This window comes from Gammaproteobacteria bacterium (genome assembly GCA_028817225.1).
In the GTDB taxonomy this organism is placed as follows: domain Bacteria; phylum Pseudomonadota; class Gammaproteobacteria; order Poriferisulfidales; family Oxydemutatoraceae; genus Oxydemutator.
On the sequence record JAPPQC010000011.1, the window covers coordinates 1 to 115,343 of the forward strand.

Annotated in this window: 105 protein-coding genes, 6 tRNA genes and 1 other RNA gene (1 of these 112 running past the window's edge); 27 read left to right on the top strand and 85 right to left on the bottom strand. The window is 64.5% G+C overall.

Annotated features, from left to right (window positions below):
* Positions 1-11,854, bottom strand: an 11,854-nt coding sequence (locus tag OXU50_01000; protein ID MDD9868469.1) for an FG-GAP-like repeat-containing protein, incomplete at its 3' end; no start/stop codon positions are given.
* A 191-nt stretch (positions 11,855-12,045) separates the two neighbouring features.
* Here OXU50_01000 and OXU50_01005 point away from each other — a divergent pair.
* Both OXU50_01005 and OXU50_01010 read left to right on the top strand, forming a co-directional pair.
* Positions 12,046-12,810 (top strand): metal ABC transporter ATP-binding protein, encoded by a 765-nt coding sequence (locus OXU50_01005; GenBank protein ID MDD9868470.1) that lies wholly within the window; start codon positions 12,046-12,048, stop codon positions 12,808-12,810.
* Positions 12,740-13,645, top strand: coding sequence for a metal ABC transporter permease (locus OXU50_01010; GenBank protein ID MDD9868471.1), 906 nt, complete (start codon positions 12,740-12,742; stop codon positions 13,643-13,645). The genes OXU50_01005 and OXU50_01010 overlap by 71 nt, the downstream gene beginning before the upstream one ends.
* Here the strand turns inward: OXU50_01010 and OXU50_01015 are convergent.
* The 7 genes from OXU50_01015 to OXU50_01045 form a co-directional block, all read right to left on the bottom strand.
* Positions 13,608-14,444, bottom strand: a complete 837-nt coding sequence (locus OXU50_01015; protein MDD9868472.1) for a DsbC family protein — start codon at positions 14,442-14,444, stop codon at positions 13,608-13,610. The genes OXU50_01010 and OXU50_01015 overlap by 38 nt on opposite strands.
* Positions 14,445-14,451: 7 nt before the next feature.
* Entirely contained in the window at positions 14,452-15,156 is a 705-nt protein-coding gene (locus OXU50_01020) for a hypothetical protein (GenBank protein ID MDD9868473.1), read from the bottom strand.
* Positions 15,157-15,161: 5 nt separating this feature from the next.
* Positions 15,162-15,677, bottom strand: a complete 516-nt coding sequence (locus tag OXU50_01025) for a hypothetical protein (GenBank protein ID MDD9868474.1) — start codon at positions 15,675-15,677, stop codon at positions 15,162-15,164.
* A complete protein-coding gene (locus OXU50_01030) occupies positions 15,674-16,285 on the bottom strand; it encodes a hypothetical protein (GenBank protein MDD9868475.1) in 612 nt (203 codons plus the stop codon). Before OXU50_01030 ends, OXU50_01025 begins: the two co-directional genes overlap by 4 nt.
* 5 nt (positions 16,286-16,290) lie before the next feature.
* Positions 16,291-17,082, bottom strand: a complete 792-nt coding sequence (locus OXU50_01035) for a MotA/TolQ/ExbB proton channel family protein (GenBank protein MDD9868476.1) — start codon at positions 17,080-17,082, stop codon at positions 16,291-16,293.
* Between the two features lie 105 nt (positions 17,083-17,187).
* Positions 17,188-17,889 (bottom strand): hypothetical protein, encoded by a 702-nt coding sequence (locus OXU50_01040; GenBank protein MDD9868477.1) that lies wholly within the window; start codon positions 17,887-17,889, stop codon positions 17,188-17,190.
* 201 nt (positions 17,890-18,090) lie between these two features.
* Positions 18,091-18,525, bottom strand: a complete 435-nt coding sequence (locus OXU50_01045; GenBank protein ID MDD9868478.1) for a hypothetical protein — start codon at positions 18,523-18,525, stop codon at positions 18,091-18,093.
* Positions 18,526-18,797: 272 nt separating this feature from the next.
* Here OXU50_01045 and OXU50_01050 point away from each other — a divergent pair, with 272 nt between their 5' ends.
* The 5 genes from OXU50_01050 to OXU50_01070 are packed head-to-tail and all read left to right on the top strand — an operon-like array spanning position 18,798 to position 23,188.
* The gene (locus OXU50_01050; GenBank protein MDD9868479.1) at positions 18,798-19,400 is read left to right on the top strand and encodes a nitroreductase family protein; all 603 of its coding nucleotides are present in this window, start codon (positions 18,798-18,800) and stop codon (positions 19,398-19,400) included.
* Positions 19,397-20,572 carry an ABC transporter substrate-binding protein gene (locus OXU50_01055; GenBank protein MDD9868480.1) on the top strand — a complete coding sequence of 392 codons (1,176 nt, stop codon included), beginning with the start codon at positions 19,397-19,399 and terminating at the stop codon, positions 20,570-20,572. Before OXU50_01050 ends, OXU50_01055 begins: the two co-directional genes overlap by 4 nt.
* A gap of 16 nt (positions 20,573-20,588) precedes the next feature.
* Positions 20,589-21,599, top strand: a complete 1,011-nt coding sequence (locus OXU50_01060) for a PQQ-dependent catabolism-associated beta-propeller protein (GenBank protein MDD9868481.1) — start codon at positions 20,589-20,591, stop codon at positions 21,597-21,599.
* Entirely contained in the window at positions 21,592-22,314 is a 723-nt protein-coding gene (locus tag OXU50_01065) for an ATP-binding cassette domain-containing protein (GenBank protein ID MDD9868482.1), read from the top strand. The genes OXU50_01060 and OXU50_01065 overlap by 8 nt, the downstream gene beginning before the upstream one ends.
* A 10-nt stretch (positions 22,315-22,324) precedes the next feature.
* The gene (locus OXU50_01070; protein ID MDD9868483.1) at positions 22,325-23,188 is read left to right on the top strand and encodes an ABC transporter permease; all 864 of its coding nucleotides are present in this window, start codon (positions 22,325-22,327) and stop codon (positions 23,186-23,188) included.
* A gap of 24 nt (positions 23,189-23,212) precedes the next feature.
* On the opposite strand, the gene OXU50_01075 is transcribed toward OXU50_01070, so the two are convergent.
* From OXU50_01075 to OXU50_01095, 5 genes are all read right to left on the bottom strand, one after another.
* Positions 23,213-23,602 (bottom strand): c-type cytochrome, encoded by a 390-nt coding sequence (locus tag OXU50_01075; protein ID MDD9868484.1) that lies wholly within the window; start codon positions 23,600-23,602, stop codon positions 23,213-23,215.
* Positions 23,599-25,560, bottom strand: coding sequence for an acetate--CoA ligase (acs, locus tag OXU50_01080; protein ID MDD9868485.1), 1,962 nt, complete (start codon positions 25,558-25,560; stop codon positions 23,599-23,601). Before acs ends, OXU50_01075 begins: the two co-directional genes overlap by 4 nt.
* Positions 25,561-25,633: 73 nt before the next feature.
* Positions 25,634-27,145, bottom strand: coding sequence for an aldehyde dehydrogenase family protein (locus OXU50_01085; GenBank protein MDD9868486.1), 1,512 nt, complete (start codon positions 27,143-27,145; stop codon positions 25,634-25,636).
* Between the two features lie 33 nt (positions 27,146-27,178).
* On the bottom strand, positions 27,179-28,882 hold the full coding sequence (locus OXU50_01090) for an OFA family MFS transporter (protein ID MDD9868487.1): 1,704 nt from the start codon (positions 28,880-28,882) through the stop codon (positions 27,179-27,181).
* A 49-nt stretch (positions 28,883-28,931) separates the two neighbouring features.
* The gene (locus OXU50_01095; protein MDD9868488.1) at positions 28,932-29,096 is read right to left on the bottom strand and encodes an ankyrin repeat domain-containing protein; all 165 of its coding nucleotides are present in this window, start codon (positions 29,094-29,096) and stop codon (positions 28,932-28,934) included.
* A 312-nt stretch (positions 29,097-29,408) separates the two neighbouring features.
* Here OXU50_01095 and OXU50_01100 point away from each other — a divergent pair, with 312 nt between their 5' ends.
* On the top strand, positions 29,409-30,641 hold the full coding sequence (locus OXU50_01100; protein ID MDD9868489.1) for a hypothetical protein: 1,233 nt from the start codon (positions 29,409-29,411) through the stop codon (positions 30,639-30,641).
* Positions 30,642-30,702: 61 nt separating this feature from the next.
* Here OXU50_01100 and OXU50_01105 read toward each other — a convergent pair whose 3' ends face one another.
* On the bottom strand, positions 30,703-31,671 hold the full coding sequence (locus tag OXU50_01105; protein ID MDD9868490.1) for a histone deacetylase: 969 nt from the start codon (positions 31,669-31,671) through the stop codon (positions 30,703-30,705).
* Between the two features lie 251 nt (positions 31,672-31,922).
* Between OXU50_01105 and OXU50_01110 the strand changes: the two genes are divergently transcribed.
* Complete coding sequence (locus OXU50_01110; protein ID MDD9868491.1) at positions 31,923-32,741, top strand: quinoprotein dehydrogenase-associated SoxYZ-like carrier; 819 nt, start codon at positions 31,923-31,925, stop codon at positions 32,739-32,741.
* A 24-nt stretch (positions 32,742-32,765) separates the two neighbouring features.
* On the top strand, positions 32,766-33,263 hold the full coding sequence (locus OXU50_01115; GenBank protein ID MDD9868492.1) for a hypothetical protein: 498 nt from the start codon (positions 32,766-32,768) through the stop codon (positions 33,261-33,263).
* A 22-nt stretch (positions 33,264-33,285) separates the two neighbouring features.
* Here the strand turns inward: OXU50_01115 and OXU50_01120 are convergent, their stop codons facing one another.
* Positions 33,286-33,942, bottom strand: a complete 657-nt coding sequence (locus tag OXU50_01120; GenBank protein ID MDD9868493.1) for a hypothetical protein — start codon at positions 33,940-33,942, stop codon at positions 33,286-33,288.
* A 73-nt stretch (positions 33,943-34,015) separates the two neighbouring features.
* Here OXU50_01120 and OXU50_01125 point away from each other — a divergent pair, with 73 nt between their 5' ends.
* The 6 genes from OXU50_01125 to OXU50_01150 all read left to right on the top strand — a co-directional run bounded on the left by OXU50_01125 (position 34,016) and on the right by OXU50_01150 (position 40,064).
* A complete protein-coding gene (locus OXU50_01125) occupies positions 34,016-34,990 on the top strand; it encodes an ABC transporter substrate-binding protein (protein MDD9868494.1) in 975 nt (324 codons plus the stop codon).
* Positions 34,991-34,994: 4 nt separating this feature from the next.
* On the top strand, positions 34,995-35,750 hold the full coding sequence (locus OXU50_01130; GenBank protein ID MDD9868495.1) for an ABC transporter permease: 756 nt from the start codon (positions 34,995-34,997) through the stop codon (positions 35,748-35,750).
* On the top strand, positions 35,738-36,544 hold the full coding sequence (locus OXU50_01135) for an ATP-binding cassette domain-containing protein (GenBank protein ID MDD9868496.1): 807 nt from the start codon (positions 35,738-35,740) through the stop codon (positions 36,542-36,544). Before OXU50_01130 ends, OXU50_01135 begins: the two co-directional genes overlap by 13 nt.
* Before the next feature lie 172 nt (positions 36,545-36,716).
* Entirely contained in the window at positions 36,717-38,033 is a 1,317-nt protein-coding gene (locus OXU50_01140; GenBank protein ID MDD9868497.1) for a porin, read from the top strand.
* 97 nt (positions 38,034-38,130) lie between these two features.
* Entirely contained in the window at positions 38,131-38,994 is an 864-nt protein-coding gene (locus OXU50_01145) for a hypothetical protein (protein MDD9868498.1), read from the top strand.
* 26 nt (positions 38,995-39,020) lie between these two features.
* Complete coding sequence (locus OXU50_01150; protein ID MDD9868499.1) at positions 39,021-40,064, top strand: alpha/beta fold hydrolase; 1,044 nt, start codon at positions 39,021-39,023, stop codon at positions 40,062-40,064.
* A gap of 132 nt (positions 40,065-40,196) precedes the next feature.
* On the opposite strand, the gene OXU50_01155 is transcribed toward OXU50_01150, so the two are convergent.
* The 12 genes from OXU50_01155 to OXU50_01210 all read right to left on the bottom strand — a co-directional run bounded on the left by OXU50_01155 (position 40,197) and on the right by OXU50_01210 (position 50,884).
* Complete coding sequence (locus OXU50_01155) at positions 40,197-41,378, bottom strand: PQQ-dependent sugar dehydrogenase (GenBank protein MDD9868500.1); 1,182 nt, start codon at positions 41,376-41,378, stop codon at positions 40,197-40,199.
* A gap of 131 nt (positions 41,379-41,509) precedes the next feature.
* The gene (locus tag OXU50_01160; GenBank protein MDD9868501.1) at positions 41,510-42,403 is read right to left on the bottom strand and encodes an alpha/beta fold hydrolase; all 894 of its coding nucleotides are present in this window, start codon (positions 42,401-42,403) and stop codon (positions 41,510-41,512) included.
* A gap of 125 nt (positions 42,404-42,528) precedes the next feature.
* Entirely contained in the window at positions 42,529-43,653 is a 1,125-nt protein-coding gene (gene pqqE, locus OXU50_01165) for a pyrroloquinoline quinone biosynthesis protein PqqE (protein MDD9868502.1), read from the bottom strand.
* Entirely contained in the window at positions 43,650-43,955 is a 306-nt protein-coding gene (pqqD, locus tag OXU50_01170; protein MDD9868503.1) for a pyrroloquinoline quinone biosynthesis peptide chaperone PqqD, read from the bottom strand. The genes pqqE and pqqD overlap by 4 nt, the downstream gene beginning before the upstream one ends.
* The gene (gene pqqC, locus OXU50_01175; protein ID MDD9868504.1) at positions 43,945-44,685 is read right to left on the bottom strand and encodes a pyrroloquinoline-quinone synthase PqqC; all 741 of its coding nucleotides are present in this window, start codon (positions 44,683-44,685) and stop codon (positions 43,945-43,947) included. Before pqqC ends, pqqD begins: the two co-directional genes overlap by 11 nt.
* A gap of 2 nt (positions 44,686-44,687) precedes the next feature.
* Positions 44,688-45,620: a pyrroloquinoline quinone biosynthesis protein PqqB gene (gene pqqB / locus OXU50_01180; GenBank protein MDD9868505.1), complete on the bottom strand. Its 933-nt coding sequence runs from the start codon at positions 45,618-45,620 to the stop codon at positions 44,688-44,690.
* A gap of 338 nt (positions 45,621-45,958) precedes the next feature.
* Positions 45,959-46,333, bottom strand: coding sequence for a hypothetical protein (locus OXU50_01185; GenBank protein MDD9868506.1), 375 nt, complete (start codon positions 46,331-46,333; stop codon positions 45,959-45,961).
* A gap of 10 nt (positions 46,334-46,343) precedes the next feature.
* Positions 46,344-47,084, bottom strand: coding sequence for a hypothetical protein (locus OXU50_01190; GenBank protein ID MDD9868507.1), 741 nt, complete (start codon positions 47,082-47,084; stop codon positions 46,344-46,346).
* Positions 47,081-47,668, bottom strand: a complete 588-nt coding sequence (locus OXU50_01195; protein MDD9868508.1) for a PQQ-dependent catabolism-associated CXXCW motif protein — start codon at positions 47,666-47,668, stop codon at positions 47,081-47,083. The genes OXU50_01190 and OXU50_01195 overlap by 4 nt, the downstream gene beginning before the upstream one ends.
* Complete coding sequence (locus tag OXU50_01200; GenBank protein MDD9868509.1) at positions 47,665-48,480, bottom strand: substrate-binding domain-containing protein; 816 nt, start codon at positions 48,478-48,480, stop codon at positions 47,665-47,667. The genes OXU50_01195 and OXU50_01200 overlap by 4 nt, the downstream gene beginning before the upstream one ends.
* Entirely contained in the window at positions 48,480-48,980 is a 501-nt protein-coding gene (locus OXU50_01205) for a c-type cytochrome, methanol metabolism-related (protein MDD9868510.1), read from the bottom strand. Before OXU50_01205 ends, OXU50_01200 begins: the two co-directional genes overlap by 1 nt.
* 98 nt (positions 48,981-49,078) lie before the next feature.
* The gene (locus tag OXU50_01210; protein ID MDD9868511.1) at positions 49,079-50,884 is read right to left on the bottom strand and encodes a methanol/ethanol family PQQ-dependent dehydrogenase; all 1,806 of its coding nucleotides are present in this window, start codon (positions 50,882-50,884) and stop codon (positions 49,079-49,081) included.
* A gap of 249 nt (positions 50,885-51,133) precedes the next feature.
* Here OXU50_01210 and OXU50_01215 point away from each other — a divergent pair, with 249 nt between their 5' ends.
* Positions 51,134-51,793, top strand: a complete 660-nt coding sequence (locus tag OXU50_01215) for a Bax inhibitor-1/YccA family protein (protein MDD9868512.1) — start codon at positions 51,134-51,136, stop codon at positions 51,791-51,793.
* A gap of 40 nt (positions 51,794-51,833) precedes the next feature.
* On the opposite strand, the gene OXU50_01220 is transcribed toward OXU50_01215, so the two are convergent.
* From OXU50_01220 to holA, 5 genes are read right to left on the bottom strand one after another with little or no spacing between them, the layout of a single operon-like run.
* The gene (locus OXU50_01220) at positions 51,834-55,058 is read right to left on the bottom strand and encodes a DUF3971 domain-containing protein (protein ID MDD9868513.1); all 3,225 of its coding nucleotides are present in this window, start codon (positions 55,056-55,058) and stop codon (positions 51,834-51,836) included.
* Positions 55,040-55,366, bottom strand: coding sequence for a ribosome silencing factor (gene rsfS / locus OXU50_01225; protein ID MDD9868514.1), 327 nt, complete (start codon positions 55,364-55,366; stop codon positions 55,040-55,042). Before rsfS ends, OXU50_01220 begins: the two co-directional genes overlap by 19 nt.
* Positions 55,356-55,985, bottom strand: coding sequence for a nicotinate (nicotinamide) nucleotide adenylyltransferase (nadD, locus tag OXU50_01230; protein MDD9868515.1), 630 nt, complete (start codon positions 55,983-55,985; stop codon positions 55,356-55,358). Before nadD ends, rsfS begins: the two co-directional genes overlap by 11 nt.
* A gap of 23 nt (positions 55,986-56,008) precedes the next feature.
* Positions 56,009-57,292, bottom strand: a complete 1,284-nt coding sequence (locus tag OXU50_01235) for a glutamate-5-semialdehyde dehydrogenase (protein ID MDD9868516.1) — start codon at positions 57,290-57,292, stop codon at positions 56,009-56,011.
* A 2-nt stretch (positions 57,293-57,294) separates the two neighbouring features.
* Positions 57,295-58,311, bottom strand: coding sequence for a DNA polymerase III subunit delta (holA, locus tag OXU50_01240; protein ID MDD9868517.1), 1,017 nt, complete (start codon positions 58,309-58,311; stop codon positions 57,295-57,297).
* Positions 58,312-58,338: 27 nt separating this feature from the next.
* On the opposite strand from holA, the gene OXU50_01245 reads away from it, so the two are divergent.
* Positions 58,339-59,214 carry an NAD(P)-dependent oxidoreductase gene (locus OXU50_01245; protein ID MDD9868518.1) on the top strand — a complete coding sequence of 292 codons (876 nt, stop codon included), beginning with the start codon at positions 58,339-58,341 and terminating at the stop codon, positions 59,212-59,214.
* Positions 59,215-59,224: 10 nt separating this feature from the next.
* Here OXU50_01245 and OXU50_01250 read toward each other — a convergent pair whose 3' ends face one another.
* Genes OXU50_01250 through OXU50_01285 form a run of 8 tightly spaced genes read right to left on the bottom strand, consistent with a single transcriptional unit; the run spans position 59,225 to position 67,672 of the window.
* Positions 59,225-59,494 carry a hypothetical protein gene (locus OXU50_01250; GenBank protein MDD9868519.1) on the bottom strand — a complete coding sequence of 90 codons (270 nt, stop codon included), beginning with the start codon at positions 59,492-59,494 and terminating at the stop codon, positions 59,225-59,227.
* A gap of 39 nt (positions 59,495-59,533) precedes the next feature.
* Entirely contained in the window at positions 59,534-60,256 is a 723-nt protein-coding gene (dnaQ, locus tag OXU50_01255) for a DNA polymerase III subunit epsilon (protein MDD9868520.1), read from the bottom strand.
* Positions 60,257-60,697, bottom strand: coding sequence for a ribonuclease HI (rnhA, locus tag OXU50_01260; protein ID MDD9868521.1), 441 nt, complete (start codon positions 60,695-60,697; stop codon positions 60,257-60,259). It lies immediately after the preceding gene.
* Positions 60,678-61,487, bottom strand: a complete 810-nt coding sequence (locus tag OXU50_01265) for a methyltransferase domain-containing protein (protein MDD9868522.1) — start codon at positions 61,485-61,487, stop codon at positions 60,678-60,680. The genes rnhA and OXU50_01265 overlap by 20 nt, the downstream gene beginning before the upstream one ends.
* 14 nt (positions 61,488-61,501) lie before the next feature.
* Positions 61,502-63,142, bottom strand: a complete 1,641-nt coding sequence (locus OXU50_01270; protein ID MDD9868523.1) for an ABC transporter ATP-binding protein — start codon at positions 63,140-63,142, stop codon at positions 61,502-61,504.
* Positions 63,127-64,533, bottom strand: coding sequence for an ABC transporter permease (locus OXU50_01275; GenBank protein ID MDD9868524.1), 1,407 nt, complete (start codon positions 64,531-64,533; stop codon positions 63,127-63,129). The genes OXU50_01270 and OXU50_01275 overlap by 16 nt, the downstream gene beginning before the upstream one ends.
* Positions 64,533-65,510 carry an ABC transporter permease gene (locus OXU50_01280; protein ID MDD9868525.1) on the bottom strand — a complete coding sequence of 326 codons (978 nt, stop codon included), beginning with the start codon at positions 65,508-65,510 and terminating at the stop codon, positions 64,533-64,535. The genes OXU50_01275 and OXU50_01280 overlap by 1 nt, the downstream gene beginning before the upstream one ends.
* Complete coding sequence (locus OXU50_01285; GenBank protein ID MDD9868526.1) at positions 65,507-67,672, bottom strand: ABC transporter substrate-binding protein; 2,166 nt, start codon at positions 67,670-67,672, stop codon at positions 65,507-65,509. Before OXU50_01285 ends, OXU50_01280 begins: the two co-directional genes overlap by 4 nt.
* An 83-nt stretch (positions 67,673-67,755) precedes the next feature.
* On the opposite strand from OXU50_01285, the gene OXU50_01290 reads away from it, so the two are divergent.
* Positions 67,756-67,986 carry a hypothetical protein gene (locus tag OXU50_01290; protein ID MDD9868527.1) on the top strand — a complete coding sequence of 77 codons (231 nt, stop codon included), beginning with the start codon at positions 67,756-67,758 and terminating at the stop codon, positions 67,984-67,986.
* A gap of 23 nt (positions 67,987-68,009) precedes the next feature.
* On the top strand, positions 68,010-68,813 hold the full coding sequence (locus OXU50_01295) for an enoyl-ACP reductase (protein ID MDD9868528.1): 804 nt from the start codon (positions 68,010-68,012) through the stop codon (positions 68,811-68,813).
* 39 nt (positions 68,814-68,852) lie between these two features.
* Here OXU50_01295 and OXU50_01300 read toward each other — a convergent pair whose 3' ends face one another.
* The 11 genes from OXU50_01300 to OXU50_01350 form a co-directional block, all read right to left on the bottom strand.
* Positions 68,853-70,112 carry a dicarboxylate/amino acid:cation symporter gene (locus tag OXU50_01300; GenBank protein MDD9868529.1) on the bottom strand — a complete coding sequence of 420 codons (1,260 nt, stop codon included), beginning with the start codon at positions 70,110-70,112 and terminating at the stop codon, positions 68,853-68,855.
* 49 nt (positions 70,113-70,161) lie between these two features.
* Positions 70,162-72,048, bottom strand: coding sequence for a SurA N-terminal domain-containing protein (locus OXU50_01305; protein MDD9868530.1), 1,887 nt, complete (start codon positions 72,046-72,048; stop codon positions 70,162-70,164).
* A 106-nt stretch (positions 72,049-72,154) separates the two neighbouring features.
* Positions 72,155-72,231: transfer RNA gene (locus tag OXU50_01310), tRNA-Asp, on the bottom strand.
* A gap of 10 nt (positions 72,232-72,241) precedes the next feature.
* A tRNA-Val gene (locus tag OXU50_01315) sits at positions 72,242-72,314 on the bottom strand.
* Between the two features lie 16 nt (positions 72,315-72,330).
* Complete coding sequence (locus OXU50_01320) at positions 72,331-72,630, bottom strand: HU family DNA-binding protein (GenBank protein ID MDD9868531.1); 300 nt, start codon at positions 72,628-72,630, stop codon at positions 72,331-72,333.
* A 173-nt stretch (positions 72,631-72,803) separates the two neighbouring features.
* A complete protein-coding gene (lon, locus tag OXU50_01325; GenBank protein ID MDD9868532.1) occupies positions 72,804-75,260 on the bottom strand; it encodes an endopeptidase La in 2,457 nt (818 codons plus the stop codon).
* An 83-nt stretch (positions 75,261-75,343) separates the two neighbouring features.
* The gene (gene clpX, locus OXU50_01330; protein ID MDD9868533.1) at positions 75,344-76,603 is read right to left on the bottom strand and encodes an ATP-dependent Clp protease ATP-binding subunit ClpX; all 1,260 of its coding nucleotides are present in this window, start codon (positions 76,601-76,603) and stop codon (positions 75,344-75,346) included.
* A gap of 55 nt (positions 76,604-76,658) precedes the next feature.
* On the bottom strand, positions 76,659-77,240 hold the full coding sequence (clpP, locus tag OXU50_01335) for an ATP-dependent Clp endopeptidase proteolytic subunit ClpP (GenBank protein MDD9868534.1): 582 nt from the start codon (positions 77,238-77,240) through the stop codon (positions 76,659-76,661).
* A gap of 13 nt (positions 77,241-77,253) precedes the next feature.
* Positions 77,254-78,654: a trigger factor gene (locus OXU50_01340; protein ID MDD9868535.1), complete on the bottom strand. Its 1,401-nt coding sequence runs from the start codon at positions 78,652-78,654 to the stop codon at positions 77,254-77,256.
* A 94-nt stretch (positions 78,655-78,748) separates the two neighbouring features.
* Positions 78,749-78,839, bottom strand: a tRNA-Leu gene (locus OXU50_01345).
* A 36-nt stretch (positions 78,840-78,875) separates the two neighbouring features.
* The gene (locus OXU50_01350) at positions 78,876-79,190 is read right to left on the bottom strand and encodes a hypothetical protein (protein MDD9868536.1); all 315 of its coding nucleotides are present in this window, start codon (positions 79,188-79,190) and stop codon (positions 78,876-78,878) included.
* Between the two features lie 75 nt (positions 79,191-79,265).
* On the opposite strand from OXU50_01350, the gene rnpB reads away from it, so the two are divergent.
* An RNA gene (rnpB, locus tag OXU50_01355) (RNase P RNA component class A) lies at positions 79,266-79,618 on the top strand.
* A 220-nt stretch (positions 79,619-79,838) separates the two neighbouring features.
* Here the strand turns inward: rnpB and OXU50_01360 are convergent.
* The 24 genes from OXU50_01360 to OXU50_01475 all read right to left on the bottom strand — a co-directional run bounded on the left by OXU50_01360 (position 79,839) and on the right by OXU50_01475 (position 101,661).
* A complete protein-coding gene (locus tag OXU50_01360) occupies positions 79,839-80,654 on the bottom strand; it encodes a glycosyltransferase (GenBank protein MDD9868537.1) in 816 nt (271 codons plus the stop codon).
* Positions 80,655-80,750: 96 nt separating this feature from the next.
* Positions 80,751-81,560, bottom strand: a complete 810-nt coding sequence (locus OXU50_01365) for a glycosyltransferase (protein MDD9868538.1) — start codon at positions 81,558-81,560, stop codon at positions 80,751-80,753.
* A 22-nt stretch (positions 81,561-81,582) separates the two neighbouring features.
* Positions 81,583-81,675 (bottom strand) — tRNA-Ser (locus OXU50_01370).
* Positions 81,676-81,722: 47 nt separating this feature from the next.
* Positions 81,723-81,959, bottom strand: coding sequence for a carbon storage regulator CsrA (gene csrA / locus OXU50_01375; protein MDD9868539.1), 237 nt, complete (start codon positions 81,957-81,959; stop codon positions 81,723-81,725).
* Positions 81,960-82,036: 77 nt separating this feature from the next.
* Positions 82,037-83,266 carry an aspartate kinase gene (locus OXU50_01380; protein MDD9868540.1) on the bottom strand — a complete coding sequence of 410 codons (1,230 nt, stop codon included), beginning with the start codon at positions 83,264-83,266 and terminating at the stop codon, positions 82,037-82,039.
* Positions 83,267-83,290: 24 nt separating this feature from the next.
* Positions 83,291-84,067 (bottom strand): tRNA pseudouridine(38-40) synthase TruA, encoded by a 777-nt coding sequence (gene truA, locus OXU50_01385; GenBank protein ID MDD9868541.1) that lies wholly within the window; start codon positions 84,065-84,067, stop codon positions 83,291-83,293.
* Positions 84,064-85,566, bottom strand: coding sequence for a hypothetical protein (locus tag OXU50_01390; protein ID MDD9868542.1), 1,503 nt, complete (start codon positions 85,564-85,566; stop codon positions 84,064-84,066). Before OXU50_01390 ends, truA begins: the two co-directional genes overlap by 4 nt.
* On the bottom strand, positions 85,563-86,606 hold the full coding sequence (locus OXU50_01395) for an aspartate-semialdehyde dehydrogenase (protein ID MDD9868543.1): 1,044 nt from the start codon (positions 86,604-86,606) through the stop codon (positions 85,563-85,565). The genes OXU50_01390 and OXU50_01395 overlap by 4 nt, the downstream gene beginning before the upstream one ends.
* Positions 86,607-87,689: a 3-isopropylmalate dehydrogenase gene (leuB, locus tag OXU50_01400; protein ID MDD9868544.1), complete on the bottom strand. Its 1,083-nt coding sequence runs from the start codon at positions 87,687-87,689 to the stop codon at positions 86,607-86,609.
* Positions 87,690-87,711: 22 nt separating this feature from the next.
* A complete protein-coding gene (locus tag OXU50_01405; protein MDD9868545.1) occupies positions 87,712-88,737 on the bottom strand; it encodes a hypothetical protein in 1,026 nt (341 codons plus the stop codon).
* A 24-nt stretch (positions 88,738-88,761) separates the two neighbouring features.
* Entirely contained in the window at positions 88,762-89,847 is a 1,086-nt protein-coding gene (locus tag OXU50_01410) for a hypothetical protein (GenBank protein ID MDD9868546.1), read from the bottom strand.
* Positions 89,848-89,871: 24 nt separating this feature from the next.
* Positions 89,872-90,897, bottom strand: a complete 1,026-nt coding sequence (locus tag OXU50_01415; GenBank protein MDD9868547.1) for a hypothetical protein — start codon at positions 90,895-90,897, stop codon at positions 89,872-89,874.
* 9 nt (positions 90,898-90,906) lie between these two features.
* Complete coding sequence (gene leuD / locus OXU50_01420; protein MDD9868548.1) at positions 90,907-91,545, bottom strand: 3-isopropylmalate dehydratase small subunit; 639 nt, start codon at positions 91,543-91,545, stop codon at positions 90,907-90,909.
* Positions 91,546-91,551: 6 nt separating this feature from the next.
* Positions 91,552-92,961, bottom strand: a complete 1,410-nt coding sequence (leuC, locus tag OXU50_01425) for a 3-isopropylmalate dehydratase large subunit (GenBank protein ID MDD9868549.1) — start codon at positions 92,959-92,961, stop codon at positions 91,552-91,554.
* Between the two features lie 106 nt (positions 92,962-93,067).
* Positions 93,068-93,937: a hypothetical protein gene (locus OXU50_01430; GenBank protein MDD9868550.1), complete on the bottom strand. Its 870-nt coding sequence runs from the start codon at positions 93,935-93,937 to the stop codon at positions 93,068-93,070.
* Complete coding sequence (locus OXU50_01435; GenBank protein MDD9868551.1) at positions 93,934-94,797, bottom strand: hypothetical protein; 864 nt, start codon at positions 94,795-94,797, stop codon at positions 93,934-93,936. Before OXU50_01435 ends, OXU50_01430 begins: the two co-directional genes overlap by 4 nt.
* Positions 94,798-94,817: 20 nt before the next feature.
* Positions 94,818-95,750, bottom strand: coding sequence for a hypothetical protein (locus OXU50_01440; protein MDD9868552.1), 933 nt, complete (start codon positions 95,748-95,750; stop codon positions 94,818-94,820).
* The gene (locus OXU50_01445; protein ID MDD9868553.1) at positions 95,705-96,577 is read right to left on the bottom strand and encodes a hypothetical protein; all 873 of its coding nucleotides are present in this window, start codon (positions 96,575-96,577) and stop codon (positions 95,705-95,707) included. The genes OXU50_01440 and OXU50_01445 overlap by 46 nt, the downstream gene beginning before the upstream one ends.
* Positions 96,574-97,497, bottom strand: a complete 924-nt coding sequence (locus tag OXU50_01450; GenBank protein ID MDD9868554.1) for a hypothetical protein — start codon at positions 97,495-97,497, stop codon at positions 96,574-96,576. The genes OXU50_01445 and OXU50_01450 overlap by 4 nt, the downstream gene beginning before the upstream one ends.
* A complete protein-coding gene (locus tag OXU50_01455; protein MDD9868555.1) occupies positions 97,452-98,306 on the bottom strand; it encodes a hypothetical protein in 855 nt (284 codons plus the stop codon). Before OXU50_01455 ends, OXU50_01450 begins: the two co-directional genes overlap by 46 nt.
* A gap of 51 nt (positions 98,307-98,357) precedes the next feature.
* A complete protein-coding gene (locus OXU50_01460) occupies positions 98,358-98,576 on the bottom strand; it encodes a hypothetical protein (protein ID MDD9868556.1) in 219 nt (72 codons plus the stop codon).
* A gap of 14 nt (positions 98,577-98,590) precedes the next feature.
* Positions 98,591-99,634, bottom strand: coding sequence for an outer membrane protein assembly factor BamC (gene bamC, locus OXU50_01465; protein MDD9868557.1), 1,044 nt, complete (start codon positions 99,632-99,634; stop codon positions 98,591-98,593).
* Between the two features lie 53 nt (positions 99,635-99,687).
* The gene (gene dapA, locus OXU50_01470; GenBank protein MDD9868558.1) at positions 99,688-100,566 is read right to left on the bottom strand and encodes a 4-hydroxy-tetrahydrodipicolinate synthase; all 879 of its coding nucleotides are present in this window, start codon (positions 100,564-100,566) and stop codon (positions 99,688-99,690) included.
* A gap of 24 nt (positions 100,567-100,590) precedes the next feature.
* Entirely contained in the window at positions 100,591-101,661 is a 1,071-nt protein-coding gene (locus OXU50_01475; protein ID MDD9868559.1) for an AI-2E family transporter, read from the bottom strand.
* 93 nt (positions 101,662-101,754) lie between these two features.
* Between OXU50_01475 and OXU50_01480 the strand changes: the two genes are divergently transcribed.
* The 4 genes from OXU50_01480 to OXU50_01495 are packed head-to-tail and all read left to right on the top strand — an operon-like array spanning position 101,755 to position 105,366.
* Entirely contained in the window at positions 101,755-103,479 is a 1,725-nt protein-coding gene (locus OXU50_01480) for a proline--tRNA ligase (GenBank protein MDD9868560.1), read from the top strand.
* The gene (locus OXU50_01485) at positions 103,476-103,847 is read left to right on the top strand and encodes a DUF4156 domain-containing protein (GenBank protein ID MDD9868561.1); all 372 of its coding nucleotides are present in this window, start codon (positions 103,476-103,478) and stop codon (positions 103,845-103,847) included. Before OXU50_01480 ends, OXU50_01485 begins: the two co-directional genes overlap by 4 nt.
* Positions 103,844-104,674 (top strand): SDR family NAD(P)-dependent oxidoreductase, encoded by an 831-nt coding sequence (locus OXU50_01490; GenBank protein MDD9868562.1) that lies wholly within the window; start codon positions 103,844-103,846, stop codon positions 104,672-104,674. Before OXU50_01485 ends, OXU50_01490 begins: the two co-directional genes overlap by 4 nt.
* Positions 104,671-105,366, top strand: coding sequence for a transglycosylase SLT domain-containing protein (locus tag OXU50_01495; GenBank protein MDD9868563.1), 696 nt, complete (start codon positions 104,671-104,673; stop codon positions 105,364-105,366). The genes OXU50_01490 and OXU50_01495 overlap by 4 nt, the downstream gene beginning before the upstream one ends.
* Positions 105,367-105,426: 60 nt before the next feature.
* Here OXU50_01495 and OXU50_01500 read toward each other — a convergent pair.
* The 5 genes from OXU50_01500 to OXU50_01520 form a co-directional block, all read right to left on the bottom strand.
* Positions 105,427-105,503 (bottom strand) — tRNA-Met (locus OXU50_01500).
* 41 nt (positions 105,504-105,544) lie between these two features.
* Entirely contained in the window at positions 105,545-106,633 is a 1,089-nt protein-coding gene (gene ychF / locus OXU50_01505; GenBank protein MDD9868564.1) for a redox-regulated ATPase YchF, read from the bottom strand.
* 21 nt (positions 106,634-106,654) lie between these two features.
* The gene (pth, locus tag OXU50_01510; protein MDD9868565.1) at positions 106,655-107,236 is read right to left on the bottom strand and encodes an aminoacyl-tRNA hydrolase; all 582 of its coding nucleotides are present in this window, start codon (positions 107,234-107,236) and stop codon (positions 106,655-106,657) included.
* A 129-nt stretch (positions 107,237-107,365) separates the two neighbouring features.
* Positions 107,366-108,046, bottom strand: coding sequence for a 50S ribosomal protein L25/general stress protein Ctc (locus OXU50_01515; protein ID MDD9868566.1), 681 nt, complete (start codon positions 108,044-108,046; stop codon positions 107,366-107,368).
* Between the two features lie 103 nt (positions 108,047-108,149).
* Complete coding sequence (locus tag OXU50_01520) at positions 108,150-108,305, bottom strand: hypothetical protein (GenBank protein ID MDD9868567.1); 156 nt, start codon at positions 108,303-108,305, stop codon at positions 108,150-108,152.
* A gap of 715 nt (positions 108,306-109,020) precedes the next feature.
* On the opposite strand from OXU50_01520, the gene OXU50_01525 reads away from it, so the two are divergent.
* Entirely contained in the window at positions 109,021-109,701 is a 681-nt protein-coding gene (locus OXU50_01525) for a hypothetical protein (protein MDD9868568.1), read from the top strand.
* A 118-nt stretch (positions 109,702-109,819) separates the two neighbouring features.
* Here the strand turns inward: OXU50_01525 and OXU50_01530 are convergent, their stop codons facing one another.
* The 5 genes from OXU50_01530 to OXU50_01550 all read right to left on the bottom strand — a co-directional run bounded on the left by OXU50_01530 (position 109,820) and on the right by OXU50_01550 (position 114,488).
* Positions 109,820-110,779, bottom strand: a complete 960-nt coding sequence (locus tag OXU50_01530; protein MDD9868569.1) for a ribose-phosphate pyrophosphokinase — start codon at positions 110,777-110,779, stop codon at positions 109,820-109,822.
* A 34-nt stretch (positions 110,780-110,813) separates the two neighbouring features.
* Positions 110,814-110,888 (bottom strand) — tRNA-Gln (locus tag OXU50_01535).
* Positions 110,889-110,899: 11 nt separating this feature from the next.
* Complete coding sequence (gene ispE / locus OXU50_01540) at positions 110,900-111,958, bottom strand: 4-(cytidine 5'-diphospho)-2-C-methyl-D-erythritol kinase (GenBank protein MDD9868570.1); 1,059 nt, start codon at positions 111,956-111,958, stop codon at positions 110,900-110,902.
* 67 nt (positions 111,959-112,025) lie between these two features.
* Positions 112,026-112,712 (bottom strand): lipoprotein insertase outer membrane protein LolB, encoded by a 687-nt coding sequence (gene lolB / locus OXU50_01545; GenBank protein MDD9868571.1) that lies wholly within the window; start codon positions 112,710-112,712, stop codon positions 112,026-112,028.
* A gap of 45 nt (positions 112,713-112,757) precedes the next feature.
* Positions 112,758-114,488: a tetratricopeptide repeat protein gene (locus OXU50_01550; GenBank protein ID MDD9868572.1), complete on the bottom strand. Its 1,731-nt coding sequence runs from the start codon at positions 114,486-114,488 to the stop codon at positions 112,758-112,760.
* Between the two features lie 56 nt (positions 114,489-114,544).
* On the opposite strand from OXU50_01550, the gene hemA reads away from it, so the two are divergent.
* A protein-coding gene (gene hemA, locus OXU50_01555; protein MDD9868573.1) for a glutamyl-tRNA reductase crosses the window boundary here: on the top strand, positions 114,545-115,343 show its 5' portion. 473 nt of this gene lie beyond the right edge of the window; the window shows 799 of its 1,272 coding nt (coding positions 1-799); its start codon is at positions 114,545-114,547; its stop codon lies off the right edge, out of view.

Consider the following 115,343-nt stretch of genomic DNA (forward strand, 5'->3'; position numbering starts at 1 on the left):
GCGTGGTTTCAACCTTTCTGTCGTTGAAGGTCGGCACCGTTACGGTAACCTCGCGTGCACCGCTCGGAATGACAGCGGTGCCGGAGGGGTAGTTAAATCGTGCGTTGCCCTGGGCGTTGGCAAAGTCCTGCGGGCGCGCAGGGTTGGCGCCGCCGGGGGCAATCATCCAGGTCGCGCCAATGCTGCCGTCGGACGCAGACGCGGTGCCGCTGATGCGGATGGTGAAGGTAATCGCCTCGCCTTCCGCCGCTGTCGGCGGTGTGGCCGGGAGGTTCAGCACCGGCTGGTCGCTGGCGTTGATGGTTACGGTCGCGCTGCTCGCGGCGCCGAGGCGCGCACCGCCCGCCGATGTGCGCGGGGCGCCGAGGGTTATTTCCAGCGGCTCCTCGTCTTCGAAAAGAAGGTCGTCGGTGATGGACAACACCATCCGGACGGCGGCGGTGGCGGTGGTGATGGTCAGCAGGCCGGTGGCGGCTGTTGAGGTGCGAGTGGTGATGGCCGCGCGGATAGACGGCTCGGTGATGCGGTAGTCGGCGCGGTCGCCCGTTACCGTGAAGGGCACTTCGACATCCGCCGTGCGTGTGCCGACGCCGGACAGGCTTACAGTGAAGGCCGCCGTGTCGCCTTCGTCGGCGGTGGCGCGGTCGGCGGCGATGGTTACGACAATCTCGTCGGCGCGGTCGCTGATGGTGCCGGTTCGGGTGGAGGCGCTGATGATAAATGTGGTCCCGGTCGAGGCAAGCGGGAGGATGGTTGCGCTGGTTCCGGTCGAGGCGAGTGAAATGATGGTTGCGCTCGCCGGGTCGCTGAGGGTGACGGTGTAGGTTTCGGTGGCTTCGTTGGCGTTGTCGTCAAAGGTGGCCACGGATACTGTCGTTGAGGTTGAACCGCGCGCGATGACGGCGACGCCGCCAGGGAAGTCGGTCATCGGGTTGCCTTCGGCATCGGCGAAGTCTTGCGGGGTGACCGTGCTGAGCGCGTCGGCGCCGCTGCTGATGTTCCAGGCCACATGAGCGGTCCCATCAGCGGGCGTTTCACCATCGGCGAAAACGACGGTGAAGGTCAGTGTCGTGCCTTCGGCCACTGTTGTCGGCGTTGTCGGGATGTGCAACAGCGGCACAGGCTGGTCACTGGGGTTGATGGTGCCATGCTGTGACACTGCCACACGCTCATTTATAATACCGGACACCATTCCACGTGCCCAATAATTATTCCAGCAGTCCGCGCATAGAATCCCGAACCGCGCATAAAATCCCGAATGTGTACTGGCCACCATTCCACCTGCTCGAACATTACTCTCGTTCATTGCGACCGACGTGTACGGGGCACCAAGACGGACTTCAATCTCGTAACTCTCAATCCCCTCAGTCAAATCATCGTCCAGGGTGGGCACGGTGACCGTGACAGAGCTTGAATCGGGCGGAATTGCAACAGAGCCGTAGGCGGTATAATGCCAGCCGTTGATATAACGCCAACCGGTAGGAACTCCAAAGAAGTCCGACGATGTATCTACCGGATTGGGTCCACGTCCGCGAATTGTCCAATATGCGACTACAGTGCCAGTAGAAGCCTTGCGTATGAATGGAGTTTGCAAAGCCCAACTACGGCTCCGCATATGGGCAATCAACCTATCTCCTGCCTCTCCTCTTTTAACCTCCCTTCCGCGTCTGGGCCATACTGATGGGATGCCTCTTGCCTGCATTATCTCTCCATCAGAGAAAAGAACACACGGGTGCGGCTCTTGACCGCAATAAATGCGGTGTCGGGGGTCAGCAGTGGCTGTGATGGTGAAACGAACAGCGTCGCCTTCATCCACCGGTTCAGGCGCCACCGGAATGTCGAGGCGGCGAACAGGAACTTCAAAGATGTCCCGGTAATGGTCCTCAATCCTGCCTGCACGCGAAAAAGGCGCAGCCAACACCCCACCAGTCGGACTGCTTAAGGTAATCATGAAAGTCTCATCATCATCGTCGTGGATGATGTCATCATAAGTCGGCACACTGACCACAGCCGAGCGCCTTCCAGCGGGGATGGTCACCGTGCCAGTGGGGAAAGCGTCAAGCACATTACCTTCGGCATCGGCGAAATCTGCTGGTTCACTGGACTCTTTGAAATCCGTCCACCATCTTCGATTAGTTCTGCCGTTGGCACTGATGGCCCACGCTACGCTGACCGTGCCGTCTGACCTCGGCTCATCATCGCCAATACGCACCGTGAACTCTACCGGTTCGCCCTCATCCACCGGCGCCACCTCATCAAGCGTAATCATGCGCACTGCCTTCATATCGCTGGTGTCGATAGTGACAGCCGCACTGCGCGCGTCGCCCAGACGCACGCTACCCGCCCGGGCGTGTGGCGTGCCGAGACGCACTTGCAGCGTCTCTGCATTCTCGAAAAGATTGTCATCGGTGATCGTCAGCGCAATGACGGCGGTGATGGTGTCGGTAGTGGCGGCCAGTGTCGCCGTGGCGGTGCCGGTGGCGGCAACAGTGAAATATTCGTCGTTGCCGTCCGACCGCACAGTGCCGTAGATGCGGCCATCAGGCGGGTCGTTGGCGCGGCCAAGACTGCCATCGCTTACCGACACCGTGAAAGGCACTTCAATGTCCGCCGTGGGCGTGCCGCCGGACAGCGTGACGGTGAAGGTGGCGGTGGCGCCTTCGTCCACGCTGCTCTGGTCAACGGCGATGGTCACAATGGTCTCGTCGGCGCGGTCGCTGATGATGCCGGTTCGGGTGGTGGCGCTGATGACAAAGGCGGTTCCAGTCGAGGCAGATGGAGTGGTGGTTGCACTCGCAGGGTTGCCGAGGGTGACAATGTAGGTCTCGGTGGATTCGTTCGCGTTGTCGTCAAAGGTCGCCACGGACACTGTCGTTGAGGTTGAACCGCGCGCGATGACGGCGACCCCGCCGGGGAAATCAGCCAACGGGTTGCCCTCGGCATCGGCAAAGTCCTGCGGGGCGACCGTGCTGAGCGCGTCGGCGCCGCTGCTGATGTTCCAGACGATGCGGGCGGTTTCATCGGCGGGCGTTTCACCGTCATTGAGAACGACAGTGAAGGTCAGCGTCGTGCCTTCGGCCACCGGCGTCGGCGTTGTCGGGATATGCAGCATCAGCGGCAGGTCGTTGTCATTGAGGACGCCGTTTTGCGACAGCGGCGAGATGAGTTTCGCGCTCAAACCGGGGTTGCTCAAGGTAACGGTGTAAGTTCTGACACCACCATTCTCATCATCATCAACAGTCGGCACGGTGATGGTTACCGAGCGCTCGCTGTTCTCTATGATGGCGACGCCGGACGGGTATTCGCTCAACGGATTGCCTTCGGCATCGCCAAAGTCCGACGGAAGCGCCGGGTTGTCGCCGCTGCCGCTGATGCTCCAGGCAGCGGCAAGCGTGCCGTGCGGCGGTCTCAGGTCGTCGTCTATGAATACGCGGAAGTCCAGACGACTGCCACTGTAGCCGGAAATTCTGCGATGGCACACATTGCACGACAGCACATGCGTGTCTATCGCAACCGTGAACTGAACCGCCGAGCCTTCTTCCACCGCAACCGGCGCCGCCGGAATCTTGAGCGAGCGTATCGGGAGCCTGTCAAAATCACTCATGGCTATCGTGCCGCTTTGGACGGATGCGCTGAGAGTGGCGGCGCCGGTCGAGTCATTGATGGTGAATGAGACGGGTGTGGCAAGAACAGCGCCGCCGGCCGGGCCGCTGATGACGATGACGAACGTTTGCGTGGTTTCAACCTTTCTGTCGTTGAAGGTCGGCACCGTTACGGTAACCTCGCGCGCACCGCGCGGGATGACGGCGGTGCCGGAGGGGTAGTTGGCCAGCGCGTTGCCTTGGGCGTTGGCAAAGTCCTGCGGGCGCGCGGGGTTGGCGCCGCCGGAGGCAATCATCCAGGCCGCGCCAATGCTGCCGTCGGACGCAGACGCTGTGCCGCTGATGCGGATGGTGAAGGTAAGCGCCTCGCCTTCCGCCGCTGTCGGCGGTGTGGCCGGGAGATTCAGCACCGGCGGGTCGCTGGCGGTGATGATGACGGTCGCGCTGCCGGTGGTTCCAAGACGCGCGCCGCCCGCCGATATGCGTGGGGTGCCGAGGGTTATTTCCAGCGGCTCCTCGTCTTCGAAGAGAAGGTCGTCGGTGATGGACAGCACTATCCGGACGGCGGCGGTGGCGGTGGTGATGGTCAGCAGGCCGGTGGCGGCTGTCGAGGTGTGCGTGGTGATGGTTTGCTCACGGGCGGACGGCTCGGTGATGTGGTAGTCGGTGCGGTCGCCCGTTACCGTGAAGGGCACTTCAACATCCGCCGTGCGTGCAGCGGTGCCGGACAGGCTTACAGTGAAGGCCGCTGTGTCGCCTTCGTCGGCGGTGGCGCGGTCGGCGGCGATGGTTACAACGGTTTCGTCGGCGCGGTCGCTAATGACGCCGGTTCGGGTGGAGGCGTTGATGACAAAGGTGGCCTCAGTCGAGGCGAGCGGGAGGGTGGTTGCGCCAGTTCCGGTTGAGGCGAGTGAAATGATGGTTGCGCTCGCCGGGTCGCCGAGGGTTACGGTGTAGGTTTCAGTGGCTTCGTTGGCGTTGTCGTTGAAGGTGGCCACGGACACTGTCGTCGAGGTTGAACCGCGCGCGATGATGGCGACGCCGCCAGGGAAGTCGGTCATCGGGTTGCCTTCGGCGTCGGCGAAGTCCTGCGGGGTGACTGTGGTGAGCGCGTCGGCGCCGGTGCTGATGTTCCAGGCCACGCGGGCGGTTTCATCGGCAGGCGTTTCACCATCGCCGAGAACAACGGTTAAGGTCAGCGTCGTGCCTTCAGCCACCGGCGTCGGCGTTGTCGGGATGTGCAACAGCGGCAAAGGCTGGTCGCTGGGGTTGATGGTGCCGTACTGTGTCACTTTCGCAGCCCACCAGATGGAGCCAGCTACCATTCCACCTGCCCGAGCATTACTATAGTCCCCTCGGATTGGCGTCCACGGGGCACCAAGACCAACTTCAATCTCGTAACTCTCAATCCCCTCAGTCAAATCATCGTCCAGAATGGGCACGGTGACCGTGACAGAACTTGAATCGGGCGGAATTGCGATGGAGCCGTAAGCGGAATAAGAATATCGAGAGGGAACCCCGAAGAAGTCCGACACACCTACCGGATTGCCCCCGCGTCCGCGAATTCTCCAGTGTGCAACTACAGTGCCGGTAGAAGCCTTGCGTATGAAAGGAGTTTGCAAATCCCAACTACGGCTCCGCATGTAGGAAAGGAAGATGTTTCTTCTTTCCGAAATTCCTGTTGCTTCTTTTGCCCGTCCGCCAGAGAAAAGAACACACGGGTACGGCTCCTGGCCGCAATAAGTGCGGTATCCGGGGTCATGGGTGGCTGTGATGGTGAAACGAATAGCGTCGCCTTCATCCGCCGGCTCAGGAGCCACGGGAATGTCAAGGCGGCGAACGGGAAGTTCAAAGACATCCCGATAATGATCCTCAATCCTGCCAACACGCGAAAAGGGCGACGCCAATACTCCACCGGTCGGATTACTCAGGGTAATCCTGAAAGTCTCATCAGCGTCGTCGTGGATTATGTCATCATAAGTCGGCACACTGACCACAGCAGAGCGTCTTCCGGCAGGGATGGTCACCGTGTCGGCGGGGAAAGCATCAAGCGCATTGCCTTCGGCATCAGCGAAGTCCACTGGCTCGCTGGACTGTTTGCGATTACGCCACCAGCTCCGATGAGTTCTGCCGTTGGCACCGATGGCCCACGCCACGCTGACCGTGCCGTCCGACACCGGCTCATCGTCGCCAATACGCACCGTGAACTCTACCGGCTCGCCCTCATCCACCGGCGCCACCTCGTCGAGCGTAATCCTGCGCACCGCCAGCGGGTCGCTGGCGTTGATGGTGGCAGTCGCGCTGCGCGCATCGCCCAAACGCACGCCGCCCGCTGATGTGTGCAGCGTGCCGAGACGCACTTGCAACGTCTCCGCCTCCTCGAAAAGATTGTCGTCGGCAATCGTCAGCGCAATTATGGCGGTGATGGTGCCGGTGGTGGCAGCCAGTGTCGCCGTGACAGTGCCGGCGGCGACACCGACCATGAAATATTCATCGCTGCCGCCCGACCGCACAGTGCCGTAGATGCGCCCGTCGGGCGGGTCGTTGGCGAGGCCAAGACTGCCATCGCTTACCGACACCGTGAAAGGCACTTCAATATCCGCCACAGGCGCGCCGCCGGACAGCGCGATGGTGAAGGTGGCGGTGGCGCCTTCGTCCACACTGCTCTGGTCGGCGGCGATGGTCAAGACAGTCTCGTCGGCGTAATCGCTGATGACGCCGGTTCGGGTGGTGGCGCTAATGACAAAGGCGGTTCCAGTCGAGGCAGATGGAGTGGTGGTTGCACTCGCCGGGTTGCTGAGGGTGACAATGTAGGTCTCGGTGGCTTCGTTCGCGCTGTCGTCAAAGGTCGCCACGGACACTGTCGTTGAGGTCGAGCCACGCGCGATAACGGCGACGCCACCGGGGAAATCGGCCATCGGATTGCCCTCGGCGTCGGCAAAGTCCTGCGGGGCAACTGTACTCAGCACGTCGTTGCCGCTGCTGATGTTCCAGACGATGCGGGCGGTTTCATCGGCGGGGGTGTCGCCATCGTCGAGAGCGACTGTGAATGTCAGTGTCGTGCCTTCGGCCACCGCTGTCGGTGTCGTCGGGATGTGCAGCAACGGCGGAATGTCATCGTCGTTGATAACACCGCCTTGCGACAGCGGCGCGATTAGTTTCGCACTCAAACCGGGGTTGCTCAAGGTAACGGTGTAAGTTCTGGCGCCGCCGTCTGCATCGTCGTCAACGGTCGGCACGGTGACGGTTACCGAACGCTCGCTGTTCGCAATGGTGGCGACGCCGGACGGGTATTCGCGCAGCGGATTGCCTTCGGCGTCGGCAAAGTCCGACGGAAGCGCCGGGTTGTCGCCGCTGCCGCTGATGCTCCAGACTGCGGCAATGGTGCCATGCGGCGGTCTCAGGTCGTTGTCTATGATTACGCGGAAGTCCTGGCCGCCGTAGTAAGCGTTAATTCCGCGATGGCACACAGCGCAGGACAGGGCATGCGTGTCTATCACAACGGTGAACTGAACCGCCGCGCCCTCTTCCACCGCAACCGGCGGCGCGGGTATCTTCAGCGAGCGTATCGGGAGCCTGTCAAAATCACTCATGCCGATTGTGCCGCTTTGACGGGATGCGCCAAGAGCCGCGCCGCCGGTCGGTTCGCTGATGACGATGACAAATGTTTGCGTGGTTTCAACCTTTCTGTCGTTGTAGGTCGGCACAGTCACGGTAACCTCGCGCGCACCGCGCGGGATGACGGCGGTGCCGGAGGGGTAGCGCCATTGCGCCCAGCCCCGGGCGTCGGCGAAGTCCTGCGGGCGCGCGGGGTTGGCGCCGCCGGGGGCAACCCTCCAGGTTGCGCCAACGCTGCCATCGGACAACACGCTGTCGCTGATGCTGATGGTGAAGGTAACCGCCTCGCCTTCCGCTGCTGCCGGCGGCGTCGCCGGGAGATTCAGCACCGGCTGGTCGCTGGCGCGGATGACAACGGTCGCGCTGCCGGCGGCGCCAAGACGCGCACCGCCCGCCAATGTGCGCGGGGCGCCGAGGATGATTTCCAGCGGTTCGTCGCCCTCGGAAAGAAGGTCGTCGGTGATGGACAGCACAATCCGGGCGGCGGCGGTGGCGGCGGTGGTGATGGTCAGCAGGCCGGTGGCGGCTGTTGAGGTGCGCGTGGTGATGGCCGCCGAACGGACGGACGGCTCGGTGATGCGGTAGTCGGCGTGGTCGCCCGTCACCGTGAAGGGCACTTCAACATCCGCCATGGGCGCGCCGCCGGACAGGCTGACGGTGAAGGCCGCCGTGTCGCCTTCGTCGGCGACAGGATGACCGGCGGCGGTGCGGTCAGCCATGACGCCCGGGTTCATCTTGATCCACAATGCGTCGCCCTGACGACCGCCGAAAGCAATATCCAGGTCGCCGTTGTTGTCCACATCGCCCAGCGCCACCACCCTTGTGCGGGCATAGGGAATGCGGAGGTTTGCGCCAACTCTGTCGAAGTTCCCGTAGCCGCGGTTTGCGTAGATATACGAAAGGCCCAAGTCACGATTGGTCCCCGTGACAATATCCAGATCACCGTCACCGTCCATGTCGCCCAGCGCCACATCCCCCGTCGGATAGATGTTGCCTATTTCCGCGCCCGTGCCAAAACCGCCCTGCCCGTTGTTCAGGTACAGGCGCAGGCGGTTGTACAGGTACGGGTTGTTGTGATTCAACTGCGCCACCATCACGATATCCGGATGGCCGTCGTTGTTCACATCGCCAAGCGCCGTGCTGTTGCCCACATGGCCGAGGGATACCGCCCCGCCAAAACGCCACCCGCCGAGGTTCAGGTGGTAAACGCTTGCGTTCTGCTTCTTGCCGACCACGAGATCGGGCCGCCCATCGCCGTTAATATCCCCGACCGACACATCCCAACTGGGGTAAGCAGAGCCGACCCGGCCCTGCCATTGAAAACCGGCGGCGCCGTCACCGCGGTAAAGGTCAATGCCGCCGCCCGGGCCGTTCAGCGGAAGCACAAGGTCCAGATGGCCGTCGCCGTCCATGTCCGCCGTCTCAAGGTCGTTGACACGCAGGATGGACAATGAAGAGTCAATGGCGGCGCCGCTGTCAAACTCGCCGCGCCCGTTGTTCTTGTACAGCATCACATGAACCCGGCCCTCCCATGAACCGGCCACGATATCCACATCGCCGTCCTTGTCGTAGTCGCCGAAGGTCAGGTAATGGGAATACGCAGTCGCAACAACCGTTGAACTCGCCCGGGGAAAGCCGTTGAAATAAACCACAATGCCGTTCTCACCGGCGGTCACAACATCCAGACGGTCATCGCCGTCAAGGTCTTGCAATGCAATGTCATAAATGGCGGTGGTGCCCGCCGGAATGACCAAATGGTCTTCCAGGGCGCGGTCAGCGGTGATGGTTACAACCGTCTCGTCGGCAAAGTCGCTGATGGCGCCGGTTCGGGTGGATGCGCTGATGACAAAACCGGTCGCGGTCGAGGCGATGGCCGCGCCCGCCGGGTTGCCGAGGGTGACGGTGTAGGTTTCGGTGGCCTCGTTCGCGTTGTCGTCAAAGGTGGCGATGGAAACAGTCGCCGAGGCCGAGCCGCTTGTGATGACTGCGACGCCGCCGGGGAAATCGCTCATCGGGTTGCCTTCGGCGTCGGCAAAGTCCTGCGGGGTGACCGTGCTGAGCGCGTCGGCGCCGCTGCTGATGTTCCAGGCCACGCGGACGGCTTCATCAACGGGCGTTTCGTCGTAGCCGAGAACGATGGTGAAAGTCAGCGTCGCGCCTTCGGCCACCGACGCCGGCGGCGCCGGGATGTGCAGCGCCGGCGGCGTGTCGTTGTCTCTGATGACACCGCCTTGCGACGCCGCCCCGACCAGCCGCGCGCTCAGACCCGGGTCGCTGAGAGTAACGGCGTAGGTTTTCGCGTCCCCGCCCGCGTCGTTGTCAATGGTCGGCACGGTGATGGTTACCTCGCGCCTGTCGTTCGGGATGACGGCGACGCCGCTCGGGAATTCGGCCATCGGTTCGCCCGCAAGGCCGGCGAAGTCGGACGGGCTTGCCGGGTTGTCGCCGCTGCCGCTGATGCGCCAGGCCACGGCGACGGTGCCTGCGGGCGGCTTCAGGCTCTCACCGATGAAGACGCCGAAATCACCGCTGCCGTACAAATGGCAAACCGAGCAGGAAATGGCGTGCGTGTCGATCGCGACGGTAAAGCGGATGTCTTCGCCTTCATCCACCGTGGCCGGGGCGGCGGACAGTTTGAGGGGGCGCAGCGGCAGCCTGTCAAAATCGCTCATGCCGATGAAGCCGATGCGCGAGGAAGTCGTCGCCAGTTCGGCGTTCACCGGATTGCTCAGGACAATCGTGTAGCTCTCCGTTGTTTCCACCCGGAGATCATCTTGGGTCAGCACGGCAACGGTGACTTCGCGCGCGCCGTTCGGAATGACGGCGGTGCCGCGGGGGGCGACCCTCATCGAGGGGCCGCCGGGTTCGCGGAAGTCGCTCGGCACAGCCGGGGCGTCGCCGTTTGGGCGGATAAGCCAGGCCACGCTGACGGCGCCGTCGGAAGTCGTCTCACCGGCGCCGATGCTGACGGTGAACCGGACAACCCCGCCCTCGGGCACCGGCGCCGGCTGGCTGAGCGTGATGTGGCGCTCCACTTCAACGCCCTCAATGGCGATTCGCTTCAGCACCGGCGTCAACGACGGCAGTTTTGTCCTCAACTGGACGCGCCAGCGCAAATCATCGCCCGGCGTCAGAAACCGCACTCTCTCGCCGCGGTACGCCTGATACCAGCGTGCGCCGCCGTTGTTCGTCAGGTAATAATAAATCCGGGTGTACAGCGGCTGCTCCGCGGCTGCGGTGAAGCGAACCACCCGCGGCACCGGCGCGTCGCCGTTGACCTTGCGCGAAAGAAGCAAACTGCGCGAATTGTCGTACGACACGCCACCCGCCGCGTCTTGCGGATGCCCCGACCAACCCTGCACACTGATGGCCTCCAGCAAGGTGAATCTGTCGCCCATCACCACATCCGGGGCGCCGTCGCCGTTCACATCGCCGACCGCGACGGTTCTTGACCTCATGCCGAGGTAGGAGCCGGTTGTTTCAAAAACACCGTTGCCGTCGTTCCGATAGACATTGGTGTTGTTTTTGGTTCCCTCGACAAGGTCCAAATCGCCGTCGCCGTCCATGTCCGCCAGTTCAAGGTCAAACACCCCCGTGCGATGCACAAATCTGCCGTCCGCAAAACCGCCGGCGCCGTTGTTCAAATACAGCACCGTGTCGCGGCGGCGCCCGCCCGCGAGGATGTCAAGGTCGCCGTCGTTGTCCACATCGCCCAGCGCGACGCTCCTGACCAGGGCCGCATCGCCCGCGTAGCGGAGTGTTTGTGCGCTGCCGAATCCGCCGCTGCCATCGTTCAGATAGAAAACACTCGCGGCCCTGTATTTGCCGAGGACGATGTCCGGGCGCCCGTCGCCGTTGAGGTCGCCGAGCGCCAGCGCCCTGTTGAGGGTGTAGGTGCCGACAGGCAAACGGCGGTGCAACGAGAAATTGCCCCTGCCGTCGTTCAGGTACACATAGACATTCCCGGTCGTGCCCCTGCCGGTGGCCACGATATCCAGATCGCCGTCGCCGTCCATGTCCTCCGCGGCCACATCAACGGGGAACACCCTGGACACCGGAAACTCGGTAAAAACGCCGTTTCCGTCGTTCCTGTACATCCTTACCCTGGCCCGCCTGTCGGCTGCGAGGATGTCCATATCGCCGTCTCGGTCAAAATCGCCAAAGGCGATATCCCGCGAACGCTTGGTCGTTACCGTGACGGGCCGGATGGCGGCCAGCGTGGAGACGCTGTGGGCGGAACTCAGACTGCCGATTGCGCCGATGAAATAAATCGAGATGCCGGTGTCGTTGCTGGCGGTGATGACATCCAGACGGCCATCGCCGTTCATGTCCTGCAAGTCGATGTCGTCAATCAGGGTAACGGTGTCGGAAGAATTGCCGAGGCGCGCCCTTGCCGTCCAGAAATGCGTGGCGTGGCGGTATTGCGCGTGGCCGAGCGTTACGCCGCCGGTTGTCCAGCGCGCCATCCAGAGCGGGCTGCGGTCGGTATCCACCAAATCCCGCGTCTGAAAATCTTCGACAAACGAGAAGTCCGCCGGCGCCGCACACAGCGGCGCCGAGAGCGCCGGCAGCAGCAACGCCGCGCACCCGTAAAAGACTCTCGCTGTATTAGAGAGTATGTGTTTGCACCTCATGCCCGGTTCCCGGATTTCCGGGCCATTGTTCCATAATGGGCCGCCATCGGCAAGCAACCCCCGAAAAAGCGCGCTGTACAGCGGTTTTTCCGCCCAAACCGGCGGCATCCGGTGCTATAATCGCGCCCATCGCATTTTCGCCCCCGACGCCATTTTTGCCCGCAAACGCCATGACCCAACCCCCAAACGCCATGACCCAACCGATGAAACCACTAATCAGCGCGCACAATATCACCGTCATGCGCGGGCGGCACGCGCTGCTGCAGAATGTCTCGCTGCATGTCGGCGAGCGCGACTTCATCACCGTGGTCGGGCCGAACGGCGCCGGCAAATCCACGCTGCTGAAATGCCTGCTGGGGTTTCACGCGCCCGACAGCGGCGCGGTGGCGCGCGCCGCGGGGCTGAAAACCGGCTATGTGCCGCAGCGGTTTTCCGCCGACCGCGCGATTCCCATCTCGGCGCGGCGCTTCCTGACGCTGCGGCGCAAGGCGGATGACGCGGCGGTGGCGCGCGCCGCCGCCGAGACCGCGGTCGGCGATGTGCTTGACAAGCCGCTCTACGCGCTGTCCGACGGCGAATTGCAGCGCGTGCTGCTGGCGCGCGCGCTGCTCGGCGAGCCGCAACTGCTGGTGCTGGACGAACCGGCGCAAAACCTTGATATTTCAGGGCAACTGGCGTTCTACAAACTGCTGGAACGGATTTACCGCGAGCGCGAGATGTCCATTCTGATGGTGTCGCACGACCTGCACCTGGTGATGGCCTCGACGCGCCGCGTCGTCTGCCTGTTTCACCATGTGTGCTGCTCCGGCGAGCCGCACGAGGTCGCGAAAGACCCGGATTTCATCGCCCTGTTCGGCGACGACATGGCGCGGATGATGGCGGTTTATCACCATGTCCACGACCATGTCCACGAGCGGGCGGGCGCGCGCGCGGACGACGGCGCCGAACATGCTTGAAGACTTTGTGCTGCGCGCGCTGATCGCCGGCGTCGGCGTCGCGCTGATTGCCGGCGCGCTCGGCTGCTTCGTCGTGTGGCGGCGCATGGCCTACTTCGGCGACTCGCTGGCGCACAGCGCGCTGCTCGGCGTCGCGCTGGGGCTGCTCTACGGTTTCAGCGTCAATCTCGGCACCATCGCCGTGTGCTCGGCGTTCGCGGTGCTGCTGGTGTGGCTGCGCCAGAAACATGTGCTGGCGACCGACACGCTGCTCGGCATCCTCGCGCACGCCGCGCTGTCGGTCGGCGTCGTCGCCGTCAGTTTTCTCGACAACACGCGCTTTGACCTGCACGGCTACCTGTTCGGCGACATCCTGACCGTCACCGCGCACGACCTCTGGTGGATTTACGGCGGCGCCGTCGTCGTCCTCGGCCTGCTGCTGGCCAACTGGCCGGCGCTGACGCTGATGACGATACACGAGGACCTGGCGCGCGCCGAGGGCGTCAACACCTTTCTCATGCACCTGCTGCTGATGTTTCTGATGACGATTGTCGTCGCGGTGTTTTTGCGCATCGTCGGCATCCTGCTGATTACCTCGATGCTGATTATCCCGGCGGCGACGGCGCGCCAACTGGTGCGCTCGACCGGCGCGATGGCGGCGGCGGCGGCGGCGCTCGGCGCGGCGGCGGTCGTCGCCGGCATCTTCGGCTCGATGGTGTTCGACACGCCGTCCGGCCCGTCCATCGTCGCGGCGGCGGCGCTGATGTTCGCGGTGGTGTTTCCGCTGTCGCTGATGGTGCGCGCGCGCAACCGCGCCCCTAATGAACCGGCTGAACCGGCGCGCCGGCGCGCTTGACTTCCTCCAGCAGGTTTTCCGGCGTGCGGTAGCCGTTCAGCAGTTTGCCGTCGGCGAGCAGGAAGGCGGGCGTGCCGCGCACGCCGAGCGTCTCGGCGATTCGCATGTTGCGGTCCACCGGGTGGTCGCAGTCTTTCTGTTCAAGCGCGGCGCCGTTCTTGGCGCGCTCAAACGCGGCGCGGCGGTCGTCGGCGCACCACACTGAAATGGCGTCGCGGCGCGATTTCTGGCCGAGAAACGGAATCAGCAGGTAGTTGACGCGGATGCCGAGTTCATTGACGCGCGCCATCTGGCGGTGGAATTTGCGGCAGTAGCCGCAGTTCACATCGCTCAGCACGGTGACCGTGTACAGCGTTTTTTCGGGCGCGTAGGAGATGACGGCGCCGGCGCGGGCGCTGTCGGCGACGGCGTGGCGCAGGCCGGTGTAGGCTTGCTCGGTCAGGTCGGTGCTGGTTTTCAGGTCGTAGAGCGTGCCGGAAAGCAGGAACGCGCCGTCGTGCGTCAGGTAGTAGATGCTGCCGCCGGCGACGACTTCGTACACGCCCGCCAGCGGCGTCGGCGTCACCCGCTCGACGCGGACATTCGGAAACGACGGCGCCATGTACTGCGCGGCCTGTTCGGCGGTCATTTCTCCGGCGCCGGCGCCGCCCGTCGCCAGCACCGCCGCCAGCAGCGCCGTGCGCGCCGTGGTGCGCGCCATCGTGCGCGCCGTGGTGCGCGCCGTCATGCGCGCCGTCGTGTGCGCCGTGATGCCTTCTGTCGTTTGCTCTGTCATCTGCCTTGTCATCGTTTGCATCATCGCCTCCTCAGTAGTTGAACGCCGTCAAATGCATTGTGACGACGCCGCCGTGGGCCTGGTCTGAATCAATGATTTCGCGGTGTTCCAGTTTCACCAGACCGACGCCCGGAGCATACCACTCGTCGGTCATGAAGACAACTTTGTCGCGCGCGACGCTGAGGCTGCGCGCGATGTCAAGCCGCGCCTCGCCGCGCACATGCAGGCATTGCTCAAAGCGCCCCGCCGGCACTTCCACCGTCTCGCCGGCGGTGAGTATCCGCCACTGCATCTCGTAGTCAAACGCGCGCTTCAGCGGGGTCTCGACCGGAAACGGGCGCGCCAGCAGATACGGCTTGACGCGGTACGACCAGCGGGTGCCGGGCCGCAACGGCTTCTTCAGCACAAAGCGCCCGCTTTCGGCGGGGCGCGGGTGTTTCTCGATGACGGTGCGCTTGGCGGTGCGGACGATGCCGTCATCAAGTTGTTGCAGGTAGTAGTAGTTGCCGGTGCCGGTCTTGCGGACATGGTGCAGTTCGCCGCCCACCCGCCGCTCGCCGAGGTTTTCGATGTGCAGGGTGTTTTCGGTGCGTTTGCCGGGCGTCTTTGTCACCACGCGGTAATCCCAGGCGAGGCCCTCGTCGAGCGGGAAGTAGCCGCGCGGCGGCTCGCCGCCGCAGGCGGCGGCGAGGGCGCACGCCGCCGGCACAAGACACCACCGCGCGAAGTGCGTCATGCCCGCTACTTGTCCGGCAGTTCCGGGTCCGGCAGGTCGTAGATCAGGATGCGCGAGACCTCGTCTTCCGCCCACAGCCTGGCGATGCCGCTGGCGCGGCGGCGCACCCCTGCCTCGACCTCGCCGACCTGCACGATGCCGTCGCGCAACTGCTTCATCGCGGCGCCGACCTGCCCGTGCAACTGCCGCGAATACGGCACGCGGTAGGCGCGCGGCTCCCTGCCGAGGCGGTCGTCCTCCAGCGACACGGCCCAGAGATGAATGACGCCGCGGCTGCCGGTCTCTTCGTCCGGCTCGTCTATGCTGCCGGCGAGCATCATGAATTTCTGCGGCAGCGCCGCGCGCGCCGGCCAGCCGAGAAAGGATTCAAGCGATGTGTAGGTTACATAATACAAAAGGCCGGTCAGCGCCACCGCGCCGATCTTGACCCACGGCGGCCAGCGCGAGTAGATGTTCAGGCTCAGCAGCAGCACGGCGAGCGCCATGTATGCCACGGTGATGCCGACGATGGCGCCGCTCATCCTTCCGCCCGGACGCTGACGAGGGCCTTCGGCAGCGTGTTGATGTCGGCGACGCTGCCGTCGCGCTCCAGGTTGAAACGCACCGCGGTGCGCTCGGCGCCGGCGCGCTCAAGCAGGACCTTGCCGTAGAAGAAGATGTCGAGCGCCGGGTTGACGCGCGCGACGCTGACCTCGGCGGTAACCGGCTGCTCCGTCAGCGACTTGTAATAGTGCAGGTTGACGATGTATTCGCCCGGCACCAGGCGGCGGATGGTGATGACCTCCTGGTTCAGCGGGTTGACGACTTCCTCGCCGTCCACGCGGATGGTGTCGTTGGAAAGGCCGCGGTCGTCGCGGTCGAGGTGCATGAAGCCGTCCTCGGTGTTGCGAAACCAGACCACCCTGCCGTCGGGGTCGCGCACCCAGGTGTCAATGTCGTCGGGGCTGTGGTCGGGCCACTTGACCGTGACGATGTATTCGGCCTTCAGGTCTATGGCGCCGGTGCGCGCGGGCGGATTCATGAAGACGATGGCTATCAGAAACAGGAAGGTGAAGATCAGCAGCACATTGAACAGCAGGTCGGTGAACGGGTCAATCGCGTCGGCCCTGGTTTGTCGCCCGCGTCGCACGCCCGTCACCGCGCAAACGAGTGGGTTTCGGCGAAGTGCGCGGCGGCGGCGACGAGGCGGTCGGCGCCGCGGTCGAGCAGCAGGTACTGAAAGCCGAGCAGAATGGTGCCGAGCAGCCCGACCAGCGTCGTGTTCAGCGCGACTCTCATGCCGCGCGTCATCTCGCTGAACAACTCGTGCGCGTGCTCCGGCTCGAACGACGCCGAGCCGGTGATCGAGGACAGCATCAGGATAAAGCCGATGACCGTGCCGAGCAGCCCCAGTTTGATCAGCAGTTGCGCGAAAAACCAGCCGGTGGCGTGGGCGCCGCCGGCCTCCTCGGCGAGCATGTCGTCCAGGCGCGACCACTGGCGGCGGTCGGTCTCGCCGGGCGGCCCGCCGCGGCAGCGGAAAACGCCGGCAAGGTAGTCCGACACCGGCGACGACGCCAGCGCCGCGCCGTCGAGCGACAGGCGCACGCCGTCAAAACGCAGCGCGCCGGGGTTGGCGGTGATTGCGCCGAGTTCGTTCAGTTGCGCCGACAAGAACACGCTGCGCAGCGCGCAATGAACGGTGCCGCCGGCGAAGATCAGCGCGATGACGATGGACAGTTTGGTCGGGTCGGTCCGGAAAATGTCCTGCACCAGTTCGTGCTCCCACGCCAGCCACAGGATGAACGCGAGCACAAAGGCGAAAATCAGCCATTGCAGGAACAAGGCGTGCGCGGGCGCCTGCGACCGCGGCGGAAATTCGCCGCCGTCACCGGACGCCGCACTGAAACCGAAAGGCCGTTCCATCACGCCCGGATAGTAACACACCGCCGCGCCGGCGGCGGCGCGGCGCGCGGCGCGCAAAAAAAACCCGCGGTGGCTGCGCCACCGCGGGTTTTGGCCGGACTTCAAATCCTTTGAATCAGAACGGGTTCACCCTGTGTACGGGTTCGCGCCGAGTCTGTGCTGGCGATCTTCGGGAACCAGAAAATCCACCATGGTGTCGTACGCCCGACCCATCGCTTGCCGGTGCCTTGTCTTGTCCTCTTGTGATATCCCCCAGAAGCCGGGATCCCCCAGGTCGCTCCAGGCCACATCATGCCGCGCGCCGCCGGACACCGAGGAAATATCCTCATCCTTCAGCACGCCCGTTCTCGCCGCCGACGGAAGCGAGATGTGCCAGCACTTGTCATCATTGCGGTGAACCACAATCTTCGAGTCAGCCGGGATTTCCAGGCCGGTAATCTTCGACATCACCGCTTTCGGGTCTTTGTCAAATTCGGCGCGAAAATCCGCATCCGTCTGATAACGCAGCGCCACCATCGCAGCCAGGGCTTCCTGTGTCGCCGGCAGTTTCGTCATTTTTGTTTCCATTGTGCAAATCTCCATTACGATGTTAAACAAATGAATTTTTGCCACTGACATTGCTGCCACTGACATTGCTGCCACTGACATTGCTGCCACTGACATTGCTGCCACTGACATTGCTGCCACTGACATTGCTGCCACTGACATTGCTGCCACTGACATTGTGATTATGCCGCAAAAACGCTGAAAGTCAATACTGACAAAGGTTTCTGAACGGATTGACGACGATGAAACCTGCGTGATGCCGGGGCGTTCCGGACTGAACATTCACTTGCTTCTCGCATGGCACAACCGGGGGGAAGAACTGCTTGCTGAATACCCTGAAATTCCACCAAAACAAATGGGCCTGCCAAAAAATTGGAGGCTTGCGCTCCCCGGTAAATCGTGAGCCTGGATTGTCTTGCGCCGGCGGCGCAAAAAAAACCCGCGGTGGCTGTGCCACCGCGGGTTTTGGGTTTTAGCCGGGATTTACTCCCTTCCCCCCAAACGGAGACTATCCGGCATGGAGAGTCCCATCATGCCAAACATTCTCTCGTGCGCTGCATCCATCCCTTGCTTGTACCTTTCTCCCTCGGCCGGGGACACTCCCCAGAACGCAGGATCCCCCAGGTCGCTCCAGGCCACATCATGCCGCGCGCCGCCGGACACCGAGGAAATATCTTCATCCCCTATCGCGCCCGTTCTCGCCGCCGACGGCAGCGAGATGTGCCAACACTTGTCGTCGTTGCGGTGAACCACAATCTTCGAGCCAGCCGGTATTTCCAGGCCGGCAAGCTTCGACAGCACCGCTTTCGGGTCTTTGTCAAACTCGGCGCGGAAATCCGCGTCCGTCTGATAGCACAAAGCCACCATCGCAGCCAGAGCTTCCTGTGTCGCCGGCATTTTCGTCATTTTTGCTTCCATTGTGCAAATCTCCTTAAAAGATGTTAAACAAATGAATTTTCTGCCACTGACACTGCTGCCACTGACACTGCTGCCACTGACACTGCTGCCACTGACACTGTAATTATGCCAAAGAAACGCGGAAAATCAATACTGACAAAGGTTTCTGAACGGATTGACGGCGATGAAACCTGCGTGATGCCGGGCGTTCCGGACTGAACATTCACCTGTTTTTCACCGCAACCCGGATTGTCTTATAATCAGCACCGCAACGCTCTTTTGGGGAACAAACCATGAAAAAATTCAACACTGCGGACACTGTGGATTACCGGCGGCGCAAGGAAGACGCCGAGGCCGACGCGCTGTTTTACGAGCGCTGGTCGCCGCGTTCGTTCAGCGGGCGCGAACTGCCGGAGGAGACGCTGCGCGTGATTTTCGACGCGGCGCGCTGGTCGCCGTCGTGCTACAACGACCAGCCGTGGCTGTTTGTCACCGCTTCAAGCGGCGCGGCGGACTTTGATGTGTTTCTGAACCTGCTGGTGGAGGGCAACCAGGGGTGGGCGCACAGCGCGTCGCTGCTGGGCTTTCTGTTCGCGCGCCTGCACTTCGACCACAACGGCAAGCCGAATGCGTCGGCGGTGTTCGACTGCGGCGCGGCGTGGATGGCGATGACGCTGCAAGCGCGGCGCCTCGGCCTCTACACGCACGGCATGGCCGGCATCAAGCGCGACGAGGTCTGCGCGGCGCTCGGCGTGGACGAGGACAAATACCGCGTTGTCTGCGGCTTCGCGCTCGGCGAAATCGGCGCGCCGCAGCAACTGGCCGCGGAACTCGCCGACGGTGAAAAACCGTCGCCGCGAAAACCGTTGCCGGCGATATGGCGGCGCGGCGCATGACGGCGCGCGGCGCGCGGTGGCTGGCGGCGGCGCTGTGGCTGGCGGCGGGCGCGGCGGCGGCGGTCGAGACGATTGATATCGCGTTCCTGAAAAAAGAAGCGGAAAAACTGCCGAAACTGTCCAACCTCGACCCGCCGCCCGCCGACGACGGCGCGCTCGGCGGCATGCAGGGCATCACCGACAACAACACCACCGGAAAATTTCTCGGCCACCATTACCGACTTGAAACCGTCGTCCTCGGCGAGGACGGCGACGCCGGCGGGGCGCTGCGCGAACTGCACGCGCGCGGCGTGCGGCAGTTTATCGTGGATGTCGCCGCCGACGAGTTGCTGGCGCTGGCCGACTCCGGCGCCGGGCGCGAGTCGTGGTTCTACAATGTCGGCGCCGGCGACGACACGCTGCGTACCAGGCAATGCCGCCGCAACATCCTGCACATCACGCCCAGCCATTCAATGCGCGCCGACGCGCTGGCGCAATACCTGATTGCGCGCAAATGGCCGCGATGGTTTCTGGTCGTCGGACAGCGCGCCAACGACACCGGCTTCGCCGCCGCCGTGCGCCGCGCGGCGAAAAAGTTCGGCGGCAAAATCGCCGCCGACAAAAAATGGGAATACGGGCCGGACATGCGGCGAACGGCGGCCTCGACGGTGCCGGTGTTCACGCAGGATGTGGACTATGATGTGCTCATCGTCGCCGATGTCGTCGGCGAGTTCGGCGAATACCTGGCCTACCGCACCTGGAAGCCGCGCCCGGTGGCCGGCACCCAGGGGCTGAAGCCGGTGACCTGGCACCGCACGCACGAACAATGGGGCGCGGCGCAGATTCAGAGCCGCTTTCTGAGAAACCACGGGCGGCGCATGTCGGAGAAGGACTACGGCGTGTGGTCGGCGGTGCGCGCCATCGGCGAGGCGGTGACCCGCAGCCGCTCGACCGGCCACGCGCAAATCGCGGACTACATCCGCGGCGATGCGTTTGAACTGGCCGGTTACAAGGGGCAGAAAATGTCGTTCCGCAAATGGAACCGGCAACTGCGCCAGCCGATACTGCTGGTGTCGCCGACATCGGTGGTGTCGGTGTCGCCGCAGCGCCAATTCTTGCACCAGCGCTCGGTGCTGGATACAATGGGCTACGACCGCCCGGAGTCGCAATGCAAACTCGGCGAAACACCGTGAACAGCGAGGAAAATCCATGAAAAACCAGGCAAAACCCGCAAAAGTCGCGCTGGCCGCGGTGCTGGCTGTGTCGCTGGCCGGGGCGCAGATTGCGCCGCCGGCGCTGGCGGCGACGGCGCACACCATCTATGTCTCGAACGAGAAGGACAACACCGTCAGCGTCATTGACAGCGAAACGCTCGAGGTGGTTGACCTGATCAAGGTCGGGCAGCGCCCGCGCGGCATCGCCGTCAGCAAGGACCAGAAACTTCTCTACCTGTGCGCCAGCGACGACGACGAAATTCAGATTATTGATCTCGACAGCCGCAAGGTCACCGGCTCGCTGCTGTCCGGCCCCGACCCGGAGTTGATGACGCTGTCGCCGGACGGCTCGATACTCTATGTCGCCAACGAGGACGACAACATGATCTCGGTGATTGACATCGGGCGCAACCGCATCATCAAGGAGATTCCGGTCGGCGTCGAGCCGGAGGGCATGGGCATCAGCCCCGACGGCAAGACGCTGGTCAACACTTCGGAGACGACCAACATGGCGCACTTTGTCAACACCGCCACCTTCAAGGTGTTTGACAATGTGCTGGTCGGCAGCCGCCCGCGCTTCGCCGAATTCACGCACAGCGGCGGGCAGGTGTGGGTTTCCGCCGAGGTCGGCGGCACCGTCAGTGTCATCGAGACGGCGACGCGCAAGGTGCTGAAAACCATCTCGTTCTCGCTGCCGGGCGTCAAGGCCGAATCCATACAGCCGGTCGGCGTGCGCCTGACGAACGACGACCGCTTCGCGTTCGTCGCGCTGGGGCCGGCGAGCCGCATCGCCGTCATCAATGCCGCGACCTTTGAGGTCGAGAAATACCTGCTGGTCGGCGCGCGCGTGTGGCAACTGGCTTTCAGCCCCGACGAGAAAAGGCTCTACACCACCAACGGCGTCAGCAACGACATCTCGGTGATTGACACCGAAGACCTGCGCGTCGTCAAGTCGGTGGCGGTGGGGCGCTATCCGTGGGGCGTTGCGGTACGCGCCGGTGGCTGACGGCCCGGCCCTCGCGGTCGCCGGGCTGGGGCACAACTACGGCGGCTTCCGGGCGCTTGATTCGGTTGACTTCACGGTCGAGCGCGGCCAGTTCGCGGTGCTGCTCGGCAGCAACGGCGCCGGCAAGACGACGCTGTTCTCGCTGCTGACCGGCCTCTACCACAGCCGCGACGGGCGCATCAGCGTCTGCGGCCACGACCTGAAAAGGCGGCCTTCAAGGGCGCTTCGCAGCATCGGCGTCGTGTTTCAGCAGCGTTCGCTCGACGCCGACCTGACGGTGTGGCAGAACCTGCGTTATTCGGCGAGTTTGCACGGCATGTCGCCGCGCCTCGCGCGCGAGCGCGCCGGGGAGGAAACCGCGCGCCTCGGCATGAACGACCGCATGAACGACAAGATACGCCATCTCAGCGGCGGCCAGGCGCGGCGCGTGGAAATCGCGCGCGCGCTGATGCACCGCCCCGAACTGCTGATTCTGGACGAGCCGACTTTCGGCCTTGATGTGCCGGGGCGCGAGGCGATACTCGGGCATGTGCGCGCGCTGTGCGGGCGCGGGCTGTCGGCGCTGTGGACGACGCACCTGCTCGACGAGGTGCACGCCGACGACGCGCTGCTGGTGCTGAAAAAGGGCCGCCTGATGAAGACCGGCGCCGCCGGCGCGCTGGCCGGTTGCGCCGAACCCGCCGAAATGAGAAGCCGACTGGCGTCCTTTCTGTGAACCATCCGGCATGACAACGCACGCCGACAAGGGCGCCGACAAGAGCACTGACAAAGGCGCCGACCGCCTGTCGGGCGCCGCTTTCTTTCATTTCACCGCCGGCATCGTGCGGCGCGAGATGCTGCGCTTTATCCAGCAGCGCGAGCGCTTCATCGCGGCGCTGGTCAGGCCGCTGGTGTGGCTGTTCATCTTCGCCGCTGGTTTTCGCTCGGTGCTCGGCGTGTCCATCATTCCGCCGTACGAGACCTATGTGCTCTACGAGGAATACATCACGCCCGGCCTGATCGGCATGATTCAACTGTTCAGCGGCATGCAGACCTCGCTTTCCATGGTCTATGACCGCGAGATGGGCAGCATGCGCGTCCTGCTGACAAGCCCGGCGCCGCGCTGGTATCTGCTGGTCAGCAAACTGACGGCGGGCGCCGCGATTTCGGTGTTGCAGGTGTATGTGTTTTTGCTGGTGGCGTGGTTCTGGGATGTGCGCCCGCCGGCGGCGGGCTATGCCGCGCTGTTGCCGGCGCTGTTTCTGACCGGGCTGATGCTGGGCTCGCTGGGGCTGTTTCTGTCGTCGGTCATCAAGCAACTGGAGAACTTCGCCGGCATCATGAATTTCGTCATTTTCCCGATGTTCTTCACATCGTCGGCGCTCTACCCGCTGTGGCGCATCAAGGAGTCGAGCGTGCTGCTGTACCACATCTGCAACTACAACCCGTTCACGCACGCGGTCGAGTTGATTCGCTTCTCGCTCTACACCTCGTTCAGCGCGCAGGCCTTCTCGGTGGTGCTGGCGACGACCGCGCTGTTCATCGCGCTCGCCGTCATCGGCTACGACCCGTCGCGCGGGCTGCTCGGCATCCGGCGCAAGGGCGGGTAGCGGCGCCGCCCGCTCCGCCGGCGCCTACTCCGCCGGCGGCTGCGCGGTTTTCAGGTAGGCCAGCAAGTCGTCAATCTGCTTGTCGTCCTTGAGGCCGAGGAAAATCATGCGCGTGCCCTCGATGAAGGTGCGCGGCTGCTTGACGAGTTGGCGGATGGTGTCGTCGTTCCAGACGACATCGGCGTTTTTCATCGCGTCGGTGAAGAGCGCGTAACTGGCGAGCGTTCCCGACTTGCGGCCAAAGACGCCGTGGAGGCTCGGGCCGACCTTGGAAACATCCTTCTCCAGCGTGTGGCACACGCCGCACTTGATGAAGACCTGCTTGCCGGCCTCGGCGTCGCCGGCCTGCGACGGCGCGGCGGCGGCGAAAGACAGCGCCAGCGACAGCGCAAGGATTCCTGTGTTGTGGTTCATGTTGATTGAGCCTCCTGTTGGTTGGGGTTGGAACGGCGGGCGGCGACGATTTCCTCGACCGCCGACGGGTCGGCGAGCGTTGAGGTGTCGCCGAGGTTTTCGGTGTCGCCGCTTGCGAGTTTTCGCAGAATGCGGCGCATGATCTTGCCGGAGCGCGTCTTCGGCAGGTTCGGCGTCCACTGGATGACATCGGGCACGGCGATGGCGCCGATTTCGCTTCGCACCAGGGCGCGCAGTTCGGACTCGATGGCGCCGCCGCCGGCGACGCCCGCCATCAGCGTGACAAAGGCGTGTATGCCCTGCCCCTTGACCTCGTGCGGGAAGGCGACGACGGCGGCCTCGGCGACGCGCTCGTGCAGCACCAGCGCGCTTTCAATCTCGGCGGTGCCGAGGCGGTGGCCGGAGACATTGATGACATCGTCCACGCGCCCGGTGATCCAGTAGTCGCCGTCGCCGTCGCGGCGGCAGCCGTCGCCGCTGAAGTAGTTGCCGGGGAAGGCGCTGAAATAGGTCTCGATGAAACGCCGGTGGTCGCCATAGACGGTGCGCATCTGCCCCGGCCACGGGCGGGTGATGACGAGGTTGCCCTCGCACGCGCCCTCGAGTTGGTTGCCGTCGTCGTCCACGACCGCCGGACACACGCCGAAGAACGGGCGCGTCGCCGAACCGGGCTTGAGCGTCGTCGCGCCCGGCAGCGGCGTGATCATGTGGCCGCCGGTCTCGGTCTGCCACCAGGTGTCCACCACCGGGCAGCGCGCGTCGCCGACGACATCGTAATACCACTGCCACGCCTCCGGGTTGATCGGTTCGCCGACGGTGCCGAGAACGCGCAAACTGGAGCGGTCGGTCTGCTTCACCGGGTCGTCGCCGAGGCGCATCAGCGCGCGGATGGCGGTCGGCGCGGTGTAGAAGATGTTGACGCGGTGCTTGTCCACCACGCGCCAGAAGCGCGAGGCGTCGGGGTGCGTCGGCACGCCCTCGAACATCAGCGTCGTCGCGGCGTTGGCGAGCGGGCCGTACACAATGTACGAATGCCCGGTGATCCAGCCGACATCGGCGGTGCACCAGTAAATCTCGCCGTCGCGGTAATCAAAACTGAATTTGTGCGTCATCGCCGCGTAGAGCAGGTAGCCGCCCATCGTGTGCAGCACGCCCTTGGGCTTGCCGGTGGAGCCGGAGGTGTAGAGGATGAACAGCGGGTCTTCGGCGGCCATCGGCTCGGCGGGGCAGTCGGCGGCGGCGGCCTCGCACAGTTCGTGATACCAGGCGTCGCGGCCCTCGTGAAACGGCGCCGCGCCGCCGGTGCGGCGGACGACGACGACCAGCCGCACTTCGGGGCATTTGGCCAGCGCCTCGTCCACATTGCGCTTCAACGGCACCGTCTTGCCGCCGCGCACGCCCTCATCGGCGGTGATGACGACGCGGCAGTCCGAGTCGAGAATGCGGCTGGCCAGTGATTCGGATGAAAAGCCGCCGAACACGACCGAATGTATCGCGCCGATGCGCGCGCACGCCAGCATCGCCACGGCGGCTTCGGCGATCATCGGCAGATAGATGCAGACGCGGTCGCCCTTGCGCACGCCGCGGTCTTTCAGCGCGTTGGCGAAACGGCAGACGCGGGCGTGCAGTTCGCGGTAACTCAGGGTTTGCGATTGCGACGGGTCGTCGCCTTCCTGGATGATGGCGGTGCGGTCGCCGTGGCGCTTGAGGTGGCGGTCAAGGCAGTTGTGGCAGACATTGAGTTCGGCGCCGTCAAACCAGCGTATCAGCCCCTCGCGGTAATCCCATTCCAGCACCTTGTCCCACGGGCGCGACCAGTCGAGGAAGGCGCGCGCCTGTTCGGCCCAGAAAGCCTCGGGCGCCTCAATGGACTGGCGGTACATGCGCCGGTAGGTGTCTTCGTTGATGTGCGCGCCCGCCGCGATTTGCGCGGGCGGCGGGTAGGCCCGCTCTGTCATCAATGGATTGTCCCGTTGAAAATAAAATTGCCCCCCGGCCCTTGCGGACACGGGGGGCAATGGTTGACGGCTGTCAGGAAAGGCCGATGGTGACGGCCTTGGTCTCGGTGTAGTTGTCGAGCACCGCCTCGCCCATCTCGCGGCCCCAGCCGGACTGCTTGTAGCCTCCGAACGGCAGCGCCGAGTCGAAGATGTTGTAGCAGTTGACCCACACCGTGCCGGCGCGCAGTTGCGCGGCCAGCGTGTGCGCCTTGCTGACATCGCGCGTCCAGATGCCGGCGGCGAGGCCATAGACGGTGTCGTTGGCGCGGCGCACCAGTTCCTCGTCCATGCCCTTGAACGGCATCGCCGTGACGACGGGACCGAAGATCTCCTCCTGGTTGACCTTCATGTCCTGCTTCGTGTCCACCAGCACCGTCGGCTCGATGAAGTAGCCGGCGCCGTCTTTCTTGCGGCCTCCGACCGCGGCGCGCGCGCCTTCGGCGGCGCCGGCTTCGAGATAGCCCGAGACGCGCTCGTGCTGAATCTTCGAAACCATCGGCCCCATCTCGGTCTCGGGGTCGAGGCCCGGGCCGACCTTGATCTTCGACGCCGCCTCGGAAACGCCCTCGACGACCTTGTCGAAGATCTTGTCGGAGGCGTAGAGACGCGAACCGGCGCAGCAACACTGGCCGTGGTTGAAGAAGATCGCGTTGGCGGCGCCGGGAATGGCGGTGTCGAGATCGGCGTCGTCGAGCACGATGTTCGGCGACTTGCCGCCGAGTTCAAGCGACACCTTTTTCAGGTCCGCAGCCGCCGCCTTGACGATCAGGCGCCCGACCTCGGTCGAGCCGGTGAAGGCCACCTTGTCCACGCCGGGATGCGACGCCAGCGCGGCGCCGGCGGTCTCGCCGAAACCGGTGACGATGTTGACGACGCCGTCGGGAAGGCCCGCTTCCTGCAGGACTTCGCCGAGCCGCAGCGCCGACAGCGGCGTTTCCTCCGCGACCTTGAGCACGACGGTGCAGCCGGTCGCCAGCGCCGGGGCCAGTTTCCACGCCGCCATCAGCATCGGGAAATTCCACGGGATAATCTGGCCGACCACGCCGACGGGTTCGGGTGTCGTGTAGGAGTGGTACCTCGCGCCCGGCGTGTAGAGCACCGACAGCGGTATCGTCTGCCCGTGCATCTTGGTCGTCCAGCCCGCCATGTAGTGGAACATGTCCGCCGCCAGCGGCACATCGGCGACGCGCGCGATGGTGATGGGCTTGCCGTTGTCGAGCGATTCGAGTTCGGCGAATTCATCGAGGTTGTCGAGTATCAGGTCGCCAATCCGCGAAATCAGCCTGCCGCGCGCCGACGGCGTCATTTCCGGCCACGGGCCGGATTCAAACGCCTTGCGCGCGGCCTTGACGGCGCGGTCAATGTCCTCGCTCTCGCCCTCGGCGACCTGCGCGATGACTTCCTCGGTGGCCGGGTTGACCACATCGAAGGTTTTGCCCGACGCCGACGGCATCCACTGGCCGCCTATCAGCATCTTTCTGGGCTCCCGGATGAACTGTCGCGTGTAGCTTTCCAGTTCAACCGCCTCTGCTGTTGCACTCATGGTTTCTCCTCCATAGGGTTGGGTTGATTCTGTTCAGGGCGCTTTCTGTCCCGCTTCCATGTGATGGCTGGAGTGAACCGGCTTCATCAGCGCGTTGGAAATCAGCGCCAGCAGCAGCAGGAACGCCATCAGATACATTGTACTATTGTAAAGGCTTGGGGTCGGGTCAATCGTGCCGGGCGGCGCGATTTCAAGCAATTTGGCCAGGGTAACGGTCTTTTTCTCTATCAGCAGGTCAAGTTGGCCGATGCCCGCGCCGAAGGTCTCGGCGAATTTTTCGGGGCTGATTTTCGCCGCCATCTCGTGAATCGCGTCGCTCAGCGAATGCCGGCGCAGCGTCGTGATGGCGAGCGGGCCGAAAATGCCGGCGGCGCTCCAGGCCGTCAGCAGCCGCCCGTGGATGCCGCCGACATGGTGCGTGCCGAAGATGTCGGCCAGATAGGCGGGAATGGTCGCGAAGCCGCCGCCGTAGAAAGTGAAGATGATCATCGTCGCCGCGTAGAAGAACACCAGCCAGAACACCGCCGGGTTGACGCTGACCTGCTGCGCGGTGAACGGCACCGACAGGTAGAGCAGGATGCCGCCGACGAAAAAGATCCAGTAGGTGTTTTTGCGGCCAATGAAGTCGGACGAACTCGCCCACAGCAGGCGCCCGATCATGTTGAAAACGCTGATCATCAGCACATAGGCGGCGGCGAAGGCGCCGTCCACGATGTTGGGCAGCGTCGTGCCGAAAATCTCGACGACCATCGTCTTGGCGACGCCGATGACGCCGATGCCCGCCGTCACATTGAAGCACAGCACAATCCACAGTTGCCAGAACTGCGGGGTTTTCAGCGCCTGGTCAATGTGGACGTTTTCCTGCGTCATCATTTTTTTGGCGGCGGCCTCGGCGCTCGGCGGCGTCCACCCTTCCGGTTTCCAGTCCTTCGCCGGCAGCCGGTAACTCAGCGCGGCGATGATCATCACCGTGAAGTAAATCAGCCCCATCACAAGAAACGTGCCGGCGGCGCCCGCCGAGCCGGTGCCGACCAGGTACACGCCGGCGTCGCCGGGGACGATCATGTTGGCAACCTCGCCGGCGCCGACGACGACGACCTCTTTCATCTCGCCGCCGACTTCGACGAAACGCCGGCCCGCCTCGGTCACCAGTTCCATGTCGGCGACCGGGCCGAGGTAGTCGGGCGCGCGGTGGAATTTGGTCAGGAAATACTCTTTCAGCGGCGTCGCCAGCATCGCGCCGCCGCCGAAGCCCATGATGGCCATGCCGGTGGCCATGCCGCGCCGGTCGGGGAACCAGCGTATCAGCGTGCTGACCGGCGACACATAGCCAAGCCCCAGGCCGGCGCCGCCGATGACGCCGTAGCCGAGATACACCAGCCACAACTGGTGCGTCAGGATGCCGAGACTGCCGACCAGGTAGCCGCCGCCCCAGCAACTGGCGGCGACGATGCCGACGGTGCGCGGCCCGACTTCCTCAAGCCATTTGCCGGCGAACGCCGCGGCAAGCCCGAGAAACAGAATCGAGACCGTGAAAATCCAGACGACTTCGCCGAGCGTCCAGTCGTCGGCGCTGGAGGCGGCCACGCCCACCACTTTCGTCAACGCCGGATTGTAGATGCTCCACGCATAGACGGAGCCGATGCACAGATGAATGCCCATCGAAGCCGGCGGCACCCGCCAGCGGTTGAAGCCCGGCCCGGCGATGATGCTCTCCTTGGAGAAAAATCCGCTCATTGAGTCTGTCCCGTTGGTTGATGAAGCCTTCAGAAAGGCCGATAGACTATCACAAATCGCCGACAGCCTGCACGGGCGGCACAACGCCCGCCGTGGCGCGCGCGGCGTAAATCAGCGCGGTGTTGCCGAACCGGTTGCGCGCTAAAACCAGGGCGCCCTCGTCAAGCAACTGCCGAACCCGCTCCAGGTCGCCCTCGCCGGCCGCGTCAAACAACCGGAAATTCAGCGCACGCGGATTGTCCGCCGCCACGACGCAAGCCGCGCACAAACAAAACACCGCAAAAAAAGTCTTTGCCAGCAACTTCATAACATCCCCGCAGACCGCAAATTGCCCGCCCGCACAAAAACAGGATTATATACCCCATTATATACCCGAAAATTCACCGGCTGTTGCCTCAGAAACGCGCCCGTCCGGGCGCCGCCGGAATGCACGGCCCATGAACGACCGGGCTCACGATTGGGCAATTTTGACATCATGCGGTTTTCTGGTATTTTGCCTTCCTCATACCACTCTGGAGGGAGAACAATGAAAAAGTTGATTTTAGTTTGTATTTTGTGTGTGTATGCATTGCCCGCACAAGCCGACTTGAAAGGCAATGTTTTTAATTATCTCGAAACTTACAAGGGATTCATTGACAATGTGCGCGCCGGCAAGTTCCCCAATTTATCTCGTGTCATTGTGGGCGCCCCCACAAGCCTGACCAACAATCTCGCATTGTTGCATATGTCCGAGGTGATTGATGTAATCACCACCGGCACGATGAACGATTGTTGTTTTCGTTCTCCTCCGGATGTGTATGAGAACTATGCCAACGCGAAAACCGAACAGGTAATAAAGGCCACGACAATCACCAATCCGGGCAGTGCAACACCCTTCCAGATTCCATCCTACCTGGGCACCCAGATGGGAGAATTGGTGCAGCAATTCAGCATCGTCGCCGCCAGTCTGCCGACAACTTCAACGGGACTGGATGAATATGACGCCTTCGCCATTGAAATTATGCGGTCTCTCGCCCAGGACGAGGGCAGCAGCGCAAGCAATATTTTCAGCAATCTGATGTGGGGCTGGTCCTATATTGATTCGGCGCATTCAGAACTCAAGGAAAGCTTCAAGGATTATTATATCTATGCCTGCATCGTTTGTGACGGTGCGGGTTTTTTCAATACAGCCGGGCTGTACACAACCAACACTGTGACAGGCAGGCTGTATTATGATGACATCGTCACGCCTGCAAATTTCCCCGCCTCATACGCCTGGTTGCAGAAGCTGACCGGCCAGGGCCCGAAACCGCCGCTGCAAGCCAGCATCGGCTTGACATTGCAAGGCCAGGCCAAGGAGACGGAGAGGTTCTTGACCGCCGGCGTGATTTACCCGGCTCACTGCCATCAGGCCGAGGAACTGTATTTTGGACTGGATCCGATGGGAGTGTCCAAAACCGCACAATCCGATATTTTGAAGGGTTTAAATGGCTATGAGTATGACACCAAAAGTTACGGGATTGGCCCGATTAACTACTCCGGCTTGAAAATCAAGTTTTCATCGGATCTCAGCAGTCAGTTCCCACACAACTTTATGCCCGTCAAGAATGGCGACATCATTTATAACGCGAGTACCTACTACCATGCATTCAACGCCGGAGCACGTTTCCAGTTCACGCAGTGGGCGCGCCTCACCTGGCCACAGGAGGGCACCTACTTTCCGTTTAATGGCGGCCCCCAACCCCCTGCCGGGGTGGAGTGCCTTCCCAAGCCACAGTAAGCAGGCCGTGAGAGAAGCGATGATTGGCCGCCGCCTCCAATCCGGCGGTGGAAGTTGGCGCCTACGCCGATGCCGACAGCGCCGCGACATGGGCGGTGGTTGAAGTGGCGAGGCCCGGCAGGCTGTAGCCGCCTTCCAGCAGCGACACGAGGCGTCCGTCGCAGTGTTCGTCGGCCAGTTCGCGGACGATTTGCGTCAGGCGCGTGAAGCCGGCGTCGGTGATGTCGAAGCAGCCGAGCAAATCGTCCTTGCGGCTGTCGAAGCCCGCCGACACCAGCACTAGGTCGGGCCTGAAGCGGTGGGCCGCCGGCAGCAGGAAACGCTCGAAGGCGGTGATGATGTCGCCGTCTTTCGCGCCGCAATCAAGATGGACATTGATGTTGTAGCCCCGGCCCCGGCCCTCGCCTTTCCTCGCCGGGCTGCCGGTGCCGGGGTAGGCGCGGTAGTCGTGGGTTGAGAAGAACAGCACCGACGGGTCTTCGTAGAACGCGGCTTCGGTGCCGTTGCCGTGGTGGTAGTCCCAGTCCACAATCAGGATTTTTCCGAGGCCGTATCTCTTTTGCGCGTAGCGGGCGGCGACGGCCACCGTGTTGTAGAAGCAAAAGCCCTCCTCACGTCCGGTGTTGAGCGCGTGGTGGCCGGGCGGGCGGGTGGCGCAGAACACGCGCGCCGCGCGCCCGTCGCAGACCGCGCGCACACCGGCGATGCCGGCGCCGACGGCGCGCAGCGCGACATCGTGCGAACGGCCATAAAGGCCCCGGATTTGGTTAATATGCGCCTGCGTGTGAACCGCGAGCACCGCGGGTTCAATGCCTGTGGCGGGCGCCAGCGCCGCGGCCTTTGCCAGCAGGCCGCTTTGTTCCAGGCCGGCCATGACCGCCCGGTAACGGGCCGGTGATTCGGGGTGGCCCTCCTCCAGCCAGTGTTCCAGAAACAACGGGTCGGCGACAATCGCCGCGGCATGGCGCCCATCCGAGGCGCCAATGCGACCGCTGCCGGCAGCCGCCATCATCATCGAACTGGCTGCCATGCCCAGAAAACGCCTCCTGTTCACCGGAACCGACCTGTCGCCTTCACGCGGCGGGCGCGGCTCAACCCGGCTTGCGCGTCCGTTCAACGCAGCCTGCGGCCACGGCCATCTTGTGGAAGTTGTTTCACAGCGTGTTTTCCTCGCAAAGTGATTGAAATAGCGCAAGTATTTGGCCCGCCCCGGCGAGGGTGGACAAGTGCGTTGCCGTGCTATAATACACTGAACCATTTTCGATTTTGGAGGCAACATCAATGGCAACAACCATCACACGCCGCGGATTTCTTGCTTCGGGAGTCGCGGCGGCGGCGGCGCTCAAATTCCGGCCCGCTTTCGCTGAAGACGACCAGGCGGCATGGCGCGAGGTCCGGGAATTTCTTTTCCAGGACAGGCCGGTGCTCGACGGCGGCGAATTCGTCAAGATTGAGGCCCCGGTTCGCCCGGCCAACGGCGGCGATGTCTCGGTGCGGATTGTTCCGGCGGCGCCGCAAAAGGCCGACTACTTCATCCGCAAACACTATCTCGTGGTGGACAAAAACCCGTCGCCGGTCGGCGGCGTGTTCACGCTGTCGCCGAGAAACGGCACGGCGGAAATCGGCACCCGCATCCGCGTCAACGAATACAGCCATGTGCGCGTGATTTCCGAGACCAACCGCGGCGAACTCTACATGAACAAGGCCTTCGTCAAGGCGTCCGGCGGCTGCTCGGCGCCGCCGATGGACAACGACCCGATGGCAAAACTGAAGATGGGCCGGATGGAACTGGCGCGCAAGGGCGCCGGCGACGGCGACGCGCACGGCTTTCAGTTGTCGGTGCTGCACCCCAACAATTCCGGAATGCAGATGGACCAGATATCCATGCTCTTCATTCCGCCGCATTACATCGAGACCGTCGAGATTGCCAACGCCGACGGCGAACAGGTGTTCGCGGTGAAGGGCGACATTACTTTCAGCCAGAACCCCAGTTTCGACTTTTCCTACAAGCCGAAAAGGGCCGGTGACATCCTGCAGGCGAAGGCGGTGGATTCCCGCCAGAAAACCTACACCGCAACCTGGCCGGTTTCATCCGCCTGAACCGGCCCGCGACCGGGCGACGGCATGGAACTGCTCGCGGCGCAAGGCAAGATTGTCGCGTCGCTGATGCTGTTCATTCAGTCAATGACCGGCACCGTCGGCATTGACTTTCAGGCGCCGGAAATCCGCGTCATCCCGCAGTCCGAACTGGCGCGCAAGGCCTGCGACGGGCAGGCCTGCGAGGTCTATGGCTGGTTTTCCAACACCGACAAACTCGTTTATCTGGCGGACAACCAGGACTTCATCAACAACCCGCACGCGCGCAGCATCCTGCTGCACGAACTCGTCCATTATGTGCAGGACCAGATGAAGGCGCCGACGATGGTCAACGACTGCCTGACCTGGAAGGCGCGCGAATTGCAGGCCTACGACATCCAGTACGAATGGCTGCGCCGCCACCGCGTGCGCGCGCCGACGCCGTCGTTCAACGCGGTGCTGATCAATTTCGAGAATGTCCGCTGCCCGTACGGCAGGATGGACGCCGAAGCCGCCCCCCCGTCAACCGACTCGCCGGCGCACTGACCGGCGCCGCGCGGGTGCGGCCTTACCCGCCGAACCCTTGCAGCAGCGATACGACGGTGCGCCCGACCTGAAAAAACCTCTGCTCCAGCACGACCGGCTGCTCGCACAGGTGGCTCATCATTCTTTCGCGCTCCTCGAAGACGCGGATGTCCCATTTCTGGCGCGTCTGCAAGTCTTCCAGTTCCGCCTCGTCGGCGTCGCCGGCGCCCTCCATCTGCTCGAGTTTCTTCGCCTGGCCTTCAATGCGCCCGGCCATCATCTGCTGGCGTTTGCCGAAGCGCCTGATTCCGTCCAGCACCTTGCCGCGCTCGCGGTTCACCGCCCCGGTCAGCGCGCCCACCAGCAACCCGGCTTTCGCGCGCGTCGCGTTTTCGGGCGCGGCGAAAAACTTTCTGGCCTTGTCAAGGCTTTCCTCAAGCGTGAACTTGCGGCTGACCAACTCCTCGGCCAGCAGCAGGATGTCCTGCTCGCCCTGCCAACCGCCGTCGCCGGGCAGTTCGCCGGTCCAGAACCTGCCGGCGGAGACCGTCGGCACATAACTCTGCACGCACGGCCAGCCTTCGGGCGCGGCGTGCGGAGGCTGCGCGTGGGCGCCGGCAGCGAACACCGCCGCCAGCGCCGCCGGCACGATGCCGCCCGAACCGCAGCGGGCGCGCCTTCTTTCGTCCATCGTCGTCATCGTGTTCAGGGGCTATAATAGCAACACAAACGGGCGCCGGGCAACCGCGCCGCCCGCAACACCGGATTCATCCATGTCAAACAGAACCCGCCTGACGCCTTTGCTGGCACTTTTGCTGACGCTGTCCGCCGCGCCGCTCGGCGCCGCCGATGTCGTCCGCATCGGCACGCTGAAATTCGGCACCGTCAACTGGGAACTGGACACCATCCGCCGCCACGCGCTCGACCGCGAACAGGGCATCGCCATTGAAGTGCGCGAGTTCGCCAACAAGCAGGCCGCGCACATCGTGTTCCAGAGCGGCGAAGTGGACATGATCGTAACCGACTGGGTGTGGGTGTCGCGCGAGCGCGCCAGCGGCAAGCCCTTCAGTTTCATCCCCTATTCGTTCTCGCTCGGCGCAGTGATGACGCCCGCCGGCAGCGCCACCGCAGACCTGCGCGGACTGCGCGGGCTGCGCGTCGGCGTCGCCGGCGGCGCCTACGACAAAAGTTGGCTGCTGCTGCGCGCGTGGGCGCAAAAACAGCACGGCTTCGACCCGCTGGAGGCGTTTGATGTGCGCTACGCGGCGCCGCCGCTGCTGAACGGGCAGATTGAGCACGAAAAACTCGACGCGGTGCTGAATTTCTGGCACTACTGCGCGCGGCTCGAGGCCGCGGGCTATCGGCGGCTGCTGGAAATCCGCGATGTCGTCGCCGGTCTCGGCGTCGGCGCGGCGCCGATGGTCGGCTATGTCTTCAAGGAGCCGTGGGCGCGCGAACACGCCGGCATCGTCGCCCGCTTCAACGCCGCCGCGCGCAAGGCGCGCGGCAAACTGCTGAGGCAAGACGCCGAATGGGAACACCTGCGCCCGCTGATGCGCGTGGACGACGAGGCCGCCTTCACCGCGCTGCGCGACCGCTACCGCGATGGCATCCCGGCGCGCTGGGGCGAACGCGAGCGGGCCAACGCGGCGCGCCTGATGGAACTGCTGGCGCAACTGGGCGGCGACAAACTGACCGGCGGCGCGCGCCTGGCGCAGGGAACTTTCTGGGACGGCGTGAGTTTCTGAGGCGATGGCGGTCAGGAAAAAGACCTTCCCGGTCACGCCCCTCGTCTCGATTGTTTCGCTGATTCTGCTGTGGTGGCTCGGCTCGCGGCTGGCCGGCCCCGATTCGCTGCCGTCGCCGGCCAGCGTCGTCGGCGTCATCGCCGACGAGGCCGTGGGCGGCGAGTTGTTCTTTCACACCGGCGTCACGCTGTGGCGCGTCGCCGCCAGTTTCACCATCGCGATGATTGCCGGCATCACCATCGGCTTCCTGATGGGCGGCTTCCGCAAGGTCAACGAGATTCTCGACCCGTGGCTGCTGTTCTTCCTGAACCTGCCGGCGCTGGTCATCATCATCCTCGCCTACATCTGGATGGGGCTGACCGAGATTGCGGCGATTACCGCAGTCGCCATCAACAAGATACCCAATGTCGTCGTCACCGTCCGCGAGGGCGCGCGCACGATGGACCGCGGCCTGCAACAGATGGCGGCGGTGTTTCACTTCAACTGGTGGAAGAAACTGCGCCACATCATCGTGCCCGAACTGGCGCCCTACCTCGCCGCCGCGACGCGCTCGGGGGTGGCGCTGATCTGGAAAATCGTGCTGGTGGTTGAACTGCTCGGGCGCAGCAACGGCGTCGGCTTCCAGTTGCACCTGTATTTCCAGTTGTTCGACATCGCCGCGATCATGGCGTGGGGGCTGACTTTCATCATCATCATGCAGATGGTCGAACTGGCGCTGATTCAGCCGTTTGAGCGCCGGGTCAACCGGTGGCGGAAGTAGTGGCGCCGCCGGATGAGGCGGCGCCGGCCGCCGCGGCGCTGCACATTGACATCGCCGCCAAGACCTTCATCCGCCACGACGGCGCGGCGGTGCCGGTGCTGCGCGATGTGCGCTTCGGAATCAGCGGGCGCGAACTGGTCGTGCTGACCGGGCCTTCGGGCTGCGGCAAAACCACGCTGCTGAACCTGATTGCCGGCCTCGACGATGACTTCGACGGCCAGATCACGCTGCCCGAACACCGCGGCGACGGGCTGCCGCTGTCCTACATTTTCCAGGAGCCGTGCCTGCTGCCGTGGCGCACGGTGCGCGAGAACATCCGCCTGGCGCTGCCGTCGCCGGCGCAGTCGGGCGAGCGGATTGCGTGGCTGCTGGAGACCATGGGCCTGGCGGGGGCCGCCGACAGTTACCCGCAAACGCTGTCCACCGGCATGTCGCGGCGCGTGGCGCTGGCGCGCGGCTTTGTCGTCAACGCGCCGCTGCTGCTGATGGACGAACCGTTTTCCTCGATTGACGAACGCACCGCCGTGCGCCTGCGCAAACTGCTGCTGTCGCAACTGGAGTCCACGCCGTGCACGGTGCTGTTCGTTACGCACAACCTGCGCGAGGCGCTGTTCCTCGGCGACCGCCTGCTGATTCTGTCGGGGCGCCCGGCGACGCTGGCGGCGGACTTGCCGCTTGCATCCGGCGGCGCAAGAAGTGACGGAGCAGGTGTTGAAGGAAGGGGCCGCACAGCCGCCGAAATTGAGCACCTGCACACGGAAATCACCGGAAAATTTCCGGAGATACTGGGGTGATTGGGCTTATTTTCCTTGATAATCAATGGTTTAGCGTGGGTAAAGGGAAGGTTGCCATTGAATTGCAATATAAATTTGTGTATGTATAATCCCCGCTTGTTCGGTTGATTTTTCAGGAATTAACCCGGCAACTTTCATCCAGATGGATTTACCAAATTTAGGAGATACCTTAATGAAACACGCAAAAATTGCAGTGGCGGTTCTGCTCGGCAGTCTGCTGACAACCGCTCCTGCGTTTGCCGCTTTTGAGGGCCTGTCCATGATGCGCATGGGTGCCTGGGAAGTGGACTTCAGTGGTAATGTCAATGCGTTCGTCACGGACACGGAATGTAATGCCGGTGCCGGTACAATCGCTGGCGGATTGGCTTGCGGTTCGGCTGGCGTTGACAGAGACTACCACAACATCCGGACCGGCTTGTTGCCGTCCTGGTTCAACATGAGCGCTGCGACGGTTACCGACGAAGGCATCAAGACCGGCATACATATCAGTTTCCAGCCGGGTGTTGATAGCAACAATCTCCACGGCGGGAACGACAGTGCGTTGGGCCTGAACTCGTCCAACTTCCGGCAGGTATTCCTGACATTCGGCAATGAGAACATGGGCACATTCAAGATTGGCCGTGATCTCGGCGTATATGGCAGCGATGCGATTCTGAACGACATGACATTGCTCGGCGTCGGTTCAGGGGCCGGTGGCGGTGGTGGCAACACCACACTCGGGCGCATTGGCGTTGGTTACCTGTATGCCGACTGGAAATCACAGTTGCAGTACACATCGCCGAATATCAACGGCTTTACGTTGACTGCTGCGCTGATGGATACCTGGTCAACAAACGGGGCTAATGGTGAAAGTGCCAGTAGCACCATAGAAGATGCTAATGGCGCTATCGGTCAAGCAGGCGACAACTTCGGGTTTGAGGCCAAAGTCAACTACGCCTTTGACAACGGCGCCGGCACATCCGGTCTGCTGTGGGCAAGTTACATCCAGCAGGATGTGGACTTTGATCGGACGCTCCCTAGTCGCGACGCTGATGGCACAGTCGGAACCGCTACTACAGGTGATGATGGCGGAGATGCCAGCGGCTATGATGTCGGTTTCAAGGTTGCGTTTCACGACTTTGACCTCGTCGGCTATTACTACGACGGCGAGGGCATCGGTACGACCGGCTTCCTGCTTGACGGCTTTGACCTGGTCGGCGACGAACGCGATTCGGACGGCTGGTATGCACAAGCGCGCTACCGGATGCCGATGGGCACCTTGCTCGGCGTGAGTGTCGGCGAGAGCAATCTTGATCAAACCGATTATGATGAGACCAGATCCAACTCCAACCTGGTTGAAACCAACGAGTCATGGATAGTCGGCCTGTATCATCCCGTCGGCGAAGCGCTGAACCTGGTGATTGAATACACCGACACCGAATCCGAGGCACACAACGGCAGCGATGCGGACGATGAGTCGCTCGCCATCGGCGCCATCATGTTCTTCTGATTCTCTCCTTACAACATTTGGCAAATCGGAAAGGCGGGCGGTGGAAACACCACCCGCCTTTTTTTGTCTGTACCCGCACCTGCGGTACAATACAGGCATGAAAACCCCCTTCCGCAAACCCCGCTGCTTGCCGCGCCGTTTGCCGGCCCTGCTGCTCGCGGCCCTGCTGCCGGCGCTGCCCGTCTGCGCCGCCACCGAAACGCCCGGAACCGTCTGGCAACGCGGCGGCGAATATGTCCGGCTGGTTGACCGCGGCGGCGCGCGCGGCGCGCGCAACGACCACCCGGTCAAGATCGCCCCGAAAACACTCACCACCATCCTGGCCAACCTGAAAGTGGCGCCGGCGGACGACAAGCCGCGCGACACCGTCGTCAACATTGAACTGAACAAGACCATCCCGCTGTTCTCGCCGGCGGCGGCGCAGCGTTTCGGCAAGGTGCTGTCCGCCGCCCTGAACAAGGCCAAACCGGACGAAGACATCGTCTTCCAGGGCAAGGACAACACCTCGCTGGTCGGCTTCGTGAGAAAACCCGTGCACACGACCGGGCGCCTGTTCTGGAAAGGCGGGCGCCTGCACATCATCTTCGGCTCCGTCCACAAGGGCATCGTCAAACGCTGGGTTTTCGGCAGGGAGGCCGGCCTTGCCAACCCGCCGCACGAAGCCGAACGCGGCGTGACCCTGGCCAATCCCGGTTACCGCGTCGCGCTGACGCCGGGCGTGCGCCACGCCAGAACCCGCGGCGGCAAGACCCGCACCGACTGGATTGTCATTGACCCCGACATCGCGCTGACGGCGCCCGCCGACGAACCGGCGGCTTCGGCGAGACCCGCCGCCGGGCGCCGGGCCGACGCACCATTGCTTGAAGACCGGCTCAGACGGCTGAAAAAACTGCGCCGCGACGGACTGATTACAGAGAGGGCCTACCAGAGGAAAGTCCGGAGAATACTGGACGAACTATAAACAACCTTCATGGAGGACAAACCACAATGTTGAACAACGACTTTTACTCGCCGGAGAACCACGGCGCGTTCGAGGTTTTTGACCTGGGCGACTTTCAACTGGAGCGCGGCGGCTCGCTGCCGGGCTGCAAACTGGCCTACTCGACGCACGGCAAACTGAACGATGCGAAGGACAACGCCATCCTGTTTCCGATCATGTTTTCCGGCACCAGCGGCAGTCTGGCGCACTATGTCGGCGAGGGGCTGGCGCTGGACCCGTCGCGCTACTTCATCGTCTTTCCGAACCAACTCGGCAACGGGCTGTCCAGTTCGCCGCACAACACGCCGGCGCCGCACGGCATGTCGTCGTTTCCGGCGCTTGATATCGCCGACGATGTGCGCGCCCAGCACCGCCTGATGACGGAGCATTTCGGCGTCAGCGAACTGCAACTGGTGCTCGGCTGGTCCATGGGCGCGCAGCAGACCTACGAGTGGGCGGCGCGTTACCCCGACATGGTGCGCCGCGCCGCGCCGATTGCCGGAACCGCGCGCTGCACGCCGCATGACGCGCTGTATGTGGACACCTTCTGCGAGGCGCTGAAGTCCGACCCGGCCTGGAACGGCGGCGAATACACCGGCGCCAACGATGTGCAAACGGGGCTGCGGCGGCTCGCCCGCGTGTTCGCGCTGATGGGCACCTGCGCCGAATTCTACAAGCAGGAAGCCTGGAGGCGCATTGACATTCAGTCGTTCGACAGCCTGATGGCCGGCTTCTGGGAGAAATGGTTTCTGCCGATGGACCCGAATGCGCTGCTGTGCATGGCCGACAAATGGAAGAACGGCGATGTCGGCGCGCTCGCCGGCGGCGACCTGAAACAGGCGCTTTCGCGGATTACCGCCAAAACCTGCGTGATTGCGTTTTCCGAGGACATGTTTGTCCCGCTGAAAGACTGCCGCGACGAACAGCAAATGATCGCGGGCAGCCAACTGGAAGTCCTCGACAGCCTGTGGGGGCATTTCACGACGCTGGGACTGTTCGAGGAAGACTTCAAACGCATGAACGAAATCCTCGGCAATTTGCTGGCCAACTGACTGCGCCCCGGCAGGCAACGCGGATTAGCCCTTGCCCCGGGCAAGGGCGGGTTAATGCCAGCCCCGGACAAGGGCGGGCGGGTAATGGCCGTTCAAGCAGGGTGATTAGCCCTTGTCCCGGGCAAGGGCGGTTTAACGGGCGAGCCGAAACAAGCCCTCAATGGCGCCGCCGTCGCTGCTGAAGTACAGCGCGCCGTCGGTGCCGAAGACGATGCCGACGGGCCTCGCCAGACGCTTGCCGGCGGCATTCTGAAAGCCCTCAACCAGCGGCTCGACATGTGCCGCGCCGTCCTTGCCGACGCGCACCAGCGCCAGCCACGGCGGGCGGCGGCTCGCTCTCGGGCCGACCCATCCGCCGCGCGGTTTGGTCGCCCACGAACCGTGCAGCGCGACAACGGCGGCGCCGGCCCACGCCGGGTCGCCCGCGCCGCGCGGCACAAAAGCAACCCCCATCGGCCCGTTGCGCGCCGGGAAGGTCGCCACCGGCGGCGTGACATCGGTGCGCGGCGGCGCGCGGCCAATGCAGTCGTCGCGGATGACTTCGCGCCCGTTGAACTGAAACCAGGGCATGCCGTGGAATGACCCCTCGTCGAGACGGCTGAAATACTCCGGCGGCAAATCATAGCCGTGGTGGTCGGGGCCGTGGTTGCTGGCGTAGAGAACGCCGGTGTCCGGATGCCAGTCGAAACCCACCGGGTTGCGCAGGCCCGACGCATAAGGTCGCCACCGCGCCTTTCCGTTGCCTTGCGCCAGCACCAGCACGCCGCCGCGGTAGTCGTCGAAATCGTAGTCGCCGCCGGTGTATTCGTCGCTGCAGTTGCCGCTGATGCCGAGGCTCAGATAAATCCTGCCATCGGGGCCGATGGCCACGGTGCGGCTCGGATGACCGCCGGTCGGCAGCGGCATGATTCTGCGGAAATCCTTGCCGGTCAGACGCGCGCCGCGACCGGGGTGGTACGGCGCGCGATAAAGCCCGTTGGTCCTGGCGACCAGCAAATCGCCATCGTGCAGCGCGACGCCGTGGGGAAAGCCGTCGAGCACCGCCAGCACTTCGGCCTTCGTGTACGGCGGTTCCAGCCGGTAGATGTTCTTTGACACCGAACCCGCCAGCAACGCGCCGTCGCCGGCCAGCGCCAGCATCCGCGGCCCGTCCATTTCGGCGGCGAGTTCCAGCCGGTAACCGGCGGGCACGGACAGCCGCCAGGACGAGCCGTCGGCCTTGAAAACCTGTTCATCGTGGGCAATCCCCGGCGCCGCTTGCGCGGTGGCAGCACCCGCCAGAAGCGATGCGGCCAACATCACGGCCAGCCACATCACAAACCCGCCTCGTCCGCGACAATCGGCACGACAACGACCCGCAGGAAACCCGGGCAGCCGCATCGAAAACCGGCCCCGTCCGCGACTTCCCCCCTCCGGCAGCGGGCTGGATTCGCCGACAAACCGCACTACAAACCCGCCTCGTCGGCGACCGACGCGGCCGCCTGCGCCACCGCCTGCTCAACGCCCGCCTCGGACTGGCTGTGCCCCGCCGCCTCGACAGTCACCACCCCGCACGCCGTCCAGCGGCGCGACAGCGCGTGCGCCGTTTGCGGCGGGCACAACAAATCGTAGCGCGACTGCACGATGATGCCGGGAATGTCCGCCAGGCGGCGGGCGTTGTCGAGCAACTGACCGGGTTCAAGAAAGCAGCCGTTGGAAAAATAATGCGCCTCCATTCGCGGCGTGGACGGAAGCGCCCTCGTTCCGTCGGCCATGGCCGACAGGTCTTGCGGAAACGCCGGCAGCGACGGGCGCAACTCGGACAGCGCGCGCTCGTAATCGTGCCACACAAAACCCGCGGGCACGGCGATGGCCGGGTCGTCGTGCAGAATGCGCGGATACCAGGCGGACAGCGGCGCCCGCCGCTCACACTCCGGCAGCAGGCCGGTGAAAGACTCGTACAGTTCGGGGTAAAAAGTCCGCGGGCCGGTGACGAAGGCCCATTGCAGTTCCTCGTCCGTGCCCAGAAACAGCGAGCGCACGACGATGCCCGCCACCGCCGCCGGACAGGCCTCGGCATAGGCGACGGCCAGCAGCGCGCCCCACGAGCCGCCGACGACAAGCCACCGCCGGATTCCCAGTTCCTCCCGGATCATCTCCAGGTCGGCGATCAGGTGCTGCGTGGTGTTCTCTTCAAGGCGGCCCTTCGGCGTGCTTTCCCCGGCGCCGCGCTGGTCCGGCGCGATGATGCGAAACCTGCCCGGCGGAAACAGACGGCACAATGCGGCGCGGCAGCCGCTGCCCGGGCCGCCGTGCAAAAACAGCGCCGGGCTGCCCTCTTCGGGGCCGTATTCCTTCACCGACAGGTTGTGGACGGCGCCGGCGCGGAAACGCCGGCGGCGGGGCTGTTGCGCCTGCGGGCCGGCAATATCGTGCCGAGCGTCAGACCTGGCCGCCTCCGCGGCGGCGCCGGACGGGCGCATTGTCAGGCGCGGGCGTGAACCACGGGGATGCCGCGGAGACGGCGGTAGTCAAAGTCCGTCTCGCCGCTCCCGGATTCAAGCAGCGCGATGTTGACGAGATGTTCGTGATGCTCCGAGAACTCGCACGCGGGGTCCATGTTGGCGGCGTCGCCGGTGATGGCGAACGCCTGGCAGCGGCAGCCGCCCCAGTCAATCTCGCGGCGCGGGCACGAGAGGCATTTTTCGGGCATCCAGTCGGTGCCGCGGTATTTCTCGAACGACTCCGAGTTTTGCCAGATGTCCATCAGGCTGCGCTCCCTGACATTGTCGAACTGAAGCGCCGTGATGCTCTCCGCCGCGTGGCACGGCAGCACCTTGCCCGACGGCGTCACATTCAGAAACTGCCGCGCCCAGCCGCCCATGCACGCCTTCGGCTTCCTCGCGTAGTAATCCGGCACCACATAGTCAATAACCAGCACGCCCTTCAGCCGCTCGCGCGCGCGCTCGACCACATCGGTCGCCCGTTCCAGTTGCTCGCGCTTCGGCATCAGCGAAGCGCGGTTGTGGTACGCCCACCCGTAATACTGCACATGCGCCACCTCCATGCGCGAGGCGCCCATGTCAACGGCGAGGTCAATGATGGACGGCAGGTGCCCGATGTTCATTTTGTGGATGGGCGCGTTGACGGTCAGCGGCAGGTTGTTGCGCCGCACCGCCCTCGCGGCGATGCGCTTTTGCGCGTAGCCGTCGCGGTGGCCGGCGATGCGGTTGGCGCTCTCTTCCGCGCTGTCCTGCACGCTGATTTGCACATGCTTGAGGCCGAGGCCGGCGAGATTTTCGACGCGCGCGTCGTCCAGGCCGACGCCGGAGGTGATCAGGTTGCTGTAGAGGCCGAGTTGCTCCGCCTTGCCGACCAGGTCCTCGAGGTCGCGCCGCAGCGTCGGCTCGCCGCCGGAGAAGTGCACCTGCAAAATCCCCATCTTCACCGCCTGCTCCATCAGGTCCGACCACTGTTCCGTCGTCAGTTCGTTGGCCGCCTGCTCCAGTTGCAGCGGATTGGAGCAGTACGGGCACTGCAACGGGCAGCGGTGCGTCAACTCGAACAGAATGGAAACCGGCATGCCGATGCGGTTGTCTTTTGCGCTCATATTCGTATGAAGTCCTTGTCGGCCAGATCCTGAATCAGCGCCGTGATGTCGCGCAGAATCCGGTCTTCAGGTGCATTATAAGACCTGGCGAAGGTTTGCGCGATGCTGCGAAGCGTCGTCTTGCCGTCGCAAAGGCGCAAAATGCCGAGCGCCGTCTCGTCCGGCTCCAGCAGGCGCTCCGGCGCAAGCAGCACCCAGCGCTCGCGCGTCTTGTCGTGGTGCAGTTTCACATGCGGCGGCAGCGCCGGCGTGGATTCAGCCGACACCAGGCGGCGCCGGCGGCTGTTTTCCTCAGCGGCCATCGGCGACAAAACAATCCGGCGGCACGATGCGCGGCTCCACATAGGAGAAATACAGCGCGTCCAGTTGGCTCCACAGCACATCGCACTTGAAGCGCAAGGCGGCCAGCACGCCGTGCTGCCGCTCCGGCGTGGCGGCGTTGTCGAGGACATATTGCAGCGCGAAGTCCACATCGCGGCGCGCCTGCGTCAGGCGGGGCTTGAAATAAGACATCGTCTCCTCGGTGATGAAGTCGTAACCGGCCAGCATCCCGGACATTCTCTCGGCGATGATGACGGGCGAGAAAATCTCGGTCAGCGACGACGCGACGGCGTCGAGCAGCGGCATCTCCGAGACAAAATGCACATAGGCGTTGACCGCGAATTTCGTCGCCGGCAGCGCGCCCTCGCGCGACATCACATAGTCGCGTTCAAGCCCCAGCCCGTCGGTCAGTTTAAGCCAGCGCTCAATGCCGCCGCCGCCCTCCTCGCCGCCGTCGTGGTCGGCGATTCTCTGGCGCCACTCGCGGCGCAGTTTGTGGTCGGGAATGCGCGCCATCAGCCGCGCGTCCTTGACGGGAATCGCCGCCTGGTAGCAGTAGCGGTTCAGCGCCCACGCCTGCACCTGCCCCTTGTCCAGTTGGCCGGTGTGCAGCAGGCGGTGGAAGGGGTGCTTGTCGTGGTAGTAGTTCTCGCCGATTTCGCGCAGGCGCCGCTCCAGGTCGCCGCGGCCCAGCAGGCTGTCGGGGCGCAGGTTCACAGGTCAATGACCTGGCCGTCGCGCGAGACCGTCCAGCCCGCCTGCTCGACAATCTTGCGCTCGGGCGAATGCTCGACCAGCACCGGGTTGGTGTTGTTGATGTGGATGTAGATTTTCCGTTCAATGCGGATGTCGCGGAAAGCCGCGAGCGAGCCGTCTTCGCCGTTCATGCTGATGTGCCCCATGCGCTGGCCGGTCTTTTTGCCGACGCCCATCGTGATCATCTCGTCGTCGCGGAACAGCGTGCCGTCAAAAAACAGCAGGCTGCCGCCGTCCAGGCGTTCTCTCAGGGAGTCGGTCAGGCGGGCGCAGCCGGGGATGTAGTGAAACGAGGCGCCGTTCTCCAGGCTCCGCACATGCAGGCCGACCGTGTCGCCTTCCTGCGTGCCGAAATCGCCGCCCCGGCTCTCGTCCTCAAGAAACAGGGCGACCTTGCCCGGCACCGCGAAGGCCTCCACCTCAAGCCCGAGCGGCCTCCCCTGCGCGTCCTCGGGCCGGAAAGGCGCGGACAGCGCGATGGTGTGGCGCCGGACATAATCCGGGTTCAGCACATTGAAAATAGAGTTGGTCTCCAGAATCCGGTGCACGCGACCGGAAGCGTAGATGCCGAAGGGTTCGCTCTCGCGCATCGTCAGCAGGCCGGCGATGTGGTCCACATCCCCGTTCGTCAGCACGACGGCCTTGACCGGGCTGCTGCGCAGCCCTTCGCGCGGATGCAGCGGTTCGGTTTGATTCAACTGCTGCCGCAAATCGGGCGAGCAGTTCAGAAGCAGGTAGCGGGCGCCGTCGGCGGTGACGGCAAGTGAGGATTGGGTTCTCGGAAAGGCCTGAGTACTGTCGTTTCTTGCGAGGCGGCAGTACTCAGAATTGCAGTTCCATTGCGGGTACCCCCCTCCTGCCGCAGAGCCTAAAACGATGATACGCATCAGAGTCGGGAATCACCGCTTTATCCATGAGACCCGGCGAGCAAGAGGGAGAAACCAACAACGTTTTGATTATTTGCCGTAATCAGGAGATTTCCGCGCAGGCATAGCAGTTGATTTCCATGCCTACGGAAATTTCTCTAATTGCGGGTGTTTTCCATTCTTTCATCAGTAGATCCTCCTGATATTGTTGAATGCTAATTAGCGTATTTGCGCCGAAACGCAGTTGCATACTATCATAAAGATTGGCGAAAAATCATTGAATTTTTCAATCTATCCGTCCGGTTTTGCGACAGTAAAACGGGGAGAAATAGCCCATAATATCAATCACTTGAAATGGGCTGTCAGAAGCAGCTCACCTCCGCCTCGGCCTGCGCCGCCTGGAGCCTGTCCACCGCCTGCCTGAGCCACTCGGCGGTGCGGAAAGCGGCGACGCGGTCGCCCTGCATCTGGCGCATTCTGAGCACCGTTTCCGCCTCCACATAGTCGTCGTATTTCATCTGCGCGGCGATCGCGTCAATCGTGCACGAACATTTGTTCAGTATCTCCATGGACTGGCCGTTGGTGCTCATGCAGGCGAACACAAACTCCGCGCGCGCGCTCGTCGGAAAGTCGTTGGCGGCGGCGCAGGAAGCGGCGCAGGAAAGAGCCAGCGCAAGACAGGCCACCGGGGTTTTCAGGCGCCCGTTCCCCGCCCGGAAGTTTCCGCGGCTTTTCATTGTTTTCATGTCAGCGTTCCTGCTGCGCGCGTTGGCCGGAGAAGGCCGCCGGCGGCTCAATCCGGCTGAATTTCATCTCGGTGTGTTCCAGCAGCCCGTCTTCCGGCGCGGCGCCCGGCAGCCGGGTCGCGATGCTGTAAATCCCGCCGGGAATGTCGTCGGCCAGCACAAACTCATAGCGCTTGGCCGGATAATTCTTGTACCGGTCGTCGCCTTTTCTGGAGGCGAGCGGCTCAAGAAACACCTTGTGCCCCTTGATGCGGCGCCCGTCGTGAGTGAAGGTAATCTCCTCGCTTGCGGCGGCGGTCAGAAACGCCTGCTTCATCAGGTGGCGAAAGTAATGGCGGCTGATTGCGCTCTCGCGGCCCATTTTGGTCACATCCCACTCAAGGAAATACATGATCAGCGGATTGCCGCGAAAGTCCTCGATGGCGTAGTTCCTGCCGTTCGCGCCGCTCAAAAACGCGGTTTCCAGGTTCTTGCCGCCGCTCTCCGACAGGCCGGTAATCTTCAGCGTCACCCGGTTTTCAATGGCCTCCGTCTGCGCGCCGTGCTGGCGAAAATCATAATGCAGCGACGCCTCGGAGCGGATATTCCGAAGGTGCGGCGTGTCAAACAGCAGCAGTTGCTCTTTGCTGTATTCATCATCGGTTTCCTGCGCGAGTGCGAGCGGCGCAAGCAGCAGCAGGGCCAATGCGACAAGGCCCGGCGGCGGGTTCGGCGGAAACCGCCTCTTCGTGTTCCATTTCATGGCTGCTCCTCCGTCAATTCCGGGAATTCCGGCGGCATCTTCACCGGTTTGCCGACGGCCAGTTCATGGCCCGCCTCTTTCCACTCGTCCACGCCGCCGGGAAACCAGTGGACATTGCGAAAGCCGTACTCAACCGCCCTTTTCGCCGCGTTCCACGACATCCAGCAGTTCGCGTCGCAGTAGAAAACCAGAATCCGCCCTTCGCGGTGGGTTGTCAGCATCTCCAGGTTGTCCATGAAATACCGCTCGCGGATGTCTGAAATGCGGCCATAACCGACATTCGGCAGCCACACGCTGCCCGGCAGGTTGTGGCGCGCCGGCGGGCGCCACAGGCGGTCGGCGGGAAAGTCGGGCGGCTTGCGGTCGCGCGGCAGCACATCAATCAGCGCGACATCCATGCCGCCGTCGTTTGCAATCAGCGCGTGCAGCGATTCGGCGTCCACCACGGTCGCGCCTTTCAGCGTCGCCGGCACCGGCGAGCGGTAATCGCTCATGCGGTAGTCCTGCGGTTCGGCGACAAAACCGGACGCGCCCGCCGCCTGCACCAGGACCGAGGCGGCGGCGAAAAGCAGCGAGACCGTCATTTTTCCGCGACCAGCGGCACGCCGTATTCGCGCATCAGCGCGTGCAGTTTGTCGCCGTTCTTGCGTATGAAGCGGTTGAGTTTGCGCTTCCAGTTGATTTCATTCGGGCGCACGCCCATCGTAATCCGGTAAATCATGCGGTGTTTTTCCGAGTGGTCCGAGACCAGCGGCGCCACCTTCAGGCGCGAGCCGTGTTGCCGGTTCAGGTAGCCCGCGAGAGGCCCCCACAAGACGGCGACATCCAGTTTGCCGGCCAGCAGATCCTTGACAACCTGCTCCGACGGCGAGTCCACCCGGGTGTCCACGACCAGATGGTAGGAGGCGACCTGCTCCATCAGGTCGTTTTCAAGCAGCAGGCCCGTCGGCGGCGTTCCCGCTATCAGGCCGATTCGCAATTTCGCGTCTTTCAGTTTCGGGTCCGACAGCGAGGCCAGTTTGTGGCCGGCGTCCGCCGGATAGACCAGCGCAAAGGCCGAGGAGTAATACGGGTTGGTGTTCAGCAGCAGTTCGTTGGCCGCCGATATGCCGATGACGAGATCGCAGCGCCTCGCGCCCAGCGTCGTGCGCACAAAGCCCATGCTTTGCGGAAACCAGTAATAGGAAAGCGGAATGCCGAGATCCTCGGCGATGAATTCGGCGATTTTGTTCTCGAACCCCGCTTGCGCCCTGTTCGAGTAGGGCAGGTTGTTCGGGTCCGCGCAAACGCGCAGGACGCTTCGTTTTTCTACTTCGGTGCCGCCGTCAGCGGCAAACAACGCTTGCGGGCTGCAAAGAAAAACCGCGGCAGCGGCAAGCAGGCGCGCCCCGTTCATCAATGGCCGAAGCAGGCTTTCTCATTCTCGGCCGCTTCCGGCGTCTTGCCCGTGTGCTGCGGACGCTCCATGCCGATGGCGCCGTCCGATCTTGCGACAAGGTAGGTGTAAATGTCGTCCACAAAGCACATCACATTGAGGTTGGTCGCAAACCCCGGCATGACATTCTGCACCGCCGTGTTCACATTGACCCGGCCGTTGACGACCACTTCAAGGTATTGTTCATAACTCAGGCGTTTCAGGGAATCCAGCAGGTTGGGCGCAAAAGAACTGCCCAGGCCGGCAGGCCCGTGACAAACATGACACTCGGAATGGTAGCGGCGGTAGCCGCTGAAGGTCGGCCAGTTCACCTTGCCGTCCGCGTTCACCGTGTAGGGCTTTTCCCCGTCCGCGCCGAAGGCGCCGGGCGCCGCCAGGCAGGCCGCGAAAGCCGCCGTCAGCAACACGCCAAACCAATGGCGAGACAAGCGAACCGGGTGAACCGGGCGTTTTTCAATCATCGCCGACACGGCGCTTTGTCCAGAAAAGAAAAGTTTGTCCCGAAAAAATCCGGCCCCCGAACCGGACGGTTCGGAGGCCGGACCAAACAACATCGAAGTTACAGGGTAAAGACCGTCAGGCCGCCACCCAGACGGGTGTAGTTCTGCAGGTGGCGATAGCCTCCGACAGCACCCAGACCGTCACGATCCCCGGTCAGGCCCGCGGCCATGCCGATTCCGGCCCAGCCACCAACGCCTGAATAGACGGCAACATGCTGTTTGCCGCCATGCATGTAGGTCATGACATTGCCGATGATGCCGGAAGGCGTCTTGAACTTGAACAGTTCTTCGCCGCTCTTGGCATCCACCGCTTTCAGGTAGCCTTCCAGCGTGCCGTAGAAGACCACATCGCCGGCGGTCGCCAACGCGCCGCTCCAGACGGAGAACTTCTCGTCAATCGCCCAGACTTCCTTGCCCTTGTCGGCATCCCAGGCAATGAACCGGCCCATGTGGGGGCCGCGGTCCGTGGCGCCCGGGCGCGTCGGTGCGGGAAACATGTCCAGGTTCGCGCCCACGTACGGTTGACCCGCCGTGTAGCTGACCTTGAAAGGCTCATAGTTCATGCAGACATGGTTCGTCGGCACATAGAACAGCCTCGTCCTCGGTGAAAAAGCCGCCGGCTGCTGGTCTTTCGTTCCCAGCGCCGCCGGGCAGATGTCTTTCGACAGCACATCTTCGCCGTTGTACTCGGTTCTGTACTTGTTCACCATCATCGGACGGCCGGTTTTCATGTCAATGCCCGTCGCCCAGTTGACCACATCGTCGAATTTCTCGGCGACCAGCAGTTCGCCGTTCACCCGGTCCATGGTGTAGGCGAAGCCGTTGCGGTCAAAGTGCACCAGCACCTTGCGGGTCTGGCCCTTGACCGGGATGTCGGCGAGAATCATCTCGTTGATGCCGTCGTAATCCCACTCGTCGTGAGGCGTCATCTGATAGACCCACTTGGTGTGGCCGCTGTCGGCGTCACGCGCAAAAATGGTCATGGACCAGCGGTTGTCGCCGGGGCGCTGAACCGGGTTCCAGGTGCTCGGGTTGCCCGTGCCGTAGTAAACCAGGTTCAGGTCGGGGTCGTACGAATACCAGCCCCAGGTCGTGCCGCCGCCGATTTTCCATTGATCCCCTTTCCAGGTTTTGATGCCGGAATCCTTGCCGACGGATTTGCCGAGATGAGTCGTCTTCGCGCTCATCAGGGTGTCGGAATCGGGGCCCATTGAATAACCGCGCCAGACTCGCTTACCGGTCTTCGTGTTGTACGCGGTCAGATGCCCGCGAACGCCGAATTCACCGCCGCTGATGCCGACATAGACCTTGTCCTTGACGACCATCGGCGCCGCCGTTCCGGTCTGACCCTTGGAGATGTCGCCATTGCTGACGCTCCAGGCTTTCTTGCCGGTCTTGGCGTTCAGCGCGACCAGTGTCGCATCCGCCTGATACAGGAAAATCTTGCCGTCGGCGTAGGCGACGCCGCGGTTGACGGTGTCACAGCACATGACCGGAACCGTTGCCGGATCCTGCTGCGGCTTGTATTCCCACACGATGCTCGCATCGTTGTCCAGATCAAGCGCATACACGATGTTGGGGAACGGCGTATGAACATACATCATGTTCCCGACAACCAGCGGGTTGCCTTCATGCCCGCGCAGAACGCCGGTCGAGAAGGTCCATGCAACCTTCAGGTCCTTGGCATTCTTTGAGGTGATTTGCTTCAGTTCCGAATAACGGTGGTTGGCGTAGTTGCCCGTCGGCATCACCCACTGATTCGCGTCTTCCGACATCTTCATCAGTTTGGTGTTTGCATGCAGATTGGAAACTCCAGCCAGAGCGACCGCTATTGCAACCAGGGCAATCGTTCGTCTCCCTTTCATTCCATAGTCCTCCAATGTAATTTGGGATTTTGTTTTTATGGGCTACCGGGCGGTAGCCGATGTGTATATTCTTACACAAATACTCAATAAGATATACAATATTTTCAATCGGATTGTTCGGCCATTCGCCGGAAATCATGTTTCCTTGATTTAACGGCAATTTTCGGGAAATCCGGCCTTCCGCAATCCCCCGCGGACTTGCGGCATGGGCTATAATACGGCCATTCCAGACACGATGGAGGAACCCTGATGGAACAAACCATTTCACGCACGCAGACCCTGGTTCTGGCAACCAACCGGGTCATACGCAACACCTACCTGCTGCTGACGCTGACACTGCTGACCAGCGCCGCCGCCGCCGGCGTCGCCATGGCCGTCGGCGCGCAGCCAATCAACTGGTTCATCATGATTGCGGTCTTTATCGGCATGCCGTTCGTGATCTACCGGTTTCGCGACAGCGTCTGGTCGCTGCCGCTGACTTTCCTGTTCACCGGCTTCATGGGCTATGTGCTGGGGCCGATACTGACGCTCTACCTCGGGCTGCCGAACGGGCCGCAGATTGTCCTGTCGGCGTTCGCGACGACGGCGGTGATGTTCACCGGCCTGTCGGCCTATGCGCTGGCGACGCAGCGCGACTTCAGTTTCATGCGCGGCTTCCTGTTCGTCGGACTGATTGTCGTGCTGCTGGCCATCGTCGCCAACCTGTTTCTGGCGATCCCGGCGCTGTCGCTGACGATTTCGGCGGCGGCGGTCATCCTGATGTCGGGGCTGATTCTGTACGACACCAGCCGCATGCTGCACGGCGGCGAAACCAATTATGTCGTGATGACGGTGTCGCTGTACGCCAACATCTATGTGCTGTTCACGCACCTGCTGAACCTGTTCACGGCGATGGCCGGCCACGAGTAGGGTTGTTCGGCGCCGCCCCGCCGCCGGCGCGGGGCGGCGCTCAGCCGCCGGACTTGAGGCGCGCCTTCGGCGCGCCGATGAATTTCACCTGCGGGTTTTCCCAACTGCCCTTCAGCGCATAGCGCAGCGTGACGACCTGGTCCACTCTCCGGCCCAGGCGCGCGGCCTTGTCCACCACAAAAACGATGGCGCCGGCGAGCGGGCCGGCGAAAAGCGCCGACATCAGCGGCAAGGTTGAACTCAGGTTCGGCACCACATCAATGCGCTGGTCGTAGTCGCGCGCGGCGATGCCGGTGCGCCCGCTGATGGCCAGGTTGAGCGCGGGGCCGTCAATGATGAAGTTTTCGGTTGTCATGTCGCCGCCGCCGAAAACCAGGCGCCCGCTCATCGTGTCGAAGGCGAAACCCTTGTCGAACACATCCTTGAAGTCGAGCGTGAAGCGCTGCGCGATCTCCGAGATGTTCAGCAGCCCCAGCAGTTTGCCGACGCCGGGCTTGACCGTCTCGACGGTGCCGTCTTGCGTGTCAATGACGACCTCCCCCTCGAGTTTGCCGAGGCTGAACCGCAACAGCGAATCGTTCCAGGCGACATCGCCGCGCACCGTGCCCTGCGCGCCCTTCAGGCTGGTGCGGAAACCCCACAACCGCAGCAGTTTGCCGTAGTCGCCGCTTTCCGCCTCCAGTTTCAGCGTGCTGCGCTGCCGCTCGCCGCCGCTCCAGCGCCCGCTGAGCCGCACTTCGCCGACCACCGCCCCGTCGGCGAGTTTGCTGAAAGACGCCCTGGAAATTTCAAGGCCCGATTCCGCCGGATTGGTCATCACGCGCAGGTCGTTGACGGCAATCTCGTCCAGCTGAAACTCGTCCGCCCGAATCGCCAGCGGCGGCAGGCCGGCGGGATCGGGCGCATCGCCGGCGCCGCTTTCGCCGCCTCCGATGCCCGCAAACATCGCGTCGCTGAGGCCGAAACGCTTGAAGTCAAGATAAACGCGCGGATTGTCGGCCTGCGCTTTCGGAAAGGTGACGCTGCCCTTGACCGAATCCGAATCAACGCGCAACTCCAGCCGCCCGTCGGGCAGACGCGCGGTTTTCAGCGCCAGTTCACCAAGCGCCTGCCCGCCGAAGGCGGCCTGCCTGATGACGACATCCACCGCGCCCGGCACGGGCGGCGCCTCACCGCCATCAAAGCGGTCGCCGTGGGCGCGCCACCACGCCAGCCACTCGCCGAAGTCCAGTTGCCCGATGGCGCCGTGCACGACGGACGACGCGCCGGACGCGGCCTTGTGCGGGCCGGGGCCGAGCCGCAACTCGCTCCGCGCACCGCCAGGCGGCGGCAGCGCCCAATCGAAAACATCGCCGTAGATGACGCGGCGCGGCGCCGCGCCCAGCCCGGTCTCCAACACAAAAGTCGCGGCCTGTTCGCCGTCCCTGCCGAGCGGCGCCGGCAGATTAACGCGAATGCCGCGCAGGTCGGAAGTCAGTCTGACCTTGAAGCCGCCACCGGCAGCCGCCGCGGCGCCAAGGTTCGGCACCAGCACTTCGGCGCGCCACTGCGCCTCGCCGCCGACAAAATCTTTCAGCGCCGGCGGCGCGGCGGCGGCCATCAGGTCGGCAAAGTCCGGATACGGCGCCAGCGGCGCGCGCAGGTCAAGCGCCGTGCCTCCGGCGACGCGGCGGGCCGCAATCGTGACCGCGCGCCCCCTGAGTTCGGCGTTCATGTTGTCGGCGCTGCCGCCGGCGCGGTTGAACGCAAGACGCCCGCGCAGTTTGTCAAAGTCCAGGCCCAACACCGGAAAAGCGAGGCCGGAATCCTCAAAGTCAAGCGTGCCGGAAACCACGGTCTTGCGTTTGACCTTGCGGCTCAGCGGCACTTCCAGGTTCAGCCGCAGGCGGCTGTCGCCGCTTGCGGCGAGGTGGGCGGTGGTCAGGCCGTAGGCGTCGAACAGTTTCAGATGATGCAGATGCGACAAGACATCGGCGAGCGGCCCGCGCCCGTCGGCGGTGACGGACAACAGCGGGCGGCGAACATCGGCGATGGTGACGACGGTGTCCTCGGAGCGGGTGTCGAGAACCCGCAGCCGCGAGATGTCCGCCCGCAGGGCGCCGTTCTCAAAAAGCAGATTCGCTTCCACGCCGCGCAGCGGCGGGTGGCCCCTGCGGTAATTCAGTTCGGCGTCGGCGATGGCGGCGGTGACACGCGCGCCGTCAAGAAACGAAAAGTCCGACGGCGCGCCGGCATAGAGAACCTGCGCCTGCGTCACGCGCCCCGCGACCGGCGCGCGGCGCAGCCACGCGTCGAGCGCCGCCGGCAACCGCCCTTCGGGCAGCCAGTCGGCGATGCGGCCAAGCGGCAAGTCCGCGAGCGTCACCAGAAACGACAGATGCTCCGTCGCGCCGCGCGAAAATTGCACGCCGCCGCTGAGCGGAAAGGCCGCCTCCGGCGACGGCGCGGCGCCGGGCTGCAACACGGCGTCCGTCAGCGCAACCTGCACGCCGGCGCCGTCGGCCCGCCCGCGCAATTCGCCCGAAACCCGCCCTTCCCAGCAGCGTTCGCCCGTCACCAGTTCACAGTTGCCGCCCATCTCGACGCCGTCCAGTTCCATCTGAAACTCCACATCTTGCGGCGCGCCGGCGTCGCGCAGATTGCCGACAAAACGCAGGCGCCGTCCGAGCGCGGGCGGCAAATCCGCCTCGACCAGCACGCGCAGGCCGCCGGCGGAACCTGCCGGGCGCTGCAAGACGATGCGCGCGTTGTCAAACCGGCGGGTCTTGCCGGCGGCGGTATCGCGCCAGTTGAGCGTCACATCCTCAATCTGCAAATGCGGAAAGGCGAGCAGGAGCGCCGGCGAAAGTCCGGGAACGGCGGCGGACGAACCGCCGGCGGGCGGGCGCAGGCCGTCGGTGGCGATGTCGAGTTCAACGCCGGCGGCATACACGCCGGAAATTTCCGCGCGCATCCGCAGCAGCGAGCGCAGCGCGTCCAGTTCAACCGCCGCGCTTTGCACCGACACCGGCCCCAGCACCAGCCCCGACGCCAGCACGCCGAGGTCGCCGCCGCGCAGCAGCGCGGTGAGGGAATCCACCCGCACCTCGACGCCGAGCGCCTCGCTTGCGGCAGCCGCGAATTCGTCGCGGTAATCACCCACCGAAGCCAGAAACCAGCGCGCCGCGAGCGTCAGCACGGCCAGCAGCGCCGCAACGGCGGCGAGCGCGACCAGCGCGAAATAAGCCGTCTTGCGCGGCGCCGAAATCAAATCGCGGTCTGCCACAATTCCTCAAGGTCGTAAAACCGGCGCGCGGCGGCCTGCATCACATGAACGACGACATCGCCGAGATCAATCAGTATCCAGTCGGCGGTGTCGCGGCCCTCGACGCCCAGCGCCCGGACGCCGTTCTCGCGCGCCGTCTCGATGATGCGGTCGGAAACGGCCTGCGCGTGGCGGTTCGAGGTGCCGGTGGCGATGATGAAGCGGTCGGTGATGGTGGTCTTGCCGCGCACATCCAGGTCCGCCACATCGTGCGCCTTCATGTCGCCGAGGCAGTCGAGCACCAGGCGGCGCAGGCGCTCAGAAGTCACGGTGTTCGTTCCAGCCATAAAGACGGTGGCGGCGAATGTAGTTCCAGACGGCGCCCGGCAGCAGGTAGCGCGGCTGCTCACGCCGCCGGATCATCGCGCGGATGGCGCCGGACGAGGCGGCAACCGGCCGGTTGCGCACCAGATACGCGCAACCGGCGGGGCTGGCCGCGAGCGCCGCCAAATCTTCGGCGCGCCGCCACGGCGGCGGCAACAAACAGGCGCCGCAGTCCGGGCGCGCCAGCACAATCAGGTGGGCGAGCGACGCCAGGCGCGCGGCGCACCGCCAACCGGGCATGTTCGCCGCCGTGTCCTGACCGGCGACGAAGGCCAGCGGCTGCTCGTCGCCGGCCTCGGCGCGCAGTTGCCCGAGCGTGTCAACGGTGTACGACACGCCGTCGCGCTCCAGTTCGCGCCCGTCCACGACAAGGCCGGCGCCGGCGACCAGTTCCAGCATCCGCAGCCGGTGGCGCGCACCGGCGCCGGCCTCGCCCTTGTCCGGATGGACGCGGCACGGCATCAGCCGCACCTGCGAGATTTGCGGGCGCGACAGCAGTTCAAGGGCGGGCTTGATGTGGCCGAAGTGGACCGGGTCGAAGACGCCTCCCATGACCGCGATCACCGGCAGTTCCCCGGCAACTCCGACTACTCGCGGACCTGGCCGCCGCCGAAGACGACGAACTTCTGCGTCGTCAGCCCTTCCAGGCCGACCGGGCCGCGCACATGCAGCACATCGGTGCTGATGCCGATTTCGGCGCCGAGGCCGTATTCATGGCCGTCGGAAAAACGGGTCGAGGCGTTGATGATGACCGAACTTGAATCCACCTCGCGCAGAAAACGCATCGCGCGCGCGTGGTCGCGGGTGACGATGGCGTCGGTGTGCTTCGAACCCCAGGCGCCGATGTGCGCGATCGCCTCGTCCATGCCGGCCACCGTCTTCACCGACAGAATCGGCGCCAGGTATTCCTCGCGCCAGTCGCCGTCGGCGGCGGCGGCGATGTCCGGCAGCACGCGGCGCGTCTTGTCGCAGCCCCTCAACTCGACCTTGCGCTTTTGCATGCGCGCGGCGAAACGCGGCAGAAATTCGGCGGCGACGCTTTCGGCGACCAGCAGCGTCTCCATCGCGTTGCAGACACCGAAGCGCTGCGCCTTGGCGTTCTCGGCGATGTCCAGCGCCATGCCGATGTCGGCACCGTCGTCCACATAGACATGGCAGATGCCGTCCAGGTGCTTGATGACCGGAATCTTCGACTCGGCGGCGACGCGCTCAATCAGCCCCTTGCCGCCGCGCGGGATGATGACATCAATGCAGTCGTCCAGCGCCAGCATCGCGCTGACGGACTCGCGCCCCGGCGTCTTGACGACCTGCACGCAGGCCGCCGGCAGGCCGGCCTCGCCGAGGCCGCGCTCGATGCACGCGGCGATGGCGCGGTTGGAGTGAATCGCCTCCGAGCCGCCGCGCAAAATCGAGGCGTTGCCGGATTTCAGGCACAGCGCCGCGGCGTCCGCCGTCACATTGGGGCGCGCCTCGTAGATGATGCCGACAACGCCCAGCGGCGTGCGCATGCGCCCGACGCGGATGCCCGAAGGGCGCGCCTGCACACCGCTGATCTCGCCGACCGGATCCGGCAAATCGGCGATCTCGCGCACGCCGGCAATCATCGCGTCCATGCGCGCGGCGGTCAGTTCCAGCCGGTCGAGCATGGCGCCGCCGGTGCCGCGCGCGCGCGCGGCTTCCAGGTCGGCGGCGTTTTCTTTCAGCAACTGTTCGCGCGACCGGTCCAGTTGCCGCGCAATCGCGTGCAGCGCGCCGTTCTTGACCGGGGTTTCGGCGGCGCCGATGACCGCGGCGCAGGTTCTCGCCGCCGCGCCGATTTGTTTCAGGCCGGCGCGGACATCGGCGCCGGAATTGTGCGTTGAATCGTTCATCGTCAGGCGGCGGGCGCCCGGCGCAATGCGCCGGCGCCGGACGCGCGCAGCACCAGTCTCAGCAGTTCATGCCAGGCGTCGTCGGCGCCGTGGCCCTTGACGGCCCTGTCGGCCTCGTGGCAGGCGTAGAGCAGCCCCCACCAGCGGTGACGCAGGCCGCGCGCCAGCGCCTTGCGGTACACCGGCTGCTTGGCCTTCCACACCCCCCGCAGCACCGACTCCCGGCTGTCGCCGGCGGCCAGGCGCTGCTCCATCGAGACCAGGCGGCGCACCTGGTCGGCCAGCGCCCACAGCACCAGCGCCTCGGGCGCGCCCTCGCCGCGCAGCCCCTCCAGCACCTGCACCGCCCGGCGCCCGTCGCCGCCGACCGCCGCGTCGGCCAGGTCATAGACGCTGTAATGGGCGCTGTCGCCGACGATCTTGCCGGCCTCTTCCAGTTCCAGCGTCTTGTCGCCGCACAGCAACTTCAGTTTCTCGACCTCCTGCGCCGCGGCCAGCAGGTTGCCCTCGGCGCGTTCGGCGATCAGTTCGACGACGCCCTCGCCCGCGGCCACGCCGAGGCGCGACATGCGCTCGTGCAGCCAGGCTTTCAGTTCGCCCGGATTCTTGCCGTACACCTGCACCCAGACGCCGCGTTCGGTCGCGCGCCGCACCCACGCCGCGCGCCCGTCCACCTTGCGCGCCTGCACCAGAAACAGCACCTGCTCCGGCGGCGACTCCAGCACCTCCCTGAAGAACTCGGCGCCGCGCGCCGGCAGTTTGTCGCCGGGCAGCCGGATGTCAATGAAACGCCGCTCGGCGAACAGCGACAGGTTGCCGGCGGCGACATCAAGGCGGCTCCAGTCGAAGTCCGGCTCGATAAAGAAAAACTCGCGGTGGCCGTAGCCTTCCGCCGCGGCTTTGGCGCGGATTTTGTCGGCGGCCTCCATCTGCTGCAAAGGCTCCTCGCCCGACACCAGGTAAAACGGCGCGAGGCCCTTGCCGAGCAGCCCCGGCAGTTGGTTAAAATAGGCTTTCATCCCCCTATCATATCGGAATCACTGCCAATGGAAAAAATCGCATTTATCGGGCTTGGCATCATGGGCCGGCCAATGGCCGCCAACCTGCTTGCCGCCGGGCATACGCTGTTCGTCCACGCGCGCCGCGCCGACGCGATGGCGCCGCTGACCAAACAGGGCGCCGTCGCCTGCCGCAGCCCCGCCGACGCCGCGCGCCGGGCCTGCGTCTGCATCACGATGGTGTCCGACACGCCCGATGTCGAGGAAGTGCTGCTCGGCGGCGACGGCGTCATCCACGGCGCCGCACCCGGCAGTCTGGCGGTGGACATGAGCACGATTTCGCCGGAGGCGACGCGCGACATCGCCGCGCGCCTCGCCGACAAGGAAATCACGCTGCTCGACGCGCCGGTGTCGGGCGGCGAGGCCGGCGCCGTCGAGGGCGCGCTCTCGATCATGGCCGGCGGCCCGAAGCCGGCGTTTGAGCGCGCGCTGCCGCTGCTGCGGGTCATGGGCCGGCACATCGTGCACATCGGCGGCAGCGGCGCCGGCCAGGTCGCGAAGGCGTGCAACCAGATTCTCGTCGCGCAGACGATACTCGCGTGCGCCGAGGCGCTGGAATTCGCCGACGCCGCCGGCGTGGACGCCGCGCGCGTGCGCGAGGCCCTGCTCGGCGGCTTCGCCAACAGCAGGATACTGGAAGTCCACGGGCGGCGGATGCTGGAAGAGGATTACCGCCCCGGTTTCAAGGCGGGGCTGCACCGGAAAGACCTTCGCATCGCGTCCGCGTCGGCGGCGGCGATGGGCATTCGCCTCGACGGCCTCGCGCTGGCCGCGCAGCGCATGCGCGAACTGGTGGACGCGGGCGGCGCCGACCTCGACTCGGCGGCGCTCGCCAGGGTTGTGCGCGAGAATCTTCGCCGGTGAGCGGCGGCGGTTACCGCCGCATCAATGTGCAATTGAAGGCCATCGGGCGGTCGTTGCGGTCGTCCGCGCCGAGGCGTTCCATTGCGGCGTCGGCGCATTCACCGCGCGTTTCAAACGGGCCGAACATCTCGGTGGCTCCGCCGCCCGCGCTGTAGAGCGAGGCTTCCCACGGGCCGTCGGCACCCTGGCCGGCGTGCTGGCGCGCGCCGTCCTCGGTGACACAGCCGGATAAAGACGCCGACGCGACGAGCGCGACGGCCATTGCCGTGCGTATTTTCATTGTCTCCAGGGTTTTGGGTTCATCGGAAATGCAAAGTTATCAGTTTTTGGGCCAAATACAACCCTTGCGCGATTCGCGCTCCAGTCTGTCGAGAAACTTCCCGTGCCGCGCGGTCTCGCCGGGGCTGGCCGGAATGACCGGCAGGCCGCCGGCCTGCGCGCCGCCGAGACCGGCCAGTTGCGGCAGGTTTTCGTCCCCGGAGGCGCCGTGCGCCTGGATAAACATCGCCGTCTGCCCGCCGGTCATCGCCAGATAGATTCTGGCGAGCAGGTCGGCGTCCACCAGCGCGCCGTGGTGCTCGTCCCTCGACGAGCGGTCAATCGAGAAACGGTCGCTCAGCGCGTCAATGCTGTTTTGCAGGCCCGGAAACTCGTTGCGCGCCAGCGCCAGCGAGTCGCACACCTTGCAGTTGGTCTGCTCGACAAAGCCTGGCAGGCCGAGCCGCTCCATTTCGGCGTCCAGAAAGGCGAGGTCGAATTCGGCGTTGTGGATAATCACCTCGGCGCCGCGCACAAACTCGCAAAGGTGCTCGCGGATTTCCCCGAAGCGCGGCTTGTCGGCCAGAAACGCATCGCTCAGCCCGTGCACCTCCAGCGCGCGCGGGTCGCTCTTGCGCCCGGGATTGACATAGCGGTGGAATTGCTCGCCGGTCAGCGTGCGCCCGACCAGTTCAAGGCAGGCGATTTCAACGATGCGGTGGCCGGCGCCCGGCTCCAGCCCCGTGGTTTCGGTGTCGAGAACGATTTGGCGCGCGTTGTCCACTCATGCCCCCCCGGGAATATTCCGCTTCGCCAACTGATCCACGCGCTCGTTCTGCGGGTGCCCGCTGTGGCCGCGCACCCAGCGCCAGTCAATGTCGAAACGCTGCGTCAGCCGGTCGAGTTCCTGCCACAAATCCATGTTCTTGACGGGCTTTTTGTCGGAGGTCTTCCAGCCGTTTTTCTTCCAGCGCGCAAGCCACTGCTCAACGCCGTTTTTCACATACTGCGAATCGGTGACGACGCGCAGCGGGCAGCGCCGCCGCACCGCCGACAGCGCGCCGATGGCGGCCTGCAACTCCATCCGGTTGTTGGTCGTGTCCATCTCGCCGCCGCTGACCACCTTCTCGCGCCCCTGGTAAATCAGGATTGCGGCCCAGCCTCCCGGCCCCGGATTGCGCGAGCAGGCGCCGTCAATGTAGATGTCAAGGCGCGCCTCGGGCATTTTTCTCCCCTCCGTGCGAAAGACGCGGCGCGCTGCGTTCAAATGTCGTCGGCTGCACGCTTTTGCCCGCCAGCACCTTGCCGGGCGACCACGAGCCGGCGACCGGGACGACCCGCGACAGGCGCTTGACCGCGAGCAGCGCGAACAACGCGCCGCTGAACGGCAGAACCCGCCGGCACAGCCGCGACGCCCGCCGCCCCGCGCGCTTTTTCGAGAACGAAAAAGGGAACGCGAAATAGCGCGTTTTCTCGACATCAAAGCCGAGCACCGAAAGCCATTCCCTGACGCGCAGCGCCGGGTAGAAACGCCCGCCCCACGGCGGCGCCAGGCGCGGCTTGAACCATTTCAGCAGGCCGTGGACGCCGAGCGGGTTGAAGCCGACGACAATCAGCCGCCCTTCCGGAATCAGCGTGCGGTCCACTTCGCGCAGGAATTCGTGGGGGTCGGTGCAGAACTCCAGAACATGGTGCGCGACGACGAGGTCGAGGCTGCCGGAGTCAATCGGCAGCCGCGAAAAATCCCCCACCACCTGGCTGTCCGCCTGGCGCGCGCAACTGATCGCGAAATGCGAGTGAATGAGGCCGTTGTCGAGCCACCGGCGCCCGGACTCGAACGAGCGGATGTCGAGCGCGAAATAGCCGACCGCCTGCTCCACCCAGTCCGCCACGACGGCCTCGGTGTCCTCCAGCAGTTTGCCGCCGTAGTCCTCGTGGTACCACGGCGACAGCAGCGGCGACACCTGCGGCAGCGTCAGGTGCAGGGCGTCGTGTTTGTGAAAGAGTCCCATCATGCCGTGCCCGCCTATTATGCGGCAAAAGCGGGCAGCGCGGGCACCGCCGACAGCAATTCCCTCGTGTAACGGTGGCCCGGCGCGTCCAGCAGCGGCTCGGTTTGCCCCTGCTCGACGATGCGCCCGCGGTACACCACGGCCACTTCGTGCGCCATGTAGGCCACCACCGAGATGTCGTGCGTGATGAACAGATAACTCAGGCCGAGGTCGGCCTGCAACCGCAGGAACAGGTCGAGAATGCGCGCCTGCACCGAGACATCGAGCGCGCTGGTCGGCTCGTCCCAGATGATCAACTCCGGCTCCACCGCGAGCGCCCGCGCGATGCAGATGCGCTGGCGCTGGCCGCCGGAAAACTGGTGCGGGTGGCGGTGCATGCAATCGGGCGACAGGCCGACCTGCGCCAGCAGCGCCGCCACCCGTTCGCGCAGCGCGCCGCCGCGCGCGGCGTGGCGCGCGCGCAAGCCCTCGCCGACCAGTTGCTCGACCTGCATTTTCGGATTCAGCGACGAGAACGGATCCTGAAAGACGATTTGCGCGCGGCGCCTGAGCCGTTGCCAGGCGTTGCCGGCGCCGCGCGCGGCGCCGCCCGGCTGCTCAAGGCGCAGTTCGCCCGCGGTCGGCTCGACCAAGCCGAGCAGCGCGCGCGCAATCGTCGTCTTGCCGCTGCCGGATTCGCCGACCAGCGCCAGCGTGCGCCCGCGCCGCAGCGCGAACGAAACGCCGTCCACGGCCTTGATGTGGCCGACGGTGCGCTTGAACACGCCCTTCCTGACCGGAAAATGAACCGCGAGATTACGCACCTCGGCCAGTGGTTCGCCGCCTTGCGGCGGCGGCAGGCGCGCGCCGTCAAACAGCGACAGGCCGCGCTTGTCGCGCCCCGGCAGCATCGTGCACAGGCGGCGGCTGTAGTCGTGGCGCGCGCGGCTGAAAAATTCGCCGGCGCCGGCCTGCTCCAGAATCTCGCCGTCGCGCATCACCGCGATGCGCCCGGCGATGGACGAGACCACCGACAGGTCGTGCGAGATGAACAGCATCGCCATGCCGCGGTCGGCTTGCAGTTTTTTCAGCAGGTCGAGCACCTGCGCCTGTATCGTGACATCGAGCGCGGTCGTCGGTTCGTCGGCAATCAGCAACTCGGGCTCGCCGGCGAGCGCCGCCGCGATCATCACCCGCTGTTTCATGCCGCCCGACAACTCGTGCGGGTGGGAGGCGAACACGCGCTCGGCGTCGTCAATGCCGACCTCGCCCAGCAGTTGCAGCGCCGTGCGCCGCGCGTCGCGCCCGCGCGCGCCGCGGTGCAGGCCGAGCGCCTCGGTCAACTGGCGGCCCGCCGTCAGCACCGGGTTCAGCGAGGTCATCGGCTCCTGGAAGATCATGCCGATGCTGCCGCCGCGCACCTCGCGCATCGCCATCTCGGGGCGCCTCAGCAGATTCCGGCCGTGCAGCCGCACCGCGCCGCCGCGCACGCGCAGGCCGTCGGGCAGCAGGCGCAGGATGGACAGCGCCGTCAGCGACTTGCCGGAACCCGACTCGCCGAGCAGCGCGAAACTTTCGCCGGGGCCGATGTCGAACGCGATGTCCCGCAGCAGCGTCTCGCGCCGCCCCGGCGCCGCCGTCTCGACGCGCAAACCGCGCACGCTCAGGAGCGGTTCCATTCGCTCCTCGGATCGAACGCGTTGCGGACGCCGTCGGCGAACAGGTTGGCGCACAGCACCAGCCCGAAAAGAAACACCATGGCGGCGAGCAGCGGCCACCACACCGCCGGCTCGCGCGCCATCTCAAGGCGCGCGCTGTTGATCATGTTGCCCCAACTGTGCATCGTCGGGTCAACGCCGATGTTGACATACGACAGCACCGCCTCGGCCAGCACCAGGCCGCTGAAGTCGAGGGCGACGGTGATGACGACGATGTGCATCACATTCGGCAGGACATGGCGCAGCAGTATCAGCGGGCGGGCGACGCCGAGCGCGCGCGCCGCGTCAATGTAGTCCATTTCCCTGACTTTCAGCGTTTCGGCGCGCAGCAGCCGGCACAGCCCGGTCCAACTGGTAATCCCCAGGATGGCGCACAGAAACAGCAGCCGCGTGTCGGCGCGCGTCACCAGGTCGTTGAAGCGGTCGCCGTGCTGGTCCATGTACAGTTGCAGCATCAGCACCATCGCCGCCACCAGCAGCACGCCCGGAATCGAGTTCAGCGTCGTGTAGAGATACTGGATGACATCGTCCACCCATCCCAGGAAATAACCGGCGCAGACGCCGAGCGCCAGCGCGAAGGGCAGCATGATCAGCGTCGTCAGCGTGCCAATCAGAAAGCCGGTGCGCACGCTCTTGAGCGCCTGGTACAGCACATCGCCGCCGATCTTGTCGGTGCCGAGCACATGGTATTCGCGGCCAATCCCGACGACGATAAAAATCGCGACCACAATCAGCGCGACGGTAATAGCGACGGCGCGCAGCGGCAGGCCGCCGGTGGTGTTGCAGACGACGGCGCGCATCGCCGCCGGCGCGCGCCGCGGCCCGGCCACCGCGAGGCACAGCAGCGCCAGCAATGCGGCGCACGACAGCAGCCCGGCGAGGCCCCACACGGCGGCGCGCCAGGCGATGTCCGCCGCCGCCCGGCCCGGGTCCGCCAGCGCGGCGCCGCCGTGCTCCAGGCGCGGATAGACATGCCGGCGCACGCCGTCCTCCTCGACCATTTCCTTGACATAGGCGTGCACCGCCAGCGGCCCGGAATAGGTCTTCTCGAAACGCTCGCCGAGCGGCGACACCAGCCGGTCAAACACGCTGACGACCTCGTTGGAATAGACGGCCTCGCCGTTCCTTGCGGTTTCGGCGGTCTCGATGAGCGGCCTGAAATGCAGCGAGTCGAGCAGCGCGACGGCGAAGTAGAACGCGATGACCGTCAGCGACACCATCGCCGAGCGGTCGCGCGCCAGTTTGCGCCAGGCGGCTTGCAGGTGCGGCCTTCTCGACACATAAAACGCATAGAGCGCCGTCAGCGCAATCAACGCGAAGAAGAAGGCGTCGGTCAGCAGCACCACCGGCATCAGTTCAGCCTCACCCGCGGATCGACAAAAGTGTAGGAAATGTCGGTCAGCAGCAAACCGGCGATGTACAGCACCGAGCCGAGAAAAACCATCGAGCGCACAATGGAAAAGTCCTGGCGCGCAATCGCGTCTATCGTGTAACTGCCGAGGCCGGGAATGCCGAAGAAAGACTCGATAATCAGGCTGCCCATGAACAGCAGCGGCAATATGACGACGACGCCGGTCAGAATCGGTATCAGCGCGTTCGGCAGGATGTGGCGGAACAGAATCGCGAATTCACCCACCCCCCTGGCGCGCGCGGTGCGGACATAATCCTTGCCCGCCTCCTCGAGAAAAATCGTCCGGTACCAGCGGCTGCCGGCGCCGATGCCGGAGACGACGCCGATGACGACCGGCAGCAGCACGAAGCGAAACGCCGACCAGCCGCCGTCGTAACCCGATATCGGCACCAGTTTCAGCAACTTGCCGACCGCATACTGGCCGCCGATGATGTAGAACAGCCCGGACACGGACATCAGCACGATGCACAGCATCACCGACCAGAAATCCACATAGGTCGCGCGGAAGAAGACCATGACCAGCGCGAAGGTGATGTTGACGAGAATGCCGATCAGCAGCGTCGGCACCGCGATGGCGAGGCTCGGCCACATGCGCTGGCGGATGTCGTAGCCGATGTCCCTGCCGCTGTCGGAGCGCCCGAAGTCAAACACGAACAGGCGCAGCGACTCGTCGAAGAAAATCGTGTCGGACAGACGCGACCCGCCCGGCGCGCCGGCGTTGTAGAACAGCGGGCGGTCGTAGCCGCGGTCGCGCTTCCACAAATCCACCTGCTCCTGCGTCACATGGCGGTGCCCCAGGTGCATGCGCGCGATGTCGTCGGGCGAGTTGACGATGAAGAACAGCGAGAATGTCAGTATGTTGACGCCGACCAGAATCGGCAGCGCATACAGCGCGCGGCGGACGATGTAGGCGATCACAGCACGGTCTCGCGGCGGCGCCTGCGGTAGATTGCGACCGCCGGCATCAGGAACAGCGCCAGCGCGCCGGCGAGAACGGCGACCGGGCCGGTGCGCGGGCGGTTCCATTCGTCGCGCAGGCGGGCGCGCCGCGCGCTGTCGAGCTTCAGGTACTTCAGGCCGTTGTGCGCCATCAGGTTCGGCTTGGCGTTGGCGAGCCATTCGTGGTGCAGCACGAAGGACTTGGGGTGAAAGCCCCAGATCCACGGCGCGTCGCGGCGCAGCACCTCGTTCATCTCGTCAATCAACTCCAGGCGGCGCGGCGTGTTCGGCAGACTGCGCATCTCCTCAAACAGCCGGTCAAAACGCGGGTTGCGGTAATTCGCGGCGTTTTCGCCCTGGTGCGCCACTTTCGAGTTCGGCCCGTAGAGCAGGAAAAAAAAGTTCTCCGGGTCGGGGTAGTCGGCGTTCCAGCCGAGCCGGAAAATCTGCGCGTTGCCTTCCCGCATTTTGTCCTGAAAGCGGTTCCAGTCGGTGTTGCGCATGACCAGTTGAAGATCGAGTTTCGCGAACTGCTTTCGCACCCAGTTAAGCCACGACTTGGCGTCGGGGCCGATGCCGGTCGCGTCGAAGTAGAGCACCAGCGGCTTGCCGGTCTCGCGGTCCATGCCGTCCTTGTAGCCGGCCTCGGCGAGCAGGCGGCGCGCCTCGGCCAGCGGCTTGCGCACGGCGCGCCCGCCGCGCCAGTCATAGACGCGGCGGTTGACGCCGGCCTCGCCGTCGCGGTGGCCGAAGATGCCCGGCGGCAGCGGCCCCTGCGCCGGGATGCCGCGCCCGTTCTGGAAGATCGAGATGAACTCGCCGGTGTCCATCGCAATGGACAGGGCGAGGCGCAGTTTGCGCGCGCGCTCGCTGTCGCCGCCGACGACGGGGTCGAGCATGTTGAAGCCGGTGTAGTAGATCGAGGTCGAGTAGGCGACCGACAGCCGGATGCCGCGCGCGCGCATGCCTTCGGTCAGTTCAAACTCGCCGCCCTGCCCCAACTGCACCGCCTGGTCGAAACTGTCGGAACTGATGCCGGCGCGGTCGTAGTAACCCTGCAGAAACTTGTTCCAGTAGGGAATATTCTCCTTCTCCAGGCTGTAGATGACCTTGTCGATGAACGGCAGCCTGGCGCCGGCGTCTTTCAGCAGGCCGCGCGCGGCGTCGCCGTCCTCGCCTTCAAGCGGGTAGTGGTCGGCGCGGAAGTTGGGGTTGCGCTCCAGCACCATCCGCAGGTTCGGGTTGTTCTCGGTCAGCATGTAGGCGCCGGTGCCGACCGGGTACCAGTCGAGCGTCAGGTTGCGCTCCTCAAAGCCGGGCTGGCTGTGAAAAGCGTCGGCCTCCCACGGCATCGGCGCAAAGAAGGGCATCGCCAGCCAGTAGATGAACTGCGGGTAACCGGCGCGCACCATGACCCGGTAGCGGTGCGGCCCGAGCACCGTGACGCCCTCCATGTCAAACGCGCGCAAATCCAGCCACGCGCCCGGCGCGAGCGTCTTTCTCGCCTCGGTCAGGCGCGCGCGCAAATCGGCGAAACCGACAAGGTGGCGGGCGAGGATGCCGGCAATCGGCGAGTGCACGGCGGGGTCGGCGAGGCGCTTGATCTGGTAGGCGTAGTCGGCGGCGCGCAGTTCGCGGCTGCCGGTCTCGGCGAAGTCCGACAGTTCGTGCACATCGTCCAGTTGCGCCTCGGTGACGGGCCGGTAACGGTAGCCGCCGCCCGCCTTGCGCGCGAAGGCCGGGTGCGGCTGGTAGCGGATGCCGGGCCGTATCTCAATGTCGTAGGCGGTGGTGGCGACGGCGCCGTCGTCGCGCGTGACGCGCCCGCCGGCGTCGAAGTGCGTCACCCGCGGCATCACCGCCGCCGTCAGCGGCTGCAATTCATACGGGCGTTTCAGGTAGTGGTAGTGCAGCACCGGCTCAACGACCTGCCCCAGCACCGCGTACTCGTTGGAACTGTAGGAGCGCGCCGGATCAAAATGCTTGGGGCGCTCGGAAAACCCCGAATACAGGATGTCGCCGTCGGCGGCGCCGGCGTAGGGGTTGTTCCACGCGCCTTCGCCGCAGCCCGCCAGCGACAGCGCCGCCGCGGCAACGACGCAGACCCGGCAGATTCGGCAGATTCGGAGAGGGGCGGTCATTGCCGCCCATTATATGCGCCGCGTGCGCGCCGCGCACACCGGCGGGCGGACGGCCCCGCTTCTGCTATGATAGGCCGCGAAAAATGGAACTGCAGGACATCGTCGGCGCCGGCGCCGTCGTCTTCTATAACCGGGAAACCGACATCCTGGTGGCGTGGGACGGCGGCATTGAATTCCCGGTCTATGCCGGAAAATTCAACGGCGACTACGACCGGATTGACACTTTTTACAAGGATGTGCATTCGGTCGCCGCCGCCGCCAAGGCCGCCGAAATGTGGTTCCGGGAACACGCAACCTTCAACCCCGGCCCGTGAGGCCGCTGCCAGGAGAAACCTTGATGAAACTGCTGGACGGAAAACGCGCGCTGATCACCGGCGTCGCCGGTAACCGCTCGATCGCGTGGGGCATCGCGCAGGCGATGCGGCGCGAAGGCGCCGAACTGGCCTTCACCTTTCAGAACGAGCGGCTGCGCGGGCGCGTCGAGGAACTCGCCGCGCAATGCGGCGCCGGCATCACGCTGCCGTGCGATGTGCAGAACGACGCCGAAATCACCGCGCTGTTCGCGGCGCTCGGCGAACGCTGGCCGCAACTGGACATCCTGGTGCATTCCATCGCCTACGCGCCGCGCGAGGAACTCGGCGGCGACTATGTCGGCAACGCCAGCCGCGCCGGCTTCACGACGGCGCACGAGACCAGTTGCTACAGCCTGACGGCGCTGGCGGCGGGCGCCAGGCCGCTGATGCAATCCGGCGGCGCGGTGCTGACGCTGACCTACTACGGCGCCGAGAAAGTCGTGCCGAACTACAATGTGATGGGGCTTGCCAAGGCGAGCCTCGAGGCCAATGTTCGCTATCTCGCCGACTGCCTCGGGCCGCAGGGCACGCGCGTTAACGCGATTTCGGCGGGGCCGATCAAGACGCTGGCCGCCTCCGGCATCGGCGATTTCCGCAAGATGCTGGAGCATGTCGAGCGCACCGCGCCGCTCCGCAGGAATGTCTCGATAGACGAGGTCGGCAACGCCGCGGCTTTTCTGTGCTCGGACTGCGCCAGCGGCGTCACCGGCGAAATCCTGCATGTGGACGCCGGCTACAACCTCATCGGCATGAGCGCCGGCCCGCAATCGCCCGCAGGCGGGCGTTAGACCGACAATCGCCGCCGGGGCGCCGCCCGCAGGCGGGCGTCAGACCAGCAGTTTTTCCTTCTCGCTGCGCGCGACGACGCCGGTGGCGCAGGCGTCGCTGTACACATTGACGCTGGTGCGGCACATGTCGAGCACGCGGTCCACCGCGAGTATCAGCGCGATGGCCTCGACCGGCAGGCCGACGGCGGCCAGAATCAGCGTGATGGCGACGAGGCTCGCGGCGGGCACGCCAGCGACGCCGACCGAGGTCAGCAGCGCCAGCATCACGACGATGAACTGCGTCGCAATGTCCAGTTCAACGCCGTACACCTGGGCGATGAATATGACGGCGACGCACTCGTAGAGCGCGGTGCCGTCCATGTTGACGGTCGCCCCCAGCGGCAGCACAAAGCCGCTGACGCGGTTCGAGGCGCCGACGCGGTCGCGGGCGCACTCCATCGTGACCGGCAGCGTCGAGGACGAAGACGCGGTCGAGAACGCCATCAGCACGGCGGGCAGCATCGCCTTGACATAGGCGACCGGGGAAATCCCCGCGGCGAAGCGCAGAATCAGCGGCAGCACGACGAAAAAGTGCACCGCGAGCGCCGACAGCACGGTGATGAAAAACAGCAGCAGAATCTTGAACACATCCAGCCCGGAAGACATCACCACCTTGCCGACCAGCGCGAACACGCCGATGGGCGCGAATTTGATGACCCACAGCGTGATTTTCATCATGACCCGGTACATCGCCTCCCAGAAATCCACCATCGGCGACGCGAATTCCTCGCGCACCTTGGCCGTGAAGTAGCCGAACAGCACCGCGAAGAAAATCACCGCGAGAAACTGGCCCTCGGCGGCGGCCTGGAACACATTGACCGGAATCATCCGCAGAAACACGCCGACGAGGTCGCCGAAGCCGCGCCCGCCGACTTTCTCCATGACCTCGGACGCATCGGTTGACAGGCCGAGGCTCTCCGGGTCGCCGGTGAAAAAGGCGCCGGGCTGAATCAGGTTGACCAGCGTCAGGCCGGTGACAATCGAGAACAGGCTGGTGGCGAGATAATAGACGAAGGTCTTGGCGCCGAGGCGCCCGAAGCCGTGGTCGCCTGCGACCGACGCGACGCCGGAGACGATGGACGCGAACACCAGCGGAATGACGATCATCCTGAGCGCGTTCATGAACATCTGGCCGAAAAAGCCCATGATGTCGTAGAGCCGCACGCCGAACAGCATGGTTTCGGTCGTCGTCGGCAGCCCGACGACGACGGCCAGAATCAATGCAATCAGGATTTGCCAGTGCAGGGGGATTTTTTTCATGTCGGCGCTCCGGTGCGGTTTCGGTTTCGGTTCCGGTTTCAGTTTCAGTTTACAGGGATTCGGTCAACTTCTGCAATTCGTCGGGATGCAGCCTGACCTCGAACACATCGCGCAGGCTTTCCAGCACGGCCTGCGTCTCGCGCCCGGCGAACGAGAGGGACTCCGGCTCCAGTTCGTCGCCTTCACGCACCGCCGACAACTCGACGATGACCGGCTCGCCGCCGTCCTGCGCGGCGACATAAACCGGCGGCCCGGCAACCGGCGCATCCGTCACAAAGGCGGTTTTGACGACATCGGCGGGCAATTCGCTGTCGTAGCGGTTGATGTAGCCGGCGTCCACAATCTCAAACACGCCGTCGCCCGCCAACTGGTCCAGCGTCTTGCCGCCCGTTCTCAGCTGGTTCAGCCATTCCTGGTGGCGCTTGCGCGCCGTCTCCGCGGCGCGGCGAGCGACCAGCGTCGCGACGACATCCTCCCTGACGGCGTCAAACGCCAGTTGCGTCGAAGGCTGCCGCTCGGCGACGGAGAAAAACAGCGCGTGGCCGCGATCCACCTCGACCAGCCCGCTGTTCAGTTCCTCGCCGGCCAGCAGGCGCGTCAGCGCGACCTGCCTGGCTCTCGGCCAGGCGAGCAGCCCCTCCTCCTTGTCGGCGTCAAGCCACGGCGTCACCTCGACGGGAATACCCGGGTACGCCCGGGCCATAATCCGGAAAAACAACTCGCCCTGTTCGTAGGAAATGCGGTTGATGTCGGTTACGAGGCCGGCGTATTGCTGCTCGGCGCGCTCGTACTTCAGCGACTCCTCCAGTTCCTCGCGCACCTCGTCAAACGTTTTTTCCTCGCGCGGCGTGATTTCGGCAAGTTGAAAAATCTGATAGCCGAATTCGCCCTCGACCGGCTCGCTGACCTCCCCTTCGGCGAGGCCGAAGACGGCGGCGCGGACGGCCTCGTCGGTGACCTCGTCCTCCGACATCGGCGGCAATTCACCGCCGGATTCGGCGGTCAGCGTGTCGTCGGAGTATTCCTTCGCCAACCCGGCGAAATCGGCGCCTTCGGCGATTCTGCCGGTGATCTCATCCAGGCGCGCGGCCATCCCCCCTTCGTCGCGCTGCTCGCCGGAAACGAGAATGTAGCGGACGCGGCGTTTTTCCGGCGTCGCAAACTCGTCGGCGCGGGTCTCGTAGTATTCCCGGACTTCCTCGTCGCCGACGGCCTCGCCGGAGACCAGGTCGTCCACCTGAATCTCGATGTAGCGAAAGCGCACCTGCAGCGGCGACCGGTATTGCTCCCTGTTCTGCTCGTAATAAGCCTGCGCCTCTTCGTCGCCGACGCCGCCGGGTTCGAGAAAGTTGTCGCTGGCGACGGTCACATAGCGCACCTTCCGCTCCTGGCTGAACAACTTCTCGTACTGTTCCCGCTCGCTCTTGAGAACGAAACTCGACTCCCGCACCACCTCAAGAAACTGGGAGCGCTTCAGTTGGCGGCGGTAGTTGTTCTCAAAGGCGGTCTTCGGAATGCGCTGCGATTGCAGGAACAGCGTGTACTGGCGCGGGTCGAAACGGCCGTCGCTCTGAAACTGGGGCAATTCGGCAATCATTTTCGCCAGCGTCGAATCCGCCACCTCGTAGCGGTAGCGGTCCGCCGCCTGGGTCAGCAGTTCCTGCCCGAGGCGGTCGCTGATGACCTGCGACAGAATGGCGTTGTCCGGCGGCATCGCCGCGCCCTGCGACCCGGCCTCGATGTCGCGCTTGCGCTGCGCGAAATTGCTGGCGATCTGGGCGCTGCTGATCTCGACATCGCCGATGGAAAGCGCCGTCGGCGCGTCGCTCCACCCGAAATACTGCTGAATGCCCCACAGCGCGAAAGGTATCGCAATCAGCGTCACGATGGTGTAGGCAATCCAGCCGGTCGCCTTTTCCCTGATTTTCAGAAGCATCTTTGATAACGCGAGACAAATTCCGCGGAAAAAACAATGGGGGCGGTGCGACCGCCCCCATTACAGGATCAATTACCGGCCGTTGCCACGGAAACCGCGAAACCGGTGGCGGAGTGGACGGGACTCGAACCCGCGACCCCCGGCGTGACAGGCCGGTATTCTAACCAACTGAACTACCACTCCCGGAACCCGATGGGTGCTGAGGGACTTGAACCCCCGACTTCCGCCTTGTAAGGGCGGTGCTCTACCCGCTGAGCTAAGCACCCCAAACCCGGCGGGGCGTCAGTTCAGCGACTCCTTCAGGCTCTTGCCGGCCTTGAAAGCGGGCACCTTGCTGGCGGCAATCTGAATGCTCTCGCCGGTGCGGGGATTGCGCCCGCTGCGGGCGCTGCGCTGACGGACCAGGAAAGTGCCGAAACCGACGACGGTCACCTGCTCTCCCTTCCTCAGACTGCGGGTGATGCAGCCGACAACGGCGTCCACGGCACGCGATGCATCCGCCTTGGACAAGTCCGCATCGTCCGCGACTGCTTCAATTAACTCAGATTTATTCATTATTCTCTGTTTCTCCTTATTCTGGATAATGAAAGTTACGTTTATGCCGCCGGTTGCTTCCCCCGTTGCCTCGGCGCCGCCTGAAACCAGGCGCCGCCGCACAACGCTTTCCGCTTGCGCAGGCAGTCAAAAGCCCTGCGGCGGGGGCAATTCTACAATAAAAAACGGCCCGCCACCGGATTTGTGCGCTCCGGGGCGCCTCAATGGCGCTGCACTTCCGTTGAACGGCTTGATTTTGTAGGGATTTTTTTCGCCGGGGCGTCGTCCAGCGGCTTGCCCTCGCCGCTGAAATCAGCCGGCGACGGCATCTCGGTCAGCGCCGCCTCCAGCACCTCGTCTATCCAGCGCACCGGGCGGATATCCAGTTTGCTGCGGATATTCGACGGGATTTCCTTCAGGTCTTTCTTGTTCTCCTCCGGAATCAGCACCGTTTGCACGCGGGCGCGCAGCGCCGCCAGCAACTTCTCCTTGAGGCCGCCGATGGCCAGCACCTCGCCGCGCAGCGTAATTTCGCCGGTCATCGCGACATCGGAGCGCACCGGGATTCTCGTCAGCGCCGACGCAATCGCGGTGCACATCGCGACACCGGCGCTCGGGCCGTCCTTCGGCGTGGCGCCTTCGGGCACATGCACATGAATGTCGCGGGTTTCGTAAAAGTCGGGCTGAATGCCGAGCGCGTCGGTGCGGCTTCGCACCACCGTCATCGCGGCGCGCACCGATTCCTGCATGACATCGCCCAACTGCCCGGTGTGGGTCAGTTTGCCCTTGCCGGTCATGATCGCGGCCTCCACCGTCAGCAATTCGCCGCCGACCTCGGTCCACGCCAGGCCGTTGACCTGGCCGATGCGGTCCTCCTCGTCGGCGACGCCGTAGCGGTACTTGCGAACGCCGAGGTATTTCTCGAGCGAACGCGGCTGGATGTGGACGGACTTGGCCGGGCCCTTGTCCCGGTTCATCAGCAGCGACTTCACGACCTTGCGGCAGATTTTCGCGATCTCGCGCTCCAGCCCGCGCACGCCGGCCTCGCGGGTGTAGTAGCGAATGATGCTGCGAATGGCCGCCGGCGAGAAGGCGATTTCCTTGTTGCTGAGGCCGCTGTCTTCGGTCTGCTTCGGTATCAGGTAGCGCGACGCGATATTGAGTTTTTCATCCTCGGTGTAGCCGGGCAGGCGGATGACCTCCATGCGGTCGAGCAGCGGCGGCGGGATGTTCAGACTGTTGGCGGTGCAGACAAACATCACATCGGACAGGTCGAACTCGACCTCGAGGTAGTGGTCGGCGAAGGTGTGGTTCTGCTCCGGGTCGAGCACCTCGAGCAGCGCCGAGGCCGGGTCGCCCCTGAAATCCATCGACATCTTGTCCACCTCGTCGAGCAGAAACAGCGGGTTTCTGACGCCGGCCTTGGACAGGTTCTGAATCAACTTGCCGGGCAGCGCGCCGACATAGGTGCGGCGGTGGCCGCGTATCTCGGCCTCGTCGCGCACCCCGCCGAGGGCCATGCGCGAGAACTTGCGCCCGGTGGCGCGCGCGATGGAGCGGCCCAGCGAGGTCTTGCCGACGCCGGGCGGCCCCGTCAGGCACAGAATCGGGCCCTTGATGGTCTTCGCCCTCTGGTTGACGGCGAGGTATTCGAGAATTCTCTCCTTGACCTTGTCGAGGCCGTAGTGGTCCTCCTCCAGAATCTGCTCGGCGGCGTGCAAATCCTTCTTGATCTTGGACTTCTTCTTCCACGGCAGGCCCACCAGCCAGTCGAGGTAGTTGCGCACGACCGTGGCCTCCGCCGACATCGGCGTCATCATGCTCAGTTTGTTGACCTCGGCCTCGGCCTTCTTGCGAACCTCGGCGGGCATGCCCGCCTTCTTGATCTTGGCGCGGTATTCCTCGGTCTCGTTCGGGACATTGTCGAGTTCGCCCAGTTCCTGCTGCACCGCCTTCATCTGCTCGTTGAGGTAGTACTCGCGCTGGCTTTTCTCCATCTGCTTCTGGACGCGGTTGCGAATCTTCTTCTCGATTTGCAGCACATCGAGTTCCTCGGCCACCAGCGACAGGATGTGCTCAAGCCGCCGGTACTCGTCGGCGATCTCGAGGAGTTTCTGTTTCTCGTCTATTTTCAGCGACATGTGGGCCGCGATTGAGTCCGCCAGCCGGCCCGGATCCTCGATTCCGGCGAGCGATTGCAGCAGCTCCGCCGGCACTTTCTTGTTGAGTTTCACATAGTGCTCAAACTGGCTGAACAGCGAGCGCGACGCGGCCTCGAGTTTCTTGGCGTCTTCCGACGAATACGGCTTCAGCACCTTGAGGTCGCCTTTCAGGTAATCGTCGTCCTCGACAAAGTGCAGCACCCTGGCGCGCAACTCGCCCTCGACCAGCACCTTGATGGTGCCGTCCGGCAGTTTCAGCAGTTGCAGTATCGTCGCCAGCGTGCCGACATGGTAGATGTCGTCGGTGCCGGGGTCCTCGTTCTCCGCCGCCTTCTGGGTCACCAGCATGATTTGCTTGTCGTCGCGCATCGCCGCTTCCAGCGCCCTGACCGACTTCTCGCGCCCGACGAACAGCGGCACCGCCATGTAGGGATAGACGACGACATCGCGCAGCGGCAGAACCGGCACCATTTCGATGACGTCCCCGGCGGCGGTTTCGCGTTGATATTCAGACATTGGATTACCTCGCAAAAAACAACGGTTGTCCCCGTATTATGGGGGCAATTCCGGCCATTGCAATTGCCCGGCCAATTTCGGCGTCAGACGGCCTTTTCCCAGGCGCCCGCGGCGCCCCGGTAGAGGCGGAAAGGCGCGTTCGCGCCCTCGACGACGCTGCTGTCCACCACCACTTTTTCGACATTTTTCGCCGACGGCAGTTCGTACATCGTGTCCAGCAGGATGTTCTCGAGGATGCTGCGCAGGCCGCGCGCGCCGGTTTTCTTCTCCCTCGCCTTGCGCGCCACCGTGCGCAGGGCCTCCTGCTTGAACTCCAGTTCGACCTTTTCCATGCCGAACAGGTAGCGGTACTGCTTGACCAGCGCGCTGCGCGGCTCGGTCAGGATGCGCACCAGCGCGTTCTCGTCGAGTTCCTCAAGCACCGCGGTCACCGCGAGGCGCCCGACGAACTCCGGAATCAGACCGTAGTTGATCAGGTCCTCCGACTCGACCTTCTTCAGAATCCCGGTCAGCACGGCGCCGTCGGCGGCGTCCCTGATTTCCGCCGAGAAGCCGATGCTGCTCTTGTCGGTGCGCCGCCGGATGACCTTTTCAAGGCCGGCGAAAGCGCCGCCGCAAATGAACAGCACATTGGAGGTGTCCACCTGCAGGAATTCCTGGTGCGGGTGCTTGCGCCCGCCCTGCGGCGGCACCGAAGCCACCGTGCCCTCGATCAACTTGAGCAGCGCCTGCTGGACGCCCTCGCCGGAGACATCGCGGGTGATGGACGGGTTGTCCGATTTGCGCGATATTTTGTCTATTTCGTCAATATAGACGATGCCGCGCTGCGCCTTCTCAATGTCGTAGTCGGCCTTCTGCAGCAGTTTCTGGATGATGTTCTCGACATCCTCGCCGACATAGCCGGCCTCGGTCAGCGTCGTCGCATCGGCGATCGTGAAAGGCACATTCAGCAGTTTCGCCAGCGTCTGCGCCAGCAGCGTCTTGCCGGAGCCGGTCGGGCCGATCAGCAGGATGTTGCTCTTGGAAAGTTCGACGCCGGCGCTCTTCTCTTTTTCGCTCAGCAGGCGTTTGTAATGATTATAGACGGCGACCGCGAGGACTTTCTTCGCGTATTCCTGGCCGATGACATACTGGTCGAGTTCGCCCTTGATCTCGCGCGGCTTCAGCAGGTCGCGCCCGTCGTAGAGCGGGCCTTCCCCCATCTCCTCGCGCAGAATCTCGTTGCACAGGTCAATGCACTCGTTGCAGATGAAGACGGACGGCCCCGCAATCAACTTGCGCGCCTCCCGCTGGCTCTTGCCGCAAAAAGAACAATACAGCAGTTTTCCCCGATCCTTGCTCATGACAACCTCCGGCCCGACGCCTCAATAAAACACAAACGGCGCGTTTTGGCAAACATCAGGATTCCCGGTGCAGCAGGATCTTGTCCACAATGCCGTATTCACGGGCTTCCCGCGAATCCATGAAGCGGTCGCGCTCGGTGTCGCCGGCGATGCGCGCGGCGTCCTGCCCGGTGTGCTCGGCCAGGATGCGGTTGACCTGGTCGCGCACCTTCAGGATTTCCTTCGCGTGAATATCCACATCGGTGGCCTGCCCCTGAAAGCCGCCGAGCGGCTGGTGAATCAGGATTTTGGAATGGGGCAGCGCATGGCGCTTGCCGTGCGCGCCGCCGGCCAGCAGCAGCGCGCCCATGCTCGCCGCCTGGCCGATGCACAGCGTGCTGATGTCGGGTTTTGTAAACTGCATCGTGTCGTAGATTGCAAGCCCCGCCGACACCGAGCCGCCGGGGGAATTGATGTACAGCGAAATGTCCTTTTCCGGGTTCTCGGACTCGAGAAAAAGAATCTGGGCGATGACGAGGTTCGCCATGTGGTCCTCGATGGCGCCGACGATGAAGATGACGCGCTCCTTCAGCAGGCGCGAGTAGATGTCATATGAGCGTTCGCCGCGCGAGGTCTGCTCGACGACGATGGGAACCAGGTTCCCTGTGGGTTCACTGTGTTGCATGGCTGGTTTTCTCCGGGCCGGTGTGGACAATTTCATCAAAAGAACAGGTTTTTTCACTGACCTGCGCCGCTTCAAGCACCCGCGCGATGACCTGGTCCTCGACGGCGAGGGCCTCGACCGCGCGGCGCATCCGTTCGTTGCCGCGGTAGTGGTTCTTGACGCTTTCGGGGTCTTCGTACGACGCCGCCAGTTCGTCGAGCCGCGCCTCGAAGGACGCGCGGTCGGCGCGGATGTCGTGCTGCTCGGCGTAGCGGTGCAGCAGCAGGCCGAGGCGCACGCGGCGCAGCGCCTCGTCGCGGAACAGTTCCGCCGGCAGGCGCGCGCCGTCTTCCTCCTTCATCCGGAAGCGGCTCGCCGCCTCCTTGCGCATCGTCGCGATTTCCTGCTCGACCATGACGGCGGGCACATCAAATTCGTTGTGTTCAAGCAGCGCGGCCATCACGCGCTGTTTCAGCAGTTGCGCGAGGCGCGCGCGCAATTCGTTTTCCATGCCTTCGCGCAGCATCGCGCGCAGCCCGTCGAGGCCGCCGGACTTGACGCCGCACGCGCTGAAAAACGCCTCGTCGAGCGCCGGCAGGACAGGTTCCTCGACCGCGTGCACGGCCACTTCGCGCTCCGCCTCGCCGCCGTCGCCGGTCGGCACGCGCACGCGGCGGCGGTCGCCCGCGCACACGCCCGCAAGGTCTTCGTTGAATGCGGACGGGACGCCGGACGCGCCCAGTTCCACCGTGACTTCTTCCGGGCGGTCGGACGGCGCGCCCTGCCCGGCGGCGTCCGCACCAGCGGCGGCGTTCTCACCGGCGCCGCCAACACCCTCTCCGCCGCCGCCGGCGTCTTCGCCGCCACCGGCGCTGTCGCCGGCGCCGCCTTCACCGGCGCGGCCAAAATTCAGCGTCAGGCGGTCGCCGGCGCGCGCCGGGCGTGAAACCGTCTTCCAGTCGGCGCGGTTTTTGCGGACGCGCTCGACCATCTGCTCCACATCCGCCGCCGTGACCCCGGCCACCGGCTTTTCAATGACGGCGCTCTCCATCGGCGCCGCCTCAAACTCGGGGTACACCTCGATGCTGGCGGTGAACTCCAGGTCGCGGCCCGGCTCCGCCCGGACTTCCTCAAAACGCGGGTAGCCCGCCGGTTTCAGCAATTCCTTTTGCAGCACCTCGGTGTAATTCGACTGCATCAAGTCGCTCGCGACCTCGCTGAAGACCCTGCCCCCGAAACGCTGCTCGACAATCCGCAGCGGCGCCTTGCCGGGGCGAAAGCCGTCGAGGCGAACGCTCTTGCACAACTTTCGCAGGCGCTTCTCGACCTGCCCGCGCACCTCTTCGGCGGCGACCCGGATGTGCAGTTTGCGCCCGAGAGGCCCCGCCGTTTCAATCGAGAAATCCATCAACAAACCATGGTTCCGCCGCCACAAACCGTTGTTCTGCGCGGCAGAAACGGATTATAACCTTGAACGGCGCCTTCCATCAGCGGCGCGGCGGTGGTGCGAAAGGAGAGATTCGAACTCTCACAGGGAGTAGTTTCCCCACCGGCTCCTAAAGCCGGCGCGTCTGCCGGTTCCGCCACTTTCGCACGCTACGGCCATTATAAAGCCCTTCCGCCGCCGCCTCAGCGCGGCGCCTGCTGCAGGATTCTGGCCTTGTACTGCCGCCAGTTGGCGCCCATCAGGCGCAGGCTTTCGCCGTCGGCGCCGTGGCGGCGGCGGTTCAGGCGGTAGGCGGCGTACGGAATCTTGTAAAAAACAAAGGCCAGAAACATGATGGCGAGGCCGACGCCGGGCTTGTGTTCGTCCAGCAGCGGCACGCCGCCGCGCCACAACAGCACGCCGGCCAGGCACACCGCCGCCGCCAGCGCCACGGTCAGCAGCCGGTTGTAGCGGTCGTGCGAGCGCTTGATTTGCGCCAGATGTTCAATGGTTTCCATCGCCGCCCGGCGCGGAATCGCGGTTGTTTTTCATCATGTCCGGTGCGAATGGTACAACACATGCTATGCTACGCGCGAGTCGGCCAGACGGTCGCTGTGGTTGCACAGAGGAAAGTCCGGGCTCCACAGGGCAGGGCGCCAGGTAACGCCTGGAGGGCGCGAGCCCATGGAAAGTGCCACAGAAAATACACCGCCGCGCCTGCGGGCGCGGTAAGGGTGAAAAGGTGCGGTAAGAGCGCACCGCGCCGGTGGCAACACCGGTGGCAGGGTAAACCCCGCCTGGAGCAAGGTTGAATAGGGAGGCAAGCGCGTTGCGCGGCACACGGCCCGTGTGCGCTTCCGGGTAAACCGCAAGAGGCGCATGGCGACATGCGTCCCAGATGAATGACCGTTCTCGACAGAACCCGGCTTACCGGCCGACTCACTTGAACCGGAGTCCGGTATAATCCGGCAACGACACGGGCGGCGCAAAGCCGCCTGGCTTGAAACCTTGGCCGACAACCTGCACGACGACGGCCTGGCGGGCGGCGCCATCAGCCGCGCCATCCCGGCGCTGGTCGCAAAAAACTGGCTGGTGGTTGACGCAGGCGCCTGACCGCCGGTTTCACCCCTTCCCGCGCCCGGCAACAAGGCAAAACGCCGCCGAAATCAGCCCGCCGCCGGCTCTTGCAGCGCCAGCCGGAAAAGATGCGACAGCAGCGACCGGCCGCTCAGCAGTTGCTCGCGGGTTTTGTCCTTCAGCGCCTTGCCCATGCCGCCGCTGTTGTACAGCGTAAAGCCGAACGGATCGTCCTTCAGCCAGTCGTTGATGTCGTCCACTTCGCGGTAATAGACCTCGCGCTTCGACCAGTTCGGCCCGAATCGGCGGGCCGGAACCGCATAGAATGGATATTTTGGCAGAATGCGGCTGAACATCGCCGGGCCTTTCTCCGCGGCAAACGGCTCCGGAAACATACGCGACAAATAGCGCCTTCGCAGGTATCCCCACTTGCGTCTCGGCCCCCACCACCCGGAACGGCCCAAGGCGTAATCCATCATGGACAAGGCTTCCCCGGGGATGCCGCAACCCCGAACAGAGGCCAGCATGCTGGTATGAATCACGCCCAACCCGCCTTGTTCGTCTTTGTCCGCGCAGATGACAAAATCCGCCCGCTCCAGCGGAGCGGCCAGTTCGTCAATCTCTTTCAACAGAATGAAATCGCAGTCAAGCCACAGGCCGCCGTAGCGGTGCAGCAATGCATATCGTATGTAATCCGCCTTGATATCCAGAAGAATGGGCGCCTTCAACACCACCCACGGAAGATCGAGGAAATCCGTGACGGTGTTTTCATCCAGCAGTTTCAACTCCCACGAGCCCAAACGCCTGCGGATGGTCTCCAGGCACAAGTCCAGCCAGACGGGTTTGGAACAACCGGGAGGGTTCTCCCAGTACATCCACACGGTCTTTTGATACGCCCGCTCCATCGCCGCCGCCCGTGAATTCAAGGCCCGGCAAATCCGGTTGCAGTCAATGCCCGGAAACCTCTTCCGGCCAAAAAGCTTGTTGCGCCGGAAAACAAATCAGCCCGCCGCCGGTTCTTCCAGCGCCAGCCGGAAAAGATGCGACAGCAGCGACCGGCCGCCCAGCAGTTGTTCGCGGGTTTTGTCCTTCAGCGCCTCGCCCATGCCGCCGCTGTTCCACAGGTTAAAGCCGAACGGATCGTCCTTCAGCCAGTCGTTGATGTTGTCCATTTCCCGGTAATAGACCTCGTGTTTCGACCAGTTCGGCCCGAATCTGCGGGCGGGATACGAATGGAATGGATATTTTGGCAGAATGCGTCTGAACATCGCCGGGCCTTTCTCCGCGGCGAACGGCGTCAAAACAGGCGGAAAACACCGCTTGATCAGGTATTTCAGCCTGCGCTTCGGTCTCAACCAGGAACGCCCCAGCGCGCCATCCATCATGGACAAGGCTTCTCCGAGGATGCCGCAACCGCGAACAGAGCCCAGCACGTTGGTATGAATCAGGCCCAACCCGCCTTGTTTGTCTTTGTTCGCGCAGATGACAAAATCCGCCCGCTCCAGCGGAGCGGCCAGTTCGTCAATCTCTTTCAACAGAATGAAATCGCAGTCAAGCCACAGGCCGCCGTAGCGGTGCAGCAATGCATATCGTATGTAATCCGCCTTGATATCCAGAAGAATGGGCGCCTTCAACACCACCCACGGAAGATCGAGGAAATCCGTGACGGTGTTTTCATCCAGCAGTTTCAACTCCCACGAGCCCAAACGCCTGCGGATGGTCTCCAGGCACAAGTCCAGCCAGACGGGTTTGGAACAACCGGGAGGGTTCTCCCAGTACATCCACACGGTCTTTTGCCAGGCCCGTTCCACCGCCACGCGCGGCCTCAGCGACTGGCGGAGAGAGAGGGATTCGAACCCTCGATGAGGCTCATCACCCCATACTCCCTTAGCAGGGGAGCGCCTTCAACCACTCGGCCATCTCTCCGGCGGCAATCACAGCACGGCATTTCCCGCGTCCCGGACCGGGGCGGGTCAGATTCTTTCGGCCTGCGGGGCGGTGTCTTCGGACGCGGCGCCGATGGAAGCCTGCGGGACGGGCGCGGCGCCTTCTTTCCGCATCTTCTCATACACTTCCTCGCGGTGCACCGGCGTCTCCTTCGGCGCGCTGACGCCGACGCGAATCTGGCCGCCGCGCACACCGAGAATGGTGATTGTCACATCGTCACCAATCATCAGGGCTTCTCCCACCCTTCTGGTTAAAATCAACACTTGAAAACCTCTCGTGGTTTGAGCGCCCATTATACCGCAAAACAAAAACGGCCCGCAGAGCAAGCGCTGACAGGCGCTCACAACACACCGCCGCTTTCCAGTTGAAAGGCGTCGTGCAGAACGCGCACCGCGGTTTCCATGTTTTTCTCCTCGAGCACCACCGAAATCTTGATCTCGGAAGTCGAGATCATGCGGATGTCAATTCCCTCGCCGGCGAGCGCGCGAAACATCTTCGACGCCACGCCCGAGTGCGAACGCATGCCGACGCCCACCAGCGAAACCTTGACGATGGAGTCGTCGCCGAGGACGCGCCCGGCGCCGAGCGCGGCCACCGTCTTCTCCAGAATCGCGCTGGCGCGCTCGTAGTCGCGGCGGTGAACGGTGAAGGTGAAATCGGCGGTGCCGTCGCGCGAGCCGACATTCTGGACGATCATGTCCACCTCGATGTTGTCGTCGGCGACCGGCCCCAGTATCCTGGCCGCGACGCCCGGCTTGTCGGGCACGCCGCGCACCGTCAACTGGGCCTCGTCGCGCTGGAACGCAATGCCCGCAATCCCCGGATTTTCCAAGTTATTTTCCTCGTAGGTGATGCGGGTGCCCGGCCCCGGACGGAAGGTCGAGAGCACCCTCAGCGGCACATTATACTTGCCCGCCAGTTCAACCGAGCGTATCTGCAGTATCTTCGAGCCGAGGCTCGCCATCTCGAGCATTTCCTCGAAGGTGATCCGGTCGAGGCGCCGCGCCTTGTTCTCGACGCGCGGGTCGGTCGTATAGACGCCGTCCACATCGCTGTAGATGCGGCACTCGCGCGCGCCGAGCGCGGCGGCGACGGCGACGGCGCTGGTGTCGGAACCGCCGCGCCCGAGCGTCGTGATGTTGCCGCCGCCGTCCACGCCCTGAAAGCCGGCGACGATCACCGCCTTGCCGGCGTCGAGATGGCGGCGAATCGCGCCGTCCTCGATGCCGGTGATGCGCGCGCGGTTCCAGACGCCGTCGGTCAGGATGCGCGCCTGCGCGCCGGTCAGCGAAACCGCGGCGACGCCCTCGCCCGCCAGCGCCATCGCCAGCAGCGCGGCGCTCGCCTGCTCGCCGGTGGCCAGCAGCATGTCGAGTTCGCGGCCCCGGCAGCGCGCATCCACGCGCGCGGCCAGTTCCAGCAGGCGGTCGGTCTCGCCGCTCATCGCCGACAGCACGACGACGACATCGTCGCCGCGCCCGCGGTCCGCCGCGACAATCGAGGCGACATGGCGGATGCGCTCGACCGAACCGACCGACGAGCCGCCGAATTTTTCAACAATCAGGGCCATGATTCATCCGGGCCTGGCGGCGCCTCAAAAGCGCGGCCAGACGGCGTCGCCCGGCAGGGCGTAACGCGCGTCGTATTCTATCGCAACCAGGTAGAGGCCGGCGCCTTCGGCGGTGACGCCGCCGCGCGTGCGGTCGCGCCATTCAAGCACCCGGCGCGCGTCATCGCGCGGGCGGTCGCCGCAGCCGATCTCCACCAGCACGCCGACGATGTTCCTGACCATGTGCTGCAAGAAGGCGTTGGCGCAGATATCCACATAGACAAAGCGCCCGTCGCGGCGGACAGCCACGCTTTCAACGCGGCGCATCGGCGTCCGCGAGCGGCAGCCGGCGCCGCGGTAGCCGCTGAAGTCGTGCTCGCCGACCAGCGCCTGCGCGGCGGCGTGCATCGCGCCGGCCTCGAGCGGGCGGCGCACCGGCGCGGTGAGGCGGCGCAGCAGCGCCGACGCCGCCGGCGCGTTCAGTATCACATAGCGGTAACGCCGCCGCAGCGCGCTGAAACGCGCGTGAAAATCACCGGCCACCGCCCGCACCCAGCGCGCGCGCACATCGTCCGGCAGATGGCTGTTGGCGCCGCGCCGCCAGTCGTCTTCGGCGCGCGTGGCGGCGGACTCAAAATGCACAATCTGGCCGGTGGCGTGAACGCCGGCGTCGGTGCGCCCGGCGCAAACCACCTTGACCTCGTGGTCGGCGACCGCCGACAGCGCGGCCTCAACGCAGTCCTGAACGCTGCGCGCGTGCGACTGGCTCTGCCATCCGGAAAAATCCGCTCCGTCGTACTCCAGGCATACCGCAAACTTCACCCGAGTTTTCCCTGCAACTGACGCGCCCGTTCAACCTGGCTCGCGTCGCCGCCGCGGATAACCTCATTGAGCAGCGCCGCGGCCTTGCCGGTCTCGCCGATTTCGATATAGACATAGGCCAGATGCAGTTTGCCGGCCACCTCGCCGCCGCCTTGCCCGGCGTCTTCGCCGCCGCCGCCTCTGATGCGTTCCAGTTCCCGCTGCCCGGGCAGAACACCACCGGACGGCGGCGGCGATGACGGCGACGATGGCGGCGCCGGCGGCGTCGGAGATGACGATGGCGGCGCCGAAGCCGCAGGCGTCGGAGATGGCGACGACGAAGGTGGCGGAGCCGAAGACGCCGGAGATGACGACGGCGGCGATGGCGATGCGGACGGCGGCGATGGCGATGCGGACGACGGCGACGACGACGCGGACGACGCAGGCGACGACTCCAGCGGCTGCTTGATCATCGCCTCAATCGAGCGCGCCATTGACGACGCCGCGCGCAGACGCCGCCACTGCCGCCACATCAGCAGCAGCGCCAACACGCCCCAGAAAGCGGCGAAGCCCGTCCACACCGGCTGCGTCAGCAGGCGGCGGTTGTCCCAGCCGTACTCCACCAGCACGGCGTGCAGAATGTTCCACCAGCGGCTGCGCGGCGCCGCCCCGGTGTCATCGCGCCCGGCGCGGTCGAGCGCGTGGCCCAATTCCACAATCCGGTTTTCAAGCGCCGCAATCTTCTCTTTCAGATAGACAAGGCGCTGCGGCACATTCTCGCCTTCATGCATCGCGCTGACGGTGCCCGCCGCCAGCAGATTGCCCAGCACCGCATACTGGCTGTCGCCGAACAGCGCCTCGGACAGCGCGAAGGCGCTGCGCCCGTCGTCAAGGCGGCGCCCGAAAACAACCGCGGCGTCGCCGTCCAGCAGCGCGGCGACGCCGTCCACAAAGTCCGGCGCAAAATCGGTCCGCAGAAAGCGCATCACCAGGTGTTTTTCACCCGGGTTGTACGAACGCCCGTCCGCCAGCCGCTTGAGTTCGGAAAACACCTCGGTGCGCGGCCTGCCGGAATCCCCGGCCAGCAACGCCAGCAGGCGCGCCAGCACTTCGGGCGGCGTCATCACCGCCGGCGGCGGCGGCGGCGGCGGCGCGCCCAGCACAATACGCACCGGCTCCAGCAGCGTGCCGTTCGGATGCACAATGCCAAGCAGCAGGTTGAACGCGGCCTCGTTGACCGGCCCGATGCTGCTGACGGCGACATGCGGCGGCGTCGCCGCCGGCACCAGTTCCATCACGATGCGGTCGTGCAGCGGCGCATAGTCCAGCCCGGTCTCGGCGTAGGCCGCGCGGTCGGTGCGTATCAGGCGCAGCACATCGTGCCCGGCGGCGCTGATTTCCAGCAGCGGAATGCGGGCGTCGAGCGTCTCGCCGGGAACGCTCTCGACAACCGGCTCGCCCAGTTCCAGCGCGTGCAGCGCCGGGCACAGCAGCAGCAGCGGCAGCGCGAGGCGTTTCACGCGCAATGCCCGGCGGCGAGGTGTTCGCGCAGCAGGTGCTCCGCGATCTGCACGCTGTTGGTGGCCGCGCCCTTGCGTAAATTGTCGCTGACGACCCACAAGTCCAGCCCGCGCGGATGCGAGATGTCCTTGCGAAGACGCCCGACGAAGACATCGTCGCTGCCGTCGGCGTCGGTCGCCGCCGTCGGGTAGCCGCCGTCGCGGCGCTCGTCCATCAGCGTGACGCCGGCGGCGGACGCCAGCGCCGCGCGCGCCTCGCCGAGGTCCACATCGCGTTCGCACTCGATGTGCACCGCCTCCGAATGGCCGTGCACGACCGGCACGCGCACCGTCGTCGGGTTGACGCGGATGGCGTCGTCGCCGAATATCTTGCGGGTCTCCCAGACCATCTTCATTTCCTCTCTGGTGTAGCCGTTGTCGAGAAACACATCAATCTGCGGCAGCGCGTTGAACGCGATGCGCTTCGGGTACATGTCACCCGTCGCCGGCTTCCCGTCGAGCAGCGCGCGCGTCTGCGCCAGCATTTCCTCGACCGCGCGCCGCCCGGCGCCGGACACCGCCTGGTAGGTCGCGACATTGATGCGCGTGATGCGAAAGCGGTCGTGCAGCGGTTTCAGCGCAACCACCATCTGAATCGTCGAGCAGTTCGGGTTGGCGACGATGCCGCGGTTGGCGTAGTGCGCGAGCGCTTCGGGGTTGACCTCGGGCACGACCAGCGGAATGTCGTCGTCGCGGCGAAAGTGCGAGGTGTTGTCCACGACGACGCAGCCGGCGGCGGCGGCGCGCGGCGCGTGGCGCTCCGACACCGCCGCGCCCGCCGAGAACAGCGCGATGTCAACGCCGGCGAAATCAAACGCCTCAAGGTCGGCGACGGCGACTTTGCGGCCCCTGAAATCCAGCGCCGCGCCCGCCGAGCGGGCGCTCGCCAGCAGGTGCAACCGGGCGACCGGAAAATCGCGCTCCTCCAGCACCCGGCGCATCGTCGCGCCGACGGCGCCGGTCGCGCCGACAACCGCCACATTGACTTTTTTCACCGCCATTCACTCAGCATAACATTCCACCACGGCGTCGCCCATCCGCGCCGTTGACACCGCCGGCAGGCCGCCGGCGATGTCGGCGGTGCGAACGCGCGCCAGCGCCGCCGCCACCGCGCGCTCAAGCCGCGCCGCCGCTTCGGGCAGGCCGAGCGAATGGCGCAGCAGCATCGCCAGCGACAGAATCGCGGCCAGCGGGTTGGCGGCCTGGCGCCCGGCGATGTCGGGCGCCGAGCCGTGCACCGGCTCGTAGAGGCCGGCGCCGGCGCCGTTCAGCGACGCCGACGGCAGCAGGCCGATGGAGCCGGTCAGCATCGCCGCCAGATCCGACAGAATGTCGCCGAACAGGTTGGAAGTGACGATCACATCAAACTGCTTCGGCTCGCGCACCAGTTGCATCGCGGCGTTGTCCACATAAAGATGGCTCAGGCGAACGCCGGGATAGTCGCGCGCGACGCGCGTGACGACATCGCGCCACAACTCCGACACCTCGAGCACATTGGCCTTGTCCACCGAGCACAGCCGCCCGCCGCGCTTTTGCGCCGCCTCAAACGCGACCCTGGCGATGCGCTCGATCTCGTCCTCGCGGTAAATCATCGTGTTGTAGCCCTCGCGCAGGCCGCCGGCGGCGGTGCGAATGCCGCGCGGTTCGCCGAAATAAACACCGCCGGTCAGTTCGCGCACAATCAACAGGTCGAGGCCGGAGACTTTCTCCTCTTTCAGCGCCGAACTCGCGGCCAGCGGCGCGAACGACAGCGCCGGGCGCAGGTTGGCGAACAGGCCGAGTTCGCGGCGTATCGCAAGCAGCCCCTGCTCCGGGCGCAGTTCACGCGCCAGGCTCTCATATTGCGGCCCGCCGACCGCGCCCATCAGCACCGCGTCGCTGCGCCGCGCCGCCTCAAGCGTCTCGCCGGGCAGCGGGCTGCCGCACTCGTCGCAGGCGCTGCCGCCAATCAGCCCGTAGTCGTAGTCAACGGCGATCTCGCCGACGCCGCGCAAATGCTCAATGACCTTGACGGCCTCGGCGACCACCTCCGGCCCGATGCCGTCGCCGGGCAGCAGCAGAATATGTTTGCCGGAGCGGTTCATCGTTTGTCCGCCGCGGGGGCGGTCAGGCGGCGCGGCCCTTGCCGTTGCCGCCGCCGCTACCGCCGCTGCGGCCAAACGGCCACAGCGCCTTCCAGTTAATCTTGAAGTCGCCCCGCCACAGGGTCAGCGCCAGCCATTTGATGAACTCTGCGTTGCCGAGGCGCAGCAGCACTTCCCCGCACAAATACCCCAGCGGGAATTTGCCGCCGTTCAGAAAGTACCACTTGAAACCGCCCCAGATTATGGGGCCGGCGTTTCTCCCCCAAGAAACATCGCTGCGGTGAATCAAATGAACCAGTTCCGGCCGCTCGATGCAAACCTCGCTCATCAGGCGCTCCTCTATCAGAACAAGACGTCCCTCCCGGACCCGGCGCTCAAGACATTCATAATAGGCATCGCCCCAGCGGATGACAGCCTCGCTTGAGCCTCCCCAAAACGCGGCGTTGACCGCCAACTCCGACGGCTTGTTGCCCGGCGACGGGTCGGGAGTCCAGGGTGGCGGGCCCAGATAATTGACGACGGTAATCGCCACCTTGTGCCGGGGCAGCGCCCGGCACACCCGCAAATTCGGCCATTCAATGCGCTCCGACAAGCGAAACATCTGATTGTCGGAGCGGACGGTTGCCCTGAAAGCGCCGGCATCGCACCAGAATATCATCTCCGAGCCAAACGGATTCATCCCGGCGGCGCGCCGGGCAAAGTTGCACTTCTCATTCCAGATCATGGAGACATCGGGGTGCATGGCGCGACCCGGATGCGCATCCGGAGGCTGGGCAAGATACTGATCCTGAAAAACATCCCGGTATTTGTGGACAAGAAATTCCTCCGGACTGACGGCAAGATAAACTGCGGGCTTGTCCCCTCTCATCCGCCTGATTTCATCCAGCGACTGCTCTTCACAAAAAATGACCAGCGGCCAGCGAATATGCGACACAAAAGTCCTCATCCACTCTTCGTACGGCCGGACGAAAGACTCGTTTCTTCTCCGCTGTCTGACCTTGAACCAGGCTGTCACCAGCGTTACCGGGTGCTGTTCGTTTGTCTTCATATCATTTGTCCGCCGCAAGGCCGGTCAGGCAGCGCGGCCCCTGCCATTTCCGTCGCCACCGCCGGCGCTCCCGCCACCGCCAAAGGGCCACAGCGCCTTCCAGTTAATCTTGAAGGTGCCCCGCCACAGGACCAGCGCCAGCCACTTGACGAATTCCGCGTTGCCGAGGCGCAGCAACACTTCCCGGCACAAATATCCCAGCGGGAATTTCCCGCCGTTCAGATAGTAGTACCTGAACCAGTCCCAGCACACATCGCCGGCGTTCCCGCCCCAGGAGACGGCGCTGCGTGGAATCAAATGCACCAGTTCCGGCCGGGTGATGCAAACCTCGCTCATGATGGGCTCCTCCATCAGAATGTGGCGCCCCTCCCGGACCCGGTGTTCAAGACATTCATAATAGGCGTCGCCCCAGCGGATGACAGCCTCGCTTGCGCCTCCCCAGAACCCGGCGCCGACCATCAGCACAGACGGCTTGCCGCCCGGCGCCGGACCATTCCCCGGCAACGGGTCGTGAGTCCGGGAGTGGTCGGGGCTCCAGGGCGGGTCGGGAGTCCAGGGTGGCGAACCCGGATAATTGACGATGGACACCGCCACCTTGTCCTGCGGCAGCGCCCGGCACACCCGCAAATTCGGCCATTCAATGCGCTGCGACAAACGGAACAGCTGATTTTCAGTTCGCACGGTCGCCCTGAAAGCGCCGATATCGCACCAGAATATCATCTCCGACCCGAACGGGTTCATCCTGGCGGCGCGCCGGGCAAAGTTATACTTCTCATTCCAGATCATGGAAAGGTCCGGGTACAGGGCGCGAACCGTGTCCATCGCCGGAGGATGGGCAAGAATCTGGTTCTGAAAAACACCCCGGTATTTGCAGACAAGGAATTCTTCCAGACTGGTGACAAGATAAACCGCAGGCCTGTCCCCTCTCATCCGCCTGATTTCATCCAGCGACTGTTCTTCACAGAAAACAACCAGCGGCCAGCGAATATACGACAGAAAATTCCGCATCCACTCCTCGTACGGCCGGGCGCAGTCTTCGGCTCTTCTCCGCTGCCTGACTTTGAACCAGGCCGTCACCAGCGTTATCGGGTGCTGTTCGCTTGTCTCCATGTCGTTTGTTCGCCGCAGGGCCGGTCAGGCGGCGCGGCCTCTGCCGTTGTTGCCGCCGCTCCCGCCACCGGCAAAGGGCCACAGCGCCTTCCAGTTGAATCTGAAGGCGCCCCGCCACAGAATCAGCACCAGCCATTTGATGAATCTCCAATCGCCGATGCGCGGCAGCACCTCCCTGCACAAATACCCCAGCGGGAATTTCCCGCCGTTCAGATAGTACCACCTGTAATGGGTCCAGGACATTTCACCGGCGGCCCCTCCCCAGGAAACGGCGCTGCGGGGAATCAAATGCACCAGTTCCGGCCGGGCGATGCAAACCTCGCCCATGATGGGCTCTTCCACCAGAACGAAGCGCCCCTCCCGAACCCGGCGCTCAAGACATTCATAATAGGCGTCGCCCCAGCGGATGACAGCCTCGCTTGAGCCGCCCCAGAACCCGGCGGCGACCGCCAATGCCGGTTGGCCGCCATCCGGCGCAGGACCATTCCCCGGCGGCGGGCCGGAAAGCCCGGGTGGCGAATCCGGATAATTGACGACGGGAATCGCCACCCTGTCCTGCGGCAGCGCCCGGCACACCTGCAAATTCGGCCATTCAACGCGCTGCGACAAACGGAACACCTGTTCGTTGTAACTGGCGGTTGCCTTGAAAATACCGACATCACACCAGAATATCATTTCCGACCCGAACGGGTTCATCCCGGCGGCGCGGCGGGCAAAGTTGCACTTCTCATTCCAGACCATGGCGAGATTGGGGTCCAGGGAACCGGACCTGTCCGGACGATCCGGGCACTGATCCTGAAAAACACGCCGGTATTTGTGGACAAGAAATTCCTCCGGACTGACGGCAAGATAAACCGCGGGCCTGTCGCCTCTCATCCGCCTCATTTCATCCAGCGATTGCTCTTCACCGAAAACAACCAGCGGCCAGCGGATATGCGACAGCAAATTCCGCATCCATTCCTCGTACGGGCGAAAGGAGGATGCGCCTCTCCGCCTGATTTTGTACCAGGCCGTCACCAGCGTTATCGGATATTGTTCGCGTGTCTCCATTGCAAACACTCAGTCGTTGAAAAGCCAGGGCGCGGCGCGGCGGCGTCTTTGCTCGCAGGCGCGGATGTCGGCGGCGTGGCGCAGTGTCAGGCCGATTTCGTCCAGCCCTTCAAGCAGGCAGCGCTTGCGAAACGGGTCCACCTCAAACGGCCACGACGACTCGCCGTCGCCGACGCGCTGGCGCGGCAGGTCAACCGTCAGGCGGTAGCCTTCGCGCGCCGCGGTGCGCGCGAACAGTTCGTCCACTGCGGCGTCCGGCAGTTCCACCGGCAGCAGGCCGTTCTTGAACGAGTTGCCGAAAAACAACTCGGCGAAGCGCGGCGCGATGACGGCGAAAAAACCGGCGTCCATCAGCGCCCACACCGCGTGCTCGCGCGACGAGCCGCAGCCGAAGTTCTCGCGCGCCAGCAAAATGCCGGCGCCGCGGTAACGCGCCCGGTTCAGCACAAAATCGGGGTTGGGGCGGCGCTTTGAGTGGTCGTCGCCGATGTCGCCCGGGTCGAGATAGCGCCAGTCGTCGAACAGGTTCGGGCCGAAGCCGGTGCGCTTGACCGACTTCAGGTACTGCTTCGGAATGATCGCGTCGGTGTCCACATTGGCGCGGTCGAGCGGCGCGACGATGCCCTGTTCAACCTGAAACGCGCGCATCGCCAATCAGTCGCGCCAGTCGCGCACATCCACAAAGCGGCCCGCCACCGCCGCCGCCGCCGCCATCGCCGGGCTGACCAGGTGGGTGCGCCCGCCCTGCCCCTGGCGCCCCTCGAAGTTGCGGTTGGAGGTGGAGGCGCAGCGCTCGCCGGCGGCGAGGCGGTCTTCGTTCATGCCGAGGCACATCGAGCAGCCCGGTTCGCGCCATTCAAAACCGGCATCAATGAAAATGCGGTCAAGCCCCTCGCGCTCGGCCTGGCGCTTGACCGGGCCGGAACCCGGCACCACCAGCGCCTGGCGGATGCCGGCGGCGACGCGCCGGCCCCTGACGATGGCCGCGGCCTCGCGCAAATCCTCGATGCGCGAGTTCGTGCACGAGCCGATGAACACCTTGTCGAGCATGATGTCGCCGATGGCCGTGCCCGGGCGCAAATCCATGTACGCCAGCGCCTTGCGCCAGCCCTCGGCCCTGACCGGGTCGCTCTCGCCGTCGGGGTCGGGCACGCGCCCGCCGACGGCGGCGACCATCTCCGGCGAAGTGCCCCAGGTCACCTGCGGTTCGACTTCGGCGGCGTTGATCGAGACCTCGCGGTCGAACACCGCGCTGTCGTCGGAGCGGCAGTCGCGCCACGCCCGCTGCGCGCGCTCCCACATTTCACCGGCGGGCGCGTACGGGCGCCCGCACAGGTAGTCGCGCGTGACCTCGTCGCAGGCCACCAGCCCGGCGCGCGCGCCGGCCTCGATGGTCATGTTGCAGACGGTCATGCGGTTTTCCATCGAAAAGCCGCGAATGACATCGCCGGCGTATTCAATCGCATAGCCCGTGCCGCCGCCGGCGCCGATTTTTCCGATGATCGCCAGCACGACATCCTTGGCGGTGACGCCGCGCGGCAGCGCGCCGTTGACGCTGATTCGCATGTTGCGAAGTTTTTTTGCCGGCAGGCACTGCGTCGCGAACACATGCTCCACTTCCGAGGTGCCGACGCCCATCGCCAGCGCCGCGAACGCGCCGTGCGTCGAGGTGTGCGAGTCGCCGCACACCAGCGTCATCCCCGGCAGCGTCGCGCCCTGCTCGGGGCCGATGACATGGACGATGCCCTGGCGCTCGTCGTCCAGCCCGTAATAGGTCAGCCCGTGCTCCCCGCAGTTGCGCGTCAGCGTGTCCAGTTGCACGCGCGCGACCGGGTCGGCGACGCCGCGCGCGCGGTTTTGCGTCGGCACATTGTGGTCGGCGACGGCGAGGATGGACGAGGCGCGCCACAACCCGCGCCCCGCCAGGCGCAGCCCCTCAAAGGCCTGCGGCGAGGTCACCTCGTGCACCAGATGGCGGTCTATGTACAGCAGCCCCATGCCGCCGTCCTCCTCGCGCACGAGGTGGTCGCGCCACAATTTGTCGTAAAGCGTCAGTCCCGGCATGGCGTGATTTTAGCATTGACGGCGGCGCGTGGCAGGTGCGGCCGGCGATGACGGCGCGCGGCGGCGCATTGTCCGGTTGTCTTGACTCCGCCGCAGGCGACGCGCGTCATTGCGCCGGCGCGGAAAATATCCTGTTGCAGAAGTATTTCCACGGAAACCGTTGGCCGCTCAGAAAATACCACCGGTGGCCGCTGATTTCCTTTCCGGCCAGTCCGGCCGCGAAACTGACAAGCCGTATCCACGGAACACGGCGGTGGGACAGCAGATAGGCGGCATCCGGCCGTCCTTTCCAGGCCGAGTGCATGACAATCTCATCCGACCGCTCGAAAGTGCCCTCTTCAGAGCACCGCTCAAGATATTGGTAATAGATGTCGCACCACCGACGCAGCGGTTCGGTCGCGCCGCCGAAAAAATTGCCCATGATGGCGGGGCAGGTCGAGGCATAAATCAGAATCAAGCCCACCTTGTCCCGCGACAGTGCCCGGCACACCCGCAGATTGGGCCATTCGACGCCTTCGGAAAGGCGCAGTCCGAACCTCTCGCCCCTGAACAGGCCGACATCGCACCAGAAAAACATCTCCGAACCAAAAGGATTTTCCGACATCGCCTGCCGCAGGAAATGATGTTTCTCATGCCAAATCAAACTGCATGTGACAAAGGCTTCGGCGCGTTCCGCCGGAAACGGCAGGCGCTTCAGATTGTCCAGATACCGGTAGGCATAAAACGCCTCCGGGCGGGTGACATGGTACACCGCCGGCTTGCCTCCCCGCGCTTCCTTCAGCATGTCCAGGGACTGCTCGTCGCAGAAGATGACCAACGGCCAGCGGATAAACGGCAGCAGGTTTCTGATCCAGTCCGGATACGGGTTGCCCCACTCCGGATGGTCAATTTTCACTCCCACATTGAAATAGGCCGTCACCAGCGTCAGCGGGGATTGCCCGTGCGTTTCCATTTCGTTGTCGGCAACGCGCGTCATTTTCCCGAACCGGAGAATATTCCCTTGCAGATGTGTTTCCACGGAAACCGCCTGCCGCTCAGGAGATACCACCGGTGGCCATACCCCTTTTTCCCGGCCAGCCTCGTCAGAAAAGCGAGGGGCCGCAGCCACGGAACAATGCCGGGGGGCAGCGGATATGCCATATCCGGGTGTTTGATGTAAAGAGATTCCATGATGCCCTCTTCCGAATAAATCATCGTCCCCTTCCGCGCGCGCCGTTCAAGATGACGGTAATACGCATCGCACCATTCGCGCGCCGGCTTCACCGCGCCCCCGAAAAACTGGCCGGTGAAATTGGGGCGGTCAAAATTCCCGTACGGCAGCAGAACCGCCCTGTCCTGCGGCAACTCCCTGCATATCCGGAGATTGGGCCATTCGGCATCCCCGCAAAAGCGCAATTCCATCCTGACGGCGGAACGCCAGGGCGCGTCCCGCCTGAATCTGAACATGCCGATATCGCACCAGAAAAGCATTTCCGAATTAAACGGGTTTTCCGACAGCGCGCGCCGCAGAAAATTGTGTTTCTCGTGCCAAACCAGGGAAACTTCGGCGGAAAGCCCTGCGTAGGGTTTCTTCAAATCCTTCAGCAGGTTCCAGTACTTGTAAACAACAAAATCTTCCGGGCGGGTGACATGCCAAACCGCCGGCTTGTCGCCCCTCGCCTCCTTCAGCATGTCCACGGACTGCTCGTCGCAGAAAATCACCAGCGGCCACTTGATATACGGCAGGAAGTTTCTGCTCCAGTCCGGATACGGGTTTCCGGTGTATTTCACCTGTTTGCGGCCCAGATTGAAACAGGCCGTCACCAGCGTGATCGGATGCTGTCCGGTTGTTTCCATCCCGTTGCCGGCAGCGCGCGTCATCGCGCCGGCGCGGAAAAGAGCCTGCTGCAAAAGTATTTCAACGGAAACCGCCTGCCGTTCAGGAGATAGTATTTGTAACCCATCACTGCATTTCTTCGCCGAAGGCAAGCAATATACGGAACACTGTCAAGCGGCATCGTATATGCGAGTTCCGGCTTTCTCCTCCAGCAGGACATCATGACGAACTCTTCTCTATAGACAAAATTCCCATTCTGCTTGCATTTTTCAAGACACCGGTAATAAGCGTCGCACCACCGGCGCGAAGGCTCAATCGCGCCCCCGAAAAACTGGGCATTGATACGACTAAGGTCCGCGTTTGCCAAAATCACTTTATCTTGCGGCAACGCACGGCACACCCCAAGATTGGGCCATTCGATGTCTTCAAACAGGCGAAATGTCATCCGCGGCCCCTCAATCATGGGCGCATCAGGATTGTACCTGAACTGGCCGATATCGCACCAGAAAAGCATCTCCGAACCGAAAGGGTTCTCCAACAGCGCCTGCCGCAGAAAATGATGTTTCTCATGCCAGATTAAACTGCGTGCAACAAAAACCTCGCGTGTAATGGGGGCTTCGCCATAGAGCGTGCAACATGGCAGGCGCTTCAGGTCATCCAGATACCTGTATGTATAAAACTCCTCCGGACGGGTGACGCGCCAAACCGCCGGCTTGTCCCCTCTCGCCTCTTTGAGCATGTCCAGCGATTGCTCGTCGCAGAACACCACCAGCGGCCACCGGACATGCGGCAGGAAGTTCCTGATCCAGCCCGGATACGGATTTTCCAACTCCGGATGTTCGGGTTTCCCTCCCAATTCAAAATAAGCCGTCACCAGCGTTATCGGGTGCCGCTCCGCTGTCTCCATCCCGCTGTCGGCGGCGCGCATCATCGCACCGGCCCGGAAATGAGCCTTCTGCAAAAGTACCGCCACGGCAACCGCCTGCCGTTCAGGAGATACCACTCGAAATCCAGTGCAGGCCTTTGCTTTTTAAGGAAAACAGTATATGGAGCGGAATAAGACGAAATCACATGCGCGAGTTCAGGTTGCCTCCTCCAGCAGGACATCATGACGTACTCTTCTCTCTCGGTAAGACTTCCATTCTGCTTTCGTCGTTCAAGACGTTGGTAATAAGCGTCGCACCACCGGCGCGAAGGCTCAATCGCGCCTCCGAAAAAGCAGCCAGCCATGGCATCGTAAGGCGCCCCGGCTAAAACCACTTTATCTTTCGGCAATGCCCGACACACTTCGAGATTGGGCCATTCGATATCTTCAAACAGGCGAAATGCCCTCCGCCGAGACGACCACCAGGGGGCGTCCGGCTCGTATCTGAGCTTAGCGATATCGTACCAGAAAAACATCTCCGAACCAAAAGGGTTCTCCGACAGCGTCTGCCGCAGAAAATGATGCTTTTCATGCCAGACCAAACTGCGAACAACGAAGGCTTCGGCACGTTCCGCAGGAAATGACAGGCGCTTCAGATCTTCCAGATACTTGTACACATAAAAATCTTCCGGGCGAGTGACATGCCAAACCGCCGGCTTGTCCCCTCTCGCCTCTTTGAGCATGTCCAGCGATTGCTCGTCGCAGAACACCACCAGCGGCCACCGGACATGCGGCAGGAAGTTCCTGATCCAGCCCGGATACGGATTTTCCAACTCCGGATGTTCGGGTTTCCCTCCCAATTCAAAATAAGCCGTCACCAGCGTTATCGGGTGCCGCTCCGCTGTCTCCATCCCGCTGTCGGCGGCGCGCATCATCGCACCGGTCCGGAAAAGATTCTTCTGCAAAGGTAGCGCCACGGAAACCGCCTGCCGTTCAGGAGATACCATTTGTAAGCCATGGCACGGCTTCCCCCTATAAGCAAACCAATATACGGAACAGAATGAGCCGATATCACATGCACGAGTTGCCGTCGTCTCCTCCAACAGGATAGCATGACGTGCTCTTCCGAAGAGGTAAAAACCCCGTTCTGCTTTCGTTTTCCAAGGCGCCGGTAATAAGCGTCGCACCATCGGCGCGAAGGCTCAACCGCACCCCCAAACCAGGCGCCGGCAGGACGCGCTTTATCGTCGCGACACCTCCCTGCCAAAACTACTTTATCTTGTGGCAACATACGACACACCTCAAGATTTGGCCATTCGATATCCTCAAGCAGGCGAAATCTCATCCGCCGGGCCGTCCACCAGGACGCATCCGGCTCCAATCTGAAAACACCGATATCGCACCAGAACAGCATCTCCGAACCAAAAGGATTTTCTGACAGCGCCTGCCGCAGAAAATGATGTTTTTCATGCCAAACCAGACTGCGTGTAATGCAGACTTCGGCATGTTCTTCGGGAAATGACAGGCGCTTCAAGTCGTCCAGATACCTGTAGGTATAAAAGTCCTCCAGGCGGGTGACGCGCCAAACCGCCGGCTTGTCCCCTCTCGCCTCTTTGAGCATGCCCAGCGATTGCTCGTCGCAGAATACCACCAGCGGCCACCGGACAAGCGGCAAAAAGTTCCTGATCCAGCCCGGATACGGATTTTCCAACTCCGGATGTTCGGGTTTCCCTCCCAATTCAAAATAAGCCGTCACCAGCGTCAGCGGGTATTGGCCGTGCGCCCCCTTCCCGCTGCTTGCGGCATGCATCACCGCCCCGGCCCGGGAAGGAGGCATTTGAGACAATATTTCCACGGAAACCGTTCACCGGACAGAAGATACCAACCAGCACTGCTGCCATCGTAAGGCTTTCCGGCAGGCCTCCCTGTCAACAGTCTGTACAAAAACCTGCCGCGACGTCTCCATGCAATACCGGAAGACAGCAGGTACGCAATCTCCGGTTGTCTCATGTAGAGCAGACACATGGCAACCTGATCAATATAGGGAACCTTTCCATCTTGCCAGGCTTTGTCAAGAAATTGGCGGTAAGCGTCACACCATCTGCGTGTCGGCTTCAACGCACCCCCGAAAAAACCGCCGCCGATTTGAACAGACCCGATGCGGGAACCAGCGTCAGGAACGAGAAACACCCTGTCTTGCGGCAACATCCGGCATATCCGGAGATTGGGCCATTCGACATCTTCAGACAATTGAATATGCCTTCCGACTTGCTTCAGGCGCGACTTCGGCCTGAATCTGAAAAGACCGATATCACACCAGAAAAACATCTCCGAGTTGAAAGGGTTCTCCGACAGCGCCTGCAGCAGAAAATGGTGTTTCTCGTGCCAGACCAGGGCAAGTTCGGGATGAGGTATCCGGTAAGGTCTCCGCCGGGCTTTCAGATGATTCATATACTTGTGTACAGAAAATTCTTCCAGTGAGGTGACATGCCAAACCGCCGGCTTGTCGCCTCTCGCCTCTTTGAGCATGCCCAGGGACTGCTCGTCGCAGAAGACCACCAGCGGCCACCGGACATGCGGCAAAAAATTCCTGATCCAGCCTGGATAGGGGTTGCCCAAATGCTGGTACCGGGTTTTCCCTCCCAGATCAAAATAAGCCGTCACCAGCGTTATCGGGTACTGCCGAGGGGGGCATCTCATCACATGCGGCGCCCATCAATGCGCGTCAGGATTGTAAAAAGCCGCCGTAGTATGCTTCTTCTTCGCCCAGAAGGTCATATCCGGATGCTCGGCGTGCAGTTCCTCGACGCGCTTGCGGGCCTCGCCCCAGGTCATCTCGTCGTCGTACTCGCCGGCCTCGAACTTGTACTTGTATCTCCAGCCGATGACAAAACCCGGCTCGTCGTCCTTGTGGTGAAAAGTGTCTTCCATCATTGCCTCTCTCCGTGTCAGCGCGCCGCCAGCGCGCCCGGCTCAAACGCCATCAGCACCCGTTTCAGCAGTTGCTGCGCCAGCGCGTACGGCACCGCGGCGCCGTTGTCGTTCGGGTGCACCGTCACCAGCGTCTGCCCGCCCTTCGCCAGCAGGTGCAGTTGCAGCAGTCGCCCGCGCGCGGCGGCGCCGTCTATGCCGGCGCCGCCGGCGTCGTTGTAGCGCACCAGGTAAATGCCGCGGCTGCGGTCGTCGGCGCGCATCTCAATGCCGGAACGCCCGAGCGCCGCGCCGATGTGCCGCCACGCCTTGCTGTAACGCTGGCCGACCCGCAGCACCGCAACCCCGGCCATGTTGCGGATGTCCAGCGCAATCCGCGCGTCGTCAAGCGACGCCATGCGCGGGCTGGCCGCCTCGCGCCCGGCCGCAAGGTAATCGCGGAAACGCAGCAGCATGCGCCGCTCAAATTCCATGTCCGGCGGCAGGATGCGCCATTCGCCGCCGCTCAGGGCGGCCTCGCGCGATGAAATAAACACATTGGTAACCGCGTCCGGCTCGCGCTCAAGACGCACGCGAACGCGCACGCGCGAACGCGCCAGCCCGCGCGCGCCGGCAACCTCAACGCGGCGCTCGCGCCATTCGGTCTCGGCGTAGCCGTGCGCCGGATTGCTCGCGGCCACCTTGAAGCCGCTGCGCCGTAAAAACGCCGGCACCTGCGGCCACAGCGTCGCCGGGCTGACATCCACCGCAAGCCACGCGACGCCGCCGTCGCGCCGCAGTTGCAGGTCAAGCCGCTCCGGCAGCACGCGGCTGTTCAGCGCCGCGTCGGCGGCGGCGCTGACGCGGCCCCTGCCGCCCGGCACCTGAAGGCTGTTGCCGGTGTCCGGCGCGTCGAGTTCGGGCGGCACTTCCAGCGGGTCGTTGTCGCCGCTCATGAAGACTTCGGAGCCGAAAGTCGGCAGTTCCAGTTGGTCAAGCAGCGATGTGCCGTCGTTCGTGGTTGAACAACCCGCAAGCCACAGGCAAACAACGGCGGCAACCGGCCACCGCGCGGCGCTCATTGCACCCCGCCGCAGAAATCCGCCGACGGCAACACCCAACCTCCGCACAGCACTCATTGCACCACCCCGGCGCGGCGCATGGCCGCGTGCACTTCGTCGTGAAAGTCCGCCGCCAGCGGCGTCAGCGGCAGCCGGATGCCCGGCGGTATCCGGTTCATCCGGTGCAGCGCCCACTTGACCGGAATCGGGTTGGACTCAAGAAACAGCGCCTGGTGCAGGCCGTGCAGCCGCCCGTCCATCTCCTCGGCGCGCGCGCGGTCGCCGGCCAGCGCCGCCTTGCACATCTCGTGCATCTGCGCCGGCGCGACATTGGCGGTGACTGAAATCACGCCGCGCGCGCCGCGCAGGATGGTCTCGGCGGCGGCGTGATCCTCGCCGCTGTACACCGCAAAATCCTTTCCGCAAAGTTGCATGATGTCGTTGCTGCGTTCAATTGAACCGGTGGCCTCCTTGATGCCGACAATGCCGGGCACCCGGCTGAGGCGCTGGACGGTGGCCGGCAGCATGTCGCAGGCCGTCCGCCCCGGCACATTATAAAGAATTTGCGGAATCTCCGCCGATTCGGCAATCAACTTGTGGTGCCGGTACAGCCCCTCCTGCGTCGGCTTGTTGTAATACGGCGTCACCAGCAGGCAGGCGTCGGCGCCGCTTTCCTGCGCGCCGCGCGTCAGTTCCAGCGCCTCGCGCGTTGAATTGGCGCCGGTGCCGGCGATGACCGGAATGCGCCCGCGCACCTGGCCGACCGCAAAGCGGATGACCTCGCGGTGCTCGTCGAAATCCAGCGTCGCCGACTCGCCGGTGGTGCCCGCCGCGACCAGCGCGTCGGTGCCCTCGCCAATGTGAAACTCAATCAAGTCGGCGAACGCGCGGTAGTCAATCGCGCCGTCCTCCCGCATCGGCGTAACCACCGCCACCATGCTGCCCTGAAACATCATCCGCAACCGCACCGCGCGGCGTCACGCCGCCGCCGCCGCGCCGCCGCGCGGCCACGCCTTCAACACCGCGTTGACCAGCGTCGCCAGCGGAATCGCAAAGAACACGCCCCAGATGCCCCACAAGCCGCCGAAAATCAGCACCGCCGAGATGATCGCAATCGGGTGCAGGTTGACAATCTCGGAAAACAGCAGCGGCACCAGGATATTGCCGTCGAGAAACTGAATCACCGCGTAGGCGATCATCACATACAGAAACTCCGACGACAGCCCCCACTGCGCGTAGCCCACCAGCGCCACCGGTATCGTCACCACGGCGGCGCCGAGAAACGGAATCACCACCGAGACGCCGACCAGAAAGGACAGCAGCGGCGCGTAGTTCAGCCCCAGCACCTGAAACACAATCCACGACACGAACCACACCGCCACAATCTCAATCAACTTGCCGCGCACATAGCCGGAAATCTTCTGATTGACCTCGGCCCAGATGCGCGTCGTCAATGCGCGGTTTTCCTTGCGCGGCAGAAAACTCGCGCACCAGCGCAGCAGCACTTCCTTGTCTTTCAGGAAGAAGAAAATCAGCAGCGGCACCAGCACCAGGTAAATCAGCGCGGTGATGAAGCCGCCGATGGACGACAGCAGCGCCGCCAGCATGTCCTGCGCGATCTGCGCTATCTCGCTGCGCAAACTCATGATAACGCCGTCCACCTGCTGCTCGCTGAAATACTGCGGATACTTGTCGGGCAGTTGCGCGAGCAGCGCCTGGCCGCGCCCGAGGATGGACGGCAGTTCGCCGAGAAAGTCGGTGATCTGCGCTGCCATCAGCGGCGCCAGCACCAGCAGCGCCACCAGCACCGCCAGCAGAAAGCCCGGATAGACCAGCGCAAACGCCAGCGTCCGCGACAGCCGCCAGCGCCGCAGCAAGTCCATCATGCCGTCCAGCAGGTAGGCGAACACCAGGCTGATCATCAGCGGCGCCAGAATGCGGCTGGCAAAGCCGATGACGACCGCGCCCAGCGCCAGCAGCACCAGCAGCACCGCGACCTGCGGGTTGGAAAAGGAGCGTTCAAACCATTGTCGAAAGGGGTTGGCCATGACATGCTTGCGCCGGGCGGCGCGTCCGGACGCCACTTTACCAGAAATGCGCGCCGCCGTGAATACTTTGCTATACTGCCTGCGGGCCGAAGAATGCGCGTTTCACGCTTTCCGCTACATACTCTGAAGGAAGAACCCGCCGGCGCGGAGATTGCCAGCCACCGGCTGATGCTGCGCGCCGGCCTGATTCAGAAACTCTCGTCGGGGCTTTACCTGTGGCTTCCGGCGGGGCTGCGCGTGCTGCGCAAGGTCGCCGCCGTGGTGCGCGAGGAGATGGACGCCGCCGGCGCCTGCGAGTTGCTGATGCCGGCGGTGCAGCCCGCCGAACTGTGGCGCCAGTCGGGGCGCTGGGACGAATACGGCGCCGAACTGCTGCGGCTGCAAGACCGCCACGGGCGCGACTTCGTGTTCGGCCCGACGCACGAGGAAGTCATCAGCCATTTCGCCGCCGGCGCGTTGTCGAGTTACCGCCAACTGCCGGTCAACTACTACCAGATACAGACCAAGTTCCGCGACGAGATACGCCCGCGTTTCGGCGTCATGCGCGCGCGCGAATTCCTGATGAAAGACGCCTACTCTTTCCACGCCGACGAAGCCTCGCTCGACGAGACCTACCAAACGATGTTCGCCGCCTACCGCCGGATTTTCGGGCGCCTGCAACTGAAATACCGCGCGGTGCTGGCCGACACCGGCGCCATCGGCGGCAGCGCCTCGCACGAATTCCACATCCTCGCCGACTCGGGCGAAGACCGCATCGCGTTCTCCGACGAGGGCGACTACGCCGCCAGCGTTGAATTCGCGCCGACCGCGCCCGCCGCCGCCCGCGCCGCACCCGGCGCCGCGATGGAGAAGATTAACACGCCGGGCGCCGCCACCATCGAATCCCTCGCCGCGCTGCTCAACCTGCCGCCGGCGCGCTGCCTGAAGGCGCTGTTTGTCAACGGCGCCGACGGCGGCCTCGTCGCCGTGTTTTTGCGCGGCGACCACGAACTCAACGCCGTCAAGACCGCGAAACACCCGGCTGTCGCAAGCCCGCTGCAATTCGCCGACGCGCGGGCCGTCACCGACGTCGTCGGCTGCCCGCCCGGTTCGCTCGGCCCGCTCGGCCTCAACATGCCGGTGCTCGCCGACCACGCCGCCGCCGCGATGAGCGACTTCCCGACCGGCGCCAACGAGGAAGGCCGCCACTTCATCCACGCCAACTGGGGCCGCGATTTTCCGGAACCGGAAACCGGCGACTTCCGCAACATCAGGGAAGGCGACCCCGCCCCCGACGGCCATGGCCGCATCCGCATCCGCCGCGGCATCGAGGCCGGCCACATCTTCAAACTCGGCGCCAAATACAGCGAGGCGATGAATGTGACGGTGCTCGGCGAAGACGGGCGGCCCATCACCGTGATGATGGGCTGCTACGGCATCGGCATCTCGCGCATCGTCGCCGCCGCCATCGAGCAGAACCACGACGACAACGGCATCATCTGGCCGGCGCCGATGGCGCCCTTCCATCTGTCGCTGACGCCGGTCGGCTACCACCTGAAACCGCGGGTGAAAACCGAAACCGACCGCCTCTACCATCAGTTGCTCGACGCCGGCGTTGAAACGCTGCTTGATGACCGCGACGCGCGCCCCGGCATCCTGTTCGCCGACAGCGACCTGACGGGCCTGCCGCTGCGCCTCGTCGTCAGCGAGAAAAACCTTGACCAGGGCCGGGTTGAACTGAAAGACCGGCGCAGCGGCGAAACCCGGATGATGGCGCTTGAAGGCTGCGCCGCCGCCGTTGCCGCACTGTGCGCCGACTTGCTACAATCGCCGTCATGAACGCCCTCAACGCAATCCGCGTCGCCGCCCGCCTGCCGCTGCCGCCGCTGGCGCTGGCGCTGGCGGCGTCGCTGCTGGCCGCCGCGTGCGCGTCGCGGCTGACGACCGACGGCGAAATGGTGCGGGTCGCAGGCCCCGAAGACATCAAGCAGTGCCGGCACATCGGCAACACCCGAATCTCGCTCGACGCCGCGCGCGAGAAACTCTTCAGCAACCGCATCATCGCCGAGTCGCTTGAAAACGAGGCGCGCAACTTCGCGCGGCGCATCGGCGGCGACACCGTGCTGCCGGTTTCCGAAGCCGCCGAAGCCGCCCAGGTGTTCGGCGTCTATGACTGCCGCGCACCGGCGCAGCGCAAACGCCGATGAACGCGCCGCGCTCCATCCTGATCACCGGCTGCTCCTCCGGCATCGGCCTGTGCGCCGCGCACGCGCTGAAACGCCGCGGCCACCGCGTGTTCGCGACCGCGCGCGCCGACGCCGATGTCGAGAAACTGCGCGACAACGGCCTGGACGCCGCGCAACTCGATGTCAACGACACCGCCGGCATCAACCGCTGCATTGAGCAACTGCTGGAAAAAACCGGCGGCTCGCTCGATGCGCTGTTCAACAACGCCGGCTACGGGCAATACGGCGCGCTGGAAGACCTGCCGCGCGACAGTTTGCGCCGGCAATTTGAGACCAATCTGTTCGGCCTGCACGAACTGACGGCGCGCGTGATTCCGGTGATGCGCCGCCGGCGCCACGGGCGCATCATCCAGAACAGTTCGCTGCTGGGCTACCTCGCGCTGCCGCTGTGCGGCGCCTACACTGCGTCCAAGCACGCGCTGGAAGGCTGGAGCGACACGCTGCGGCTGGAACTGGCCGGCAGCGGCATCCATGTGTCGCTGATTGAGCCGGGGCCGATTGAAAGCGCCTTCGCCGAAAGCAGCCGGCGCCACACCGAAGACGCCGTCGGCGAAGACCGCGCCGACGAGCCGCGCTATCGCCGGCTGCGCGAACGCATGAACGAGAGCCGCGGACGCCTCGCCAGACGCCCGCCCGAAACCGTCGTCCGCTGCCTGATCCACGCGCTGGAAAGCCGCCGCCCGAAAGCCCGCTACCAGGTCGGCGCGCCGGCGGCGGCGCTGTGGTATGCAAAACGCTGGGTGCCGACGCGGCTGCTCGACCGGATGCTGCTGGGGGCCGGCGGATGAACGCGCGCCCGCGCGGAAAGCGCCAACTTCATTTCGCCGCCGCCGGACAGGCTGCCGGGGGCCGGCGGACAAACCTGCGCCTGCGCGTCATCGCGTGCGCGTGCGCGTGCGCGCTGCTGGCCGGCTGCGCCGAGCCGAGGCCGCGCAGCGTCGCCAACGCCTGCGAGATTTTCTCGCAGAAAATCCACTGGTACGAAGCCGCCCGCGATTCGCAGCAGCGCTGGAATATCCCGATGGCGCTGCTGCTCGCCTTCGTCCACCAGGAATCGTCGTTCCACGCGACCGCAAGGCCGCCGCGCCGCCGCCTGCTCGGTATCATTCCGTGGGTCAGGCCGTCGTCGGCCTACGGCTACGCGCAGGCGGTGGACCACACCTGGAAGGAATACAAGAAAGAAACGGGCCGCACGCTGGCGCGGCGCAGCAACTTCAACGACGCGATGGACTTCATCGGCTGGTACAACAACAAAAGCGTGCGCGAACTCGGCCTGCGCCGCAACGACGCCCGCCGCCTCTACCTCGCCTACCACGAGGGCCGCAACGGCTACCGCCGCCAGTCGTACAACGCGAAGCCGTGGCTGCTGAAAGTCGCGCAAAAGGTGCAGCGCCGCAAAAATGCCTACGACAAACAACTGAAAACCTGCGACCTGAAACCGAGGCCGTGGTACCGGAAGATGTTTGATTGGCGTCTGTAAAGACGCCTGGCGTGGACAAGGCGTTTGATTGGCGTCTGTAAAGACGCCCGCAAAGAAAAATGGTGGCTATGGCGGGACTTGAACCTGCGACCCCGGCATTATGAATGCCGTGCTCTAACCAACTGAGCTACATAGCCGCCGACAACCCCGCATTATAGTCCATCCGGCGCGGCGCGCGTCAGACAGTGAAGCGAAAATGGGCGACATCGCCCTCCTGCATCACATAATCCCTGCCCTCAAGACGCCATTTGCCGGCGTCCTTCGCCTGCTGTTCGCCGCCGCAGGCGATGTAGTCGGCATAGGCGATGATTTCGGCACGCACAAAGCCTTTCTCAAAGTCGCCGTGGATGCGCCCGGCGGCGCGCGGCGCGGTCGCGCCGGCGGCGACGGTCCAGGCGCGCGCCTCCTTCGGCCCGGCGGTGAAGAAGGTCAGCAGGTCCAGCAGGCGGTAACCGGCGTGCGCGATGCGGTCAAGGCCGGCCTCGCGCAGCCCCGCCGCCTCCAGAAACTCGCCGCGCTCCGCCGCCTCAAGGCCGGCCAGTTCGGCCTCAAAACGCGCGCAAACCTCCACCGCCGCCAGGCCGCTGCGCGCCGCGTAACCGGCGACGGCGCGGCGGTGCGCGCCGCCGTCGTCGTCCTCGCCGGTGTTGGCAATCAGCAGCATCGGCTTCGCCGTCAGCAGGCTTAATTCGCGCGCGCAGACGCGCTCGTCATCGCGCAAATCCAGGTCGCGCACGCTGCCGCCGGCGGCCAGTTGTTCGTTCAGGCGTTGCAGCGCCGCCGCGCGCGCCAGCGCCTCCTTGTCGCCGGACTTGGCGCTTTTGGCGGCGCGCGCGGCGGCGCGCTCGACGCTCTCAAGGTCGGCCAGCAGCAGTTCGGTGTGGATTGTCTCAATGTCCGACAGCGGGTTGACGCGCCCCGCCACATGCGCGACGCCACCGTCGTCAAAGCAGCGCACGACCTGGGCGATGGCGTCGGTCTCGCGGATGTGCGACAGAAAGCGGTTGCCGAGGCCCTCGCCGCGCGACGCGCCCGCGACCAGGCCGGCGATGTCCACAAATTCAAGCGTCGTCGGCACGACGCGCGCCGACTGCGCCAGGCCGGCCAACCGGCCAAGGCGCTCGTCCGGCACCGCGACGACGCCGGTGTTCGGGTCAATCGTGCAAAACGGGTAATTCTCGGCGGCGACGCCGGCGCTGGTCATCGCGTTGAACAGCGTGGATTTGCCGACATTCGGCAGGCCGACGATGCCGCACTTGAAGCCCATGACGCGCCCCGCTCCGCGCGATCAGTCCGCGTGCAGCGTGTTCATCGCGCCGTCAAAGCCGCCGGCGACCAGTTGTTCAACGGCGTCGCAGGCGCGCTCGATGCCGGCATGTATCGCAGCGGCGGCGTCCTTGTCCGGGTCGCTCAGCACATGGCGCACAACGCGGTCGCGGTGTCCGGGGTGGCCGACGCCGATGCGCAGCCGCCAGAAACCGACGCCGACATGGCGGATGATGTCAACAAGGCCGTTGTGCCCGCCGGCGCCGCCGCCGTGTTTCAGGCGGATTTTGGCGACCTCAAAGTCAATCTCGTCGTGCGCGACCAGTATCGCGCCGGTGTCAATCTTGTGAAAACCGGCGAACGCCCGCAATGCGCGCCCGCTGTCGTTGATGAAGGTCGAGGGAATGAACAGCCACAGCGGTCTTGACGCCATCTCAATACGGCAACTGGAGCCGTGCAGTTTGCCGCGCCCGGCGAACACCGCGCCATGGCGCCGCGCCAGCGCCTCGACAAACCACCTGCCGGCGTTGTGACGGTTGCCGGCATACTCATCACCGGGATTGCCGAGACCGACGACCAGACGAATGCCCGCGGTTTCAGTCATCGAAGCGGCACGACAACGGGAGGGGCGGGAAATGGCAGGAGGCAAGCCCGCAAGGGCAACAGCACGAGGCAAGCCGCGCAAGGCAACAGCACAAAGCAAGCCGTGCGCGCTACCGCGCACGGCGGAGCATCAATCCTCCTTCTTCTCCTGTTCGCCTTCCGCCGGCGTCTCTTCGCCGGCCTCCGCCTCGGCGGCCTCGGCGGCTTCTTGCTCTTCCTCCAGCGCGGCGACGCGCGGCTTGATAACCGACACAATCGCATGGTCAATCTCCTCGCCGTGCGACAGCGCCATCAGCATCACATTATCGGGCAGCGTGATGTCGGACAGGTGCAGCGACTGCCCGAGTTCCAGTTGCGCGATGTCAACGCCGATGTATTCGGGCAGGTCCTGCGGCAGGCAAGACACCTCGGCCTCGGTCTGCAAGTGGCTGACAATGCCGCCCTGCTGCTTGACGCCGACGCAGGTGTCCTCGTTGATGAAGTGCAGCGGCACATTCATCGTGATGCGCTTGTCGGTCGAGACGCGCATGAAGTCAATGTGCAGTATCCGCGGCCTGCTCGGGTGCCTCTGCAAATCGCGCAGAATCACCTTCTCCTTCTTGCGCCCGATCTTCAGCGTCAGGATGTGCGAATAAAACGCCTCGTGCCCAAGGTGGCGTATCAGTTCGTTGTGTTTCAGCGCGATCGGCACCGCGCCGTGTTCGCCGCCGTAGAGTATCGCCGGCACCAGGCCCTCGCCGCGCAGCCGCCGGCTGAAACGGCTGCCGCCGCCGTCGCGCGGCTGCGCGCTGATCTCAAAGTCTTTTTGCATGGTTTGTCTCCTTCAATTAATCATGCCGAATGCCTGCGCCGCGGCGCGCGCATTTCAGGACAGGCGGCGGCGGTCGCTGAAGCCGTGCGGCGGTGCGCCCGAATCAGCGGCGGCGGGCCGGCGGGAGTGTTGAGGGCGTGCGCCGCCTGCGAATCTGAACCAGCGACAGCGCCAGTATCAGCGCCAGCGCCGCCAGTGCGGCAGGGCCGAGGGCGCCGCCGCCGCCTCCGCCAGCGGCGGCGGCGGCGAATCTTGCCAATGGCCGGGAATGTTTGTTGGCGACAGGGTTTGTTCCGCGCCTGAAAGCGGCGGCGGCGGCGAATCCTGCCGGGCAATCATTTTTCATTTTCATGCTCTGTTTGTTATTGTGAATCCCGCGTTCCCGACGCAGCCCTCGCGGTCTTGCTTGCAGGCGCTCCGTGCACCGTGCAGCGAGACCGTCGCGGGTGCGGGCGATTATAGCACCACGCCCCCCGCACCACAAAACCACCGCCCGACGGGCGATTTCCGGCCTCATGGGGCGGCGCGGGCGCGGAAAATGGCGGCACGGCGCGGCTTTGCAGGGGCGCTTTTGCCCTGCACGGGCCGCCTGCACCACGTACGCCGTTCGTCGGAAGGGATTCTCCGCCACTTCATACACTTGACCTGTTTTTCCCCGACGATGGCGGTTTTTGGCCATGCCGGGGCGCCGCGATGTGCTTACAATAAGCCTGATGAATAACGGAACACGGACAGATTGTTTGCATGTGGCGACAGCACGCAACGGCGTCCGGACGAGCGTTGTTGTCTGCGGCGGCATCCGGGCCGTGCCTGTGCGGGCGTTCGCGCCACTGCCTTTGCGGGCGCCGTTATTCCCGGCCAACGGTCATTCGTCGGCCAAATGCTACCGCTTGTCGGCTGGCGTGCGCCAAGCCTTGCAAAATCCTTCAGATTGGGTTCTCGCTAAACCTTGAACCTTAATCGGAGGCAATCAGATGATGGCACCACAAAAAAAGAAACCGCTGCCCGGCCAGCACCGCAAAGTCGAGCCACTCACCCGGAAGATAGAGGCCGTCGCGCCGCCGCGCCCGCAACTGGAGGTTCTGCAGGAACGCATGAACCAGACGGCAACTGCCGTGCAGGTGGACAAACTGCACGGCGAAGCCATGGGGCGGATGGATGCAACCAGGGCAGAGATGCACGAACTGCACGGCGAAGCCATGGGGCGGATGGATATTCTGCAAGAGCGCATGGGCCACATGGCAACCAGGGAAGAGATGCACGAACTGCACGGCGAAGCCATGGGGCGGATAGATGCAACCAGGGCAGAGATGCACAAACTGCACGGCGAAACCATGGGGCGAATAGATATTCTGCAAGAGCGCATGGGCCACATGGCAACCAGGGAAGAGATGCACGAACTGCACGGCGAAGCCATGGGGCGGATAGAGATTCTGCAAGAGCGCACGAAGTCCATGGCAACCACGGCGGATATGAACAAACTGCACGGTGAAGCGATGGAGCGAATCGGCAAGGTGGAAACCTGCATAGGCGAAATAAAGGGCGATTTAAAGTTCATCAAATGGATTGGAGGCACGCTTGGAATCGCCATCGTTGCCGGACTCATCACCATGATTGCCGGACTCGCCAAAATCATTTTCTTCCCGGTTGTGTGATTTTGGGCGCTGCCGGGCACACTGATTGAAAGGGCCGCCTTCGGGCGGCCTTTTTTTGGCGTTGCGGTTTTTTTGCGCCGCGGTTCCGCGCGCGGGCCGGTTGCGGGGAGCCGCCCCGTCAATCCATGAAAAGGCTGCTGATGGACTGTTCGCGGTTGACGCGCTGCATGGCCTGCGCCAGCATCGGCGCGATGCTGATCTGGCGGATGCGCGGGCACGCCGCCGCCTCCGGCGACAGCGGTATCGTGTCGGTGACGATCAGTTCGTCGAGCGCCGAGGCGGCAATCCGCCCGACCGCGCCGCCCGACAGCACCGGGTGCGTCGCATAGGCCAGCACCTTGCCGGCGCCCTGCCCTTTCAGCGCCGTCGCCGCCTCGCACAGGGTGCCGGCGGTGTCCACGATGTCGTCAATGATGACGCACGCCTTGCCGCCGACATCGCCGATGATGTTCATGACCTCGCTTTCGTTCGGCTGCGGGCGGCGCTTGTCTATGATGGCGAGGTCGGCGTCGTCGAGGCGCTTGGCGAGCGCCCGCGCCCTGACAACGCCGCCGACATCGGGCGACACGACGATGGTGTTGCGGCAGTCGCCGGCGCGGATGTCGTCGAGCAGCACCGGCGAGGCGTAGAGGTTGTCCACCGGCAGGTCAAAGAACCCCTGCACCTGGTCGGAGTGCAGGTCCACAATCAGCACGCGGTTGGCCTGCACGCTGCTGACGATGTTGGCGACGACCTTGGCCGAAATCGGCACCCGCGCATAGTGCGCGCGCCGGTCCTGGCGGCCATAGCCGAAGTAGGGAATCACCGCGGTAATGCGCCCCGCCGACGCGCGGTGCAGCGCATCAATCATAATCAGCAGTTCCATCAGGTTGTCGCTGCCGGGCGCGCAGGTCGGCTGCACGATGAACACATCGCGGCCACGGACATTCTCGTGTATCTCGACGCGCACCTCGCCGTCGCTGAAACGGCCGACGGTGGCCTTGCCGAGTTCCAGGCCGATGTGCGCGGCGACTTTCGCGGCCAGCGCCCGGTTGGCGCTGCCGGTGAACACCGACATCGTCGCTTCGTGGGAATTCATCGCTGCAACTGTCGCGGGCCGTTTTTCGGGAAACTGGCTGGGCCGGCAGGATTCGAACCTGCGAATGCCGGGATCAAAACCCGGTGCCTTACCACTTGGCGACGGCCCAACCCACCGGAATTATAACGCCTCGCCGCCCTTTTCATGCAAACGGGCGGGCGCGGGCTTGTCGGCGTCTTCGTGCAAGCCGGCGGGCGCGGCCTCGTCGGCGGCCTCGTGCAAGCCGGCGGGCGCGGCCTCGTCGGCGGCTTCGTGCAGACCGTCGGGCACGGCCTTGTCGGCGTCTTCGTGCAGACCGGCGGGCGCGGCCTCGTCGGCGGCCTCGCGCAGACACCGGTGCAGCGGCGATTCGGCGACGCCGCGCGCGACAAAACCGCCGAGGCCGGCGGGGTTGCCGCGAACCGCCTCTTCGGCGCCGCGCTTGCCGTCAAACGCGGCGAAGAAGGCCGAGCCGGAGCCGGTCAGGCGCGGCGCGCCGACGCCGCGCCCGTCAAGCCACGCAAGGCCCTGCGCGATTTCGGGGCGGCGGCGCGCGGCGATTTCCTGAAAGGCGTTGACCGTCCCGCCGTTGCGGTAATCGCGCATCGTAACCCGCGGAAAGTCGCGGCGCAGGTCGGGCGCCTGAAACATCTCGCGGGTCGAGAGCGGCGCGGCGGGCGCCAGCACCGCATACCACCGCCGCGGCAGGTGCACCGGGCGCAGATGGTTGCCGGCGCCTTCCGCCCACGCGCTGCGCCCGTTGACGAAAACCGGCACATCGGCGCCGAGGCGCGCGGCGAGGCGCAGCAGGTCAACGAGCGCGAGGCGGCAGCCCCACAGGCGGTTCAGCGCCAGCAGCACCGTCGCCGCGTCCGAACTGCCGCCGCCGAGACCGGCGCCGACCGGAATGCGCTTGGCGATGGTGATGTTGGCGCCGCCCGGCGCTTCGGTTTCGGCCTTCAGCAACAGCGCCGCCTTCAGCGCGAGGTTGTCGTCGCACGCAATCTCCGGCGCGTCGGCGCACGCCACGCGCACATCGCCGCGCCGGTGGGCGACGATGGAGATTTCATCGCCGTAGTCGAGCAGTTGAAACAGCGTTTGCAGGTTGTGGCGCCCGTTGTCGCGGCGCCCGGTGATGTGCAGAAAGAGATTCAGTTTGGCGGGCGCCGGCCACCGGGTTTCGCCCGGCGTCGCCGTCACCGCGCCCTGTCCCGCACAACGCCGCTCCGCATTCCCGGCGTGTGTCCCGGCCGCCAGGCCATCGCCGTCACTGCGGCTTGTCCCGCACGACGCCGCTCCACGACGCAATCGAGATGGAGATGGTGGTGTCGGCGGCGGCGCCGTTGCCGTCTTGCAGCCGCGACAGGCCGATTTTCTCGGGCAGGTCGTGCAGCACATTCCAGCCGGTGTAGCGCACACGCCAGCCGTCCTGGCTGAACGACAGCGTGCGTCCGCTGTCCACATGCGCCTCGCCGGGGCGCGCGCCGTACGCGGGCGCGCCCGCCATCCAGTAGCGCAGGTTGCCGACCGGCACATCGGTGTACAACAGACTGCTGATCAATTCCTCCGGCGTCGCGGCTTCGGTGCGCCGCCCCGACGCGCCGGTCGCCGCCGCGACGCCGCCGAATTCGCCGTTGATGACCATCAGCGTGCCGCCGAGCAGACTGGACAGGCGGATGTCAAAATGCCGTCCGTTCTGCTGCCAGTCAAACTGCCCGCGCCAGCCGGAACCGCTGCGGCGCACCGCGATGCGCCCGCGCGCGCGCCACGACCGCAGGTTGTCGGCCTGCACGCGCTGCGCCAGCAGGTATTCAATGGACGCCTCGGTGGAGTCTTCCACCACCGGCAACTGACGGGCGCAGCCCGCGCACGCCAGCACGGATGCAAGGGCGCACGCCAGCGCGCCCGGTGAAAAAAGCCGCCGTTGCGGTGTTTGTGAGTGTGGTTGGTTCATGTCATCGGGGATTATAGGGGAAACCGGCGCGCGCGGCATGGCCATTCACTGCACAACTTCCTTCTTCAACTCGCGCAGGCGGCCCAGATATTCATCATCCGGAAACTCGCGCAGCGCCTCGTCCAGCACGCGCAGCGCGCGCTCGCGTTCTTCGCCCAGCCACAACACCTCGACCAGATGCCCCATCACTTCCGGGTGGTGTTCGCGCTGCGCCGCTCTTTGCAGGAAATCCCTCGCGGCGGCGAGGTTGTTCAGCCGGAACTCGACCCAGCCCATGCTGTCGAGCACGATGCCGCTGTCCGGTTTCAGCCGGTGCGCGCGGCGGATGTATTCGCGCGCCTCGTGCAGGCGGATGTTGCGGTCGGCCAGCACATAGCCGAGCGCGTTCAGCGCGCGCCAGTTCACCGGGTCTCGTTCAATGATGTTTCTCAGGTCGCCCTCAAAGACATTGAAGCGGTCCATGGACAGCGCCAGCATCGCCCGCGAGTACAGCAAATCCGGCGAATCGGGGTGCGCGGCGAGCGCCTGCGTATAGACCTCAAGCGCGTCGGCCTTGCGCTGCGCCCTGTCCAGCGTCTCGGCCTCGGCGATGGCCAGCGCAATCAGCGCGTGCGGATGGGCGGCGCGCTCCTTCGCGGCGGCGAGTTGCGCCAGCGCGGTGTCGGTGCGCCCGCGCCGCTGCCAGATGCGCGCCTCGCCGATGCGCGCCTCGTGGTGCAGAATGCCGGCGGTGACGGCGCCGTAGTATTCCAGCGCCTTGTCGAAGTTCTCCTCGGCCTCGGCGACGCGCCCCAGGTAATACGCCGAACGCGAACGCTCGGCCTCCAGTTCACCGAGGCGGCGGAACAGCCCGCGCGCGTCCTCGTGCCTGCCGTGCTGCAAATCAAGCACGCCGAGCGCGCGGATGACATCGGGGTCGTCCGGCGCCAGCCGCCGCGCCTTCTTGTACAAATCGTAGGCGACGCGGGTTTGTTCCTCCTTCCAGTGCGCCGCCGCCGCCTTCAGCAGCAGCGGGCGGTCGCCGGGGTGCAGTTGCGCGGCGCGGCGCAGCAGCGCCAGCGCCTCGGCCATGCGCCCGAGCGCGAACAGCGCGTCGGCCTTCAGGCGCCAGGCGCGCGTCATCGCCGGCTCCAGTTCCAGCGCGCGCTCCGCCGACGCGATGCTGTCTTCGTTGCGCCCGTGATGGTAGGCGACCAGCGCGTGCAGCAGGTGCACCGGGGCGTTGCGCGGAAACCGCTGGCGCAGTTCGTCGGCGTGGCGCAGGCTCGACTCGACGGCGACGCGCCCCAGCAGCGGAATCGAATAGCCCGGCGCCAGCAGTTGCTGGTCGCGGCGAACGCTGAACTCAAGGTGCGGCAGCGCGTCGCGGTAGCGCCCCAGTTTCAGGTAGATGAGAAACAGCGCCTGGTTCAGTTGCAGGTTGTCCGGCTCGGCGCGGCGCCAGCGTTCGGCGAGCGCGGCGGCCTTGTCGTAGTGGTTGTGCTGCACCGCGATTGCGATGGCGGCGCGGAACAGGCGCGGGTCGCCGCTCAGTTTCAGCGCCTCGCCGTAGTGTTTCAGCGCCTCCTCGATGCGGTTGTTGCGAAGAAGAATGTCGCCGGCCAGGAACTGATAGACGCCGGCGGACAGTTCGCGCGTGTCGCGGTCGGGGCGAATGTCGAGCGCCGGGTACTGCGACAGCGAGCAGCCGGCGGCGAACAGGCACAGCGCGGCGGCGCCCGCGCCGCGCGCCGGCGCCGGTGTCTGCGTTGATGCCTGTTTCAGTAAGCGTTTCATTGAAAAGCGCGCCGTGCGGCCATTATGCGGCTATTATTACACGGATGAATGCACCGATGACGCTGTTCGCCATTGGCCTGAACCACCGCAGCGCGCCGCTTGAGGTGCGCGAGAAAGTCGCGCTGCCGGAAAGCGCCGTCGGCGGCGCGCTGGCCGACCTGCGCCGCGAAACCGCGCTGGCGCAGGCCGTGATCGTCTCCACCTGCAACCGCCTGGAAATCTACGCGGCGGCGCGGCGGCGCGATTGCGGCGCCGAGGTCGCGGCGTGGCTTTGCGGCCACCGCGGGCTGGCCGCGGGCGAACTCGACGGCCACCTGTTCACGCTGCACGACGCCGCCGCCGCGCGCCACCTGCTGCGCGTCGCCAGCGGGCTTGAATCGGTCATCGTCGGCGAGCCGCAGGTGCTGGGGCAGGTCAAGTCCGCCTACCGCGCGGCGCTTGAAGGCGGCCACAGCGGCGAACTGCTGGGGCGGCTGTTTGAACACGCCATCTCAACCGCCAAACGGGCGCGTTCGGAGACCGGCCTCGGGCGGCATCCGGTGTCGTATGCGTCGGTCGCGGTGGATGTGGCGCGAAAAATCTTCGGCGACCTCTCGGCCCGGCACGCGCTGATGATCGGCGCCGGCGACATGATAGAACTGACGATGCGCCACCTGAAAAGCCACGGCATCGGGTCGCTCGCCGTCGCCAACCGCTCGCCGGAAAACGCGCGCAGGCTGGCCGCCGAACACGGCGCCGAAACCGTCGCCTTCGGCGAAATCGCCGACGCGCTGCCGCGCTGCGACATTCTTGTCAGTTCAACGGCGGGCGATCGCGTTATCGTCGGCAGGGCCGACATCGAGCGCGCGCTGAAAA

Coding starts and splice junctions, on each gene's coding strand:
- OXU50_01005 (MDD9868470.1), top strand. CDS start 12,046: ATGACCCAACCGATGAAACCACTAATCAGCGCGCACAATATCACCGTC.
- OXU50_01015 (MDD9868472.1), bottom strand. CDS start 14,444: ATGATGCAAACGATGACAAGGCAGATGACAGAGCAAACGACAGAAGGC.
- OXU50_01020 (MDD9868473.1), bottom strand. CDS start 15,156: ATGACGCACTTCGCGCGGTGGTGTCTTGTGCCGGCGGCGTGCGCCCTC.
- OXU50_01025 (MDD9868474.1), bottom strand. CDS start 15,677: ATGAGCGGCGCCATCGTCGGCATCACCGTGGCATACATGGCGCTCGCC.
- OXU50_01040 (MDD9868477.1), bottom strand. CDS start 17,889: ATGTTCAGTCCGGAACGCCCCGGCATCACGCAGGTTTCATCGTCGTCA.
- OXU50_01045 (MDD9868478.1), bottom strand. CDS start 18,525: ATGGAAGCAAAAATGACGAAAATGCCGGCGACACAGGAAGCTCTGGCT.
- OXU50_01050 (MDD9868479.1), top strand. CDS start 18,798: ATGAAAAAATTCAACACTGCGGACACTGTGGATTACCGGCGGCGCAAG.
- OXU50_01055 (MDD9868480.1), top strand. CDS start 19,397: ATGACGGCGCGCGGCGCGCGGTGGCTGGCGGCGGCGCTGTGGCTGGCG.
- OXU50_01060 (MDD9868481.1), top strand. CDS start 20,589: ATGAAAAACCAGGCAAAACCCGCAAAAGTCGCGCTGGCCGCGGTGCTG.
- OXU50_01070 (MDD9868483.1), top strand. CDS start 22,325: ATGACAACGCACGCCGACAAGGGCGCCGACAAGAGCACTGACAAAGGC.
- OXU50_01075 (MDD9868484.1), bottom strand. CDS start 23,602: ATGAACCACAACACAGGAATCCTTGCGCTGTCGCTGGCGCTGTCTTTC.
- acs (MDD9868485.1), bottom strand. CDS start 25,560: ATGACAGAGCGGGCCTACCCGCCGCCCGCGCAAATCGCGGCGGGCGCG.
- OXU50_01085 (MDD9868486.1), bottom strand. CDS start 27,145: ATGAGTGCAACAGCAGAGGCGGTTGAACTGGAAAGCTACACGCGACAG.
- OXU50_01090 (MDD9868487.1), bottom strand. CDS start 28,882: ATGAGCGGATTTTTCTCCAAGGAGAGCATCATCGCCGGGCCGGGCTTC.
- OXU50_01100 (MDD9868489.1), top strand. CDS start 29,409: ATGAAAAAGTTGATTTTAGTTTGTATTTTGTGTGTGTATGCATTGCCC.
- OXU50_01105 (MDD9868490.1), bottom strand. CDS start 31,671: ATGGCAGCCAGTTCGATGATGATGGCGGCTGCCGGCAGCGGTCGCATT.
- OXU50_01110 (MDD9868491.1), top strand. CDS start 31,923: ATGGCAACAACCATCACACGCCGCGGATTTCTTGCTTCGGGAGTCGCG.
- OXU50_01115 (MDD9868492.1), top strand. CDS start 32,766: ATGGAACTGCTCGCGGCGCAAGGCAAGATTGTCGCGTCGCTGATGCTG.
- OXU50_01120 (MDD9868493.1), bottom strand. CDS start 33,942: ATGACGACGATGGACGAAAGAAGGCGCGCCCGCTGCGGTTCGGGCGGC.
- OXU50_01125 (MDD9868494.1), top strand. CDS start 34,016: ATGTCAAACAGAACCCGCCTGACGCCTTTGCTGGCACTTTTGCTGACG.
- OXU50_01130 (MDD9868495.1), top strand. CDS start 34,995: ATGGCGGTCAGGAAAAAGACCTTCCCGGTCACGCCCCTCGTCTCGATT.
- OXU50_01140 (MDD9868497.1), top strand. CDS start 36,717: ATGAAACACGCAAAAATTGCAGTGGCGGTTCTGCTCGGCAGTCTGCTG.
- OXU50_01145 (MDD9868498.1), top strand. CDS start 38,131: ATGAAAACCCCCTTCCGCAAACCCCGCTGCTTGCCGCGCCGTTTGCCG.
- OXU50_01150 (MDD9868499.1), top strand. CDS start 39,021: ATGTTGAACAACGACTTTTACTCGCCGGAGAACCACGGCGCGTTCGAG.
- OXU50_01155 (MDD9868500.1), bottom strand. CDS start 41,378: ATGTGGCTGGCCGTGATGTTGGCCGCATCGCTTCTGGCGGGTGCTGCC.
- pqqE (MDD9868502.1), bottom strand. CDS start 43,653: ATGAGCGCAAAAGACAACCGCATCGGCATGCCGGTTTCCATTCTGTTC.
- pqqD (MDD9868503.1), bottom strand. CDS start 43,955: ATGGCCGCTGAGGAAAACAGCCGCCGGCGCCGCCTGGTGTCGGCTGAA.
- OXU50_01185 (MDD9868506.1), bottom strand. CDS start 46,333: ATGAAAAGCCGCGGAAACTTCCGGGCGGGGAACGGGCGCCTGAAAACC.
- OXU50_01190 (MDD9868507.1), bottom strand. CDS start 47,084: ATGAAATGGAACACGAAGAGGCGGTTTCCGCCGAACCCGCCGCCGGGC.
- OXU50_01195 (MDD9868508.1), bottom strand. CDS start 47,668: ATGACGGTCTCGCTGCTTTTCGCCGCCGCCTCGGTCCTGGTGCAGGCG.
- OXU50_01200 (MDD9868509.1), bottom strand. CDS start 48,480: ATGAACGGGGCGCGCCTGCTTGCCGCTGCCGCGGTTTTTCTTTGCAGC.
- OXU50_01205 (MDD9868510.1), bottom strand. CDS start 48,980: ATGATTGAAAAACGCCCGGTTCACCCGGTTCGCTTGTCTCGCCATTGG.
- OXU50_01210 (MDD9868511.1), bottom strand. CDS start 50,884: ATGAAAGGGAGACGAACGATTGCCCTGGTTGCAATAGCGGTCGCTCTG.
- OXU50_01215 (MDD9868512.1), top strand. CDS start 51,134: ATGGAACAAACCATTTCACGCACGCAGACCCTGGTTCTGGCAACCAAC.
- OXU50_01235 (MDD9868516.1), bottom strand. CDS start 57,292: ATGAACGATTCAACGCACAATTCCGGCGCCGATGTCCGCGCCGGCCTG.
- holA (MDD9868517.1), bottom strand. CDS start 58,311: ATGAAAGCCTATTTTAACCAACTGCCGGGGCTGCTCGGCAAGGGCCTC.
- OXU50_01245 (MDD9868518.1), top strand. CDS start 58,339: ATGGAAAAAATCGCATTTATCGGGCTTGGCATCATGGGCCGGCCAATG.
- OXU50_01250 (MDD9868519.1), bottom strand. CDS start 59,494: ATGAAAATACGCACGGCAATGGCCGTCGCGCTCGTCGCGTCGGCGTCT.
- rnhA (MDD9868521.1), bottom strand. CDS start 60,697: ATGCCCGAGGCGCGCCTTGACATCTACATTGACGGCGCCTGCTCGCGC.
- OXU50_01265 (MDD9868522.1), bottom strand. CDS start 61,487: ATGATGGGACTCTTTCACAAACACGACGCCCTGCACCTGACGCTGCCG.
- OXU50_01270 (MDD9868523.1), bottom strand. CDS start 63,142: ATGGAACCGCTCCTGAGCGTGCGCGGTTTGCGCGTCGAGACGGCGGCG.
- OXU50_01275 (MDD9868524.1), bottom strand. CDS start 64,533: ATGCCGGTGGTGCTGCTGACCGACGCCTTCTTCTTCGCGTTGATTGCG.
- OXU50_01285 (MDD9868526.1), bottom strand. CDS start 67,672: ATGACCGCCCCTCTCCGAATCTGCCGAATCTGCCGGGTCTGCGTCGTT.
- OXU50_01290 (MDD9868527.1), top strand. CDS start 67,756: ATGGAACTGCAGGACATCGTCGGCGCCGGCGCCGTCGTCTTCTATAAC.
- OXU50_01295 (MDD9868528.1), top strand. CDS start 68,010: ATGAAACTGCTGGACGGAAAACGCGCGCTGATCACCGGCGTCGCCGGT.
- OXU50_01300 (MDD9868529.1), bottom strand. CDS start 70,112: ATGAAAAAAATCCCCCTGCACTGGCAAATCCTGATTGCATTGATTCTG.
- OXU50_01305 (MDD9868530.1), bottom strand. CDS start 72,048: ATGCTTCTGAAAATCAGGGAAAAGGCGACCGGCTGGATTGCCTACACC.
- lon (MDD9868532.1), bottom strand. CDS start 75,260: ATGTCTGAATATCAACGCGAAACCGCCGCCGGGGACGTCATCGAAATG.
- clpX (MDD9868533.1), bottom strand. CDS start 76,603: ATGAGCAAGGATCGGGGAAAACTGCTGTATTGTTCTTTTTGCGGCAAG.
- OXU50_01340 (MDD9868535.1), bottom strand. CDS start 78,654: ATGGATTTCTCGATTGAAACGGCGGGGCCTCTCGGGCGCAAACTGCAC.
- OXU50_01350 (MDD9868536.1), bottom strand. CDS start 79,190: ATGGAAACCATTGAACATCTGGCGCAAATCAAGCGCTCGCACGACCGC.
- OXU50_01360 (MDD9868537.1), bottom strand. CDS start 80,654: ATGGAGCGGGCGTATCAAAAGACCGTGTGGATGTACTGGGAGAACCCT.
- OXU50_01380 (MDD9868540.1), bottom strand. CDS start 83,266: ATGGCCCTGATTGTTGAAAAATTCGGCGGCTCGTCGGTCGGTTCGGTC.
- OXU50_01395 (MDD9868543.1), bottom strand. CDS start 86,606: ATGGCGGTGAAAAAAGTCAATGTGGCGGTTGTCGGCGCGACCGGCGCC.
- leuB (MDD9868544.1), bottom strand. CDS start 87,689: ATGAACCGCTCCGGCAAACATATTCTGCTGCTGCCCGGCGACGGCATC.
- OXU50_01405 (MDD9868545.1), bottom strand. CDS start 88,737: ATGAAGACAAACGAACAGCACCCGGTAACGCTGGTGACAGCCTGGTTC.
- OXU50_01410 (MDD9868546.1), bottom strand. CDS start 89,847: ATGGAGACAAGCGAACAGCACCCGATAACGCTGGTGACGGCCTGGTTC.
- OXU50_01415 (MDD9868547.1), bottom strand. CDS start 90,897: ATGGAGACACGCGAACAATATCCGATAACGCTGGTGACGGCCTGGTAC.
- leuD (MDD9868548.1), bottom strand. CDS start 91,545: ATGCGCGCGTTTCAGGTTGAACAGGGCATCGTCGCGCCGCTCGACCGC.
- leuC (MDD9868549.1), bottom strand. CDS start 92,961: ATGCCGGGACTGACGCTTTACGACAAATTGTGGCGCGACCACCTCGTG.
- OXU50_01430 (MDD9868550.1), bottom strand. CDS start 93,937: ATGACGCGCGTTGCCGACAACGAAATGGAAACGCACGGGCAATCCCCG.
- OXU50_01435 (MDD9868551.1), bottom strand. CDS start 94,797: ATGGAAACAACCGGACAGCATCCGATCACGCTGGTGACGGCCTGTTTC.
- OXU50_01445 (MDD9868553.1), bottom strand. CDS start 96,577: ATGATGCGCGCCGCCGACAGCGGGATGGAGACAGCGGAGCGGCACCCG.
- OXU50_01460 (MDD9868556.1), bottom strand. CDS start 98,576: ATGATGGAAGACACTTTTCACCACAAGGACGACGAGCCGGGTTTTGTC.
- bamC (MDD9868557.1), bottom strand. CDS start 99,634: ATGAGCGCCGCGCGGTGGCCGGTTGCCGCCGTTGTTTGCCTGTGGCTT.
- dapA (MDD9868558.1), bottom strand. CDS start 100,566: ATGTTTCAGGGCAGCATGGTGGCGGTGGTTACGCCGATGCGGGAGGAC.
- OXU50_01475 (MDD9868559.1), bottom strand. CDS start 101,661: ATGGCCAACCCCTTTCGACAATGGTTTGAACGCTCCTTTTCCAACCCG.
- OXU50_01480 (MDD9868560.1), top strand. CDS start 101,755: ATGCGCGTTTCACGCTTTCCGCTACATACTCTGAAGGAAGAACCCGCC.
- OXU50_01485 (MDD9868561.1), top strand. CDS start 103,476: ATGAACGCCCTCAACGCAATCCGCGTCGCCGCCCGCCTGCCGCTGCCG.
- OXU50_01490 (MDD9868562.1), top strand. CDS start 103,844: ATGAACGCGCCGCGCTCCATCCTGATCACCGGCTGCTCCTCCGGCATC.
- OXU50_01495 (MDD9868563.1), top strand. CDS start 104,671: ATGAACGCGCGCCCGCGCGGAAAGCGCCAACTTCATTTCGCCGCCGCC.
- ychF (MDD9868564.1), bottom strand. CDS start 106,633: ATGGGCTTCAAGTGCGGCATCGTCGGCCTGCCGAATGTCGGCAAATCC.
- pth (MDD9868565.1), bottom strand. CDS start 107,236: ATGACTGAAACCGCGGGCATTCGTCTGGTCGTCGGTCTCGGCAATCCC.
- OXU50_01515 (MDD9868566.1), bottom strand. CDS start 108,046: ATGCAAAAAGACTTTGAGATCAGCGCGCAGCCGCGCGACGGCGGCGGC.
- OXU50_01525 (MDD9868568.1), top strand. CDS start 109,021: ATGATGGCACCACAAAAAAAGAAACCGCTGCCCGGCCAGCACCGCAAA.
- OXU50_01530 (MDD9868569.1), bottom strand. CDS start 110,779: ATGAATTCCCACGAAGCGACGATGTCGGTGTTCACCGGCAGCGCCAAC.
- lolB (MDD9868571.1), bottom strand. CDS start 112,712: ATGAACCAACCACACTCACAAACACCGCAACGGCGGCTTTTTTCACCG.
- OXU50_01550 (MDD9868572.1), bottom strand. CDS start 114,488: ATGAAACGCTTACTGAAACAGGCATCAACGCAGACACCGGCGCCGGCG.